Consider the following 115343-nt stretch of genomic DNA (forward strand, 5'->3'; position numbering starts at 1 on the left):
CGTCGGGCGAGAACTCGGCCGAGTGCATCACGAAGCTGCGTCGCCCTTCGAGCCGCAGCAGCGGCGACAGATCGTCGGCACGCCACAATCGCGCCGAGTGCCCCTCGTCGAGGGTCAAGATCGTGCTGTCGTCGGGCGAATACACGGCCGACAGGATCATCGTCGGATTGTCGGAGAGCTCGGCCAGCGCCTCGCCCGTGCGGGCGTCCCACGACCTGGCGTAGCCGTTCGCGGCGTGGGCGAGCACCTGCGAGCCGTCGTTGGCGAACGCGACGTGAAAGATCGACCCCTTCATGCCCTCGAGCCGCACGCGTCGCTCCGGCGACCACGGGTCCAGCAGCTCGAGCTGCCGCATGCTCACGGGGAGCATCAGCTGTCCGGCCGCGGTGCCGGCGACCGGCCCGTACGGCTTCGGCGGCGGGTGCAGCACGTCGAGGGCGCGGCAATCGACGATCGACCACAGGTCCACCGCGCCGTCGTCGGCGACCGTCACCAGTCCTTCGCTGTCGGCGACGAACACCGGACGCTGGAATTGCTTCACCCGCGTGGGAAACTCGCAGCGACGCGCGCCGCTGTCCGTGTCCCACAGCTCCGCGGTGCCGTCGGCCGCGGCGGTGAACAGGACCCCGCGCGCGGAGAGCTCGACCAGCGCGGGGGGCCCACCGTTCGTCTGCAGCTGCGAGATCGCGGCGCCGTCGGCGAGGCGATGGACCGCGACGCCGTCGGCCCCGACCATCACCACACGGTCGCCGGCGACGTCGATGTCCATCGCCGTCGGCGAGCCCGGCACCTGCCAGGCCGCCGGCACGCTGACCGGCAGCTCCCACACCATCGTCGGCCCGCCCGTCGTGCCGACCAGGAGCCGCCGCCCGTCCGACGAGAACCGCACCGACCGCCCCTCGTCCTGCTCGGTCCGCAACGTCGCCCGCAGCGCCCCGCTCGCGACCTCCCACACCCGCACTGTCCCGTCGCCGCCGCCGATCGCCAACCACCGCTCGTCGGGCGAGAGATCGACGCCCTCGAATTGATACAAGTCGGTGTCGACGCGACGGATGAGGTGCCCGTCCCGGGTGTCCCAGGCGAACCATGCGCCGTTCATGATCACCGAGATCAGCGTCCGTCCGTCGCGCGTGAACATGAGCCGCTGGACCGCATGCTGGGGTCCGATCGCGTGCTGGACCCGCCGCGGCGCTGCACGGCTCACGTCCCAGAGGTCGATGCCGTGATCGTCGTTGCCCGCGACCGCCACGCGCGTCCCGTCCCCGCTGATCGCCACGTTCACGGACCTCCAGGTCGACGTCGGCAGGTCGCCCAGCAGGTCGCCCAGCGGCTCGCCGTCAGGCAGCGACCACAACCACGCGTGGCCGTCGCCGCCGGTGACGATCCGCGAGCTGTCGCCCGAGAACGCCGCGACCTGGCCCTTGTGCGGCAGCGTCGTCACCAGCGTCCCGTCGCTCGCGTCGCGCACGGCGATCACCCCCTCGCCGCGCGCGGCCACCCGCGTCCCATCGGGCGACATCGCCACGAGCCCGCGCTCGTCGCCCAGCCTCGCTATCACTGCTCCCGTGCGGACGTCGCGGCGCACCAGCCCGTCGTCCCCCGCGGTGACGAGGGCACCGTCGCTCGCGACCTCGAAGCCCGACACCCCCGCGAGCTCCACCAACATTCGCCCGCTCGCGGCCTCCCACAGCCGCACGCGTTGGTCCGCGACGCGCGTCGCGATCACCTCGCCGCCCGCCAGCCAGCGGGCGTCCTCCACGAAGTCGTCGCCGGTCGTGCCCAGCCTCGTGATCACCCGCGACGCCAGCATCGTCGCCGCCAGCGCCCGGCTCGCCGCCGCGACCGGCCCGCCGGTGCGCAGCGCCTCGCCCAGGGCCGCCCGTGCGATCGCCCGCGCCTCCTCGGTTCGATCTGTCTCTTCGGACATGTCCTGCGCGCGCAGGATCGACGCCTGGAGCCGCTGCGCGTCGACCACTGCTTGCCGCTCGAAGGCGATCCGCGCCGCCTTGTCGGCCTGCACCGCCGCCTCGCGCTCGGCCTGCTCGGTGCGCGCGCGGGCCTCCGCCCGCGTGCGGGCCTTCTCGATCCCCAGCCACGTCACCGCCACCCCGGCCGCGAGCGCCAGCCGCAGGCCGGCCCAGGCCACCGGGTGCGTGCGCGTCCACAGGCGCGCCCGTTGCGGCAGCGAGTACGCGTGGGCCGCCACCATCTGTCCGGCCTGGAAGCGCCGCAATTCCTCGGCCAACGCCGCCGCGTCGGGGTAGCGATCGGCCGGCGCGCGGGCCATCGCGCGCTGGGCGATGGTCGCCAGCTCGGCCGGGATCGCCGGGTCGAGGCGCCGCAGGTCGGTGACGGTGCCCGCCAGCACCTGCGCCGCCAGGCCGGTCCCCGTCACCGCCGCGAACGGCGGCTGCCCGGCCAGCACGTGGTAGAGGATCGCTCCGAGCGCGTACACGTCCGAGCGCACGTCGACCACCTCGCCGGCCGCCTGCTCCGGCGGCATGTAGCGCAGCGTCCCGAGCACCGTGCCCGCCTGCGTCATGTCCGAAGCGCCATGGTCGATGGGACCTGACTCTTGAGACATCTCACTCTCGGCCGCCGTCAGGTCCTTGGCCAGGCCCCAGTCGATCACCACGGTCTCGCCGAAACGACCCACCAGCACGTTGGCCGGCTTGAGGTCGCGGTGCAGCACCTTCTGGGCGTGCGCGTACGCGATCGCGTCGGCGACCGCGATCACGTGCTCGACCAGCCGCAGCCGCTGCGGCAGCGTCGTCGCCCGCTGGATCTTCGCGTCGAGGCTCTCGCCGTCGACCAGCTTCATGCAGTAGAACGGCTCGCCGGTGTCGCGCCAGCCCAGGTCGTACAGCGGCACGATGCCCGGGTGCTGCAGGCGGGCGGTGATCGCCGCCTCGAGCGCGAACCGTCGCTGCGCGTCCGGGCTGTCGCGCAGCAGCTCCTTGACCGCGATCACCCGGCCGAGCCGGCGGTCCTCCGCGCGGCGGATGACGCCGATCCCGCCGGCCGCCAGGGCCTCGCGGAACACGTAGCGGCGCTCGTCGGTCACCTCCGGCCGGGGCGCGGCCACGGCGATGGAGCGGTCGGTCTCCTCGGTCTGGGTCACCGACGATTCACCCAGCGACGACACGCGGGCGAGCAGGCGGTCCTGGGCGCGACGGACGATCTCGGTGGGCGGGGCAAGGTGGGGAACAGGCATCTCGAACTCCTCGCCGGTGGTGTGTCCGCAGCCGGGACTTCTGATCCCCGGGCGATCGTGCTTCGCCCGCGGGCCTCACCGCTCGGGGTCGCGCACCCGGCCGAGGTGGTCCTGCAGCTTGCCGTAGATGCTCTGCATGCAGCTGTCGAGCCCTTGCACGCTCGCGTCGCGCAGCGCAGGGTCGGCGATCAGGCGCTCGACCGCCTCGCGCAGGCGCGTGCGGGCGCGTTGCAGCCGGCGCGCCACCGTCGGCTGCGGCACCTCGAACAGCGCCGCCAGCTCGGCCTGCGTCAGCCCCTCCCAGTCCTTGAGCTCGACCAGGATCTGGTCGTCGAGCGCCAGCGATCGCAGCGCCTGGACGACGATGTACTCGCGCTCGCGGTCGGCGAACAGCGCGGTGACGGAGCCCTCGGTCGCCGGATCGATCGCGCTGTCCTCGGCCGGCTCGAAGCGCTTGCCGTGTCGCTGTCGCCGGCGGATGTGCGTCACCAGCACGAACCGGGCGATCCCGTAGACATAGGCGCGGAACGGGCTGTCGCCGCGGAACGCGTCGCGCCGGCGGACCACCACCTCGAAGGTCTCCTGCGCCAGATCCTCGCAAGCCGCCGGCTCGGCCTTGCCGTAGAAGAAGCGATAGATCGCCGCGTAGTAGCGGGTGATGAGCTGCCGCCCCGCTTCGGAGTCGCCGCCGCGCCATGCCTCGAGGAGCGCCCGTTCGTCCACCCACGCAGTCTAGCGCGAGCCCGGTCGCCGCGCGACCTCCGAGCCATCGGCTCGCGGCCCTCGCGCGGACCTCCCACGAATCGCGGCGCTGCTCGCCACGAATGTCTACACTGCCCGCAGCGAATATCTACACTCGCGACATCAGCGCGCCTGCCCGCAGCGACGGACCGCGGCGGCCAGCGCGTCGGCCACGGTGGCGAACGTCTCGGCGCGCGGGGCCGTGCCGTGGCGGACCAGCGCGTCGGCCACGATCGGTCGCACCCCGCTGACGAAGCAATGCACTCCGAGCAATCGCACCGCCTGGAAGATCCCGTGCAGTCGTTCGGCCGCCGACACCTCGATCGTCTCGAGCCCCGTCATGTCGAGGATCGCCACGCGGGCGCGGGTGTCGTGAATCGCCTCGAGCAGCTTCTCGCACACGTGGGCCAGCTGTTGCTCCTCGAGCGTCCCCGCCAGCGGCACCGCCAGCACGTCGCGCCAGATCCGCAGCACCGGCGCCGACAGCCGGAGGATCTGCCCGCGCTGGCGCTCGATCTCCTCCACTCGCTGCTGCAGCTCCGCGTTGCTCTGCTCGAGCGCTGCGGCTCGCGCCGCCGCCACGCTCCCCTGGTGCTCGCGCTCGCGGGCCACCAGGCTCTCGAGCACCGGCCCCACGGTGCGCAGGAAGCTCCGCGCCAGCGTCACCTGCCGCGGCGAGAAGGCCGCCGTGCGCGCGTGGACCCCCATCAGGATCGCCGCGCCCCGGCTCGTGCGCAGCGGCAGCAGCAGCGCCGCGCGGACCCCCGGAACCTGGGCCAGCGGCTGCAGGTCGGGCACGCGCGCCACGTCGAACACCGCCGCCACCTCGCCGTTCACGACCCGCTGCACGAAGCCTCCGCCGGGCAGGCGCACCTCGGCCAGCGTCGCGTGCGTCGCGGTCGCCGCGCGGTACGCCGCGCCCCTGTCCGGCACCAGCACTGCGCCCGCCTCGTAGCCGAACACCGGCGCCAGCGCGGCCAGCAGCGCCGACTCGGCCTCCGGCAGCGACCGCGCGGTCGCGGCCGCGCCCACCCCGGTGAGCAAGCCGTCCGCCTCGCGCCGGAGCTCGCGCTCGCGGTGCAGCGCTTGCTCGAGGTGGGTCACCGTCTCGCGCAGCAATTCGTCGTCCCGAGACACCGCCGCTCCTATGTGCGCACCAGCGCGGTGACCGAGATCATCAGATTGCCGTGGCGATTCTCCCCGCCGACGAAGCACCCCTGTTCCCCGAACGTGAAGCAGCCGATGAACGGCGCCCCTCCCAGGGCCGCGCGGATCTCGGCCGCGATCGCGTCGATCTGCCCGCCCAGGGCCAGCATGCAGCCGGCGCACATCACCACCAGCGCCCCCGCGACCGCCTCGCGGGGCACCCCGGAGAACCCCAGCGCGTCCTCGGCGACCCGCGCCGGGCGGGTCGCCAGGGCCTCGTACGTCCCGTGCATCAGCACCAGGTCGTCGCCGACCTCGAAGCTCGCGAACGAATCGATCCCGCCGTCGGCCCGGACCACTGCCGGATGCGCCAGCCGGTAATACGCCACCTCGCCGATCCCGCCGACCCGTCGACCCAGCGGGAACAGCGTCGATTCGGACAGCACATTGCCGCCGGCGCGCACCCCCGGGAGCGCGCCCTCGGTCCACGCGTCGTACACCGTCGCCGCCGGCGCCCCGTCGATCTCGAGCAGCGTCCGCGCCTCCGCCCGCGTCACCTTGCCGCGGCGCGGCGTCGGCGTGTATCCGCTCTGGAACGCCCAGGCCACCCGGCCCGACGGGAACAGCACGCTCACCACCAAAGCCTCCGCGTGGGTCGCCGCCCGCGTCCATTGATACCAGCCGCCGGCGATCTCGTCGTCCGCCGCGCTGCCGCCGACGATCGGCACGTCCGGCCCGAGGACCGCCTCGATCCCGGCGATGCACGCCTCCTCGTGGCCCGGCGCCGCGGTCATCCACACCAGCATCGGCACCTCGCCCGGCCGGCCGGCGTCGTCGATCGCCGCCGACACCGCCCGCTCGGCCGCCGCCCGCGCGTCCGCGCCGAGCTCCGCCGTCCCGACCCCGTACGCCCCGTCCGGATCGCGGACCCCGAACAGCGCCAGCCCGCCCGCGTGCACCCCCGCCTCCGTCATCACCGACGTGCACGAGCTGCTGCCGTGAGCCGCGGGTGCCCCGAGCTCGACCAGCGCCCGGCGCACGTCCTCGCCCGCGTGCGCCACCGTCGACTGGACGAACAACCAATCCGGCGGCCCGCCGAGCGCCTCGACCACCGCCGCGTACGCCGTCCTCGCCGCCTGCGAGGTGTCCGGCTCGACACTGTGAGCACTCGCCGTCCGCATCGGCGGCGATGTTACTACAAGAGGCCACTGTCGAGCTCGCCAGCAGACATTCGCCGACCGCGACATGTCCGTGGAATCACGCCTCGCACGAGCCCCGTCGACCTCGGCCTACATCGACCGCCGCTCGACGAACCCGAGTTCGGCGCGAAGTGGCCCCATTCCACGCCCGGCGGGGCGGCGGCCCCGCCGACCGGGCTCGATCCGGGGGCAACCGCCCACAATGTTTTCAGATGTCCCCAAGGACATATGACTTGCGTTCATCCGCACCGCTGCTCGCCGTGCAGCGCGCCGCGGGCGACGATCCGCGGATCGGCGAGGTCACAGACGCACCCGGCAGCGCGATCCGGGCGCCGCCCGGCACGCAGGTGAACACCGGCCTCGTCCCGACCTCCCGCAGCCACTCCGCGGGCCACGGCCTCGCGAAGTCGGCGCACCCCGCGATCGCTCCCCCCAAGAGCACGAAGCGCAGAGCGTCGCGCCCGTGCGGCTCAGGCGGGTTTTCCGGCGCGCGCGTCGAGCACCCGCTCCAGCCCGTCGAAGTAATTCTCGTCTTCCGCGAATCGCCGCCTGTACGCTCCATACACGAGGCCGCGCAGATGCGGCGTGCGGCCGTCCCAGCGGGCGCTGCGGCCATCGGCGCGCTCGCGGTCGTACTCGGGCACGAGGGCCATCAATTGCTCGTCGCTCGCCCCGACCGCCGCTCGCCAGAACGCCTCTCCCTGCGCCACCACCCAGCCGGTGAGATCCTCGGTGGAGTCCTCGGACCAGCAGAACCCGCCGCGCGGATCGAGCGGCCCCTCCCAGCTCACGCGCACGTCGGCGCTCGCGTCGACGACGTCGGCCGCGAGCTCGAGCAGCGCCTCGGCGTCCAGCTCGTTCAGCCGTCGCGCCAGCGCGGCGCCGTCGGGTCGGGTCTCCGCGAGCAAGGCGAACAGGCGGTAGCGCGACGCCATCGCCCGGCACTCTAGCGCGGGAGCCTCACCTCGACCATCCCCGGCGCGCTCTCCCCCTCTCTTCCGCGCTTCGAGGCCGACCTCGTCCTGGCGCACCTCCCCGAATCACGCGAGCACGACGCTGCGCCGACGGCCCTTCGCTCGGCCTCACCGGCTCACGCGAGCTCGACGCAGAGCGCCCCGTCGCGGCGGATGTCCTCCACCGCCGCGAGCGCGTCCTCCTGGCCGAGCAGCCACGCCCGCGCCTCGGTCTCCGACAGCCGCAGCGACTGCCCGTCGCGTCGCACCACCAGCTGCCCGGCCCCGTCGCCGTCGACCAGCACCTCGACGACCACAGACGCGCCGATCTGCCCCGCCGAGGCGACGATCTGCAGCATCCGCTCGAACGCGTGCAGGAGCCGCTCGCGGCCCTCGATCTCGTAGCGCCCGCGGACCACGCGATCGTCCGGCTCGGCGTCGTCGACCACCTCCCACGTCGGCGGCGACGTCGACGGAGTCGTCACCGGCGCTCGCGCCCCCGCCCGCAGGCGATCGAGCCGCGCCGCGCAGGTCCCCGCCCGCTCCTCCGCGCGCGCGAGCTCGGCCTGCAGCTCGTACACCCTCCGCAGCGCCTCGTCGCGGCTGCTCCGCAGCGCCGCCAGCTCGGCCTCGAGCTCGCGCGACCGACCTTGCACGACCGCGAGCTCGGCCCGGACCTCCCCCAGTTGACTCTGCAGCGCCGCGATTTCCTTGCCGCCGAACAGGGACATCGCCCGCGACAGTACCAGAGCCGCGCCGAGGAATCTCCCGCTCCGCCCACGTCCTGTCCTGCGGACTGCGGCCCTGCCTGCTCCTCACCGTCGAGGCTCGTCCCGACTGATACGATTCGAGGCAGCGAACCCTCGCCACATCGCCTCGATTCATGCTCCGGGGGACCGTCGATGACGGCGGTATCGAGGCCGAGCGCGTGACCGTTCGCCGCCGCGAGGTCGACGACGACCGAAGCGACCCCCCGGGATGGGCCTGCGCGCGCCGGCGCGCCCCCCGTGCCTTCGCGGGCCTCTGCATCCCCTCGCCCGGCCCACCTCGAGGTCGCGTGCGCGCTCTCGGCCGTCGTCTACCCGGCGCAAGATCAGCGGCCGCGAATCGCATAACAGCGTAGAGCCGGGGCACGTCGAGCGAATGGGCCAATCAGCCATCCCGCGCCGAACATGAACTACGGTCATTGCCCGTGACCCGCTCGAATCATAACACGGTTATCCGAGCGAAGCCCCGACGGATGTCACGAGGCGTCGCCACGAATGTCCCGTCATGCGGGCCGAAAGCGATGGACAGGCGGCGTCTCGCCGTGCGAGGATACCTCGTGATCGACGCGTCGGGTTCGCCGACGTTCGTGTCCTCCTTTCGGGAGGATGGAGTGCATCGGCGTAATGGAATGCATGGAGGCTGCTCGTGCAGGTGAACGATGATTCGGCCCGGCCTTGCAAGTGTCGAGCGACAGCCGCGCCTCGGGCCAATCCGGCCGACGTCGCGGTGGCGAGGGCGTCGCGGCCGCTGCTCACCGCGCTGCTGAGCGTCGTCCTCGCCTTCTTCCCCAAGTGCCCGATGTGTTGGGCCGCCTACATGAGCATGTTCGGCGGCGTCTGGCTGGCCCACACGCCGTATGTCGCGTGGCTGTACCCGCTGCTGCTCGGCCTCTTCGGCCTGAACCTGTTCATCTTGCTGAGGCGGGCCCCGCGGCGCGGCTACGGGCCCTTCTTCCTCGGCCTGACCGGCATCGCCGTCATTTTGGGCGCGCGGACCCTGCTCCCCGGCGATCGATGGCTCCTCTTCCTCGGCATGACGCTCATGGTGGCGAGCTCCCTCGTCTACAGCTTCACCGCCGACCGCTCCCCCCTCTCACAGCTCACCGGAAAGGAACAGACATCGTGACGACAAGCAGATCGTTGAGAGTTCGCAGGTCCATCCAGGAGATCCAGGACGAATACACGAAGGGCCGCAAGAAGCCCCTGGAGGACCTCATGCGCGCCTGGAAGGGCGTCAAGGAGCTGCCCCCGGAGGATCCGCGCTCGTTCTTCATGATCGGCGGCTTCCACGGCGAGCCCTTCCGCGGCGGCGGGTGGGGCAGCAACCTGTACTGGGGCGGCTACTGCAACCACGGCAACATCCTGTTCCCCACCTGGCACCGCGTATACCTGTTGAAGCTCGAGGAGGCGCTGCAGAGCATCAAGGGCTGCGAGGACGTCATGCTCCCCTACTGGGACGAGACCAGCGACGATTCCCTGAAGAGCGGGATCCCCTGGGCGCTGACGGTCGAGACCTTCGAGCTCGACGGCGCGACCATCCCGAACCCCCTGCGCTCGTTCGTGTTCCCCAAGAACATCGTCGACCACATCAACGGCGACAACCCGAACTACACCAAGCTCAAGGGCTACGAGACGGTCCGGTACCCGCTCTCGGGCCTCGTGGGCACGCCGCAGGATCGAGACGCGACCGCGGCCCACAACGCCAAGTTCCCCGACTACGAGGAGAACGTCCGGATCCTCGACGCCAACATCGTCAACTGGCTCACCTCCTACATCGTGGTGAACAACGAGAAGATCCCGACCAACGTGGCGCAGAAGTTCAAGGATTGCCTCGACGCGCCCAACTACACCGTCTTCTCCAACACGACCTCGGCGCAGCAGTGGAACGACGACCGCCTCGGCGACGGCTCACGGCCCGTCGTCGCCCTGGAGTCCCCCCACAACAGCGTCCACCTCGCGGTCGGCGGCTGCGACGTGCCGGGCTACGATCGGTCGCCGATCGACGGGGCCAACGGCGACATGGGCGAGAACGACACCGCCGGCCTCGACCCGATCTTCTTCTTCCACCATTGCAACGTCGATCGCGTGTTCTGGCTGTGGCAGAAGAAGCACGGCTTCACGGACAAGCTCGAGGTGATCGACGGCTACCCCGGCACGAACTCGGTCGACAGCCAGGGTCCCACGCCGGGGGTGGCCCCGAACGCGTGGCTCACTCTGGACTCGCCGCTCGCCCCGTTCAAGAAGCTCGAGAACGGCAAGGAGCGGGACTTCACCTCCCGCGATTGCATCAACATCGAACGGCAGCTCGGCATCACGTACAGCCACGGCTCCCTGGAAGAAGACGCCAAGCGCCCGGGCCCGCTGACGGCGGCCCCGCAGAGCGCCAGAGCGCTCCACGTCACGGGCATCAACCGCGCGCGGATCCGCGGCTCGTTCCTGGTCTCGGCGTTCGCCGTCATCGACGGCAAGCTCGAGCACATGGGCACCGAAGCCGTGCTGAGCCGGTGGAGCGTGCAGGGCTGCGCCAATTGCCAGACGCACCTCGAGGTCAAGGCGTCCTTCGACCTCAAGGGGCTCCACGCAGACACGCAATTCGCGGTGGTGGTGCACGGCCGCGACGGCGTGCTCTTCAGCAACGCGCCGGTCGAGCTGCCTTCGTCCGCGAAGCTGCCGGAGAGCCTGGTCGCCCAACCGCCGGCGAACCTGATCAAGGCGAAGATCGAGGTGCGGTAGCGCGGCGGAAAACGGACAGGTCCGGCGAACGAGGCTCCGGATTTGCGGGCGAGGACGCCGCCCGGAGCCTCGCCCGCGAGCGACCTGATTCGCCCCCCCGGCGCGAGCGTCAGGCACTCGTTCCTGCGACCCGTCCTCCCGCAGGTTCTGTGCGATAACGGGAGGGCCGAATGCAGCTACACGAGCTAGAACCCGAGATGGAGGAGTTCCTCGCACGGCTCGTCCCGGGGCTCTCGCCTGCCTGGAGCGGGGTGACGGCGGACGAGGTCGCACAGGTCGAGGATCTCGCAGGTCGCCCGCTCCCTCGCTTTTATCGCTGGTTCCTCCGACGCCTCGGACGTGACATGGGGCCGCTGCGCTACCGCAGCCTTGATTTTTCCCCGGCTCAGATCGTGGCGGCGTACTCCGAGGGCCTCGTGGAACGCGGGCGCCGCTACCTGCTGATCGGCCGCGACCTCGGCCCCGCGACGCCGAGCCACGCGTTCTACGACCTCGACCAGCCGGTGCGCGACGATGCGATGGTGGTGTCGGGAGAGGCGCTCGACGACGAGCTGGAGCCGAGCTTCGAGACGTTTCGCGAGATGCTAGCGTGGGGGGCGCTGCTCACCCATGGGATCCAGCGGCATCCGCAGCGCTGTGTCGGAGTCCTGAAGGATCGCGACGGAGATGTCCGCGCGCGCCTCGATCCCGTGCTGCACAGCCTCGGCTTCGCCTGTCCGATCGCTGCCGGGCGCTGGTGCGGCGTGTATCGTGGGCCGCACGCCGACATGATCAGCAAGGTCTCACCGGCGGTCGAACCGAGGCTTCACGTGTTCCGGATCGGCGCCACCGACTCGACGACGATTCGCAGGATTCTCGGCGAGATCGTGAGTGAGACCTCGCTCGAGCTGAAGATCGACGGCTGGCAGCCGGAGCTCGCGTGAGCGCCCTAGGCGCAATCGTCAGCGGCCCGCGAGGCCGCCGAGGAAGGCCGCGACCTCCTTGCGGCGACGCGAGCGCGCGTGGGCGGCGGCGTCCTTGCCTTTCTCGTCGACGGCGTCGACCTTGGCGCCGGCCTCCAGGAGCCGCTTCACCAGCGTCATGCTGCCGAACTGCGCGGCCTTCATCAGCGGCGTCTCGCCGTACCAGGGGACATTGGGGTCCGCGCCGGCGCGGAGCAGGCTCTCCAGCATCGACAGGTAGTCGGCCTCGGGAGCATGGTCCGAGAAGGTCGCGCCGTTGAGCATGTCCGCGATGATGCTCTCGGGAGCGCCGTACTTCTCGACCAGCGGGATGGCGCCGCGCTCCAGCAGGAGCGCGACGCTGCCGGCCGCGGCGGCGCTGATCGCATAGCCGAGGATGCGGCCGCCGGGGCCGCAGGTGTTGGCGTCGACGCCGGCGTCCAGATAAGCCCGCACGACGTCCGTGTGCTTCTTCTGCATCGCCGGGATGATGAGCGGCTCATCGTACTGGTTGCGGACGTCGAGGAGCTTCTTGTCGGCCGCGAGCAGGCGGGAGACAGTCGCCGCGTCGCCGGCCTCGACGGCGGCGAACAGCGCCTCCTCCGTCGTCGTGCCCTTGGCGCGTTGCTTGCGACGCTCGAGGAAGCCCGACTCGTCGAACGCGAGCGTGCCGTCCTCGAGATCGTTGCGGTAGTCGACGAGGTATTCGCCCAGGTCCGCGGAGAGGGGGCCGAGGGGGCCCTCGGTCTTCTCCCACTTGATGATCTGGCCCAGGGTCCCGCCCGGGCCCGGATCCATGTCGGCGCAGATCAGGTTGCCGCCGCCGTCTTCCGCGACGGGGATGAAGCCGCGGCTCCACCACACGAAGCGGATCTGGTCGTCCTTCTTGTCGAGCGCGCGCGGCTTCGCCTTCTTGAACGCGCCCTCCTCGACGAGCTCGTTGAGGCCGCGCCACCGGTCGCGGGCAAGCGGGAGCTCGAGCAGCGTGTACTCCATGAAGCTCCGGCTCGGATGGGCGAAGCCGCCGCCGAAGTGCGCACGCAAGGAGTCCTCGAACGCCTCGCCGTACTCCCGCTCCCAGTCGGCGAGGGCCGCGCTCGTGTCCTCGCGCTTCTCCGGCAGCTCGGGGCGGTAGTTCTCCGAGTCGTTCTCGGCGAACCAGGCGTCCACGAACTTCCAGTGGTCGGCCATGATCTCCACCAGCGACGTGGGGAAGCTGCCGCCCGCCGACGCGTTCGTCGCGATCTTCTTTGCGGGCGCCTTGCTCGCCTTCTTCGCGGCCGTCTTCTTCACGGCAGTCTTCTTCGCCGCCGTCTTCTTCGCGGCCGTCTTCTTCACGGCAGTCTTCTTCACGGCAGTCTTCTTCACGGCAGTCTTCTTCGCGGCCGTCTTCTTCGCCGCCGTCTTCTTCGCAGCCGTCTTCTTCGCCGCCGCCTTCTTGACCGACGTGGCCTTCGATGCGGATGGTTTCGACTTCGCCGTCTTCTTCATCGAATCTCCCGGAGCTCGGCAGAGGGGGGTTAGGCGCCGAGGATGAATCCCAGTGATGATGCAGCGCAGCGTGTTCTACGAGATGAGCAGTGGGGATGGCAAGCGCTCCTGCGTCCCCTTCACAATCCCGCCTGCGCCATGCCGGGCCGCTTCCCTGGGTCCCCGTCCAGGCGCTTCCCGATGGCGACGAGGCCGTCGTCACCAACGCATGCGGGGCGCGAGCTCTGGCTGGACAGCAGTGAACGCATCGCCCACCTCCCAAGTCGGTCGAGGCCGCCGGAGCTCGTCCATCGGCTCGCGCACATCCCGCGGCGGTCGGCTCACTACCAGCATCGCGTCACGACGATCGGCTCGTGCATCGTGAAGTCGAACGATTCGTCCCGCCACACGAGATTCCGGTCGCACGGCGCGAAGGAATGCGAATCCTCGTGGCAGATCGAGCCGCGCATTGATGGCACCGACGCGAATGTCGAGCCTGCCAATCTCTCGCTCGCCCGGGGACGAGCAGTGCGGCGGCGGAAGGGGGCGGAAGTCCGCGCGCCATCGCGTCGCAACAGAAGACACGACCGAGACCCGCCAGGTCGAACCGGGCATACTCCTGCGCGTGCACGAGCTCCTCGACGCCCTCGCCACCCCGCTGCGCGCCCTCGCCTGCGCCGCGGCCGACGCCCACGTCTCGGCGCACCCGCGTGGGTTCGAGCTCTACGCAGTGCCGCTGCCCGAGGCCGAGCTGCGCGCGGTCGTCCGCGACTGGGAGGTCGACGACTGGGACTGGCTCTGCGGTGAAGTCCGCGGCCTGGCAGTGGCACACCTCCGCACCCTGCAGAGCGCAGGGACGATCGACGCAGTGACCGTGGGCGCGACCACCCCGGCGTGGCGAGCGGCCGCCCGCGGCGCTGCGCATCCCCTCGTGCGCCTGCTGGCCGACGCCGAGTTCGGCGGCGCGCGGACGGACGAGGTGACGGCCGCCCTGGCCGCGGCCGCCGCGCTGCCAGGGGCCGACCCCGAACGCCCGATCCTGGTGCGCACGGCGGTGTGATCTCGGCCTGACCTTTCAGACAGGTGTCGCGCGCGACCGCGACCCCCGCGCTCGCCGAGCGCAGGAACGGTCAAACGTCGCGGCGCCCGCGAAATTACAGTCCGCGAGCCGGCCGGGCGGCGACCGCCCGCGACCGGACGAACCGCGAGACCGCGGGCGAACGCCCGCAGCGAAAGGAGACCTGCATGAGACCCGTCGATCGAAACGACGTCGGCCCCCCCGAGGAGCGGGCGACGGGCGTCGGCCCCCACTGCATCGACGTCGCCTACCAGCGCTTCGGCGACCCGGCCGCGCCGCCCGTCCTGATGATCATGGGACTCGCCGCACAAATGGTGAACTGGCCCGATTCACTCTGCCACGAGCTCGCCGGCCGCGGCCTGCACGTCATCCGCTTCGACAACCGCGATTCGGGGCGCTCCACTCACCTCACCGGCGCGCCCCCGGCGAATCTGCCGGCGGCGCTGGCGGGCGACCTCTCCTCCGCCAGCTACACCCTCAGCGACATGGCCGCGGACGCGATCGGCCTGCTGGACGCGCTCGGCATCGCCAGCGCGCACCTCGTCGGCGCGTCGATGGGCGGCGAGATCGCCCAGACCGTCGCCATCGAACACCCCGGACGGGTCCGCTCGCTGACATCGATCATGGCGACGACCGGCCAGGCGGGCGTCGGCCAGCCCGATCCCGCGGTCCTGCCCGTCCTGTTCGGCGGACCCCCCGCGACGACCCGCGACGAAGTGATCGCGCAGGCGCTCCGGGCCGCCCGCGTCGTGGGCTCGACCGGCTTCGCCATCGACGAGGCCGAGCTCGCCGCGCGCGCGGGCCGAGCTTTCGACCGCGGCTACGACCTGCATGGCATCACTCGCCAGGCGGTCGCCCAGGTCGCCTCCGGCGATCGCACCGCCCGCCTCCGCGCCCTCGACCTGCCGACTCTCGTCATTCACGGCCTCGCCGATCGCATGCGCGATCCGAGCGGCGGCCGGGCGACCGCGGCGGCCATCGCCGGGGCCGAGCTGTGGCTCGTCGACGGCCTCGGTCACGACCTGCCGCCCGGGCTGCGGCCGGAGCTGGCGCGCCGGATCGCCGCCCACGTCGAGCGCGCCGAGGCTCGCCGCGTCCAGTAGGCAGCGAGCCGGCCGGCGCCTATCCTTCGCGCGAGAGGAGCTGCGATGTCCGACCGGCTCTCCGCGCACGAGGAGAAGGCGCTCGCCTACGCACAGGCGCACCTGGGGGCGATCGCCTTCATCGATCGGCACCTCTTTGAGCCGCTGGATCTCGAGCGGGTCGCCCGTGCCGCCGGCTACTCGACCTCGGAGTTCTCGCGTCGCTTCGCGGCGATGCAGGGCGAGAGCGTGATGGCCTACGTGCGCGGGCGACGGCTCGAGACGGCGGCCGCGCGGATCCTCGCGGACCCGGACGCGCGGCTCATCGACCTGGCGATCGAGTGCGGGTTCACCTCGCAGGCGGCCTTCACCCGCGCCTTCACCCGCGCCTTCGGCGAGGCGCCGGGCCGGCTGCGTCGTTGCGCCGACGACTCGCCGCCGCAACGCCGACGACGCGCGGGGCCGGTCGCGAGCACCCCGGTGCTCGACGAGCGGATCGAGCAATTGCCGGAGCTCGAGCTGTTCGGCATGAGCGCACGATTCACGCCGGCGAACTACGTCGAGCTCGCCGGCCTGTGGGAGCGGCTCGTCGCGCTGCGGCAGGCGGCCGGCGGCAGTCGCCGGGACGAGAACTTCGCGGTCTTCCTCGACCGCGAGCCGGGCGGGACCTTCGAGTACTTCGCCGCGTGGCGCGCGTGGTCGGAGGCAGCGCCGGCGCCGCTCGAGCGCGTCACGCTCCCTGCGGGCCGCTACCTCGTGTTCCGTCACCGCCTGCGGGAAGGGCCCCTCCTGCCCCAGCTGACGGCGGGGCAAGAGGCGCTGGACCGGGTCCGCCGCCGCGAGGGAATCGCGTGGGACTTCGAGCGCCACCCCGCGAATTTCGGCGTGGTGTGCAGGTGGATCGATCATTACCTGCCGCTCGACGAGACAGCGCGCCGCGTCGCGCCCCGGCCGCCCGCGACCCGCGAGCCGGCCCGAACGGCCCGAACGTTCGTCCTCGCGTGATGTCGACGGCATGAGCCGAAGGGACGGCGATCCAATCAGTGGTCCCAAAGGCCAGCCTGGAATACGCCGACGCCAACGGCGACTTTGCGCGGGCAGGGCCCGCGGGACGCCGATGTCGAATGCGCGAGCATGCTCGATGATCGCCTTGCCGCCGCGCCCACTTCAGAACCCCCGCCCCTGGCCATCGCCCGCGCTCCACAGCGCTGCGGTCCGCTCGCCGAGCGACACTTCCGAGAGCGCAGCGAGATCGCTGACGAGGAGTTCCGCGATCACCCGGGCCGCTCGGCGGTAGAGCGCCGGGTCGAGGTCGACGAGGAGCACTCGCGCGCGGTCGAATCGGAGCACGCCCGGCACATTCGAGGCTACGGCCCCCGCCAGCGCGCCGGTGAGGATCTCGTCGATCAGCGTGGCGCCGAGGGGGCGCCCGTCGACGACCTCGATGCGAAGCTGATCGCGGCCTGGCAGCAGCGATGCCCCGAGGCAGGTGTAGCTCGCGCTCGTCCCGGTTTGCCACGCGTGCTGGAGCACGCAGCGCCGCTCCAGCACCGGCGTGCCGGCACGTCCTGGGAGCGTGGCGGTCCGGACCTCTCCGGTCCCGTAGGCGCCGCAGGTCCACGCGTCGGCGCCGTCATCGCCCTCGCCGCCAACCCAGACCCAGCCGTGAGGAAAGGTCGCCCGCACTGGTAGATCCTACCCTTCCTTCGGTCTTGCCGAGTACGGCTGTTGCCCCGGAGGAAGGGCAGGACCCCCGTTCAAACCGTGCATGCGGATTTCCCGCACACGGCTTACCGGTGGACTTTCGGGCCGTTGCATTACGCTGCCTCCGGGTACTGCACGGTCCCCCGCAGACGATGGAGGCCGTGGTTGTGGAAGAAGTCGCGTGTCCAGACCTTGGCCTCCCCCGCGTGGAGATGTCGACCTTTGCGCTTCACCATGAAGGCGCGGAGTCGACTCCATACGTAGGTGTCGATCTGGTTGAACTTCGCGGCGGCGTTCCCGGTGAGGAAGTAGTTGGCCCAGCCGCGCAGCACCGGATTGATGTCGCGGATGATCACCCGCACATCTTTGACCCCGTGGCGGTTACGACCGGTCAGCTCCTTCACACGCTGTCGCACCCGCGTCAAGCTGCGCGTCGAAGGCCAGCGCTGGAGGAAGTACGCTCTGCGGCGTTCCTTCTCCCAGATCGGACCGGACATGCGCTTACGCAGGTGACAGCCGAGGAAGTCGAAGCCTTGCCGTCCCCGGCTCAGCTCGACGCGCCTCGTCTTCTCGGGATGCAGCTCGAGTCGAAGTCGACGCAGGATCTCGCGGACCCTGACCTCGGCCTCCTCGCACGCCTTCCTGGTCCTGCACAGGATCACGAAGTCATCGCAGTAGCGCACGAGCTCGCCCAGGTGGGCGTGCCGTCGCTGCCACAACTTGTCGAGGACGCCGAGGTAGATGTTCGACAGCAGCGGTGAGATGACCCCGCCCTGGGGTGTCCCCGAGAGCATCGCCGTCACCTCGCCGTCTTCCATCACCCCGGCTTCGAGCCATTGCCGCACCAGCTTGAGGACCCTTCGATCCGAGATCCGCATCTCGACGAGCTTCATGAGTCGCTCGTGATCGATGCTGCCGAAGTAGTCGCGGATGTCGGCGTCGAGCACATGGTTTCCACCTCGCGCTCCCAACACGCGCAGGCGCTCGAGCGCCTGCGTCGCGCTGCGCTTCGGCCGGAAGCCATACGAGCACGGAAGGAAGTCCGCCTCGAATATCGGCTCCAACACCAGCTTCGCCGCCATCTGCACCACTCGGTCCCGGACTGTCGGGATCCCCAGCGGCCGCTTCTTCCCGTCCGCCTTCGGGATGTACCGCCGCATGACCGCGCTCGGCCGGTACGTCCCCGCCTCGAGCTCTGCACCGATCTCTTCGAGGAAGCGATCGACGCCGAGCTCTTCCACCTCGGCCAGCGTCTGGGCATCGATGCCCGCTGACCCCCTGTTCTTCTTCACCCGCCTCCATGCTTCCTTCAGGACGTCACGCCTGAAGATGCGGTCGTACAGCGCATGGAAACGTCTTCCCGGATGCCGCTTGGCTGCGGCCCACAGTCGGCGTCGAAGTTCTCGCACTTTGTCACGTGGCCTGCGCCGCGTGGGGTTGTTGGGACCTGTCCTGCAGGCCATGCCCTCGCGCTTACCTTCTTCTCCGACACGACCACCCCAGGGGCCCTTCCCTCCGGCGGCGTTGTTCTGCGCCGCCATCGCCGGTACTACGACCCCCTCGGACTCCCGCTGCACAGCGCTCGACTTCGCCTTCGGCTTATACGAGCCACCTTGCCCCGACACGGGCCGTGCAGACGGGCCTCTCCTGTTCCGCATCGCTCCTTGAACGCGTGCTGCGCCCCCTACCCCGGGTGGACCCCCCGCGCTTTCTGTTCCGGACTCGTGCGCGGTGGACGTGGCCTTCGCCGCGAAGTGATCGGCTCGGCTCCCCCATTGTTTCTCTGACGAGGCTGCAGGCTTCACTTGATGTTGCGGCCCGCGTTCTTGCTCCCTCCGTAGAGGCTCTTGACGCCCCGCTCGGGCCGCGAGGATCTCTCCTCGCGCCTGGGGCCTGCTACCGGGCGCTCCGGCGCTTACCCGGACGGGACTTTCACCCGCTGGAACGGTGCAGCATGACGCGGCCGACCCGCCCCCTCCGGGGTCCTGCTCGTCCGTGTCTTCAGGACGCACCACCGAAACAGTGTACCAGGGGGGAGGACCCGACGATATGCCCGACGCGGCCTATCACGAGGCCGATCTTCCTTCTCGACGCGCCCGTACGACGGGCAAGAAAACGTCATGCAGGAGGATCGCTGGCACTACCAGCACGCGATGACGAGGATGAAGGTCCACACGGACTCCATCCGGCATTCCCGCGCCCAGGAGGCGGACGCCTATCCCTTCGTAGGCGGCGGCATGCTCGGTTCGTGGTGTTCGCTATCGTGGCGGTGTGAAGCACCAGGAAGCCGACCCTCGGACTCGCACGGACAGCAGATTCACACGACCTGAGATTCGCTGACGCCGCATCGCTCCCGCCACGCTCGCACCTCGCCCACGCTCGTGATCGCTGCCTCGCCGGGCTGCACGAGCACTGCGTAGCCCTGGAGTCGTCGAAGGTCAGGGCGAATGGCGGGCTGGTGAGGATAACCATGTTCATGAGCTTCCCGGGGGTTGTGGCGCGGCCCACATCGATTCCGTGCTCCCCGGCATCGAGGGCGATTTCGTCCCCCAGCCGACTGGCGTTCCGCGTACAAGGAACATGAGACCCCATACGGAGGAGAGCAGAATGTTGCGGTCTCGAAGCTTCACAACGCTCATGCGCGGCTCCCTCATTGTCGTGTCCCTCTCGGCAGGCATCGCTGCGACGGCGAACGCAGCGACCGACAAGAAGGAGACCACGAAGAAGTCCTGGACCATTGACGCGTCCCACGGGACCTACGGTGATAGGATCCCGATCGAGGTCCCGGCGTTCCGCGGGATCACCCCTGAGCTGGCCCTGACTTATGATTCGTCGGGCGAAAACGGCGAGTCGGGTGTGGGCTGGAGCCTCGACGGCGCCGGCGTCGTCGAGCGGGCGAGCCCGGGCAAGGGCGCCCCGAACTACGACGCCACCGACATCTTCCTGCTCGACGGCAAGGAGATGGTCGCTTGCGCCCCCGGTAGCGTGAGTCCGAGCTGTACGACCGGGGGCACGCATTCGACCAAGGTCGAGAACTACGAGCGTATCGCGCTCTCCGGCACGGGAGTCGACAGCCGCTGGACCATCACGGCCAAGGACGGCGTCAGACGCGTGTATGCCCCGGTCTTCACCGTGGGTGGCACCGACGTCTTCCGGTGGGGCCTCGAGCAGGTCATCGACACGATGGGCAACGTCGTGACGTACGACTGGGGCGTCGACCAGTTCGGCTGTTGCTGGGAGCACCTGAATTCGGTCAGCTACAACGGCACCACCGTCACCTTCCATTACGAGACGCGGCCGGATCTGGAGCGCGCGGCGGTCGGCAAGGGCACCATGCGCACGGGCCAGGGCCGCCTCAAGACGGTCGACGTGGCGGTCAGCGGCAGCCGCCTGCGCGCCTACAAGCTCAGCTACACCGAGAGCGCCGTCACGTCGCCGGCGAGAGCGTCCAGATCGACGGTGATCGTCCGACGGGCGAGCTCGGCCGTTGTGTCGAGGGCGTGCTCACGGCCCACCCGCCGCAGCGGGCCGTGACCATCAAGCTGTAACCCCGTCGGACTCGAACTGGCGTGCGAGTCGCCGGAGAAGAGCGTAAGTATACGTCGAACCGCATCGTGACGGCGTGGCCGGGCCCAGACTACACTGGCGGGGCATGGCCGGCGAGCGTGACGGCGCGGAACGTTCTAGCGAGGAAGCCGACAGCGCCGCGCTACGCCGTCCACGGAAAGGTTCCATTTTTGCATCCGAGGTCCCGCCTGGCGCCGTTTGCGCTGATGCGATGGACGGGAACCTCTGTGCCGGCCAGGTGTCGTCGCCGCCGATGGAAATAGCGACACGACAGTGGAGCCTCGCCAGACGGCTGGGGCTGGTTTTCCTGGTCACCTTGATGGCCCTGTACAATGGACCGATCATGGTCTCGGCGGTCCCCGTGCTGGGGGAACTCTTCGTCGCCGGCTGGATGGCGCTGGCGTCGGTGCTCGTCCCGGTGTTCGGCGGGTTGCTCGGGCTCACCGAGCCGATCGCCATGTCGGTGGCCAACAGCGGCGACTCCTTGTGGTCCCACGTGCAGCTGTTCGGATTCGCGGTGATCTCGGCCTTCGTGGCGCTCGTCGCCGCGGCGCTCGACCGCAGCCGGATCGATCACGCGCGGCTCTACGCGGGGCTACGGGTGTTCCTCCGCTATGCGCTGGCGCTGGCGATGTTTCGCTACGGCTTCGCCAAGCTGGTGGGCAGCCAATTCATGGCACCGAACCCCATCACGCTGTCGCGGACCTACGGCGATTCGTCGCCGATGGGGCTCCTGTGGACGTTCATGGGCTACTCTCCGACGTACCAGGCGTTCAGCGGGCTGGCCGAGATTGCCGCGGGCGTGCTGCTGCTGTCGCGGCGAACGACCGCGCTGGGGTCGCTCCTGGCCTGCGGCGTGCTCGCCAACGTGGTGATGCTCAACCTGTGCTACGACGTGCCGGTCAAGCAGTTCTCGGCGCAGCTCCTGCTGATCGCGGTGCTCCTCGTGCTGCACGACGCCCGCCGGCTCGTCGACGTGTTCGTCCGCAACCGCCCGGTCGCGGCCGAGCCAGACCCACCGGGACCCGGGCGTACCCGGCAGCGTGTGGCCTGGGCGGCCAAGGGCGCGTTCGTTACCCTGGTGCTCGTGAACGTGGCCCGTGCGCACCTGATGACCGCAGAAATGCAGGCACAGGCCGCGCGCGGGCCGCTGTACGGCGCCTGGGAGGTCGAGTTCTTCGCGCTCGACGGCGAGGAGCGACGACTGCGGCCCGACGACGCGGTCCGCTGGCGCCAGCTCGTGATCCCGGCCTATCCGTGGGCCCTGGTGCGACCGGTCCGGGGCGACGCGACCGCGTTCGGCTACGCGTACGACGAGACGGCCGGCACGCTCACGCTCACGGAGCACCGCGACGGCGAGGCGCACGACTACGTGCTGCAAGCGTCGCAGCCCACGCCCGACCAACTGGTGCTGAGCGGACCGATCGCGCAGGGAGACCTCCATGCCCGGCTGTGGCGGGTCCCCGACGATACGTCGGTATTGATGGCACGCACCTTCCGGTGGATCCAGGAGGGGAATTTCAACCGCTGAGCGGCCCGGCGAGATGCCATCTCATGGTGGCGCGGAGCCCGTCCACGCCTTTTAGCGCGGCGGGGTCCGGCGCAGTGCATTCGCCCAACGGTGAGGCCGAACTGGTCGGCCGGCGGTGCCTGTCCTGAGGAGCATGACCTGGAGGTCATCGCCTAGTCCGGATTTCTCACCACGGGAAGGAATTCCGGCCGTACTTCCCGAGTTCGAGCGGGTGTGAAACGATTGCTGACCACCCAGGGGTACGGCCGGAACACGACAAGGTGTATCCGCACCGAGTTCGATTTTCAACCGGCCGGGCGGAGGCGCGTCGAGGCCGCTTTTGACGGCGGACGGGTCAGCTCGGACGGCGGCCTGCTGTTGCTGCGCGAGTTGACCGAGAGTTCAGGTGTGTTCCGGGACTTCGCCTCCTGCTTCCGGGACCACCGTGACCCGAGCCGCGTCGAGCACACCGTCGAGGAACTGCTCGCACAGCGCGTGCTGGGCCTGCTGTGTGGTTACGAGGACCTGAACGACCACGACATGCTCCGCGATGATGCCTTGCTCGCGCTGGCGGTAGGCAAGATCGATCCGACCGGCGAACAGCGCAAGCGGGAGCGCGACCGGGGGCACGCCCTGGCCGGCAAGAGCACGCTGAACCGCCTGGAGCTGGCGAAGCCCACGGTGGCCGGCGACGAGCGCTACAAGAAGATCAGCTACGACGACCACGGGATTCAGCGCCTCTTCGTCGACACCTTCCGCGCACGATCGGCCGCCCGCCGAGATCGTCCTCGATCTCGACGCGACGGACGACCCCGTACATGGCAAGCAGGAGGGTCGCTTCTTCCACGGCTTCTACGACAGCTACTGCTACCTGCCGCTGTACGTCTTCTGCGGCGACTTCCTCCTCGGCGCCGCGCTGAACACCGCCGACAAGCAGCCAGTGAGCGGCGCGGTCGAGGAGCTCGAGAGGATCGTCAGTCAGCTCCTCGCCCGCTGGCCCGACGTCCGGATCATCGTGCGCGGCGATTCCGGCTTCTGCCGCGACGAGGTCATGCGCTGGTGCGAGGAGAACGGGCTCTTCTTCGTCCTCGGCCTGCAGAAGAACTCGCGCCTGATCGCCGAGATCGAGGGCGAGATGAAGCAGGCCCGCGCCATCTCCGAGCAGACCGGCAAGGAAGCGCGCGTTTTCAAGGACTTTCGCTACGAGACCAACCGGACGTGGTCACGAGAGCGCCGGGTGGTCGGCAAGGCCGAGTACACGACGGACAAGGAGAATCCTCGCTTCGTCACCACCAACCTCTCACCCGACGAGTACGACGCGCGCTCGCTCTACGAGGACCTCTACTGCGCTCGCGGAGACATGGAGAACCGGATCAAGGAACAGCAGCTCGGCCTCTTTGCCGACCGCACCAGCGCTCACACGCTGCGCGCCAACCAGCTCCGCCTGTGGCTCTCATCCGTCGCTTACATGATCCTCAACGAGCTCCGACGAATCGCCCTCGCCGGCACCGAGCTCGCCCATGCCCAGGTCTCCACGATCCGCACGCGGCTGCTCAAGATCGGTGTCGTCGTCACCGCCTCGGTCCGCAGGATCCGCGTCTCCCTAAGCTCGGTTTTCCCACTCCAGCACGTGTGGTGGCGCGTCCTCGAGAACCTCCACCGTCATCACGTCATGAGACGCTGAAGGCCCTCGCCGTCCGTCACACAATGGTGCGCTGCACTCGCGCCGGGATTCGTCTGTCCTTATGCACAGGTCACCCAAAACGCGTAGCCGGCTTTGTAATCCCTCTTACAGCTCGATCTCGCGCCAGCCCCGGGCGTAACGAGCGCGGCCTAGCGACTCACGTCCACGGCATCCAACAACCTCCCGCCAAGCCGCCTGACAGCCGCTTGGCGGGCCCCACCTATCCGTGGTGAGAAATCCGGGCTAGCTCGCGCGCGCGGCCGCAGGCGCGCGCGCCGTCGTTCGACGGGCAGACTTGGACGTTCCGCTTGTCTCGACGGTCCGGAGGCCGGCGGCCTGAAAGCTTGTATCCGTCCGGCGAGCTGCGTTCCCGGTTGAGCCGCCGTTCGGCTACACCTCGTTCGAATGCTACCCGAGCGACATGCGGCGGAAGACGTTGGCGGCGAGGCGCTGCTGAGCGTCCTCCTGTTTCAGAGTCTCCGGCCAGAAGGCCGGCGCGAGCTCGAAGACGCGGCGCAGGGGCCAGGACGGGAGCAGGCACAGCAGGTCGCGGAGATAGGCCCAGGGCTCGATGCGGTGGAGCTGGCAGCTCGCCAGGAGCGACACGAAGAGCGTGTCTACATGCACCTAGTACTGCCTGCCCGAAGTTCTCCAGGGGTTCTGTCCTGGATCCATCGCCAGGGCGGTATAGGCGGTGGAATAGGCGAGGCGCGAAAACGATCTCGTCGATGTGCCAGGCCCACGAGCACAACGGCTTCGTTTGGCACCTTCGGTCCGTGACGAACTGGAGGTGCTGGCCCGGAGTGGCCGCGCCGAGGCACGCCTCGTACTCCGGGCGAGGCTCGTGCTCCTCGCTGCCGAAGGGCACTCAAACCAGGAGATTGCGCGGAGATTGGGCTGCCACGTGGACACGGTGAGGGTGTGGCGTGGGCGCTTCGCGCGTGATGGGCGAGTCGTGACGCTCGAGGATCGTCCGCGAAGTGGGCGACCTCCTCGGGTATCGCCGGCGACACGCTGCAAGCTCATCAAACTCGCCTGTGACAAGCCTGCCAGGCATGGCCAGCAGACCCGTTCGACGTGGACATATGCGACCTTGGCAAGGCGCCTGCTTCATGAGACAGGTGTCGGGCTCAGCGTGTCCGAGGTGGGGCGAATCTTGCGCAACGAGGATTTCCGGCCGCACAAGATGAGGCTCTGGCTGCACAGCCCCGACCCCGACTTCTGTCGCAAGGTTCAGCGCATCTGCGATCTCTACCATCATCCCCCGGACGGAGCTCATGTGCTCTGCGTCGACGAGAAGACCGGCATGCAGGCGCTCGGACGGAGATTTCCCAGCAAGCTCCCCGCGCCCGGCCGCGCGGGCCGTTTCGAGTTCGAGTACGTCCGCCGCGGTACCTGGTCGTTGTTCGCGGCCTTCGACGTCCGCACCGGTGAAGTCCTGGGCGAGTGCAAGCCGCAACGACGGGCCGAGGACCTCTTGGACTTCATGGAGAGCCTTGCCCGCAAATATCCTACCGGCCAGCTCTACGTCGTCTGGGATAACCTCAACATCCACTATGAGGGTGCGGACCAGCGTTGGGCTCGCTTCAACCGGCGTCACGGCGACCGCTTCCACTTCGTATACACGCCGATCCATGCCTCGTGGGTCAACCAGATCGAGATCTGGTTCTCGCTGCTGCAGCGCCGCGTCCTTCGTTACGCCGACTTTCCTTGCGCCGGAGCCTTGCCCCGCGCCGTGATGAGCTTCATCCGGCGCTGGAACAGCGACGAAGCGCACCCGTTCAACTGGACCTTCCGCGGTCACTTCGTCCACACTCAGCGGCACCACGCCGCATGAGCCGTCCACGCACCACCCGCAACGCCGCTGCGAAATCGGACGATGACGCTCGCGCTGTCGAGCAGTTCCTGCGCCAACACCAGGGCCTCGCACATATCCGTGTCCGGCATCGCGCCCCGCTCATCACCCTCGAGTCCGGCCCCACCCACGATCCGATCCCGCACGCGCGCCTGCGCCGTCTCGCCGCCAACTTGTGGCAGCTGGAGATGGCTACCCATACCGGGCGCTGGGAACCAACACCCTTCCGCGCCTCTCGCGACGAACTGCTCGAGCTGCTCCTCGGCAACTTCGGCTGGACCCTTGCAGAGAGGGCCTAGCAACCCCTGGAGAACTTCGGGCCGGATGTACTAGCCCCCTCCGGCGCTCGAGCGAGCACTCAACAACAGCGCGGCCGGTCTCGCCACCAAGTCGAGCTCGCTCGGCGCTCGATAGACGCACCGCGGTTTACCAGTTCTTCAGGCAGCCCTGGTCTTTAGGACATCGAGCGCGCGCCGGTCGGCGCGGCCGGCCTCGCTCGACAGTCGGGCGGTCTTGCTCGCCCACGACGTGCTGCACCTGGCGCAGTCGCGACCGGCGAACGGCGGGCTTGCTGGCTCGGAGTGGCGCAGCTCGACTACTTCAGCTCGCACTTATCGCCCGTAGATGCCGGTCGCTGGGTTGTACGCCCTCCAATCGAACCAATAGTCCCAAAGGACAGATACCGGCATCATGCACGCCTTCGCAGCCGCCTGCGGTCCCTCCACCGAGCAGCCGCGGAAGTCCCACAGGCCCCCCTCGGCATCTCGCAGGTGCTCCGCGTCGGCCGGCGCGAGCAGCAACGTCTTGCCGTCCAAGCGCCTCTCGAATGCCCGCAGCATCCGCCCACCGCCCGACCACAGCACAACTGGCACATCTCCCAACTCGTCGAGGATCACCAGTTCAGCCGCGAGCCGACTCGCCTCGTACGCCCTCGCCTGCCCTCCTACGGCGATCCCTGCGACGAGCGCCCGCGGCGGCAGCGGCGAGTCACTGGTATCCACGACGGCCGGCAGTTTGTCGATCCCCGGCTCCCAGTCGCGCTCGTAGCTGTCCGTATGGCCAGGTTCGCCCAGCAGCACCGTACCGCCCGGCGACTCCTTCACGAAGCGCGCGACCGTCAGCTCGTCGTTGTGAACCTGCTCGAGCTTCGCCCCGCGCATCGACCCCGCGATGCACTCGCCGCTGACCTGCTGCCAGAAGCTCCCCGTCTCCTCGTCGCGCATCAGGAAGTTCTGGTTGTGAATCCCCGCGAGGTGGAACGTCAGCGTCTTGCCCTGGACTGTCCGCTTCCACACCAGACCGGTGTGGAGCCCACCCGAAACGCCGCCCGGGGTAGCGCCTCGCGTGGGCCTAAACTGGCGAAATTGCTCATCATCGCGGCCCGAGGGCCGCCCCCCTCAGTACCCGCCGACCCCCTCGGATCTCGGCCAGTTTTGGCAAATTTGGGCACACAAATTCCGCGCTGGGCGCCCTCGCACGAGGCCCTCACGTACGATGGAGGAGTTTCGATGTGGAACATTAACGTGATCGCGCGCGCGACCAGCGCTGGTCGCACCTACTGGCAGTACGACTTCCGGATCGAGCTCCCGGACGGAACCCCGTACCGCGAGCGCCGCAAGGCCCGTGGCGCGACATCTGAGGCCGCCGCCCGTCAGGTCGGCATGCGCCGGCTGCAGGAGGTCCTCCGCCAGGGCCCCAAGGCGAAGCGGAAGCCCGAGACGGACATGCCCACCGTCGCCGAGTTCGCCAAGGAGTGGCTGGAGCTCTGCACCGCCGAACGCCAGCGGCCGGCAACCCTTGAGAACAAGCACTTTGCCCTCAAGAAGCACATCCTCCCCATCCTCGGCGCGACCCGGCTCGACGCCGTGGACGACCGGGCCATCGCTCGGTTCAAGCGAGAACGCCAGGGCGTCGCCGCCGCCACCGTGAACAACTCCCTCAAGTTCATCGGTGCCATGCTGCGCTGCGCCAAGGAACAGGGTCATCGAGTTCAGGTCCCCTCCCTCAAGCGCCTCCCGGAGGAGCATGAAGCCCGCTGGTATACGTCCGCCGAGTACCTGAAGCTCATCAGGAGCGCCGAGACCTACGGTCCCACGGAGCTCGTCCTCGTCCTCCTCGCCGGCGATGCCGGCCTCCGCGCCGGCGAAATCTCCGCGCTCCGCTGGGAGGACATCGACTTCATCAACCGAATCTTGACCGTCAAGCGCAACCTTGTCCGCAAACACGAAGGTCCCCCGAAGGGCAAGCGTGAGCGCAAGATTCCGATTTCTGGCCGCCTCGACGCCGCCCTCCGCGCTCTGCACCGGCGCGCCGAGTACCCCCGTGTGTTCACCCTCCCGGACGGCCGCGACGTCGCTAGTTCCGTCCTTCGCGGCTGGTTCGCCAAGATCGCAACCTACGCCGAGGTCCCCTGCCACGGCCTCCATGCCCTCCGCCACAGCTTCGGCTCCCGCCTGATGCTCAGCGGCGCCGGTGCCCAAGTCGTGATGGAACTCCTCGGCCACACACATCTGCGGACCACCCAGATCTACGTGCATGCTGAAGCGGATCACCGCCGATCCGCGATCGACCGCATGATGCTCCTGGATGAATCATGACCGCCCCAGTGCCGGAGATTATTGGGTTCATCGGTAGATAATGTGGCGCTTCGCATACCTTGTTCGTCAGTTGTGAAGTTGAAGGTACGCCAAGCCTCATCGAAGCCCCGGCTCCTTAAACTACGGTTAGATGTGGCTTCATTTATTGGTCGTATTGATGTCAACCTTAAACTGTGGCTGACTATTCAACACTCCGAACATGAGCGCGGAGGGCAGACTGGCACAGAAAATATAGTAGCTCATGGTCGGCGATGCTTCGTCCGCAGCCTTGTATCCCGAGAGGGGTTGCCCCGAAGCATCACGCCCGTCGATAGGTCCATACTGATGCAGCACGATTCCTTGGGGCAGAGTGCTTCGAGGTCCATATGCGAGTTTCATCTTGACAGATTCCTTCTCGCTGGTTGGAACCGCTGCGTAGAAGGGCGCCCAAGTGCCTGCTCGTGGTCTCACTTCGATGGCGAATCTGCCAAATGAATCACTTGTAACGGTGTGGACGGTAATAGCGTATGGCTGCAACTCTTCGCGAGGGATTGCGGGCGTGCGTCGTTCCGCGGCCGCCTTTATCCGTTCCAGCCAATGCGAATCCTTCATGGACACGCACAGTCGCACTCCGAGAGCTGGTGGGAGGATGCTTCGGTCCACAGAGGATTGGAAAAGAGCGATGACGGGAAAACCCTGGCCGTGCTTCCCGAGAGCACGATCGAGGGCGTACGCTAGTTCTTCTTTACAAGCTTCGCTGCCGCAACTGTTCTGCGTGGCCAAAATGATCCATGCCGCAAGGTCGTCTTTGGACAGTTCGCGCCCGATCTGCTCCCACAAGCGCTGTCCGGCGGACAGCGTCCAGCGATCAAGGCGGGTCTCCAGGCCGACGCCCGCGAGTTGCTGAGCGATGAAATCGACATCGCCATCTGTATTGTCGTTCCAGGCGTACGTGAGCCAAACCGGAAGCATGTTCTCCCCTACCACGACGTCGATAAGTGACAAGTCTGCATAAGTGGACTTGCGCGGACATCAAGGCCGGGGCGTTGGTGTGCCCGATGCTACTAAGCCAGTGTCCTGCAAGCGCCACCGACGTGAAGCGCACCGTGTGGCCGGCGTCTCGGAGAGCTGGGCCGTCGCTTGTCCCGGTGTGAACAGGGCCAGCGGGTCGGGCTGCTCGTCCTCGGGGGGCAGGACGAGCACGTTGCGCGTCCCTCCGGCCCCTACGGTGAGCGTCCACTCGCGTGACTGGCGTGCTCGAATATGCGGCGCAGTCCTCGCTCCCCATCCCTCATAGACCCGGCACGAAGGCACATCCATCAGACATTTACCTACAGGCAGGGACGACTACGCCGTCTACTTGACTTTGCCACAACTCCTTGTGGATAATTTGGCCCCGCCATCTCTTAAATCGTCCGCCGGAAGCAACTGCAACATGACCAACCGCGAGGATACCAACCATGGGTGGAGTACGTTCTGGTCTTGGCTCACTCTCACGTCTGACATTCTCGATTCCCCGAGAGCGAAGGTCGCGTGTTTACTCTTCGATGAAATTATCTGTCAAGCTCCCCCCTTGGACAACAATAATTCTGTTCTGATTGAGCAAATTCGGGCGTCGGAGCCGAATCTTGCTCCTGAAGCCGCAGCCTTTCTTGAAACTCAGTTTGTCTCGATTGAGACTCGGATCCCTCAATACAAGATGGATATTTTTGAGTTCTTCGACCGGAACAAGTCAGGCAGTCACTTGCCCCCACTGGTGAAGCTGACCCAAGACGCAGTAAAATCATACTATGAGAAGACTTTCCCAGACGTTAACGTCTCAGAATGGCCGACCAATGTCGAAGTCTATAAACTCGGCTATTACCTCTCCCATAGCTTGGTAACGTGGTTTCGATTGCAGGTTGACGGATGCTCGTTCCTGGGTCACCCGATGGAACATGCCGCTTTGAACGCCTGGTTCGACACACATGCCTTAGGCGACGCCAAAACCCCGCTCACCGAAATCATCCTCAACGGACTACCCAACCTTGCGAACGCGACGTGGAACGATGTGTTTGAAATGAGAAGTCATCCGCATTTCGCCAACTTCCGAGACAAATGTCTGGAGATTCAGCGCTTGGTTGCTGCAGATGCTGCAATCGAGGCGGGCCGGCTTCTACAGGATGCTTTTCAAAACACCCTCCGCGAGATCGTCATGAGGACGCGTCCCAAGCTTGGGCTGACGACTGTTCGTGGGATGCTGAGCAACATGCCATTACCTATTCCATTTAATCCATTCAGCATTGCTGACGCTGGTGTAACACTTGCAAAGGAGATCGACTTTAGGCGCAAATATGGATGGCTCTATTTTGTGCTTGATGCAGAGACTCGTTCTGCTTCGGCGTCGTAACAACCTGGACATTGCCACGACGGCGGCAGTTGTGGGATAGATGACAGGCTCAATCGGGGCACCGGAGACCCGACGTACATGCTCGCCGTGCCCCGTCGTGACGGGGGGGGCCGTGAGGTCTCGGCATGCGGACGAGACCGATGGAGACGAAGCAGAAGCGGCGGAGCGAGAGGTTCAAGCGGAAGGCGCTGGCGCGGTGGCGGCTGTTGGCGACGAGCGGAGTTTCGCTCGGGCAGGCCGCGCTGGAGATCGGCGTGACGGTAGAAGAGCTCCGCGCGTGGTCGCGGGGCGTGGAGATCGAGGCGCCGTTGCTCGTGCCGGTGCAGGTCGCGGGCGAGCCGGCGACGCCGCGGGAGATCGTCGTCGTGCTCGCGGGCGGCGTTCGGGTCGAGGGACTGACCCTCGCGGAGGTCGCCGAGCTGGTGCGGAGGTTGTCGTGATCGGGGCGCAGGGTCGAGTGCCGGTGTTCGCGTATCATGTAAGCGTCCGGCGAGCTACGTCGTGACAAGGTGCCAGCCGAGGACCTACAAGAGGGCCTCGGAGGCTGAATGTCGAAAGAGAGTGATGAAGATCGTGGTGACCAAGGCGCGGTCGTGCTGCAGCCCGAGCCGCCGGCGCGAGGGACGTTCGCGCTGCTGATCCCGAGCGACATGTCGTGGCAGGCGAGCTCGTTCGGCGGTGCGCTGCGGCTGGACTTCCGACCGATGCGGCCGAGAGACCGGGCGGCGCGAGCGCGGGCGAAGGCCAAGCCATGAGCGCGAGGGGGGAGGCGACGTGGCGCAAGCGGGTCGACGGCTGGATCGCCAGCGGTCAGACCTGCAAGGAGTACGCGGCGCGTATCCGGGTCAATCCACACACCCTGGGTTGGTGGAAATGGCGCCTGCATGCGGCGCGGGCCGATGCACGCGACCAGGGCACGGGCGAGGCCGGCTTCGTCGAGGTGACGCAGGAGGTCGCCGCGTCGATGACGAGCGAGCCCGGCGTGCTCGAGCTCGAGGTCGGGCGCGTGGTGCTCCGGATCCTTGGCCATGTCGAGGCCGACATGCTCGGGCGCGTGCTCGACGTGCTGGAGGGACGACGATGATCCCGGCATCGGTGCGGATCTTCGTATGCACGGAGCCTCAGGACATGCGGCGCGGGTTTGATGCGCTCGCGCTCACGGTGCGGCAGGTGATCGGCGAGGACCCGCGCGGCGGGGCGGTCTTCGTGTTCGCCAGTCGCAGGTCCGATCGCGTGAAGGTGCTGTGGTGGGACCGTAACGGCTACTGCCTGATGTACAAGCGGCTGCATCGGGCGCTGTTCCGCGTACCGGCGGCGGACGAGCCGGCGCAGCGCTCGGTGGTCGTCGACCCGAAGGGCTTCGCGGAGCTGCTGCGGGGCGTCGAGCGAACCTCGCGCCGTGAGGGTCGAAATCGCTCTTGACGTGAATGCTCAAAAGCGTACGTAGGAGGCGTGACCGAGGTCGAGCTCGTCCGCAATGAACTCGAGAGCCGCATGCGCGAGCATGCGGACGCGATCGGCAAGCTGACCGCCGAGCGCGAGCGGTACAAGACGCTGTACATGGAGCTGCTCGAGCGCTGCAAGCTGCTCGAGAAGGGCATCGTCGTCGGCAAGAAGGCCGAGCGCTTCGCCGCCGGCGACGACCCGCAGCTCGCGCTGCAGATCCTCGAGATGATGCTCGCCGGCCGCGACGTCGTCGTCGAGGAGGTCGAGGAAGAGGTCGAGCTCGACGACGCCGAGGATGAAGACGCCGACGACCCGGAGGTCGATCGTCCTGCGCCTGCCCGGCGGCGCTCTCGCGGTCGCCGCCCCTTGCCCGAGAACCTCCCGCGGGTCGAGATCGAGGTCCTGCCGCCCGAGGTCGTGCGTGAGGGCCTCGACGCGTTCCAGCGGATCGGCCAGGTCGTCAGCGAGGTCGTCGAACGTCGACCGGCCTCGCTCGTCGTCGCGCGGATCGTCCGGCCGAAGTTTGTCCGCAAGGGCGAGGCGCTGGGCACGGTCGAGGACCGGACGATCGAGGCACCGGCGGTGCAGATTGCCGAGCGCCTGGAGCTGCCGATCGAGCGCGGCCTCGCCGGCCCTGGCCTTCTCGCCGACACGATCGTCCATCGCTGGCAGGACCACCTGCCCGCGAACCGCCTCGAGGCGCTCTACGCTCGCGACGGCCTCCAGCTCGCGCGCTCGACGATCTGCGGCTGGCACGAGCAGCTCGCGGACCTCGTCGAGCCGCTCGTCGAGGCCATGTTTGCCGACGCCTTCACCCAGCCCTATCTCTGCACCGACGCGACCGGCGTCCTCGTGCAGGCGAAGGAGCAGTGCCAGCGCGCCCACTTCTGGGTGCTTGTCGCGCCGGAGCGCCACGTCCTCTTTCGCTTCTCGCCGGCCCACGACAGCGAGGCCGTCGACCGGCTCCTGAAGGGCTATGCGGGCTATCTCGTCGCCGACGCCCACGCGGTCTACGATCACTTGTACGCGACCGGCGACGTCCTCGAGGTCGGCTGCTGGGCCCACTGCAGGAGGTACTTCTTCAAGTGCCTCGGATCGGAGCCGGAGCTGGCCCGGCACGCGTTGTCGCTGATCAAGGCGCTCTTCAAGATCGAGCGCGCACTGGCGACGGCGCCCCGCAAGAAGCGAGAGTCGGTCCGCCAGGCAAAGTCGAGACCGATCGTCGACGCATTCTTCCTCTGGTGCGACCAGCAGGCCGCGCTCGCCCTCGACGGTACGCCGCTGGTCAAGGCCCTCGGCTACGCCCGCAATCAGCGGATCGCGCTGCAGCGCTTTCTTGGCGACGGCCGCCTGCCCCTCGAGAACAACATCTCCGAGCGCAACCTCCGACGCGAGGTCATCGGCCGCAAGAACTGGCTGTTCCTCGGCAGCGAGGAGGGCGCCCGCGCCAACACGCTCTTCGTCTCGCTCCTGGCGAGCTGCCAGCTCCACCGGATCGAGCCCTTGGCATACCTCCGCGACCTGCTGTGCCTGCTTCCGTCGTGGCCCCGGCGCCGAGTCCTCGAGCTCGCACCGGCCTTCTGGCAGGAGACTCTGAAACAGGAGGACACTCAGCAGCGGCTCGCCACCAACGTCTTCCGCGGCGTGTCCCTCGGGAAGCATGCGAGCGAGGTGTAGCCGAACGGCGGATCAACCGGGAACGTAGCTCGCCGGACGGATACCGCGTATCGGCGACCGGTCGATCGACCCGACGACATGTCGTCACTTCCTGCGGACGCTGAGGCGGATGGCGACGCCGACCAGCACGCCCGCAGCCCCGGTCGAGGTCGACATGGCGATCACCTCCGCCCGCCCTGCGGCCAGAACGCGAGCGCCAGTGCGAGCGCCAGAGTTCCCGTGACGGCCAGCTTTTCGTCGAGCCCCACCGGCTGCATCGTGACGCTCTGGGCGGCGTCGACGGTCCCTCGCCACCGGGCGCGGGGGTACAGCCGGGCGGTCAGCGTCCACGGCTGCACGGTGACGATGAACACGTTGTCCGGCCTCCCTGCCATCCTAGCGATCCTCCGCAGCGCACCGTCGAGGACCTTGACGTACTCGATGACGCACGACACGAACACGACCGCTGAATGGTCGGCGATGTCCGGGATCAGCCCCTGGGTGATGTCGGCGACGACCGTCACCGGGCACTTGGGACGAGGGCCTGCTTGGCGAGGGCCGAAGCGGTTGCCGACCGCCCGCGGTGTCGGCAGGCACAGCCGATGCCGAGCAGGCCGCCAGCTGTTTGCATGGCGGGCTCATCGACTTGGCAGCGCGCAGACCTTGATCTCCACGTGCTCGACCCCGTTCTCATCGCGGAAGCCGCGAAGCCGCCAGCCGGACGTGACCGCGCAGTGCCCCTGATACATGCCGAGGAGCGCCGCTATCCCTGCGCCGATGCCGGCCCACGTCCCGGGCCGGTTGGTGCAGACCCCGACGGCGAGGCCGGCTGCGGCGCCCGCAAAGCTCCACTGCAAGGCGGACAGCGACATGATGGTCATGCGCTCGCGGAGGGCGACAGGCGTGGTCGGGTCCCACTCGATCGACACGCCGGCCTTGCGCACGGCGTAGGCCAACACCTGCTTGAGCACCTGCATCCCCTTGACGCCCGTGACGAGCAGCTCCTTGCGCTCGTTGATCAGGTCGTACATCTGCCGGGCTTGCTCGTCTGTGACTTGGTCGCCGCTGTCCATCACTCCTCCCCAAGCAGCATCCCTCCACGGTAGACGACCTGCGTGGACGTGTCGACGGTCGACCCCGCGCTCGACATCAGCGTCGCGCGAACGCGAACGCGGGCGCAGCGCGCGGTGCCGATACACGTGCAGTCTGAAGAGATCCTTACGAGGTCCCCAGAGATCCGTGGCGTGCTCGGCGACGACCTCGAAGACCCTGAGTGATCATCGCGCAATATGCCAGATCTCGAACTCGCGCCGTGAGATGTCCTTTAGGACAGGCATATTTCGCGGGTTCGCTGCTGAACTCTCTGGCCGGGCTCGAGATCGCGGACGATTCGCAGAGACAGGTGCTCGATCGATCGCGGCGCGACATCTCCCCTCGCAACGCTATCTCGGCGCGTCTATCTTGAATCGCATGAGTCGGATTGAGAACGAGACCCGATCCTCGGGCGGCCGCGCCGATCCCTTCCGGATCCTTCGCCTCTACTCCATCGAGAAGAAGGATCCCAAGCGACCCGGGCCAGCGCGCAAGACGTTGCAGCTAACCCTCGAACAACTACCGCCCGAGCTGGCGCCGCTCGTGCGCGAGCAGATCGAGGGTCAGCTCCGACCGCAGCAGGTGCTCGAGATCGACGGGATGATCGTCGCTCGGGGCGGCGAGGTCGGTACCGACGACGTCGAGGCGCCGGTAGAGCTGCGCGGCGATCTGGGCGAGGCGTATTCGTTCGCGCACCGGATGCTCTGGGAGGTCTACGAGCGCGAGACCGCGGCGATAGACCGTCTCACCGAGCGCTCGACGGAGATGTTCAACCGCACGCAGGGGATGACCACGCAGCTCCTCCGCGCGATCCAGGAAACGCTCGAGTTGCAGGCCGCGCTGCGGGCGATCTTTGAGGGCGAGACGCTCAAGAAGGAGCAACGAGCGCCGGGTGGCGACGCGGCGAAGGATGCCACGGACGAGGAGAGCGCGTTCTCCACCAAGAACATCAAGGATTGGGTGCAGGGGCTCGGCACCGTGCGCGATCTGGTCGCCGAGCTGGCGAAGATCACCAAGGACTTCAAGGCCAGCCAGGCGGCCGGAGCGGGCAACCCGGGCTCCGGCCCTTGAGCGACCCGCAGACCACCCGTACGATGGCGGCGATGAAGTTTCACGAGGTGGTCGAGTCGTTGAGGTACATCTGCGAGGTCCTCAAGGAGTACGTCGCCACCGAGGAACGCAAGCGGGCCGAGGCGAGGATGCGCGCCGAGGAAGCGGCGCGGCGGAGGGCTGAGGAGGCCGCCGCACGCGAGGCCGAGCTGAAGGCCAGCCAGGAGAGGGTGCTCACACGGCCGGCGGCGAAGTCGACGATGCGTCGACGGTCCCGTCGCGGAGAGGGCCCGCGAGCGTCGAAGCCGATCGAGACGCGCCCGGCGATCCCGACAGTCCCGGCCGACGTGTTCTCGACGATGTCGACGGAGTGGGGCAGCGGAGAGCACCCGCTGCTGCGAGCGCTGCCCCCGGCATTGCGGGCACTCGTCGCCCAGCTCGGCCAGCTCCACGCCGCGATCCGCAACCTGTTCAGCGTGACGGACGCCTCGCGCAGATGGTTCGCACGGGTCAGCGCCGATCGCCGGTGGGGGCCGGCCATTCACGGGCTGATGTCCGGTCTGTTGATCCTGGCCGAGCGGATCTCACGGCGGATGTACCATCGTGATCGGTTCCTGGCATGGCAGCGCAGGTGGATCGACAACAGGAAGCGGGTCGAGCGAATGTTTGAGGGGGACTGGCGCGAGAAGGTCCGCTACATCCTGTGGACCAACGGGCAACGCCAGGCACGGCTGGTCGCGGCATAGGATCGGACCGGACCGGCGGCAACGGAGCGCGCCCGAGAGCGACGTAATCACTCCTTCGCGCGTGTTGTGGACGCTGCGGGCGCCTCGCCGGCGTCGCCCACCGCTCGCGCACGAGGGCCTCGATCTCGTGCAGCGCGTAGAACTTCCGCGCCTCGACGATGAACTTCGCCCGCTCCAGTACCTCGGCACGCCGGTGACGGCGATTAGCTCCTCGTTGGTGACGAACTTCGGGCGTGCCATCGGCTCAGGTCTCCGGCTCCTGCATCTTCTTCCGGCCCCGCTTCGCGCGGGTGTCGGCGCGCCGCGCCCTGTCCTCCTCGGTCGGCGGTCCCCACTTCTCCGCGAGAATCGCCGCGATTTCGGGCAGCGCGTACCCTCGTCTACCTTGGGGTGGAACGTGAGCGGGATCCACGCTAGGCTGCGCTGCATGTGGCCACGGTTTCGGCCCATCCTCCTCGCGTTCGGGTTCGCCTGCGGCTGCACGCCCCGTGACGGTGACACGTCGCCGTTCACCACGACGCGGCCGTCGACCTCGGGACAGACCTCGACGGGCACCACCGACACGTCGTCCTCGACGAGCAGCTCGTCCGGCGACACCAGCGGGAGCGGCGGGGGGTCCGGGTCGACCACCGAGCTGTCCACCTCGTCGAGCGGCGCCGTGAGCAGCGGGCAGACGACGATGCTCTACGACGTGGGGACCGACGTCGACCTCGGCGACCCGAAGCCGGTCGGCTGCAAGGGGAAGATCGACTTCCTGTTCGTGATCTCCCGTGGCGCGGGCATGGAGTACTTCCAGGCGCAGCTCCTCGACGCGTTCCCGAAGTTCATCGACACGATCGAGGCGAAGTTCGCCGACTTCGACTACCACATCATGGTCGTCGACGGCGGCTTGGAGTGGGGCCTCTCGTACTGCAACGACAACTGCCCCTCTCTCACCTGCAAGGTCGGCGAAGACTGTTGTCCGACCATCCCTTGCCCGAACTGCCCGAACCCCATCAACTACGGCGATCTGTGCTGCGGCATCGAGGACTACCCGTGCGGCTACACCCCTTCGGCGTGCGACAACACCAGGGGGGCCGGTGTCGTGCATCCCGCGGGCGGCGACGCGTCGAACAAGCTGTGCAAGGTCGACGGGGGCCTCCGCTACATGATCAAGGACCAGGCTGACCTAAAGAGCACGTTCGCCTGCGTCGCGCAGGTGGGCAGCAGCGGCGCCGACAGGGTCGGCGAGGCGCTCGCGGCCGCGGTCTACTCCAACGTCAACGCCCCGGGCGGCTGCAACGACGGCTTCCTACGGGACGACGCGCTCCTGATGGTGACGCTCATCTCGAACACCTACGACTACGACTCCAAGGGCACTCCGGGCTCTTGGGCGGCGTCGGTACTCAAGGCGAAGCACGACGACCCGGAGTCGATCGTGATGTTCAGCATCCTCGACGCGATGCCGGAGTGTCACCCAGCGGATCGCACGTGCCCGATGGTGAATATGTTCCCGCACCACCTGCGCGTCGATCGTGACGAGCCGGACTATGGAACGTTCTTCGACCAGGCGTCCGACCTCGTGGAGGTCGCCTGTGCGGACTTCGTGCCGCCGGGGTAGCTTCACCCCGCTAGTCGGCTTCCGCCGCGGCGATCGCATCATGGCCGGAAGGCCCGCGCTCCGCCGCCTCGGCCTGCTCGACGAGCGCTTCGCCCCGCCGCACCCGGCTCGTCTAGCGTCGACCAACGGACCCGTGAGCAGCGGTCGAAACGTCCCGGTCTCGCCGCTATCATCGCCGCATGCGCGGAGCGATCGCGGTGCTCGACGACGGCGAGCCGGACCCGGGCGCCTGGCGGCGCGCGGGCCTGTGGCGGCGAGAGTGGCATGGCCCGCGGGCGTGGAGCCGCCAGCGCGGCGACACCCTGGTCACTTACGTCCACGGCCTCGCCCGGCGCGCCGAGCCGGTGACCTGGCACGACGGCGAGCCGCGCCTCGTAGGCCGTGTGTTCGACGATCCCCGCACCCTCCGCGGCGACGACACGACCTGTTGGGCGCTCGCCACCCGCCGCCACGTCGTCGTCGGCGGCACCCTCGAGTTCAACGCCGGCGCCCCCGCGCGCTTCACCGTCGCCGCCGACCAGACTCTCGCCCGCTCCCACGATCCGTTCTCCCTCGCCCTGGCCGCTAGCGCCGAGCTGGCGCTCGCGGTACTCGACGAGTCGTTCGCGCGCGCCCTCTACGGCGCCCTGTGCAACACCACGTGGATCGGCCCGGGCGATGCCCGCGGCGACTTCACCTTCCGTGCCGCGGCCCGGTACGTCGAGTTCCTGCGCGGCCCGGGCGCGGCGGTCCTCGATCTCTACTTGAGCGGAAACGAGGGCCGCGTGCAGGCCGACGTGCGCGCGGCCCTCGGCGCGATCGGCTGGCGACTGCGGACCGCCGCCGATCATGCCGCCGACGCCCTCGAGCTGCAGGTCCGGCTGCGCGAGTGGAGCGGCCGACCCATCGGCCACGTCGTCCCCTGGTGGGAGCTCTCCGCTGACGGCCGTGCGCCCGCGACCCTCGTCGATCCCTCGACCGTCCCCGTCGCGCCGCCTCCCGACCCGCAGGCGCTGCTCGACTGGCTGGCGAGCTCGGCTCGCATCGACGTCTTCGACTACCAACGTGCCGTCCGCCTCGCCGACCCCTGTCACGCCGGTTGACCGTCGAGCACTCGCCGGTCCGGCGCTACCCGCCGATGAATGCGACGGCCGGATAGCCGTTTGCCCCGAGCCCCCCCGCGTAGACCTCGCCGTAGGCGCCGAGCGCCAGCGTGAGGGCGACGTGAAGCACCTGACTGTCCTTGCGGACGAAGGTCCACAGCGGCTCGGCGTTGTCCGGCGCGTACGCCCGGACGGTGAACGCGGTCTCGGTGCCCTTCATCCCGCCGGTGGCGACGACGATGTAGCCAGCGGGGCTCCAAGCGACGTCTTGGACGGCGAACTGCTTGGTCGGGAAGGTGCCGAGCGAGAGAGACCAGGACGTCTCACTACCGTCGAAGATGCGCAGGTCGCCTTCGGGTTGGCAGGCGTCGTCGCAGGTGTAGCCGCCGATGATCAAGCGGTCCGCTTCGTCGGCGGCGACGGCTTGCGCGCCGCTCTGAGTCTTCACGGCGGCCGGAGCTACGGTCCAGCTCGACGACTTGCTCTTGATGTCGAAGCGCAGGATGGACAGGCGGTCGCGCTTCACCTGCTCCTTGTCATGCTTGCCCCACGCCTCGCCGACGAGCGCGAGCGTGTCGCCCGTAAAGACGCAGTCGCGCGTGCGCTCGGAGAAATCGTGGGGGAGTTTCTCCGGGGGCTGGTAGTCGAACGTCCAAGTCTCCCCGGACAGATCTGGGCGGAAGATCGCTATCTTCGCGTCGTCGTCCCCCGAGATCGTCGGCCCGTGCTCGCACACCGCCACGGCGCCCGACACATGACGCGCGAGCGCGCTGGCGATCTCGCCCTTGGTGCCGAAACCGACGTTGATCGGGTCCTGGCCCCACGCGGCGACTTTCGCCAACCACCACCGGAGGCTGTCCTGGCTCTGGCGGTTCACGAGGGCGAACAGCGCGCCGTCGTCGTCGACCGCGAGGTCGATCGCCTCGCACGCATCTTCGGGCGCGAGGAGGCGGACGTCGTTGTCGCTCCACGCGCCCCCCTTGGTGCGGCGTCGGAGGTAGCAGTGCGACATCCCGTTGAAGGTGAGCGTTCCCAGCTCCACCACCTGACCGTTCGGCGAGGCGGCCATCGCCACGACTCGTCCCTCGCCGAGCAGGTTGCCGGTCTCCCAAAAGCCCTGGCTCCCTGGCTTCGGCAAGGCGACCGCGTAAGGAGCCGGCACCGTCTCGCCCTCGACGTCGCCGCGGCGCGGCGTCAGCAGAGCGACATGGTCGGCGCCGTTGATGAGGCCGGTCAGCACGGCGATCTCGCCGTGGAACGAGCCGGGCTCGCCGGGAGTCAGCTCGATCACCTCGCCGTTGTCGAGCTGCATGCTCACGGCGTCGGCGTCGGCGGTCACGGTGACGGCGATCGGCCCGTTGAATTCGATCGGCGTCGGCGTCAGGTCGAACGTCACGATCGACGGCGCCGCGGGCTCGCCAGTCGTGTTGCCCTCCGACTGCGTCCCGCCGCCGCCCGAGGTAGCGTCCTCGCCGTCCCCCGTCACGGTCTGCACCCCCTCGCTCGCGCCCGAGGTCGACACGTCGTCGCCGGCGGTCGTCGAACCCGTGGTGCAGGCGTCGAACTCGGCGCACCCGACCGGGGACTCCCACGGCGGCACGCATGCGAGGCATGCGAAGAGGGGGACGAGGAAAAGGCGGCCAGGGGTGGACATACGGACCTCCCAGAAGTATCGCTCAAAATCGAGCACCGAAAGCAAGCCCGCCCGGGGTGGGCATAAGGGCCATCCGCGAGGCCCGGGCCATGCGGCGGCCCCCGACGCCCAGGAGCACGGCGGAGACGACGAGGGTCGCCCCACCCGCGAGTGCGAGGGCGAGGGTCGGCGGACCCAGTCGGCGATACTCCTGCTTCAGCTCGGCGTCTCTGGCGATCTCGGCGTCGCTGGCGAAGCCGTCGATCTGGCTGTTGAATTCCTGCGCGGCGTGGACGGTGTCGACCAGCCGACCGCCCAGGTAGCCAGCCACCCCGGTCAGCACGAGGCCGATGCCGAGGCCGGCGCCGCCTGCGATCGCCAGGCCCCGACCCGGTCGCGCGCTCGTCGGACGAGCGGACGAGCTGCGCGTCACAGGCAGCAACCCGTCACCGCTCGCCGGCTGCTCAGGACGCGCCGTCGACCCGTCGTCGTTCGCCGGCTCCTCCTGCTTCGCGGTCGACTGGAAGGCGACCGGCGCAGGAGGCGGTGCAGGAGGTGGGTCCGTGGTCGCCAGGCTCGGAGTGGCGGGCGCGTCGACCGGGCGCTCGTTCGGCAAGCGCTTCGCCGCGAGCAGCGGCGGATCTGTCTTCGGAGGTTTGGATGTTCGCCCGCAGCGCACACCGGCCTCCCGCTCCCGGGCCATGAGAGCGTCGCGCGCGGCCTCGAAGTCTGCGCGCAGAGCGTCCGAGAGACCTGTGATCGCCAAGCCCTGATCGACCGTTCGCCGGGCCGCGCACAGGTCGCGGGCTTCGTGTGTCTCATCGTACAGGTAGAGGTACGAGCGGTGGGCGGCGTGGAGGTACTTCGCGCGCTGCTCGGCGGTCGGGGCCTTCTTCGCACGCTTGACGAACAGCTCTGCCTTGCAAGCGTTGTCCCCGGGCTCGCACGTTCTTGCACTGGGGGACGCGTCCGCGATCAAGGCGACGGACAAGATGATCGGGATGATCATGGCGTGTACTCCTCGGTGAAGATCTGCGCCGCGGTGGGCTGAAACCGGATCGAACGGGTCGCCTCTTGCACGCAGCGGTTGACCGCCTCGGGGACCCTGCCGGCAGCGACGGAGGCGAACTCGCTCGCCTCCGCCTCGACCTTGAAATCGACGAACAACAATCCGCCCGCAAGATCGGAGCAGCGACGAAGCTCTCCAGCCGCGCTGTCGAGAGCGACGCGCATGGTCGGGAGGACAGGCGGCGCCGTCGCCGTCGCCGTTTGGGGCATGGTTAGCGGCTGAGGCTGAGTTTGGGGTTGGGGGTCGGCGACCTGGGCAACGGTGACGTGCCGATCGGTGGTGACCTGGGGGAGCGGGGACGACCCCGCGGGCCACCAGATGATGCCGAGCACGATCATGCCGAGCACGGCGAGCCCGCCGCCAACCCAAACCCCCGACCTTCGCGCGGACGGCTTCGACCTGGGCGTGCTCGGTGGGGACGACAGCGCAACCGCGGGCGCACTCGACGGTGCAGCGTCGCAGCCGAGCGCGCGCGAGGGCGTAGCTTCTCGCTCGGGCGTCTTCTCGTCGCACACCTCGTCGGCCATCTCATCCTCGGCCAGTTCGTCAGCGGCAGCATCGAACCTGGCGAGAAGTCCGGTCGCGTCGACGCGCTCACGCGGATCCTCGACGAGACAGGCGAGGAGTGCCGACGCGAGCGCTCGGGGACAACTCGGCACCAGCATCTTCGGCGAGGTGGGCACGCCGACCTTGGCGGGCACCTTGCCGGTCAGCGATACGTACAGCAGCCGCCCCAGCGAGTACACGTCGCTCTTGGCACTCCAGCCCTTCCCGCTGCGCACCTCCGGTGCCGCGAACTCGAGCTTCTCGAGTCCGCCGGTGCCGAGCTTGACCCGCTCCTCGGGCTTGGTCGGGTAGCGCTGGTCGACGGTCGCGTAGAATTTGTCCTCGAACTCGACCATTCCGAAGTCGATCAAGGTCGCCTTGGGCTCGCGTGCGAGGTCGATCAGGACGTTGTACCCGTGGACGTCGCGGTACAGGATGCCGCGCGAATGCAGGGCCTCCAGCGCGCCGGCGAGTTGCCGACCGAGGGCGATCACGTCGGCAGACGTCAGCAGCGTGCCGCCGAAGTGGAGGTCCTTCGCGGGCTTGCCCCGCCTCAGGGCCATGGCGATGTACGGTCGCTTGCGGGTGAGCGACGTGCGGCACTCGACCAGCTCCGGAATTGCCGCGTGCCGCACGTGCTGGAGCACCCGTGCCTCCCGCGCGAACCGGATCCGTTCCTCGCGACTCGCGCAGGACTTCTCGCTGAGGATCTTGAGGGCCACGTAGCAGGCCGCATCCCGATGGTAGGCGCGGTACACCTCGGCCTTGGCGCCCGAGCCGAGCGCCTCGATCAGTTCGTAGCAGCCCTCGAACAGGAACGGCGACGAATCTTCGACGTGGACCACGCGAAGCGCGTCGAGCCGGTGCAGAAACTCGGCGGCTGTGCCGATCCCATCCTCGGGGAGCACCGCGACGGCCGCCGCAACCAGCGCCTCGAGGTCGTCGGGAAAGCCGCCCTTCGGCTGGTGCTCGCGCATCGGCCGGTAGTTCGGGAGGTCGGGGAGCTTCCCCGTACACAACAGGTAGATCGTCGCGCCGAGGCCGAACGTGTCGAACCGCGGGTTCGGCGGAACCAGCGCCGCCTCGGGCGGATAGAACCCGGGGGTGCCGACGATCTTGCCGACCTCGGTCTGGTGGCGGGGCACCGGATCGAAGTTGCCCGGCTGAACCCGCTGCCAGTCCTCGACCTTGGCGATCCCGAGGTCGATCAGCTTGACGAGCGGGCGACCCGTCGCGCTCTTGACCTGCACGATGTTGTTCGACTTCACGTCGCGGTGGATCACGCCGACTGCATGCATCGCTGCAAGTGCCCCTGCGACCTGCGCAGCGATTTCGACGGCTTCGCGCCACGGCATCGGCCCCTCCGCGAGGAGGCGCTGATCGAGGTTCTGCCCCTGTAGCAGCTCAAGCACCATGAACGGAGCCTTGGTATCCGTCTCGCCCACGGCGAGCACCTGGACCACGTTCGGGTGCCGGAGGTTCGCCAGCAGTCGGGCCTCGGCCACAAACCGCTGCCGCTCCTCGGTGCCCTCGACCTTGAGGAGCTTGATCGCCGCCATGCTCTGGAGCTCGAGGTCGCGGCAGGCGTAGACGCAAGACGATGCGCCCGATCCCAGCAGTTCGCCGACCTCGAAGCGGCCGCCAAGCACGGCCGTGCTGGGACTCCCCTCGTGCGCCAGCGTGAAGAGAGTCCACCTGTGAGCGCCCGGCAAAGCGGTCGGTGACGGGGTCGGAGCGTCCGGCGGCGTCGTCATGCGGGCTCTATGCTCCAGGATACTCCGTTGCGTATGCATCGTCATGACGGTGCTTCTCTCCCGCGTCCCGCTCGATGCGGCGGTACTCCGCCCTGTCAGCCAGCGGGCACGCCGAAACGGCGGAGGCGACTCGGCTCGCCGAGCTCCGCAAGGACGGTTGACCTTGCGCCGGTGTGTTAGCGACCTGCCTCAGTCACACTCAGAGTTCCTTATCTCGTTGTAAAATCATAGTAAAATCGTAGACTTTCCATCCTTGCAACTGCTGTTTTCGCGCATCTGGGGGGCCGATAGACTCCCGGCAGATGTCTGAGGGGGTGTTCGTCACGACTGCGCAAGTGTGCGAAGCGGCGGGCATTTCCCCCGCGACTGCCCACCGGTGGTCGAAGGCGGGACTCTTGCCGCCCTACGAGCGCATCCACCGGGGACGCCACGGCCAGCTCGCACGTTGGCCAGCCCACGCGGTGGAGCAAGCACGCTGGGTCAAAAGGAAGCTCAGCGAGCTGTTCAGCTTTGACGAGATCCGCGCGCTGCTGGAGGCCGGAGAGTTCGACAAGTCACATACGTAGCGCTTGACATGTTCTGAAAAATCTGAACAGGAACCCTGGCCAGGGCACTGCTTGCAGGCGGTGGCCGGGGCCGGTTAGGTTCCCGCTATGTCGAAGCGCAAAGAAAAGCCGTGGGACCACTGGCAAGAACAGAAGAAACTCTCCGACGGTGGGCAGGGGTGGACAAGGCTGGTTCAGCGTGACGGCACGCAAGGCGTACTCAAGATCCTCAAGATGCAGAATGATCCCGAACGTAGGAAAAGGATGCGCAGAGAGTCTGTTGCACTTCAGACGCTCAGCCACCCCAGAATTCCGAAATTCGTGGAATGCAATACAGATAAGTATGCGGATCCAAGCATCGATCTGTACATCGTAATGGAGTACATCAGCGGACGGCCCTTGAGCAAAGTCGTCGAGGAGAGTCCCGAAGGGCGACTTGGGCTTGAGGCTGCCGTTCTGATTGTCACTCAACTCATTGACGCTGTTGAGCACGCACACGGTCAGGATATTATCCACCGCGACATAAAGCCCGATAACATCCTCATTCGAGAGGATGGTGAGTTATATCTAGTTGATTTTGGTCTTTCATTTAACAATGACGATGAGGATCAGCGTTTGACTGGAACCGAGCAACAGGTGGGCAATAGATTTATTGCCCTGCCCGAATTTCAGACGCCGAAACCCGGAAGAAAAGGAGACGAGATCTCTGATCTAACACAGATAGTGGCCATTCTCTTTTACCTGGTCACCGGCAAGCAACCAATGACTCTTCGTGATGCGGAGGAACGTCTGCCGCACCGGAGGCCCAGCAGTTCCCTTAAGACCCTCGCACTTGACGCCCAGCCCAGGAGCTTGAAGGCTCTAGAGGCTTTTTTTGATGCAGGTTTCCAATGGCGACCCGACGATAGATTCCAAACCCCGGAGCAGCTCCGAAGAGCTCTCGCCGAAGTCCTGAAGGGTGACTCGACCGGGGAAGATGAGCAATCGCTACTAAACGAGCTCGATGCGATTCACTCGTCGAATGCTAAATGGAATGAAAGTTTGCGTCGTAAGCAAATTATTTCATCTGGACTTTTAGCCATCCAAACTGCCTTCACCAAACAAACGAGTTTTTTTAGGCTTTTCGAGGTCGTGGGGGGTGGAACCAACTTCAGTTCTGAAGTCGGAGACTGCTCCCTCGGCATCAGGCTAAAAACTGAGCCTGCTGCGGCCGTTCACGCCACCTTCTGGGTTCGACTTGAGGACGCAGAACTGGTGGTCATCGGAAAGGGCGGTTCTTTCGACGGCGAATTTTGGCGCCGCCCCCACGCTGCTCGAGAGTTCGATGAACTTCAAAAACTTGTCCGCGAAGGATTTCTGCGGGCCATGCGAAATCTAGTTGGTGCGATAAATGCCGGTGCGTCGAAGCCAGACATCGAAGAACAAACGTAACCGTTCGGTAGACCGCGTCGTGACGTGAACCTCCCGGCGAGGTACCTGGCTTCGGAGGTGGGATGCCGATGAATCACGAGAGCTCAGGCGTCGAGGAGCGCGGCGCCCGCTGGCACCCTGTCGCCGCCGATCACACCGCTCCGCCGCCAGCCGCTCGTGCTCCGCCGCCAACTGCTCGCGTTCGGCGCTGAGGGACCTGCCAGAACACGGCGCACCTCTCTCTGAGGATGAGATCGACGAGGCGATGGGAATCGTTCCCGGAGGACGAAGGACCCGGCGGTGGTCCAAAGTCGGCCGACAGGCCGCCGACTTCCTGCGCGGTCTGCCGAGGTGCGCCGGGTTATGCGCGGCAGTGAGATCTCCCCTGGCGGGTCGAAATTGGGTCAAGTTTGGTACGAATTCCCGATCGGGTCGATCCAAGTGCCGTAAACGCGAGAACTGAGCCCGTCTGCAGCCCTCATGGGCGACGTCGACAATGTCAGCGATGGGTCTCGAGGTGGGGACCATCGAGCGAGCGCTGCAAACAGGTCGCCTGCGATTACCGGACGCGCGCCGCCCATGGGTGGACCAAGCACCAGGTCGCGGCCAATTCATGCCCTGGACGACACCGCCGGTGTGTGTCCTCGCATGCACCGGCGCCACGCCGGTCACGTATCGAGGCAGGTCCGGTCGCGCATACACACCCGCCAGCCGGCCCACGCGTAGTTCGCCCGTAGGTCGCCGACGCGGAGCGGTGGGGCGGGTGTCACGGGCAACGTCTGCGGATCGACGCCGATCATCGCGGCCAGTGCGATGCGCCAGCCGTCGGGGCTGGTGAGCGCAGGTCCGGCGACGACCTTGCGGTAGCGCCGGAGCACGCGGGTCAGCGCGCGCACGTCGGCGAGCGGGTCGCCGGGTCGCGGCGCGGCGGTTGCGAAGCCAGCGGAGATCAACGCCGCGGCCACCGACGGCTGGCGCCAGCCCGCGCCGATCACCGCCCGCGCGCCCGCCAGCAGGAACGCCGTCGCCAGGCTGCGGCCCTCGTCCTCATGGCGCCGCGGCCCGAGCAGGTCGGCGGTGTGGCCGGCGTCGCAGGCCCAGCACTCGACGCGGCCGCAGCCGGTGAGGTCGAGCATCACCACGTCCTTGGCCTGGTAGAACACGCGTCGGCGCGTCAACGGCGGGTGCATCGACATGCCCATCAGCGGCGGCACCCACGCGTGCTCGCCATGCACGAACAGCCGCAACACGCCGACCTCGGCGGCCTTGCGGTCGAACGTAGCGAAGTTCGGCCCCGCCTCCGGCACCACGCCCGCAGCCCGCAGCGCCGACCAACCGCGATCGAGGTCCGGATCCTTGCCCTCGTGCTCGCCGATCACCGTCCATGCGCCTGGGCGTACCGCGGCGCGCAGCGTACCGGCGGGCGCGAGCGTGGGCACGTGCACGATCGCGGGACCGTCAGCGTCTCCCGTCGCGGCGAATAGGGCGGCCCACGGGATCATCTCCATGACCCCGCGCGACAGCAGGACCAGCGCGTCGACCCCGAGCTCGGCGCAGCAGCGACGCAGCGCCGCCACCACCGGCCCGCCCGCGGCCACCAGCGCCGTCAAGGACGCATCGAAGACCGCGTCCGGGTTGGTATGTGCGGCATCCAGACGCAGGTGCATGAACGCCTTCACCGCCGCGACGAACCGCTCGCGCTCTTCCCTCGCCAGCCCGGCGTATGGCGCATGCATCTGCAGCGAGCGGCCGTCGCCGGTGACAATCGCATAGTCCAGCGGCGCCACGTCGAGCAGCACCGCGGTCGTTCGATGCCTGCCCAGCCACTCCGTCAACTCGTCGGGGTCCGCGACCGGCAGCTCACCCCCGAGCGCGGGCCGCCAGCCCCGCGCGCCGCCTTGCTGCAGCTCGCCCAGCAGTTCGTCCTGGGCGGCCGACAGCACCTCCTCGGGAGAATCGATCATATGGCTCGGGCCGACCTTGCCCTGCAGGTCGATCGTCCGCTGCTCGTGCAGATGCACGAGCAGCGGCTGCAGCTCGTCGCCGACCGATGGTTCCTCGTCGACCCACGCCTGCACGCCAAGCAGAAGCGCGGCGCGGTCGACGTCCCAGCGCGCGCGATACATGCTCATGCGCCAGACCGCCTCGGCGCCTGGACCGTGCTCGTGCGCCGGGCCCTGCCCGTAGAACCCCGTATCGGCGCGGTAGGTCGCCGAGCCCAGCAGGTCGCACAGCGCCAGCAGCTCGGCCGGAGAGCACGGGTGGCGCTCGAGGTGGGCGAGCCTCAGCCTCGCCCGCTCGCTGAGCGCCCCGGCGTACACGCGCCGCTGCTCGTCGGCGAGGACGAGATCGGCGAGACCCTGCTGCAGGCGCTGGATCGAGTCCACGATCCTCGCTACGTCGTCGCGCTGCTGCAGCAGCGCGAGCTCGGCGACGAACAGCCGCCGCGCGGTCGTACAGCCCACGTGCCTCGGGTGCACCGCGGCCAGCACGTACGCCAGCTGCGGCCACAGCTCCGTCGGCCACGGCGTATCGAACCACCCGATCAGCGCGCGCAGCAGGATCTCCGCCTCCCGCTCCGTGACGAACCGGCGCTCCTCGGCGCGCAGCCGTTCGGCGAGCGCGCGCACGAAGCCCGCGTCCGGCCCCGGCCGACCAATGTCCCCGCCTCCTTCGCGCAGCCGCCGGAACACGTCCGCGGCGTTGACGAACAGCGGCTCGCCCCGCCGCTCCGCCGTCGCCAGAAACGCCAGCGCCTCGTCCGCGAGCGCCACGAGCTCACTCCGCAGGGCCGCGTCGTCGCCGATCCCGCGGGTTCGCCGGTCATGCAGGTCACGCATCCGGATGTTGTAGGCCGCCACGCGGGTCGGCTCCTCCCAGTGGAACACCAGCCCCGGGAACCGCCGCGGCAGCGCCAGCGCCTCGTCCGCGAGCGCGAGCCCGCGGGTCAAGAGGTCGCGGGCCTCGCCCGCGTCGGCGATGAGAATCACCAGCTCGCGCATCGCCGAGACGCTCTGCTGCAGCACGTGCTGATACGACGTCGGGTCCTCGCTTCGCTCCGGGATGGCGCGGGCCGCCTCGAACAGCTCGACCGCCCGACGCAGGTTGGTCTGCTTGTCTCCGATGGTGCGGGTCGCCCACGCCTGTCCGAGGTTGCTGAGCGCCTGCGCGTGCATCGACCGCACCGCGCGGGCGAGGTCGCCCTCGGACGCGTCGACCAGGCTCTCTGGCGCCGCGAGGTACTCGGCGAGCGTGTCGACGGTCGTCTGCATGCGCTCCAGCCCGCGTTCGTGCACGCTCACGACCGGCGAGCCGCACTCTGCCGACGCCAGGAAGCTCTGCGCGTCGGCCCGGGCGACGCGCGCCACGGGGCTGTCGGCCAGCCGCGCGGTGGCCACGACCCCAGCCTCGGCGAGCAGGATCTCGAGCGGCCCCTCGAGCCGCAGCGCGTGCCGCAGCTTGCGGACCTGCATCATCGCGATCAGCCCGCACATCTCGAGCGCCCTCCCCGACGCCAGCCGGCCGACCGCGTGCAACCAACAATAGAGGGTCGCCAGGCAGCCGTGCGCCGTCAGCGGAGCGCGCGGGTCATACAACCGTTGTATCGCCGAGAACAGCTGCTCCTCGCGCACGCCCTTCGCGTGGCGGACCATCGCCTCGGCCGCCGCCGGCAGGACCTCGAACAGCGGGTGCCCCTGCTCCTCCAGCTCCCCGCACAGCTCGACCGCGACGACGATCGGCGAGCCCCGGCCAAACCGTCGACGGACTTGAGGTGATACTTCCAGCCCTAGATGTGCCATATCGCTGCGATATCGCCCGGCCGGATAACGCTGTCAAGCTGCGCTGGGCCCAGCCACGACCGAGCCCCGTGCTTCGTGATACGATGGCGCAACTATGCGGCGCCGACGACTAGCGTCGACGAGGCCCTATGATCCGCGAGGATGCACCCGACAGCAACCGCTCCGCCACCGCCCCAGACACGGGCCAGGCCAGCCCAATCAGTTGGCTGCACCTCTCGGATCTCCATGTCGGCGCCCGCAGCGAGGCGGCGTGGTGGAACGCTCTCGACAAATTCTGGTGTAGCCTCGACGAGCACTTGACGATCGTCGGCCCGCCGGATCTCGTGCTCTTGACCGGCGACCTGACCTTCAAGGGCGAGCCGGCCGAGTTCGACAAGCTGACGAAGTTTTTGGAGAAGTTGCTCGGCCGCTTGCCGAAGGCCGCGGACGGGCATCCGCCGCTCACCGTGGCGGTGCCGGGTAACCACGAAGTGCAGCGGCCGACGGGGCGTGAGGCGCTCTTGTACCGAGTACTGCGGGACTTCGAGAAGGGGCGCGACGATCCGGACGTCGCCGACCTCCTCGAGGCGTTCTGGGACGAGCGGGACGCGTCGTTTCTGCGGCCGCTGTTCGCCAACTACCTCGCGTGGTTCGACGGCGTGATCCGGCCGCAGGCCGCGCGGCCGGGTGTCACGCTGCGCACTTCGTTCTTCCCCGGCGACGTGTACGCCAAGCTCGCGCTGCCGGGGCGCTTCCCCCTCTCGATCGTCGGGCTCAACTCGGCGTGGATGCAGTACCAGGGCGGCGACTTCAAGGGCAAGCTGGCGCTGCCGCTCGAGCAGTTCCAGGCGGCGTTGCCCCACGCGCAGGGAGAGTCGCCGCTGGGGGTCCTCGACGCGACGCACCGGGCGCTCCTCTTGATGCACCACTCGCGGAGTTGGTTGTCGAAACCGCAGCGGCAGCTGTTCGACAGCGGGATCTACCCTGGCGGGCGCTTCGTCGCGTGCCTGCACGGGCACATGCACGAGCCCGACGCGAACAACAGGTCGGAGGCCGGGGGCGTCGCCCGCTGCTACTACCAGGCGCCGTCGCTATTCGGCGTGGAGAAGTACGGCAGTGCCGAGGAGTCGAGGGCGATCGGCTACACGTGGGCGACGCTGCGCGACGACGGGGAGCTGCGGGCTTGGCCGCTCAAGCTGAAGCGCAAGAGCGACGGCGCCGAGGTCTTCGACCGCGACGACTTCTTCCACTGGGACCCAGCAGCCGGCAACGTGCTCCTGCGGCCAGGTGATGGGCAGCGCCTCGTCGGCAGCGACGAGCGCTCGCCCGCGCGGCTTCGGCCGCAGACGCAGGTCCGGCAGACCGTGGACGTCGTCGCCGCCGGCGAGGGCGATACCGGCTTCCTCGGCGTCCCCTTCGAATCCGCTCGCAGTATCACCCGCTCCGCCCCCGTCGAGCAGGTCTATTTGAACGTGTGGTTCCCGAAGTTCGAGCCACGCGCACCGCGATTCGTCGTCGACCTACCGATCGAGATGCGCGTCGCCCTCGGCCCGCAGCGCCACGGCGCACCCGCCGACCCGCTCTCCGAGGACCTGCTTGATCGCCTGCGCCAGCTCTCGCAAATCGACGTATGGGTGCAGTGCGCCGACGCCGACGTCACCCCGTGCGACGGCACGCTCCAGTTGCCGTGGCCGACCAACGTCCTGTCCTTCGAATTGACCCCGAGGCGCCCCGGCGGCCTGCGCATCGTCGTCGTGCTGCTGATCCACAACCAGCCGGTCCACCGCCTCGAGCGCGAGGTACAGGTCCACGACCGCCGCGATCGGGGCGAGCGATGAGGCTGAGCTCCGGCATCCCGGTCGACCGCCTCCTCCGCGACGCCCCGACGCGGGACAAGGTCACGCTGATGATCGAGCGCCGGGACGACGAACTGTCGATCCACCTCGCCGTCCCCCTGCGCGGCGACGTCGAAGAGGAGGCCGCGCTGATCACCGGCACCGGGCAGAACACCGTGCGCGTGCGCTACAAGGTCCGCTGCGACCTCGACCGCGAACGCGCCCGCCTGACCGATCTCGTGCGCGAGGCCTACCAGCACGGCCCGCTCGGCGCCGTGCTGCGGCAGGCCCCCGTGGCGACGCTGACGCCCGACGACCTGCGTACGCTCCTGCTGGACGTGGCGATCCACGGCGACGGCCTGCACCGTCGCCTGTTCGGCTTCCCCGACGAGCTCGAGCTCCGCACCGGTCGCCCGCGGGAATTCACTGACGAGATCCGGTCGGTCCTGCGCCGCGCTCTCCTCGAGCCGCGCATCGTCCACGTCGCTGGCGACGCCCCACTGTTCCCCTGGAATTTTCTGTATCAGCACACCGCCCCGCTCGACAGCTTCGCCCCGACGACCTTCGACGTCGCCGGCTTCTGGGGCTTCCGCCACGAGATCCAGCACGAGGTCGAGCAAGTGGCCACCGCGCTCGCGCTGCCCCCCGATCCGCGGATCGTCGCCGCCGTCTGCCCCACGGTCGCCGACACCGAGCCCGACCACCCCTTACGCCGCCAGGGCACCGAGTTTGTCGACAACGTCGTCGACCTCCGCCGCGAGCTCCGCGAATTCGGCGCGGACTGCCTGTACTTCTTCGGCCACGCCAGCCACGCCACTCCCCCCGTCCCGGACACCAGCACGATCTCGCTGCACGGCGTCCCCCTCTCGGTCACCACGCTCGGTCAGGGCGGCGGGCCCCGGTTCCAGCGCGAGCCTGTGCTGGTGTTCCTCAACGGCTGCGGCACCGGCGACCTGCGCGAGTGGAGCGAAGACACGATCATCGGCTACCTCGCGCATCGCGGCGACCACCGGCTTTGCTGCGTGACGACCGCGGCCGCGGTCCCGATCGGTTTCGCGGGCGCGTTCGCCCGCGACTTCTGGCAGCGCTTTTTGGTCGCCGGCCGCCCGCTCGGCGCGGCCCTGCTGGCGACCCGCCGCGCGCTGCTCGCGGCCCATAACAACCCACTGGGCCTCTTGTACGAGGTGATAGGTCAGGTCGACACCCATCTGCGGAGCCCCGAGGAGAGCCCATGACCACTTCCGTGCTGCTACACCCGCGCCTCGCCGTGATCAGCGACCTCCACGTCGGCGATCCCGAGACGCCCGAGCTCGAGGACTTCGACCGCGACGACGACTTCGTGCGGCTGCTCTCCGTCGAGATCCCGCGCCAACTCGGCACACCCACGACCCTGGTGATCAACGGCGACTTCATCGACTTCCCGCAGGTACTCCCCGCGCTGTCCCGCCACGACCTCGGGGATGTTTACGGCACGACCGAGGCAGAGTCGCTGCGACGCTTTGAACGCGCACGCGACGGCCATCCGCGCGTGTTCCAGGCGCTGGCCGACTTCATCCGCGCCGGCAATCAGGTCTGCCTGCTGCCCGGCAATCACGATCCGGACTACCACTGGCCGTCCGTCGAGGCGGCTCTGCGGACCGCGCTCGGGAATCCGCGCGCTCCGCACTTCATGTTCATCGTCGGCGGCGAGATCCACGAACGCGGGATCCATATCGAACACGGCAACCAGTACTCGTACGACAACCGCTTCGACCACTGGGACCGGCCGATCCTCGACGCGCCCGACGGCCCGCGCCTCGAGCGTCCTTGGGGCACCCTCTTCATGGACCTCGTGTACAACGACGCCGAGGCCGCCCACCGCACCCTCAACCGCATCTACCCCCACGGCGCCCTCGCGGCGGTCGTCGCCCGCAGCTTCGTCTCGGGGCAGGTCTCGCTCTCGCTGTTCGCGCGCGTCGTCGGATTCATGCTCGGCAAGGGCAAACGCTTCATCGGCAAGCGCCTACTGGGCAACTACCCAGTCGAGGCCGGCCCGCCGACGCTCGCCGCGGCGTGCGCGGTGATCGACGAACTCGCGCCAGGGCTCCCGGGCGACCAGCGCGAAGCCGTGGCACGGGCAGCACTCCAGCACCTCCCATCCGATGACGCCGACGCGAAGGCTTCGTCGTCGGGGCTGCTCGGGTGGAACGTCGGGCCCGATGACCCGGACGTCTCGGCGATGGGGCTGCTCGGGCGGACCGACGAGCGCGGCATGGACCGTCGGGCCAGGGACCTGCTCGGCCGAGGCGACGCCACCATCGTCGCGTTCGGCCACACCCACCTGCTCGTCGACGCGCAGGCCCCGTACGGCAAGGACGACCCGCGCCGCGTGTTCAACACGGGTTCGTGGGTGCCGCAGCTCGACGTCACCGGGCTCCCGCGCCCAACCCTCGACGAACTCGATCGCGTGCAATACACCGGCCACGAGCTTCGGTTCCTCGCTATCGAGCTCGGAGACCCCCCGCGTGCGCGGCTCCTGACAGTGTGACGCGGTCCGAGATCATGCAGTCCCCGCGAGCGCACAGATATCCAAGACGTTGAGCGGGTCCCCGGGTCGAGCGGCCGCGAGCCTTCGCGCCGCTGACAAGCCTTGCTGCCAATCGGCCGCGTCTTTCGCGCCGTGATATAATCGGCACCAATGCGTTCCCAGCGGCTCTCCGAGCTCCTCGTGACGTTATTCGACGATCCAGAACTGCGACGTTTCGTCGACCCATACGAGCTCCGACACGATCTTCCTGGCGCGGCCGCGACGTTGCGGATGCTCGCGGACGCGGTCGTGGGTTGTCTCGAACGCCAAGGCTTCATCACGCTCGAAATCTTCGACCGCCTCCGACAGGAACGACCTAACAGGAGCACGGAGATCCTCGAAGTCCAGCGGCTCCTGCTCCCTGACACCCCCCTGCAGGCTCGTGCCATCTGGGGCGAGCGCTACCGATTGGAGGAGCGGCTCGGAGAGGGAGGCTTTGCCGAGGTCTGGCGCGCAGTCGACACCGAGACTGCGGAGTACGTCGCACTCAAGGTACTTCACCAGCGCCACGCCCAGGACGAGGTTCGTCTCAAGCGCTTCTCACGGGGTGCGCAAGCGTTGTCGCGCTTGCGGCATCCCGGTCTCGTCGTCGTCCGTGAACCCATCGCGTGCGAGGGGTCGCGTCACTATTATGTCATGGATCACGTCGAAGGCGTCACGCTCGCACGATTGGCGAGCGAAGAGTCGCTAGGCCGGCGAGACCTCCTCGCACTCGTCCTTCAGGTCGGCGATGCGCTCGCATCCGTGCATGACGCCGGGATGCTCCATCGGGACGTCAATCCGAGCAACATTCTTGTGACTCGAGATTTCCGCGCCAAACTCATCGACTTCGATCTGGTGTCCGGACCAGGATATGTGCCCCTGACCACCCAGTCGCCGCTGGGAACGTTCCCCTTCATGGCCCCCGAACTCTTGGACGGGCGCAGCGAAGCCGGCCCGGCGGCGGACGTGTACGGATTGGCGATGACAACCCTGTTTGCCCTGTTGGGCGGGCACCTGGCTTTCGGACAAGCCTGGCACGTCACGAGCGCTCTCCTCGACCGAATGCAAGCGACATCCCGGATGCGCGGCATCCTAGACGCCGCGCTGCAGCTTGCGCCCGCGCATCGCACCCGCAGCGTTCGCGACTTCTGTGGGGCGATCCGCGCTGCCTATGCGTTCGAACTGGACGATCGCCGCGAAGCGCAGTTCGTGCTCGTGAAGCAGCCCGAGACTCGGATTCACGCCGCCGTGGCGCCCGAGTTCCATGCGGACGGCTCTCTGCGCCTGTGGTCGCCCACAGAGATCGAGTGCTTGCCGGGCTTCGAGCTCGACGGGCTGCGAGCGCGACCGGCCGAGACCGTCGAGCGCGACGCGCTGGCGTCGCGGAGCTCGCGAACCCTTGACGAGCTCGTTCCCTACTTCGAATCCTTGCGGACCGCGGCCTCACTCCTCGCACTTCAGGGCCATCGCCCTGCCTGGATCGGCCTCACGCCGCGCGACACACCGGTGCTCCTATTACCGAGCGGGCACATGATCCTCGTGGATGAAGGCGCCCCGCCCAGCGAAGACGTCGCCCTCGCTCGTGGCATGATGAAACACTCCGGAGTCCCCGTGGCTGCCCTCGACATCCTGCCCGAGCCGCCTCCGCCCGGCTTCATCGCGGTCGGGCGTGAGATCCGACGCGCGGCGGCTGATGAATCGCGGCTGCGTAGACTCGCCAAATTCCCCCGGTCCGTCGCGGGACGCAATGGCCTCTCTCTCCACGCGCAGGCCGGAGAAGTCGCCCCCGCGCTGAAACACCTGCACGACTGGTGGAAGAGCCCGCAGCCAGTCGCAGTCCTGCGCGGTGTCCCGGGTTCCGGCCGAACGCACACGCTCCAGCTATTCGCGGCCCAGCTCGCACAGAATGCACTGACGCAAGGCGGGGTGCCAGTCTTCTTCATCTGCGCCCGCGACTGGCGAGCGCCGTTCCGGATCTCGGATCTACTGCAGCGTGACAACTGCACTGACCGCGAGATCGCCACCATCAAGCTCGCGGTGCAGAAGAATGAGTGCGTCCTGATCATCGACGACCTCGACGTACCAGCACAGCCGACTGAGCTGGCCACACTGCTCACGGAGGTGACCACCGAAATCGAGGAATGGAGAGGGCCCACGAGCAAGATCCTGGTCGCCACCGTCACAAGCCGACCCGATTTTGCCGATTGGCGGATCGATCTCGTCATGCCGGATGAAGTCATTCGCTCCGCGCTCGAGTCGGAGCTCCGCGATCCTGTCAATCAGATGAGCGTACAGAACCGGCTCGTGGCCTCCGGCGTGTGGTCGCTGATGCGAATTCCACGGCTCGCGCAGGCGCTGTTCGAAATCATCCGCAAAGGCCGCGAGCCGGTGCCCGAGAGCGTTTTTCCTGCCATCGAAGCCTATCTCGACGCATGGACCGAGCTCGTCGGGCGGCACCTGCCCTGTCTGACGAGCGAGCAGATCAGGCTCGCCCTGGAGGCCCTCTCCGTGAGGCTCTGGCATCAATCTGCCGGCGTAAGCGGTGACAGCATTTCGATCGCCGCCCTCGTCGAGACCCTGAAAACTCACGTGGGAACGCAAGGCGCGGCGCTGGCCGCTCGCATCATTGACCCCGTCCTCTTCACCCGCGAGAAGCGCTACTCACAGCTCTTGAAATGGCGCATGCAGGAGGTCGCCCGCCGTGACCGGACCCCCGTGGCGCCGTACCAGCCGCCCCGCCAGCAAGGGACACGCCGGGCCGAGCTGGAATCCGTGTGCTTCGCTCATGACATGATCCTCGAGTGCCTGCTGGCCAGTCACCTCGTGCGTGGGCTCGCGACCGGCCCCGACGTCCTCACAGGCCCGCGGCTCAGCCCGAACCTCTGCGCCTTCATTCGGATCATGCCTGGCTGGTCGCAGACTCGCACCACACTTGTCGAGGTGCTGACATCGTCCTATCGAGCCGAGATCAGCGAGAACGCACTGTTGCTGGCAATCGGAGACCATTCCCTGGCCTCGACCATCGAACTCCCCTGGCAACTGGCGGGCGCGCATCTGCAGGGAGCCGTCCTGCCGGATGCACGCCTATTGGGGGCACGGCTCGATGGCGCCGACCTCAGCGGCGCGGACCTCCGACGAGCCGACCTGAGCCAGTCTCACCTCGTCGGCGCGCGCCTGGTCCGCGCCAATCTCAGCGGTGCTTCGCTCGTGGGCGCGATTTTGCAAGCGACCGATGTGGACGGCGCGTGCCTTGACGGCTGTGACTGGGGAGCTGCCACCTTGCGGTCGGTCTCGCTGTATGGCAGCGAATCACTAACGAAGCCGCAAGACTTCACCGGCGCCGAGATAGACGCCGTCGACCTCCGTGCGACGCTCTGGCTCGCACCGCACGGCTTCGCGTCCGCACTCGTCGACAACAAGTGCGAACGACTGGAATGGTCGATCCCCGGCTCGTCGTCCGCCCCGGTCACAGGCGCGATCGAATGCCTGCTCCCCCCTCAGGCGTTCTGGTGGGCGAATGACGTGCTCTGGACGCCGGACGGACGCTCGTTGGTTACGATCGATGCTTCAGGCCACGTCTGCGTGTGGACCTCATGTTCATTGCGACCCACACGGCGCTGGAAGGCGACCGACTTCGGCCAAAATCGGATCGCGCTGTCCGCCGACGGTCGATGGCTTGCCGCCTGGACCGAAGGGCAGGTCTTGACGCTATGGTCCATGTCCGAGGATAGCAAAGCGAGCCACAGAACCCCGGCCGGGCTGGGCGTGGGCTTCGCCGCCTGGGGCCGAGACAGGAGCTTGCTGGTGATCGTCACCGCGCACGGCGGCCTCTGGCTGTGGGAGCCGTCGAGCGCGCCGCGTCCGCTCGTTACTGACCTGCCGGGCCCAGGGCTCACGGCGCTGTTGCCGGGAGATGAGCACATCATCCTCTGCTTGCCCGAGAGCGGCCGCCTCGAGCTGCGCCGCCTCGCCGACGGCACGATCGAAACCTTCTGCGAGTTCGAAGCGCAGGCAGTGAGTCACTGCGCGTTGGTGGTGTCACGCGATGGTCGAGACCTCCTGCTGAAGACCCCGCTGCACCTCTTCATCCACCGCATCGAGGACGGGCTCCCGCTCGTCTCGTCGTTGAACAACCGTACCCTGTCACCGGCTCCCGCCGTCGATTGGTCGCCGGACGGCGCGTGGATCGCTCTTGCGCGGGATACTCAACCCCCACTTCTGTGGAACACAGCGGCCTCGGCTTGGAGCCATCACCTGGAGGGCGGCCCATCGCATGCTTCACGGCTCCGGTTCTCCCCGGACGGGAAATGCGTCGCAAGTCTGTCCGACACGGGCACGCTGTTCGTCTGGGACACGACGTCAGGCCGCTTGATCGCCGAACAGGAGGCATCTGCCACGCCGATCGCTCAAGTTGCGCTGTCCGCGGACAATCGACAGATGGTATTCTCGTACAGGAGCTATGCGCTGCATGTGTCCCTGCCGCGCCTGCGCACCGAGCGAGGCGTGCGCTTCACCCACGAGCACACGATGACGCTCGCCCCGGACGGTTCCGGGATCGTCATCGTAGACGGTCATTCGCTCGTATATGAGGGCTTCGATGATTCCGTGCGCAACGTCCTCGATCGCTGCGAACGTCACGACGACAACGCCTGGGACCGTGGCCACTTCACAGCGGACGGGCGATGTTTTGTCTGCCGGATCTCCGACGATCCCCGCCACGAGATCGCTGCCTGGAACGTGTCGACCGGCGAGAAGGTCCTGTCCCACCGACTGCCGGATCCTTCGGCCACCGTGATCCGCCAAGCGCATACCGTCGACATGAACCAAGGCGTCGTGATCGCTGGGGGCTTGTCGAAGGGCCGCGCGTCGTTCGAAATCTGGCGCCAGGGCGAGAGTCCGCGGGTGTTCTTCGGGCCCGAGTCCAACTGCATCTACCAGCTCGCCGTCGATGCGCGCGGTGAGTTCCTCGCCACCGGGGGCCAGGGTCGCCAAGTCACGCTGTGGGACCTGCTCGGCTGTATCGGCTCACCCGGCAATTCGTCCTCGACGCCCGCCGAGTTGCGGCTCGGGGTCCTGAAGACCAGCGGCATGCTGATCGACAAGCTACGATTCGCACCTCAGGCTCCGTTGCTTGCGGCCGCCAGCGGCGACAGCGTCTACTTGTTCGACGCGCGCTCGCAGGAGCGCCTCCACGAGCTCCGCGGGCACGGATTTCGCGTGAGCAGCCTGGCCTTTAGCACCGACGGCCAGTACCTCGTGGTCGGTGATTGGTCGGGTCAGGTGAAGCTGTGGTCCGTAGCTTCGGGTGAATTGCTACTTACCATGCACACAAAAGACGGCGTCGGCTGCGTTGCTACCCGCCAGGCGCAATACGCGACGAACGGTCCGTCCGTCCCGCTCGATGGGTGGTACGCATGGCGTCAAGGCGTCTGCGTACCGCTCCGACGACTTGAGCACGTCGCCGACGGCTCGGCGAACATCCCGACGCTTCTCGCGTATGACCTCGGGATTGCGCTGGACTGACCATTCCGAACCACAACGCCTCGTCCGTTTGGGCTGGGTTTCCGGGGGTAGCTCATCGCCCGTAAATGTCGGTCTCTGGGTTGTACGCCCTCCAATCGAACCAATAGTCCCAAAGGACGGGTACCGGCGTCATGCACGAGGGTCCGGCTGTCGCGTCATCCGCCTTTGCGGCCGCTACCTTCACCGCGCAGCCGCGGAAGTCCCACAGGCTCCCCTCGGCGTCGCGCAGATGCTCCGCGTCGGCTGGCGCGAGCAGCAAAGTCTTGCCGTCCAAGCGCCGCTCGAATGCCCGCAGCATCCGCCCGCCGCCGGACCACAGCACAACTGGCACCTCGCCCAACTCGTCGAGGATCACCGGATCGGCCGCCAGCCGGCTCGCCTCGTACGCCCTCGCCTGCCCGCTCACCACGATCCCAGCGACGAGCGCCCGCGGAGGCAGCAGCGAGTCGCTCGTGTCGACGACCGTCGGCAGCTTGTCGATACCGGGCTCCCAGTCGCGCTCGTAGCTGCCCACACGGTCAGGTTCGCCGAGGAGCACCTGCCCCGCGGATGACTCGACCCGGAAGCGCGCGACCGTCAGCTCGTCGCTGTGGACCCGCTCGAGCTGCGCCCCCGTCATCGGCCCCGCGATGCACTCGCCGCTCACCTGCTGCCAGAAGCTCCCCGTCTCCTCGTCGCGCATAAGGAAGTTCTGGTTGTGGATCCCCGCGAGGTGGAATGTCAGCGTCTTGCCCTGGATTGTCCGCGCCCACACTAGACCAGTGTGGCAAAGCGTTCAATATGTCACGACGATCGGCTGATCTCCGACGACGTCATTGAGCACGTGATGGTAGGCCATCACCTCAACCGGGTACGCCCGCGCCGCCTCGCCCACGCGCACCGCCATCACGATCGCCTCGTCGGGCAGGCCCGACTCACTCGCCGCCGCGAAGCGCGGCGCCGGCATCGGCTCGAACATCTTCTCGAACACGTTGATCCGTGACAGCCCGCCCGCGCCGAGCGTCAGCAGTAGCATCACCACCGCGCCGCTCCGCCGCCACCACCCGCCGGGCCAGGCGCGCACCACAGCAGCCGCGGCCATGAGACCTGCCCCAAGGAGCAGCCACGGTCCGAAGCGCAGCACCCACAGCGCGACGGCCAGCTCAGTCGGACCCTGCGGTCGGAACGGGCGCATCACCCACAGCGGCGTGATCAAGGTCGCCAGCGCGATGAGCAGCGCACCAAGGCCGAGGAGTACGAAGGGACGTCGCGTTGACATAGGCCATGAGGATACACCGAGAGGCGGTTGCGCTCAGCGTGAAGTTGCCCCGCGCGGCCTTGATCCCCTGGGGTGGTTTTGGTAAAATTTGGGCACAGCCTCGACACCAGCGCCCGAAAGCCCAGTACTCTCGATGACTTGCACGCCGACGAATCACACCAGACCGGTGTGGCAGAGCGTTCAATATGTCACGACCAGCGGAGCCTCTCCCACGACGTCGTTGAGCACGTGGTGGTAGGCCATCACCTCGACCGGGTACGCCCGCGCCTGGTCTCCCACGCGAACCGCCATCACGATGGCCTCGCCCGGCAGCCCCGATTCGGCGGCGTCGGCGAACCTGGGCGCCGGCAGCGGCGCGAACATCTGTTCGAACACGTTCACCCGCGACATCGCCCCGGCGCCGAGCGTCAGCAGCAGCATCACGATCGCCCCCGAGCGTCGCCACCAGCCGCCCGGCCATGCTCGCACCAATGCGGTCACCGCCATCACGCCCGCTGCAAACAACAGCCACGGCCCGAACCGCAGCACCCACAGCGCCACCGCCAGCTCGGTCGGCCCTTGCGGGCGGAACGGGCGCATCACCCACAGCGGGGTGACCAGCGTCGCCACGGCGACGAGCAGCGCGACGAGGCCGAGCAGGACGAACGGGCGACGGTTCGAAGGCATGCCAGGAGGGTACACCGCCGCACGCGCCCTGTCTCCCGCTCGCCGCGGATTCCGCCCGATCACCCCGGCAGAACAGCGGCGTCCTGCCCTCACCGCTTGCGCCCGGGCGCCAGCGGGTCCTCGCCCCATTCGGGCTCGAACTCTCCGCCGAGGCCGTCGACCAGCCGATTGTAATAATTGAACAGCGCAGTGATCTGCACGATCTGGTGGATCGCCACGTCGTCGAACCCGTGGGCGCGCAGGCCCTCGATCTCGGGCTTGCCGAGCGCCTTGCTGTCGCGCGTCAGCGCCACCGCGACGTCGATCATCGCCCGGTCGGCTGGCGACAGGACGGCAGTGTCCGGGTCGCGCTCGAGCGCGTCGGCGATCGCGTGGACATCGGGTTGTGCCTCGACCTCGGCCCGGAGGTCGTCGCTGTGCGCGCGCGTTCAATACACGCACTTGTTGGTGCGGGACACCGCGACTGCGATCATCTCGCGCTGCGCCCGCGACAGCGGACCGGGGCCGAACATCAGTTCGCGGTACAGGTCGAGCGACGTCTGCAGGACGCGCGGCTGGACGCTCTGGATCCGCAGCACGTTGAAGATCTTGCCGGCGCGCGCGAGCGCGGCGCGGTAGATCCGCGCGAGGAGGCCGTCAGCGTGCTCGGGGTCGACGATCCGGATCCATGCCATGTCGCCCACTGTACCGCGATCGGCGCCTCCCGAGGAGGTCCGCGAAGCGCCCTCGCCCATCCCATGCCGCAGAATCCTTCGTCTGCCGCCCCCGTGCGCGGCGGGCTATGCTTCGGTGGTGCGCCTCGCCTGGGCGACCGACATCCACCTCGACTTCCTCGACGACGAGCAGGTGCGGCGATTCGCGGCCGAGCTCGCCGCGCCGCGGGCCGACGCGCTCGTGCTGAGCGGCGACCTCTCGCACGCCGAGCACCTCGAGCATCACCTGCGCCTGCTCGCGCAGGGCGTGCCCGGGCCGATCTACTTCGTCCTCGGCAACCACGACTACTACGGCAGCTCGGTCGCGGCCGTGCGCGCGGCCGTGCTCGACCTCGGGGCCCGGCGGCCGCGGCTCTCGTGGCTCCCGGCGGCCGGGGTCGTCCGCCTGACCGATCGGACAGCTCTGATCGGGTGCGACGGCTGGGCCGACGCGCGGATCGGCAACCCCGACACCACCCCCGTGGTGCTCAACGACTTCTTCCACATCGAGGAGCTGGCCGACACCATCGATCCGGCCGCGCGCGCCAACCCGCGCCAGTTCCGCGGCACCGATCGCACGCGCCTGCACGCCGAGCTGCGGGCCCGCGGGGACGCCGAGGCCGCCGCCCTGCGCCCGCTGCTGCGCGACGCCCTGCGCGAGTTCGCCGAGGTCGTCGTCGTCACCCACGTGCCGCCGTTCGCCGAGGCTTGCTGGCACGAGGGGCGCCACTCCGACCTCGACTGGCAGCCCTACTTCACCTGCGCGGCCGTCGGCGACGTCCTGCGCGAGGCCGCCGCGGCCCGGCCCGAGCGCCGGCTCACCGTCCTCTGCGGTCACACCCACGGCGCCGGCGAGGCCCAGATCCTCGCCAACCTCACGGTGCTCACCGGCGGCGCCGAATACCGCCGGCCGGAGCTGCAGCGGGTGCTCGAGGTCGCATAGCGGACATGCTCCCCGGGACATGCCCTTCCAGTCATGTCCGCAAGACCACGGCGATCACCAGCGCCGTCACCAGCGCGGCGACCAGCGCCACTGTGCCGACGATCCGCAGCCCGCGGCGGTTCTCGGCCGCCGCGTCGCGGGCGGCCACGACCGCGCTGTCGCCCCTGGGCCTGTCCTTCGAGGCATGTGACACCACCGCCGCGATCGCCGCGCCGAGCTCGTCCATCGAGCCGATGCGCTTCTCGGGCTGCTTGTGCAGGGCCTTGCGGAACAGCTCGTCGAGCGCGGCCGGCAGCTCGGCCTCGGGCGCGAGCTTGCGGGCCGAGGGCACCTCGGCGGTGAGGATCAGGCGGTACGTGTCGGCGGCGGTCGGGCCGCGGAACGGCAGCTTGCCCGTGACGAGCTGGAACAGCACCACGCCGGCGGCGTAGACGTCGATGCGGTGGTCGATGGGCCCGCCGGTCGACTGCTCCGGGGCCATGTAGAAGCTGGTGCCGAGGATCGTGCCCTCGGCGGTGAGCCCGACCGTCTCCTGGCTGATGTTGTCGTCGCCGCGGGGCAGCCGCTTGGCGATGCCGAAGTCGATCAGCTTGATGAAGTCCTGCACCCCGCGGAAGCCGACGCGGAAGCAGTTGCCCGGCTTGAGGTCGCGGTGGATGATGCCGTGGCGGTGCGCCTCGGCCAGGGCGCTGCAGATCTGCAGCACGATGTCGGCCGCGCGCCGCAGCGGCAGCCGGCCCTCGCGCAGCAGCGTCGCTTGCAGGTCCTCGCCGTAGAGCAGCTCCATCACCAGGTAGCAGACCCCTTCGGGCGTCACCCCGAAGTCGAGCGTCTCGACGATATGGTCGTGGACGATCTGCGACGTCGCCTGCGCCTCGCGCTTGAACCGCTCGCGGGTGATCGGCTCGCGGCTCCACGGCTCGCGCAACAGCTTGATCGCCACCCGCTTGTGGGTATGGATGTGCTCCGCGGCGTAGATCTCGCCCATCCCACCCTTCCGCAGCAGCCGAACGAGGCGGTAGCGGTCGTCGATGAGCGTGCCGACTGGGAGGGAGTCCTGCACCTGCGGGCGCAGGGTAACACAGATCTCCGGCGGCCTCGGGGCCTTCAGCCCGCAGCGCGGTCTTTATCGGGGGCGCGACCGCCCCCGTCTCGCTCCCGTGAAATAGACCGCTCCCACGCGCGCGTCACGTCGGGGTCACGCGCGGGCGCGCGCGTCGTGAGGTCGTGACATTGCATCCGGGGTCGTGACATTCGGGTCGAATCATTGCTCGAGACGTCGTTTGTCAGCACCCGACGGCTTCACCAGGATGCGCGCCATGCGTCCGACCAACCTCATGCTCAAGCGTCGCACCTTTCTGCGCGGCGGGGCGGCGATGGCCGCCGCGGCGTCCCTGCCCCTGGTGTTCTCGTATCATCGCACCGCCCGGGCGGATTACGGCGCCCTCGTCCCTGACCCCGAGGGCATCCTCGATCTGCCCGCGGGCTTCACCTACACGATCGTCAGCCAGACCGGCGACGCGATGACGGACGGCTACCGCGTGCCCGGTGCGCCGGACGCGATGGGCGCGTTCGCGGGCCCGAACAACACCATCGTCCTGATGCGCAACCACGAGCTCAGCCCCGACGCCTCGGACAGCCCGTACGCCGACGGCCAGGACCCGCCGCCCGAGGCCTACGACCCCGACGCAGTCGGCGGCGTGACCCGCACCGTGCTCGACGCCGACACCCTCGAGGTCCTGGCGAGCAACCTCGTGCTGGTCGGCACGATCCGCAATTGCGCCGGCGGCGTGTCGCCGTGGGGCTGGCTCTCGTGCGAGGAGAACGTGGACGACGGCCACGGCTACGTGTTCTTGTGCAAGACCGACGCCGAGACCGTGCAGATGCCGCAGCGGATCGTCGGCTACGGTCGCTGCTATCACGAGGCCGCGTGCGTCGACCCCGACACGCTCGTCGCCTACCTCACCGAGGATCGCGCCGACAGCTGCCTGTACCGCTTCGTGCCCGCCGACAAGGCCGATCCGTTCACCGGCAAGCTGCAGGCGCTCAAGGTCCTCGATCAGGACAACTTCCTGACCACCAACATGGACGTGACCGAGGTCGTGCAGTGTGAATGGGTCGACATCGACGAGCCCGACCCGGCCGGCGACAGCCTGCGCGAGGAGGCCCAGGACAAGGGCGCCGCGCTGATCATCCGCGGCGAGGGCATCTGGTACTTCGAGGGCGCCGTCTACGTCTGCTCGACCAGCGGCGGGCCGGCGGCCGGCGGCCAGATCTTCAAGCTCGTCGACGGCGACCGCGGCACCACGCTCGAGCTGCTGGCCCGCTCCGACGACAAGGACCTGCTCGACATGCCCGACAACATCTGCGTCGCCCCGTGGGGCGAGGTGTTCATGGCCGAGGACGGCGACGGCGACAACTTCGTCCGCGTCCTCGCGCCGACCGGCGAGGTCTACGACTTCGCCCGCAACGCCCAGAGCGACAGCGAGTTCGCCGGCGTGTGCTTCTCGCCCGACGGCAAGACCCTGTTCGTCAACATCCAGGGCGACGGCCTCACCCTCGCCGTGCGCGGCCCGTTCCCCGAGGTCGAGCAGCCCGGCACCACCGGCGACGACAGCAGCACCGGCAGCGACGGCAGCACCGGCGACGACACGACCGGCGACGGCAGCAGCACCGACGGCCCCACCACTTCGGCCGGCACCGCGAGCGGCACCGACGGCGACACCGGCGATCCGACCACCGGCGGCGCGCCGACCACGGGCGACGCGAATACCACCACCGGCGATTCGACGGCGGGATCGACCGGCGACAGCGCCAGCGGCGGCGCCGACGGTGACGCCGCCGGCTGCGGCTGCGACGCGAACGCCGGCGATCCGCTGTCTCACCTCGCGCTCGCGGCCGCCGGCCTCGCGGCGCTGCGCGGCGTGGGCCGCCCTGCGCCCCTCGACGACCGCGAGCCGGGCGACGCCTGAGCGCCGCCCGTCTCTCGAATCCACACACCACGACCGGGCGGGCTCGAGCTTTGGGCTCGAGCCCGCCCGCACGCTCACGGATGGGCCAGGCCGGCGTAGGCGTTCCGCGAGATCCGCATATAGTTGGTCGGCGAGTGGTCGCCCCACGCGAACGTCATCGTCGGCAACATCGACAGACACATCGCGTCCTTCGCACAGGACATCGCGCCGATCACGTTCGCGGTCAGGCGCGCCCGCAGCTGGCGGTCGAGCCGCAGCTCCTCGACCCACACCCCGTCGCGTCCGGACGAGACCAGCTGGCGGCCGAAGTGCATATAGCGCCCGACGACCCGCGGCGGCATCTTCGTGACGAAGTCGTTCTCGTACATGAAGCGATAGGTCTTGTCGCCGAACAGCTTGTCGAGGGTCCTGGCGAGCGTCGGGTCGGCGAACATCGCCGGGCCGTAGGCATAGAGCCCGCGCACCAGCTTTCGCATCGGCGCGAGCTTCGGGTCGATATGGATACCGGCCGTCGCCATACCGGCGAGCGAGCCACCCGTGCTGTGCCCCGTGATGTAGAGCGCCTCGAGCGCCGGCTTCTTCTTGCCGATCTGCTCGACCTCGCTCTCGGGCCGCTTCCCCGGCTTCTTCGGGGACAGCTCGACCAGCCGCTTGCCGAGCGGCTTGCCCGTGTACAACGCTGCCAGGAATTCGCGCAGGGTCGGCCAGAGGGCCATGCCGCTGCGATAGAGGCCGCCGTGGACCGAGCCGACCGACGGGAACGGGGTCATCGTCGCCCGCGGGTCGGTGAGCCAGCGGATGATGTCGTCCTGCTCGATGCCGCGGACGGTCAGGATCCCGAGCCGCTTGTCGGCGCTCTGGAACAGGTAGGCCGCCGCGTCGACGAGGATCGCATCGTTGCGCACGCAGATGCCCACGGCCTCGCCGTCGAGCCCCATATGGCACAACCGGTCGGTGTACGTCGACATACCGCCGTACGACCAGGCCGACGCCGTCGACATCATCTCCACGACCGTGTGGTCGTACTGACCCTCGTCGACCCCGTCGATGAGGTGCTCCGCCGGATCGCCCTTCTTGGTGCCCGGGCACTTCGTGAATGCATGTTCGAGCCGCATGTTTCGCCTCCGATCCGGGTATTGGGCTCCGGACTCGACCGAGGTTCATGGATCGCCCGGATCGCGGTGCAACGATAAAAAATGCGTCATGTCGGCCGCGCCGCCCGCGGCTCACATTCGAGCGAGGCGGCGATTGCAATGTGCGTCCTGGCCAGATATCCGCGGCTCGACGCGCGTCCGCGCCCGGCCACGCGGCCGCCGTCGCGGCGGCCCGGGCGGCGCCCGACGATCGCCGCGAACCGGCGAGTCAGGCGCCTATGTTTAATGTCCTATCGGACATCTATACATATTCCCGCGGAGGCGTGGCCACGGCTCGGGCGCCCGGGACGCTCCGCTCGGCACCGCGCGACCCCGGCGATGAACGGCCGCTCGCGCGCGCGAGCTCCCCTCACGGGGCGGATCCGTCCGCGTCGTCGGCACCCGGCGGATCAACGCCCGCCAGGCGCCGCCCTCACCGGGCCGGGCCGCGCCCGCCTGCGCAGCCAGGACACATGTCCTTCGGGACAGTCAATCCACGACCTCGGTCTCCCGAAGATCACATGTCCTTCGAGACATGGTCCCCTTCACGACCCTGCGCCGCCCGGCGCCGCGCCGAGCGCGGGCGGGAAGCCGTTGATCTGGCGCCACAGCTCGAACCCGAGGCGGACCCGCTCGAGCAGGACCCAGCCGTTCGCGCGCACGCCCTGGCGCAGCCAGCGGTTGTCGGGCCACGGCAGATCGTCGGGGTCGGGCGACACGACCACGCGGTAGCGGCCGCTCTCGTCGGCGAGCGCGTCGACGAACTCCACGACCCCGCCGAACGTGCCGACCGCGACCGAAGGCCAGCCGACGAACTGCACCGCCGGCCAGCCCTCGAACTGCAGGCGGACCTTGCGGCCGGGCGAGATCAGCGGGCCGTCCCTGCCGCCCACCCACAGCTCGACCGCGCACGCGCCCATGTCGGGCACGAAGGTCGCGATGACGTCGCCGGCCGCGACCATGTCGGCGCCGTGGCGCCCGATCAGCTTCAGGATCGTCCCGTCGCGCGGCGCGACGATCTTCATCCGCCGCTGCCGCGCCACTCGCACCTCGAGCTGGACCAGGTCGGCCTCGGCGCCGGCGAGGTTGCTCTCGGCCGCCGCCAGGGCGCTGCGCGCCTCCTCGATGTTGGCGCGCGCGGTGGTGTCGACCGCGTCGGCGTCGGCGTCGAGCGCCCCGATCTCGCGCACCGACGCCTTGAGCGAGGCCCGCGAGGAGTCGAGGTCGGCGGCGCGGGTGGCGACCTCGAGCCGCGCCAGCTCGAGGTCGCGGGTCGAGGTCAGCCCCTCGTCGAACAGCGCCTGCGTGCGCACGAGGTTGAGCCGCGCCGTCTCGTTGGCCGAGGTCGCCGCGTCCACCGCTCGCTGGGCCGCGTCCTGGCGGTCGCGACCCATCCGCGCCCGCAGCCCCGCCGACGACGACTGCGCAGTGCGGCTCAGCTCGAGCGCCGTGATCTTCGCCTTGCTGACGTCGACCGAGCTCTGGGCCGCCATCTTGCGCGCCTCGATCGCCAGCCGCTCTCGCTCGAGCCGCGCCAGGATCTCCGGGTCGTTGTCGCTGATGTCGGCGATCGGATCGCCGGCCTTCACGTGCGTGCCCTCCTCGACGTGCCAGGTCTGCAGGCGCCCGTCGATCGGCGCCTCGATCGCGTGCTGGCGATCGAGCGGCGCGTAGGCGATCACGCGGCCCTGTCCCGCCACGCTCTGCTGCCACGGCACCAGCACCAGCGCGATCACGATCATCAGCAGCGCGGTCATCAGCAACCTCACCGCCACCTCGGTGCTGCGCGGCTGCCGGACCGACAGCAAGCTGGCGCGAGTGAGGTCGAACAACGGGAGGTCATGCATCGGTGCGTCCATCGGAAGACCTCGCGGTGATTCAGCGGCCGGCGAGCACGCGCGGGTGCTCGCAGCGCGACGGCACGTCCCGGCTGTCGGTGCTGTGAGTGACGACGAGCCGGTCGAGCAACGCCCCGCGCCCGAGCGGGCTCGGCAGGGACAGCGCCGAGGACATGAAGCGCGGCAGCGTCGCCAGCCGCGGCATCGACCGCGCCACCCCCGTCCGCCAGCCGCGCGACGCCGGGGCACGCATCGGCCGCAGCTGCTCGCCGAGCCCGTCGACGATCCCCCGATCGAGCACCCCGCCGCGCGTCCCCAGCAGCACTCGCGAATCGAGCGCGCTCAGCCGCCGCAATTCGTCCGCCGTCTCCCTGGTGAAGCACCCGGCCTGTCGCGCCGCCCGCGCGGCCGACCGATCCTCGGGATCGATCGTGACGCTGCCGGCCGCGGCGTGGAGCGACAGCCTGGTGAGGCTCGCCAACAGCTCGAGGACGCGCGCGAAGATTCGAGACGGATCGGACATCGTATGCATGGGCGGAAGGGGTCGACGGTCGCTGCTTCGCTGTCGGGCAATGCGCAGCCCAGCCACGGGCCGCAGACGGCTCGGGCAGACAAAGAGCAGGTTGTCGCCGCGGGTCCGGCGAGGACCCAAGGCGCGGCCTGACACCGCATCGACCGGACGGTCCGACGCGTGTCGACTACAGCTGAGAATGGTGCGAGTTGCACATGCTGCGACGAGCCACCGACGAATCGACGGCAGACGCGGCAGATACCTGCGCCTCAGGGCGCTTCAGCACCGACCAGCCGGCGGACCGCGCGCTTGATGCGTGGCCCTCCCCCACATGCGAGGCTGCGGGCTCGGCGGCGGCAGGGGCCAGGCCGAGAACGCACCACTCATGTCAATCGCGTAATCTGCCGACCGCGGCGGCAAGACCGGGTCGGTCTCGTTCCGCCGGGCCGAGCGATCGAGCGACTCTTGCTGGCGCGAGACCACGGGGACATCGTGTTCCCCGACCGAGCAGACCTCTTCGCTCGCGCCTTCCAGGATCCGCATGCGTGCACCGGCGGCGAACAACAGCGCGGTGGAGACTGCGATCAGCAGCGCCAACGCGAGTCTCCAGCCGGTCACCACACGCATGGAAGCCGAGGGAGCCTAACATAGTACGGCCGGGCACGCTCGCATGAGATTCAGAAAGTGCGTGAGAATTACTGCCGGGCATTCCGGACTTCGGTGCAATTTAGATTACTGCGACGAAAGCTGGCGGCCCTCAACCGAACAATCGAGCCAGCATCGCGTCGTCGACGCTCGGAAACACCACGTCGTCTTCGGGGTGAGCGGCGATGTGGGCATCGAGGGTGACCTCGACGAAGAAGCACAGCGCCGCGACGGCTGCCGGAGCGCGGTCCTCCTCGCGCACCTCCGGGCCGAGCACCAGCTCGAAGCGGGCCGACCGTCCCGTCCGCGTGAACAGCGGCCGCGAGCGGAAGCTCGCCACCCGCGACGTCCAGGCTGGCGCATTCGTGAAGTCGAGCAGCAGCAGCGCGCGCGGGCCGGCCGAGATCATGAACTTGGCGCCGTCCGGCGGCGACGGGATCGCGAACGCCTCGCTCATCACCGTGCACCGGCTCGCCCCGGTCGCGCGGCGAACCTCGGCGCACGCGTCCGCGATCGCCGCGATCACCGGACGCACCGCCGGTGACGGCGCGACCGCGAAGTGCGGCTCGCCGCCGGCCACCAGCGCCTCCGCCGCGGCGACGAGCCCGGCGAGGTCGACGAGGCCGTCGGCGAGCGCTTGCTTGACCAGCTGCACCACCGCCTCGGCGCCCGCGCCGGGGATCCCGCGGTGCACGTGGAACGCGTAGAGACCGTCGGCGGCGGCATGGTAGGCCGAGCACAGGTTCATCACGACCCACGCCGCGCGCGACGACCAGGGCGGCTCGGAGAACACGGCCAGGTCGTCGGCGGTCGCGTCGCGCCACCACTGCACGAACATCGACGGCTCACCGCCGGCCGCCGCGGCCCACCGCGCCCCCGCGCGCCGCATCAGCGCTCGCAACCGCGGCGCGTCCCCGGCCGCCGCCTCGACCTCGACGATGGCCCGGGCGATCTCCGGCTCGTCAAAGCGCTGCGCCAGCACACGAGCGAGCGCCGCGTCGCGGGCCACCGGCCAGCGCTGCGAGTCGAACCCCTCGCCGTCGCGGACGCTCGTCCGCACGTACTTCTCCGCCGGCAGTCGCTCGAGCAGCGGAGCCAGCAGTTCGAGCGGCACGACCCCGTCGCGGACGAGAAAGAAGAACGGGCCGGGAGCGTCCACCGGCCCAGTCTATGTCGAGGGGCCGACGCGCGGGGCCGAGGACCGCGGAGCAAACCGCCCGATCGATCGCGCGCCTCGACGAGCCCGCGCGCCTCGCCGCCTCCGACCTGCGCCGGAGCGCGCTCGCCACACCCGCTGCGAGCCCCTGCGAGGCCACCAGCGGCACGATTGCCAGCCACGCGGGCGCACGCGACAGGAGATCCGCGCGCTCTCCGACGAGGCACTCGAGCCCAAAGAACTTCATGTCGGTGCGGGCCGAGAGGCGTGGTCGCCCGGCGCGCCCCTTCGCCAGTCACCCGGCGACCATGAACACGGCAAGGCCTCGCCGAGTCGCGCCCTGTCGCTCTAGCATGACCTTTTGGACATGCCCTTCTTTACATGCCCTTTCAAACATGTTCATTGGCACATCCGGCCGCCGCCGAGCTCGGTGCCTGGCGAGCGCGGCTCGAGGGTCGCTCGCGCCGACCCGGCGAGCGAACGGCAGCGACCCGCGCCGCGCCCGTCGCCGTCCGCCGTCCGACCCGGCTACACTCTCGGCATGCCCAAGCAGAGCGCCGGCGTCCTGCTCTTCCGCGGCCACGGCCACGACCTCGAGGTCCTGCTCGTCCACCCTGGCGGTCCGCTGTGGGCGCGCAAGGACGCCGGGGCGTGGACGATCCCCAAGGGCGAGTTCGCCGCCGACGAGGATCCGCTGGCGGCGGCCCGCCGCGAGTTCGCCGAGGAGACCGGCGTCGAGCTCGCCGGCCCCTTCCACGCCCTCTCGCCCATCCGCCAGCGAGCCGGCAAGGTCGTCCACGCCTGGGCCTGCCGCGGCGACTTCGACCCCGCCGCGTTGCGCAGCAACACCTTCGAGATCGAGTGGCCGCCGCGCTCCGGCAAGCGCCAGAGCTTCCCCGAGGTCGACCGCGCGGCCTTCTTCTCGCTCGCCGCCGCGCGCACCAGGATCAACCCGGCCCAGGTCGACCTCCTCGACGAGCTCGCTCGCCTGCAGGTCGCGCTTGACCCTCACGCGACGTGAGGCCCTATCCCTGACCGCGAGGCGCGAGGCAATTTCATGGCACTCACCGTCAAGCAGGTCGCGAGCATCGCCGGGGTCAGCGTCCGCACGCTGCACCACTACGACGAGCTCGGCCTGCTGCGCCCCTCGGGTCGCAGCAGCGCCGGCTACCGGCTCTACAGCGAAGCGGACCTGTCTCGCCTGCAGCAGGTGTTGTTCTTCCGGGCGCTCGAGTTTCCGTTGCAGGAGATCTGCAAGATCATGCGCGACCCGGAGTTCGACCTCGGCGCGTCGCTGCGCATGCAACGACAGCTGCTGAGCGAGAAGGCAGTCCAGCTGCAGGGCCTGCTCGCGGCGGTCGACGCCGCCCTCGCGCGCCTCGAAAGCGAACGACCCATGACACCCGAAGAGATGAAGCAGATGTTCGACGGCTTCGACCACACCGAGCACGAGGCGGAGGTCGAGCAGCGTTGGGGCGACACCGAGGCGTTCCGGGAGTCGAAGCGCCGCACCGCGCGGTACACCCGGAACGACTGGCAGCAGATCAAGGACGAGGCCGCCGCGATCTTCGAGCGCCTCGCCGCCCTCATGACCTCCGGCGCCGCGCCTGACTCCCCCGAGGCGATGGCCGCCGCCGAGGCCCATCGCCAGCACATCGACCGCTGGTTCTACCCCTGCCCGCCCGCGCTCCACCGCGGCCTCGGCCAGCTCTACGTCGACGACCCGCGCTTCACCGCCCATCTCGACAAGTCGAGCCCCGGCCTCGCCGCCTACGCCGCTGCGGTCTTCGCCGCCAACGCCGATCGCGCGAAGTCGCCGACCTGACGTCGCTGGCGTCTTCGCCACGAGAAGCGTTCAGAGGCGGGGGATGCTTCGTGGCATCGCCCCGCCGAAGCGATTGAAGTCCGCCGCTGTCGATGCGGTGCGGCTCAGGTCTCGGCCATGGTACGGATGTGCTGCACGAGACCGGGGTGCGCGGCGGCTGCGGCCTGCAGGGTCTCCTTGGCGGTACCGAAGGTGCGGCTCGCATCGAGGGTGCGCACCCACGCCTGCATCGGCGCCGAGGCCTCGAAGGAGCCGCGCAATTCACCGTTGTCGCCGACGCCGATCGGCTCGACGCCACAGGCGATGAGCCAGGCGAAGTCGATCAGGTCGCGACCGAGCACCGCCACCTCGCCGTCGCGGCCGAGCTTGACGACGGGGGCGTGGTCGACTTCGACCTCGCCCACCAGGTGCAGCGCATACTGACCGCCGGCGCCGTCTTGCACGAAGGTGAAGAACTCCTCGTCGGCGATGGGCTTTCGCATCCAGTCCGAGGGCCGGTACTCCTGGTTGTATCGCTCGTAGAATTCGAGGTCGCTCACGGTGCAGCGCCCGTTCATGACCCAGTCGGCGATCTGTTCGACGAGAGAGGGAAAGGCTTTCATGCCTCGCCGATAGCACGGTCCGTGACGTCGATGTTCTGTCCCGGGTGCCTTTTCGGGGGCTGCCGCGCGTGCGTCCTGGCTGGTTCGAAGCGAACGGCAGATCCGCCATCGCACCACCCCCGACATGGAAGCGGGCCGATCTCGGCCCGCTTCTGGTATATGCGCAGGCGCGCGGGTCCGCCGTCTTACTCGCCGTACCAGCGCCGTGACGCCTCGAGTTTCTCGGGCCAGGGGATGCCCGAGACCGCGGGGATACGCGTCGCGGCGCCGCGGTAGGGAGTGATCATCACCGCATGGCCGTCCTCCCACGCGAAGGCGACGTCGAGGGTGTTCCCGAAGTCCTCGTCGTCGCGCCCGAGTTCGCAGAGCGCCACGATCCACTCGCCGGCGGTACATTGCCACACGCCGTCGTCGCGCTACCGTGGCGGCCGTGCCGATCCTCGCGCTGCTCGTCTGCCTCGCCGCCCCGCCGGGGCCCGAGGAGGCCGCGCGCGTGCAGTTCCACGAGCAGCGCGTGCGCACCCAGCTCGCCGGCATGGGCCTCGTCACCGGCTGGGCCGTCGTCAACATCGTCTCCGGCGTCGCCGGCAACTTCACCAGCGCCGGCGAGGTCAAGTACTTCCACCAGATGAACGCGCTGTGGAACACGGTCAACCTGACCATCGGCGCGATCGGCCTGCACAACGCCCGCCGCGACCGCGTGCGCGAGCGCGGCCTGTCGCTCGCCGCCCAGCGCGAGCAGGTGCGAAAGACCCAGGCCGTCTACTCGATCAACGTCGCGCTCGACGTCCTCTACCTGATGGCCGGCGCCACCACGCTCGAGCTCGGGCGCGTCCACGACCGCCCGCGCCTCGTCGGCTACGGCGCCTCGATCCTCGTGCAGGGCGGCTTCTTGCTCGCCTTCGACGCGCTGATGATCGCCGCCCACGGCGCCAACCTGCGGCGCGTGCGAGCGTTCGCGGCCCCGACCGCGACCGGCGCCCTGGTCGGCCTCCACGGCGCGTTCTGAGCGTCCGCCGCGAGCCCGATGCCCTGCTTCGCCGGCGACTGGGCCGCGGCGCGAGTGATTCGCGGGCGGACCTTCGCTAGCGCTCCATGTGCTTGTCGATGAACGCCGCCGCGGCGTCGAGGGCATGCCGGGCCGCTTCCAGCTGTTCCACGTTGAGCTGGAACACGTGGTGCATGCCGCTCCACTCCTGCAGCGTGACGTCGTGGCCTGCGGCGCGGGCTCTCTGCGCGTAGCCGACCGCGTCGTCGTACAGGATCTCCTCCGAGCCGACCTGGATCAGCAGCGGCGGCAAGTGAGCCGGGATGCCGAGCAGCGGCGTGGCGCGAGGGTCGTGCGCCGAGGTCGAGCCGACATAGCCCCTCGCCGCGTCGCGCAACATCTCCTCGGTCAGCAGCCGCTCCCGCGCGGCGCGGGCGCGCATGCTGGCGCCGCTGAAGGTCAGATCGGTCCACGGGGAGAACACCACCGCGGCCGTCGCGTGGCTCGTCCTCGCCAGGGTCGCGAGGGTCAGGCCGCCGCCGGCCGAATCACCCACCACGCCGACCTTGCGGAAGCGGAGCGCGAGGTGGTCGACGGCTGCGGCCGCCAGCTCGATGGCCGTCGGCAGCGCCGTCTCGGGCGCCAGCGGATATTCGAGGATGAAGGTGGTACGCCGGGCCCGCGACGCGACCTGGCTGACGAAGCCGCGGTACGCCGGCGCGGTGCCGAGGACGTAAGCGCCGCCGTGCAGGTACAGCAGCACTTGCTCATCCACGGGGCGCTCGGGCGCGCAGATCCAGCCGGGCAACCACGGGTCGGAGGACGGATGCAGCGCCACGCCCGGCGCCGGCGGCGTCATCGCCAGGAAGGCGTCGTAGCTCAGGCGAGGCGACGCTTTCGCCAGCGGCGAGGACCAGAAGCGGCTGAACATGTCGTGGAGGCCCGGCATCGCGTCACGGTCGCGGCGCGAGAGCGGGACCACCTCGGTGGGGAGCGTCGATTCTTCCAGCATGGGGACCTCACTGGGCGGCGAAGATGCGCCGGGCGATGTGCTCGGCGATCATCATCGTGGTCAGGTTGGTGGGTGCACTGGGGATGCCCGGCATGATCGAGGCGTCGACCACCATCAGGCCTCGCACGCCGTGGACGCGGCCTTCGCTGTCCACCACGCCGTCGTCACCCATCGGGACGGTCGAGGTGGGATGGGCGTAGGCGTCGAGCTGGCGGAGGATCACGGGCTCGAGGTCGGCGTCGGCGACGGCTGGGCCCGGGGTCATCTCCTCGGCGACTGTGGCCGAGAACGCCTTCGACCGGCCGATGGCCCGCGCGATGCGAACGCCCTCCAGCATCCGTCGGCGATCGCGTGCGGTGCTCAGGAAGTTGTAACGGATGCGCGGCGCGGTGCGGGGGTTCCTGTCGACCAGCCGCACGTGGCCGACCGACTCCGGCTGAGTGACCGACACCGCCAGCACCAGCGCGCCGCCCGTCGGCGATTGCGCGGGGTCGAACAGGTGCGTGGCCGAGACGTGCAGGTCGAGGTCGCCCGGCGTCGCCTCCGACGAGGCCGCCCACAGGATCGCGCCCGCGGCCGGGAACATGTTGTTCGCGCCGGGCTTCAGCGCGTAGATGTTGTAGTAGAACGGATGCTCCTGCAGGCGCTCGCCCACCGGCAGGTCCGCGAGCACCGGAATGCCCAGGTCGTCGAGCTGCGCGGCGGGGCCGATGCCGGAGCGCATCAGGATGGCGGGGCTGCCGAACGCGCCGGCGGACAGGATCACAGTGCCGGCGCGATGGGCATGACCGTCGACGTCCAGCACGCCCACGGCGCGGCCGCCCTCGACGATAACCCTGTCGATCTCGATGCCGCCCTGGATGGTGAGGTTGGGGCGGGCGCGCACGCCGTCGTCGAGGAAGGCGATGCCCGTGTTGATCCGGCGGCCCGAGAGGACGTTCAGCGGGTACGGGGAGACGCCCTCCTGGTCCTCGCCGTTGAAGTCCGCCACGCGGGCGAAGCCACACTCGACGGCGCCGTCGACGAACGCGCCCAGCGCCGGCGTGAGTTCGTCGCGTCGGCGCTGGCGCACCGGCAGAGGGCCGTGACGGCCGCGGTAGTGATCGTCGCCGTCGGGTGTGTTCTCGATCGACTTGAACGCGCCGAGCACGTCGTCGAACGTCCAGCCCTTCAGGCCGCGTGCGGTCCACTTGGCGAAGTCCGCCGGCCGCGCGCGTATGGCCACGGCCGCGTTCACGCCGGAGCAGCCGCCGAGCGCCCGGGCCCGCAGCGCCGGGATGGTGCGCCCGCCCGCGCCGGTCTCCGCGACGTAGCCCCAGTCGTGTTCCTTGTCGCCGCCCGCGTGGTCGGCGTTGTAGATCACCGCCGGGAACTGGTTGGGCCGGTAGGCGTTGCCGGCCTCGAGCAGCAGCACCGTGCGTGTCGGGTCGGCGCTGAGGCGGTTGGCGAGGACGGCCCCCGCGGAACCACCGCCGACGACGAGGACGTCGGGCGCGGCGTTCATCGCCCGAGCCCTGCGGCCACCTGGCTCATGAGCGTGGCGAACGGCATGTCCAGCGCCGCATAGACCTCGCCGGCCTTCGGGTCGGCGTTGTCGCCCATGATCTCGACCATCAGCGTGGCGTAGTCGGAGACCTCGATGCCCAGCGCGGTGAGTCGCGCGAGCCCGGCCTCGTGCTTGTAGCTGCTGAACGTGCCGCAGGCGTCCAGCGCCACCACCGGCTGGTAGCCCTCGTCGCGCGCCGAGATGGCCGGCAGCGAGGCGCACACCTCGAAGCTCAGGCCGGCGATGATCAGGTGATCGCGGCCGGCGGCCTTCACCTTCTCGACGAAGCGCGGCTCGTCCCACGCGTTCACGGTCGAACGGTCGAGGATGTCGGCGTCGCCGAGGGCCGCGCGCAGCTCGGGGATCGTCGGGCCCCACATGCTGTCGCGGGCGGTCGTCACCGCGATGACGGGCAGGCCGAGGGCCTTCGCGGCCTTCGCCAGGCCGACGACGTTGTGCTTCAGTTCGCCGACGCCGATGTCACGGACCCCGGTGAACAGGCCGACCTGGTGGTCGATCAGCAGCACTGCGGTGTTGTCTCGGGTCATGCGGGTGCGGGTGTTGGCCATGGTCGTCGCTTCCTCGGTTGGGGAGCCCGAACATCGGCCAGGCAGCGCCGCGGAACGAGCCCCCGCCGCTGGACGCTGCTTACAACCGTTTGGAAGATGCCGGCTCAGTCGACGGCGACGGCCGCGGGGAAGCCCTCGGCGAGGTGGTCGATGAACGCACGCAGCCCGGCGCTCATGCCGCGACGGCCCGGCATCAGCGCCGAGATGGTGGACTCGTCCGCGAGCCAGTCGGGCAACACGCGCACCAGCTCGCCGCGCTGCACCTCGTCGCGGCAGACGTAGCCGGGCAGCGCGACGATGCCGAGGCCCGCCCTCGCGTTGCTCTTCAAAGAGACCATGCAGCCCGCGTGCACCCGCGGCGTCAACGGCAGGACGAACTCGTCCTCGGAGAATTCGTGGCGGAGGTGCCAAGACGGCACCACGCTCTCGCGCATCATGAACAGGCTGGAGTACGGCGCCAGCTCGCCGGGCGACGCGGGCGTGCCCTGCTGCGCCAGGAAGGCCGGCGACGCGTAGAGGTACCAGGGCACCCTCGCCAGCGGCCGCTGGATCAGCGACGAGTCGGGGAGCGGCCCGGAATGGCCACGAATGGCGAGGTCGTAGCCCTCGGCGATGATGTCGACCTGCTCGTCCGTCACGTGCTGGATGAGGTTCACCTTCGGGTACTTGTGCAGGAAGGTGTTCACCATACCGGGCAAGGCCACCTGCGCGATGGCCTGGGCCGCCGTGTAGCGCACGGGCCCGACGGGCTCGGTGAGCCGCTGCTTCATCGCCATCTCGGCCTCCGTGGCCTTCTCCAGCATCTGGACGGCGTGGCGGTAGAACTCCCGACCAGCGTCGGTGGCGGTGACCTTGCGAGACGTGCGCGCCAGCAGGGCGACGCCCAGCGCGGCCTCGAGTTGCTGGATGCGGTGGCTCAAGGTCGACGTGGGCACCAGCAACGCGCGGGCGGCCGCGCTGAAGCCGCCGCGATCGACGACCTGCACGAAGAAGTGGACGTCGTTCAAGTCGAGCATGCGCGTACCGCTGGCCGCTCCGGGTTCCCAGGGGCAGCATGGCAGCTTGTGCGGACGCGGCCAAGCGCCCGTCCACGGCGATGTGCGGCGCGCCGTGCCACTGCCCGGTGCTCACGGAGCCAGTCGCCGGCGCCGCCGGTGACGCGCCGCTTTCCCGAGGTCGGCGTGGTTCACTGCACGCGACCGCGGCTACCATGGCGGCCATGACGACCCGCCGCGCCGCCTGTAACTGTGGACAGCTGCACCTCACCTGCGAGGGTGAGCCCGTGCGGCTGTCGATGTGCCACTGCCTCGAGTGCCAGCGACGGACCGGCAGCGTGTTCGGCGTGCAGGCGTGGTTCCCGCTCGCGCAGGTGACCATCGCCGGCGAGGCGACCCGCTACCGGCGCACGGGCGACGGCGGCACCACCGCTGTGTTTCACTTCTGCCCGCAGTGCGGGGCCACGGTCTACTGGCAGCCCGAGGCGCTGCCGGATCGCGTGGCCGTCGCCGTCGGCGCGTTCGCCGATCCCTCGTTCCCGCCGCCGCGGGTCTCGGTGTATGACGAGCGGCAGCACCCGTGGACCGAGCGGATCGCGGACTTGCCGATGGAGCACTTCGCCTGAGCGATTCGACGCTGACCGGCGCTCGCGCCGTCAGTCGTCGCGGTTCGTTCGTGACGTGAGACCCCGCAGGGGTGTCGGTCAGCTCGTCGCCCGAGTCGGTGACGATATGGACGTAGCTGCGGGCGCGACGATCGCCGACGGGAAGTCGAACGCGAGCAGGTGCGGGAGCTGGTCGAGAACTCGGACCGTGCAATCCCTGGATCGGAGAAAGCAATCAACATCCCGAGCTCCCTGCCAGCGCCGTTCATGAAGAATAAATAACGTGCAATTGCGACGAGCAACGGATCCGCGTCGCCACCGCAGCACGCGGGCGAGACGCAAAGGCGCGCGGGCGCGGTAACGGCCACCGACGACGATATCGTGATGATGCGAGCTCAGAGGTGAGGATGACTCGCATATACGCCCAATTATCGGAGCATGTGGAAGCTCGGCGGCGGCGCGCCAGGGCGCACGACGGACGAGGCAATTGTCGGCATCGACATCGGCATGCGTAGCGGGCCGCGCGCCTCGCGTCGAGCGCGGACGCGGCGACGAAGCCGCCGACGAGGCCGCTCGCCCTAGAGCACGCCGTCGTGGCATCCTCGGCGCCAGCACCTGCTCGCCGGGCTGCAGGAGACTTCGATGAATTCGGACCATGAGCTCACCCAGCTGCGTCAGCGCGTGACGGAGCTCGAGCGCAGCGAGGCTCGTTACCGCAACATCTTCGAGAGCTCTCCGATCTCGCTGTGGGAGGAGGACTGGTCCGCGGTCAAGCAGTACCTCGACCGGATCCTCGCCACCGGCGCCGATCTCGACGCGCACCTCCGACAACACGTCGACGACGTCATCGCGTGCGTGGGGCTGGTGCGGATCCTCGACGTCAACCGGGCCACGCTCGAGCTCTGCCAGGCCCAGGACAAGGATCAGCTGCTCAGGGCGCTGTCCGTCGTGTTCAACGAGAACACGCTCGACACGTTCCGGCGCGAGCTCGTCGCCCTCGGCTGCGGGGCGATGTCGTACGAGGAAGAGACGGTGGTCCGTACGCTCCTCGGCGAGGACAGGAACGTCATGTTCCGCGTCGTCGTCAGCGCGGACTGCGAGCAGACGTGGGAGCGGTGCCTCGTGTCGCTCGTCGACATCACGGACCGCAAGCGGACCGAGGAGGCGCTGCGCCTGAGCAAGGAGGAGACGATCCAGGCGCAGCGAGAGCTGCTGGCGAGGTTGTCCGCGCCGGTGATCCCGATCAGCGACGACGTCATCGTCATGCCGTTCATCGGCCAGCTGGACCAGGCCCGCATGCAGCAGGCGCTGGGCGTGCTCCTCGACGAGGTGAGGCGGCTGCGAGTGACTACCGCCATCCTCGACATCACGGGCGTCCCCGAGATCGACGCCGAGGGCACGCAGGGGCTCATTCAGGCCGCGCAGGCGGTGAGGCTGCTGGGCGCGCAGGTGGTGCTGACGGGGATCCGTCCCGGGATCGCACAGAACCTGGTCGCCCTCGGCTCCAACCTCGACGAGCTCGTGACGCGCGGGACCCTGCAGACAGGGATCGCGTTCGCCATGCAGAACAGTCGCGCGCGACGGTGACCCGCGCTCGCGCCGTCGTGCGTCGCGGTTCGCCTCCGCGCTCGCGCGTCGCTGTCGCCGGCCGCGTTCCCTGTCAGCGAGGCTCAGTCATCCAGCGCTGCCTCGACGCGCGGTTCGAGGGCGTGGCTCGCCTCGGACGAGAGGCCCGCGGTGAGCGCGTTGACGGCGTCGATCACCTCGTCGCGTTCCAGGGTGTATAGAAACCGGCGCTTGCGGTCGAGGCCGGCGATGACGTCGAGGAATTCGAGGACCGCCGCGGTCACGCTCTCCGTGTAGCCCGCCTCGTCGGTGCGCGATCCGTCGGCCTCGCGAACGCGGCGCAGCGCCGCGATGAACGCGGCGCTCGCCTTCTTCGAGACTGCGTCGGGGATGCCCTCGCGGCCGTCCCAGCGGCGCAGCGGGTTCTCGAGGTTCTCGGCCAGCCACTCCGGTTTACGGGGCTTGCGCACGGTCAACGCGACGCCCGGAGCCTTCTTGTACAGGGCGCGCACGCGGGCGGCGACGTCGGCGGGGACGCTGTCGAGGTCGAGGCTCCGGAGGGCCGGGAGTTGGTCCGGGGTCGGGAAGTCGTCGGGCGCGTAGCCGAACAGATCGCAGATCCACAGGGTCTCCAGCTTCACCAGCGCCCGCAGCTCGGAGAGCGCGGAGAGCAGACCCGGCGCGCCGAACAGATGCAGCCAGGAGACGTTCGGGAAGCACTCGGAGACGTCGGCGAGGTCGAGGTCTTCGATGGCGCCGATCCGCAGGCCCTGCACGCGGTCGAGTCCGCACACCGGCGGCACGCCCCCGGTGCCGTGCACCGTGATCCAGCGGCCCGCCTGCTCGGCGACGACCTGCAGCATCGGCTGCCCTGCGGGCGCCTCGCCGCTCAGCTCGTCGAGCAGGCCGTCCAGCGAATCGAACCGATGGACCGCGCCCGCGCCGTGCAAGATCAGGAGGTCCAGGCTCTCGGGGAGCACGAGACGCTCGAGCCCGGTGATGTCCAGAGAGAGCCGATCGAGGCTCGTGCGCGAGAAGTCGAGCTCGCGTCGGCCGTGGCCGGTGAGGGTCAGCTGTTTGACCAGAGGGGAGGATTCCAGGAACGGCAGGAGGTCGTCCCGCCACGAATGGAGCGTGACCTGGTAGAGCGCCGGCCAGGCCCGCAGGGATTCCATCCGGAAGTCCTCGCCGATCCGGTACCCGGCGTCGTCGCTGAAGCTGCGAGCCGCGCCCAGACGCGCCTCGTATGGGCCGCCGCTGCGGTCGTGGAGGCCCGGGGTCGTCGCCGTGTCCTCGCTGTCGAGCACCGCCTTGAAGGCCGCGGTGATTTCGCTCGGGATCGAGTCCCAGCGGGCCTGCCGCTCGACGTCGCGGCCGAAGTCCCAGGAATCGTAGGAGCGCGAGACGGTCTCGCCGGTCACGGGGAGCGTGCCGATCCGCCGATACGACGCGGGCGCCGAGAGGGGCACCTTCTTCAGGAGCTCCTCCGGCTGCCAGAACATGAAGTTCCGCACCATCCGCGGCACGCCGGCCAGGGCGGCGACGTCGGGCACCGCAGTGCCGGTCCACGCGAGCACCGCGACCGTCGCCTGTCCCTCGCTCTCGTCGACCGCGACGACCTGGCACGCTCCGTAGCGGTGGCTCCGCTCGAGCGGGAACGCGAAGACCTCACCGGGCGTGGGGACGGTGGCAGGGGATTCAGAGTCCGTCACGAAGCTCCCTCGTCCTGGATCGCGATTATTCATCGTCGGCGAGAAGGATCCGCGTGAGGGGCCCCGGGCACGCGCAGAAGGTACCGGCATGCAGGGTCGATATCAAGCGCCACGGCCTCGTCGCCGGCGAAGCCGACCCCGACAAGCTCGCCGGCCCGCGATATGCTTGCGAACTCCATGGACATGCCAGCGCCAAACAACGCGATCGCCGGCCCTCGACTCGCGCTCGTCCTGCTCGTCGCGGTCGGGTCCTGCGGGGCGAAGGATACGCGGGGACAGGCAGTCTCTGCGCCCCCGGAACCCGAGCCCGCCGTGCTCGCGACGACGCCGCCCGTGGCCGCGCCGCCGAAGGAGACGAAGCCCCCCGAGAGCGACCGTTGCCCCGCGGCTCCAAACACTGGGACGATCCGCGGCAAGGTCGAGTTCGCCGACGGGACGGCGCCGGCGGCGTTCACGGCATCGGCCTCGCGGGCGCGACCAGGATGGCGGACCCTGGACGAATGCGACTCTCAATATAAAGAGTTCCGGGCGGCCGCGGGCGCCGCGGAATTCGTGTTCGCGGGGCTTCCGCCGGGCATCTATGGCATGACCTTCGCCGGCGACGAATTCGTCGACCTCGACGTCGCGCCGTTCACCGTGGAGGCGGGCGAGACCCGTGACCTCGGCGCCCTCGTCCCCGACCGCGGACGGACGTTGCGCGGGCGGGTCCTGACAGCCGACGGGACCCCGGCCGCGGGGGTCCAGGTCTATGCCGACCACGACCTGTGGGGCGACGAGGCGGCGTACCTCGACATCGTCGTGCGCACGGCCACGAGCGGGGCAGACGGCGGCTTCACGCTGACGGCCCTGGGGCGCGGCACGTTGTACGTGGCCGCCGATGCGCCGCAGCTCGGGCGCTCGCAGGCGGTGCGGCTCGCGGAGGGGAACGACGACCTGACGAGCGAGCTCCGCCTGGGTCCGACCGGCGCGCTGGCGGGGCGAGTGACGTACGCGGGCAAGCCCGCCCGCGCAGACGTCACCGCGCAGCCCGTGGGGGCGGGATCCGCGGTGATGTTCACGACCGTCACCGACAACGAGGGGCGCTATCGATTCACGCGCCTGGCCGGAGGGACATATAGCATCACCGCACAGCTCTACCGAGACGGCATGCACTCGGTCACGCACCCGGCGCGGGCGAAGCAGGCGAAGCTCGCCGCGGACCGGGAGAGGAAGCTCGATCTCGACATTCCTGCGGGGCCGACTCTCGTGATTACGCCGAAGCTCGCCGCGGGCGCGGCCGACGTCGTGTCGGTCGTGCTCGTCAAGGGGACCTTCGCCGCCGCGACGAGCGGAGATCTCGATCGGGCGATGGCGGCGCTCGACCGCGAGCGTGCGCGGGAGGATAGCGCGCACCTCGCGGAGAAGACCGCGATCGAGCTGGCGGACGTGCCGCCGGGCAGCTACACGCTGTGCGGCGTGGCGACGAAGTACGGCGACTCCGTGGCGACGATCGCGGCCGCGCCGGCGACCTGCGTCCCGGTGCGCGTGGCGGCCAAAGGCGCGCGACAGCAGGTCGAGGTCGCGGTCGTGGGCCGCTGAGGTGCGTGCGCCACGAGGGCCCGGAGCCTGGATTACCATCACCCGCGCCATGTCCGTCGATCTCACCGTTGATGCCGGACTTGAACCCTATCCGGACAGCTTCTCTTCGCCGGGCTGGCGCTTCGCGGCCGACCCGGCTCGGCCCACCGAGCCGCCGCCGCCGCTGTTCGGCGATTTGCTGGCGATCCTGGCGATCACGACGCGACACGAGCTCCTGATCCCGTCCCATGTCCAGGATCGCGGGCGGCGGATCGCGCTCGAGGTCGACTCTGCCGAGGAAGTCATCGCCCGGCTCTCTGCCCTGCTGCACGCCGGCGAACTCGGCCCTCACCTCGACGAGATCGCGGGCCACGGCCTGGTCGAGCGCCCGGACGGCACTCGCGTGCGGCAGGACGGCCTGCTCTCCCTGCAAGACCTCCGCCTGCACGACCGCGCGTACTCCCTGGTCACGCGAAAGAGCCTGTGGACCCCGATCGCGCTCGACCGCAGCTTCGGCTTCGAATGGCAGGTCGAGCTCGCCGATCTCAATGGTCCCCGCCTCGAGCGTTGCCTGCGGGACATCGACGCCGCGCTCGGCCTCGCGGTCGAGCCGCCACGGCACGAGCTCGACCGCGAGCATTCGCTGTGGATCCACGACTTCAAGCTCTTCACGAACCCGGAGATCCTCCGCCGCGAGTTCGCTGCCAACCCGCCGCCGGGGCTCGCGTCGATCGACCGATTCATCGCACCGGGAGCATGAGAGGCCGCGCGTTGTGACTTGCGCGGGGGACGAGGCTTCTGCACGTCACGATGCGCTCGCGTCGCGAGGTCGCCGGCGCACCCGCCGAGTCATCGCGGAAGATCGCGCCAGCGCAAGGGCCCGTGCGGCCGGCCCTTGCCGACCTTGCCCGGACGGGCGACGAGCACCCGGTCGGCGGCCTCGTCCCATGATACCCTGCCCGGCCCGTGCCCCGTCCCGCCCGACGCAGCGAGCCCACGCGCCAATCGCCGGTGCTCGGGGACATGGCCCTGGAGGCCCTGCGTGCCCTCGTGGGCGGCTTTCCGGGCGACGAGGCGGCTCTGGACGGCGACCTGGCGCGGCTGCAGCGCGACCTCATCCTGCTGGTGACGCGGCTCGTGTTCCGCCTGCACGCGGAGGCGAGCGGATTTCAGTGTGGTGATTCGTCGTCTGCCCTGTGCGATCGCCTCGACGCCGATGCGAAGGAGGACGGCCCGGCGCTCGAGCAGGGACAGACAGCCTGGCCGCAGCTGCTCGCCCTGGCGCGAGGATTCGGGGACGACGGTTTCGCGGCCGAGGCCGCGGGCCCGGGCGACGGCGCCGTGTGGCGGGCGTTGCGGGCGCTGCGGGCGATGGACGACCCGCGCGCGTGGTATCGGTCGCTCGACCTCGAGGCGCTCGGTGGCGTCTACGAGGCGCTGATGGACTACCGCCTGCGGCGCACCCGCGGGCCGGGCCTGGTGCTGCGGCCGGGGCCGGTCGTGATCGATCTGCAGGAGATCCTGTCCCATGGGCCAGATGAGCGCGCGCGTCGCTTCGCGGCCGCCGGCGGGGTGCTCGACGCGGCGCTGCAGCAGGCGCTCGTCGCGGCGCGCTCGCCGGCGGACATCGTCGCGTGGCTGGGCGAGCGACGCGGCGCGCGAGCGATGTCCGTGCTGCCGTCGGGGTCGCTGGTCTTGCAGCCGGGCGAGGAGCGTCGGCGGGCGGGCGCTCATTACACGCCGCGCGGGCTCGCCGACCCGATCGTGCGCACGACCCTGCGGCCGCTGCTGGCGGCGCTGGGTGAGCGGCCGACGCCGGCGCAGCTGCTGGACCTCCGCCTGTGCGATCCGGCCACCGGGTGCGGGGCGTTCCTGCTGGCGGCCTGCCGTCAGCTCGGGGAGTGGCTCGCGCAGGCGTGGCGCGAGCACGGTGTGGTGATTCCTCCGGCCGTCGACGGCGTCGCCCTCGCGCGCCGGGAGGTCGCCCGGAGGTGCCTGCACGGGGTCGACAAGGACCCGTGCGCGGTCGAATTGACGCGGCTGTCGCTGTGGCTGCTGACGGGCGCCGAGGGGTCGCCGCGCACTTTCATGGCCGAGGTGGTGCGCTGCGGAGACGCGCTGGTCGGCCTCGCCCCGGCCCAGATCGCGGCGTTCTCGTGGGCCCCCTGCGCGCCCGGCTCCGGCGACTGCGTGCATTCGCCGGAGGACGCGCGGGCGCGTTCGAATTCTCCCGACTCCCGCAATTCATGGCATTCGTCGGAGCGCGAGCGGGCGCGCTCGACCGCTGCCGATTCTCGCGACTGGTTAGATTCGCCCGAGCGGGAGCGGCGGATCGGCGACGCCGCGATCGCGGTGTTCTTCGCTCACGACGGCGACCGGCGGCGCGACGAGCAGCGGGGGCGGCTCGCGCGCGCGACCGTCGAACCGGCCCGGCGCGGCGACCCCGAGGCCCTCGCTGCGCTCGATCGCCTGGCCGCCGGCCTCGCCGCCTCCGCCCTCCCGGTGCTGCCATTCCACTGGCAGCTCGAATTCCCGGCGGTGTTCGCCCGCGACGACCCCGGGTTCGACTGCTTCGTCGGCAACCCGCCGTTCTTCTGGGGCAATCGCATCAGTCGGGCGTTCGGCGATCGCTACCGTGATTGGCTGCTGCGCTGTTACCCGGGCTCGCACGGCAACAGCGACCTCGCGGCCTATTTCTTGCGGCGGTCGTTCGCGCTGCTGCGTCGCGGCGGCACGCTCGGCTTCGTCACCACCAATTCGATCGCCGAGGCGGACACGCGGGCGACCGGGCTCGAGCCGCTGCTGCGCGCCGGGGGCGTCGTCTACGAGGCGGTGCGCAGCGCCGAGTGGGACGGCAGCGCCAGCGTCCGGGTGGCGCACGTGTTCGTGGCGAAGGGCGGCGCTCCGGACGAGCGCCGGCTCGACGGCGAGGTGGTGGCGGCGATCGGCGCCGACCTGCGGCGGCCGCGGGCGGCGTGGACGGCGGTGCGCCTGCGCGAGCGCGCGGAGGAGAGCTACAAGGGCGTCGACTTCGGCGGCACCGGCTTCCTGCTGACTGCAGAGCAGCGCGACGAGATCGTCCGCGCCGCGCCGCACGAGGGGGAATGCATCTGGCCGGTGATGAACGCCAGCAACTTCACCTCGTCGCCGCAGCTGCGGCCCGAGGGGTTCATCATCAACTTCACCGGCCTCACTCTGGCCGAGGCCGAGCGGTATGGCCGCTGCATGGCGATCGTCCGCGAGCGGGTGCTGCCCCGCCGCGCGGTCGACAAGCGCAAGGCCCGGCGCGAGCGCTGGTGGCTGTACAACGAGGCCTGCAGCGGCCTGTACCGGGCGATCGCGGGCAAGACGGCGGTGATCGTGTGCCCCGTGGTCGCCAAGTACGTGACGTTCGCGCGGGTCGACGCCCGGGCCGTATTCACCAACGCGCTCAACGTCTTCACCTTCGCCGACCACGCGTCGCTGGCGGTGCTGCAGTCGCGCGTGCACGAGCTGTGGGCCTTGACGCACAGCTCGAGCCTGCGGGCCGACCCGCGCTACAACCCCTCCGATTGCTTCGAGACCTTTCCGCTCCCGGAGCAATGGCAGCGCTACGACGCGCTCGCGCAGGCCGGGCAGCGCTACGACGAATGCCGCCGGCGCTGCATGCTGCAATACGGCCTCGGCCTGACGGGCCTCTACAATCGCTTCCACGACCCCGACGATCGCGCGCCGGACGTCGGCGAGCTGCGCCAGCTCCACGCGGCGCTCGACCGGGCCGCGCTCGCCGCCCACGGCTGGACCGATCTGGCCGCGCGGGTCGAGGCAATGTTCCGCTCGCGCGCGGCGGTGGAGCGCGGCGGCCGACCGACGATTCGCCTCGAATGGCCGGCGGCGCTCGCCGACGAGGTGCTGGGCCGCCTTTTGGCGCTGAATCAGCGGCGCGCCGCGGCCGAGCGCGAGGCCGTCATTCCTCGTCGGGGAAGTTGAAGCTGAGGCTCACGTCCTCGCCGCCGGCCGCCGCGATCCGCCGTCGCAGCCCCTCCTCCGCCGACGCGGACCAACTGCCGAAGCCACTGATGATGATCGGGCCGGTGGTGTACGCCTCCATGCGGACGATCGGGTTCTTCGGCCCGCCCCCGAGGATGTCGACGATCACCTCGCGCGGGTCGAACTGCTCGTCCTCGAACGCCCACGCCTTGAGCGCAGCCAGCACCTCGTCCTTGCGCTCGGGGGGCCACTTCCCGACCTTGGCCACGAATTCCAGATTGACCGACATGCTCGCTCCCTCCGAAGAAGAGCGGCGACGCTAGCACGCGGCCGAGGTCGTCGGCTCTGCGTTGCAGCAGGTTGCGCGGATTCTGTCCGCGTCGGGGCGAGATCGCCGCGCCTCGGCGATCGCGGAAACCCCGAGGTTCGCGGCATTCGCCGGGACCTCGACCGGCTCCGCCGAAGTCGTCGACCCGACGACGCGGTCGCGCGTCCCTTCTCGACCGGGCCACCACCGGCGCATGGGCGAATCACGCCAGGGGCAGGTAGAGCTCGGTGTGCAATTGCTCGGGCGGGGCATTGGTCGGGTTGTTGCGATACACCTCGTAGCTGTGGCCCTCGCCCACTCGCTGCCCGCTGCGCGGCAGCCATTCGCCCATCAGCCGCGACCAGGCGCCGCCGAGCCCGGTGTACGGACCGATGTGGGTCGTCTTCGCGTAGCGCCCGGCCGGGAGGCGCTGCTCGCCGAGGCCCGCGGGCAAGGCCACGTCCTCGGGGATCACCAGGCCGGCGTCGGAGCGCAGCTGCTCGGGCGGGGTGGACTCGGGGTCGTCATAATAAATGGCGATCATCGCCCCCTGGGGGAATCGCAGCAGGCCGGCGGGCCCGGCCAGCGCCCCCAGGCGGGCGAAGGCCGCGGAGATCTGATTGTAGGGACCGACGTGGGCGACGGTGGCGACCCGCTGCGCGGGCATGGTCTCGATGGTGACGTTCATGATCGACTCCTTGGTGGCGATGTGGACGACGAGCTCGCGCGTCGGGTCGTCGCAGTAGTGCACGCCCGAAGGCGCGGCGAGCTCGGCTTGAGGCGGCCGGCCGCAGCCGGACCGCGGATCGGTCGCGCCCTGGCGGAACGCCGACGGCGACACGCCGTAGGCCTGGCGAAAGGCGCGGGTGAAGGCTTCGTGGGTCTCGTAGCCGGCGTCGAAGGCGATCGCGGTGACCCCGGCGTCGCTCGTCAGCAGCGCCCGCGCGGCTCGCTCGAGCCGCAGGCGCCGGTGCATCTCGAGCGGCGTCTCCCCGACCATGCCGCGGAACACCCGGTGGAAGTGAAACGGCGACAGCGCGGCCCCGCGGGCCAGCGCGGTCAGGTCGAGCGCCTGGTCGAGGGTTTGCGAGATCTGGACGACCGTGCGCAGCACCGCCGCCTCGTAGAAAGATCGCGTCTCCGCCTTCACCACCCGAGGCGTACCGCAGCCCCGCCGCGGTGACTTGACGGCCCTTGCGAATTTGCCCGCGGACCCCTCAGGGACCCGAATTGCCGCCTGCCGCGGTCACCAGGGATGAGAGTGCGAGATCGCGCACATCGACCTCCACCAGCGGCGGCAGCCACCAGCGGCAGCGGGGGCCGGGCGTCACGGTGAACGCGACGACCTCCTCGGAGTCGCCGGCCTCGAGCTGCCAGCCCCGGCAATCGTCGCGGAACAGCACGACCCGCGGCGCCGGTCGCGACGCTCGCCGCTGCAGGCGGTAGCGGATCGTCGCCTCTCTGGCCAATCGCCGCGACAGGTCGGCGAGGCCGGCGTGGGCGCGAGCGGCCCACTGCATATCCGGGCCCTGGGCGAAGCGCGCGACGTCGACGGCGACCTGCCAGCAATCGCCGTCGCTGCGGCAGACCTCGAGGTAGGTCCAGTCGAAGGTCGACGGAGCCGCGACGATCACCGCCACGTGGGCACCCGCCAATTCGACGACGTGCCAGTCGGGCGGCAGCGGCGTCGGCAGCGAATCGCGGGTGGTCCGCACGATCAGCAGGTCGCGCGCCTCGTGCCCCGCAGCGCGGCCGTCGGCGGGTTCGAGCGCGGCCAGCGTCGATACGAGGTCGAACGCCCGCGGGCCGCGGAGGTGGCGGTAGAGGTCGCCGAACGCCAGGCCGCGGCCGTAGAGCTCGCGCGCGACCTCCTCGGCCTCGACCAGGCGAAACTGCGGATCGGTCGCGCGCTGCACCGCCCACAGACCGACGTGCCCTGCCACCACGAGGCCGGCGAACACCCGCTGGACGCGACGCGAGACCCGCGAGCTCAGCGCCATGCTGGCGACGATCGCCGCCGGCGTGACCGCCGGGGCGAAGTAACGCGGGTCGAGGCCGTGGCCGCTCGCCAGCGACAGCAATGTCAATACCACGAGGCCATGGAAGCAGGCGAGCACTGCCACGATTCGCGCGCGCCGCAGCTCCGCGCCCGCGAGCCAGCGGCGGGCCAAAAGCCCCGCCGCGAGCGCGAGGGACAGCCCGCCGAGGCCCGCCGCGGCGTACGGCGCGAGGATGACGTGGTTCTCGGCGAACGCGCCGGGTGAGAGCAGTGCGAGGACGCCGACGAAGATTGCGCCGGCCGCCGGCAGCACCAGCGCCGGCCGCCGCGAGGCCGCCGCGGCCACGAACAGGCCGAACGGGACCAGCACCCCCGCGGCCACGTGGACGTCGACCGCCAGCGCCAGCGCGGCCGCGGCGGCGAGGAACGCCGCCGCGCTGCCGGTACGCGCTGCGTGCAGCAAGGCCAGGAATGTCGCCACCAGCGCCAGCGGCCACGGCGTCGGGTTCCACAGCCGCGGGTAGCCGATCGTCAGCAGCGTCGCCGGGAACCACAGCGCCCAGGTCAGGCCATTGGCAGGAGCGTCGAGGCGACGCGCGACCAGCGGGACCAGGGCGGCCGCGCACGCCAGGAGCAGATCGGCCGCGTGCTCGATCGCCGCCACGCTCCATCCCCAATGCTCGCGCAGCTCGAGCAGGCGCGACCAGGTGGTGCCCTGCATCAGGCCGGCGAAGCTGCTGCGCGGCCCGGCACCGGGACAATGGGTGCCGAGCACACAATCGCGGGCGATCAGCAGATCGCGCGCGGTGTCGAGGTGAAGCGGCGCGTGGGCGCGAAAGCCGGCGAGGAGCGCCCAGGTGCCGACGAACCAGGCCAGCGGCGCGCGCCGCCCTGCCGTCCCTTGCGGCTCTCGAGTCACCTGTGCATGAACAGCCCGGAGCACGCGGCAAGTCCCGCGCCGACACGAGCGCAGCCCTCGATCTCTACCACAGCGCGGACTCGCCCGCGGCGAAAACGGCTCTTTCGCGCTCTCACTCGCTCTCGCCCCTGGCCGCGCGCGCGAGGGTAAGCGCGCTATCGTGGCGGCCGTGCCGGGTCTCGCGCTGCTCGTCTGCCTCGCCGCCCCGCCCGCGCGTGCAGCTCCATGAGCAGCGCCCGGGCGAGGCCTCTCTTCGAACACGTCGCTTCAGACCCCGCCCTTCCGCTCTCGAGCGCACCCATGACCCAGACGAACGCCTACGCACTCGCCGACGCCGCCCACGACCCCGAGCTCGCCCGCCTGCGGACCATCGAGGCCGACTGGGACGCCAAGACGCGGCGGCACCTCCAGGACCTCGGGCTCGCACCCGGACATCGCTGCCTCGAGGTCGGCGCCGGCGCCGGCGGCGTCGCCAGATGGCTCTCGGGACAGGTCGGTCCGGGCGGCAAGGTCGTCGCCACCGACATCGACCCGCGCTTCCTCGCCGACCTGAAGGCCGACAACCTCGAGGTGCGCCGGCACGACATCGCCGTCGACCCGCTCGAGACCGACTGCTACGACCTCGTCCACTGCCGCGTCCTGCTGATCCACATGCGCGACCCGGCGGCCGTCCTGCAGCGGATGTTCGCCGCCGTGCGGCCCGGCGGCGCCCTCCTGCTCGAGGAGACCACCGGCCGCGCGGGCTACGGCGTCCCCGGCTGGCGCGGCGCCGCAGCCTTCGAGCGCGCCGAGGCGCGATACCTCGCCATGCTCGCGGCGATCGGCGTGCGGATGACCTTCGGCGCCCGCCTGCCGGGCCTGCTGCTGGGGCTCGGCGCGGTCGACGTCGGCGCCGAGGAGACCGCACACTTGCTGCGACCCGGCCCGCAGATCGCCCTCAGGCTGGCGACCGTGCGAGCCCTCCGCGCCCACGCGGTCGCCTCCGGCTCGTTCACCGAGGCCGAAGTCGACGAGTACTGCGCCCTGCTCGCCGACCCCGATCTCGTCGCCGTCAACTCGCCCCTGATCAGCGTGTGGGGCCGACGCCCCTGAGCGAGGCGGACGCGCGGCGCGGAGCTTGACCGCGACGAGGCGCGAGTGTACGGTACGGTTCCGTACACTTCGGCAGCAGCGCGATGCAGAGGGGCGAGCACCGTGAAAGAGCCATCCTCGGGGCGGCCCTCGAGCTCCTCGCGGAGGTGGGCTACGAGGCGTTGACGATGGACGCCGTGGCCGCGCGGGCGCGAGCCAGCAAGGCCACGATCTACCGCCGCTGGCGGAACAAGGCCGAGCTCGTCAAGGCCGCCCTCGACTCGCTCGACGCCGAGGACAACGCGGCGATCCCGGACACCGGCGCGCTCCGCTCCGATCTCGTCGCAGTGATGACGGCGCTGCGCGACAAGGCCACCGAGCCCTACGTGAACCTGATCCAGGAGCTCGTCGTCGCCGCTCGACGCGACGAGGCGCTGGCCGCCGCGCTGCGCTCGCACCGCGAAGACCTCGAGCTCTCGCCGTTCGAAGCGGCGCTCCGGCGGGCGACGCGTCGAGGGGACGTGCCACGCACCGTCGACAGGGAGCTGGTCCATGACGTGGCGGAGGCGATGATCCTCCGGCAGCTCCACACGGGCTCGCCGTTCGACGACGCGTTCATCTCCCGCGTGGTCGACCGGGTGCTGCTTCCCCTGCTGCGACGGAGACGGAGCCACCGATGAGAGAGGTCCCCGTCCTGATCGCGGGCGCAGGTCCCACCGGCTTGACGCTCGCCTGCGAGCTGGCCCGACGCGGCGTGACGTGCCAGCTGATCGAACGAGCCCCGCAGCTGTTCCTCGGCTCGCGCGCCAAGGGCCTGCAACCTCGCACGCTGGAGGTCTTCGACGACCTCGGCGTGATCGCGCGGGTGCTGGAGGACGGCGCGCCGTTCCCCCCGTTTCGCCTCTACGCCGGGAAAGCGGTGCTGTGGGAGCGCAGCCTGGAGGAGATGCTGGGGACCCCGGCGCCCGCGCCGTCGCCGGGTGTGCCGTTTCCGCGGGCCTGGCTCCTCCCGCAATGGCGCACCGACGCGATCTTGCACGATCGATTCGTCGAGCTCGGGGGTGCCGTCGAATTCTCGACCGAGCTGACTGGATTCGCCCAGGACGCCAATGGCGTCACCGCGACCCTGCAGCGCGACGGGGTCTCCCACTGCGTGCGGGCGCAGTACCTCGTCGGCGCCGACGGCGGCCGCAGCTTCGTGCGCAAGGCCACCGGCGTCGGCTTCGCGGGCGAGACGTACGATACGGAGCGGACCTTGATCGGCGACGTGCGTGCGTCCGGCGTGGCGGCCGGCGCGGCCTGCCACATCTTCACCGCCGGCGGCGATCTGCAACGGCGCTTCTCGCTGTGGAACCTGCCGGGCAGCGAGTACTTCCAATTCGTCGCCACAGTGGGCGCCGACGAGGTCCCCGAGCTCTCGCTCGAGTCGGTGCAGAAGCTCCTCGAGGCCCGCGCCGGACGAACGGACATCCGCTTGCACGACCTGCGCTGGGTGTCGCTCTACCGGATCCATGTGCGCATGGTGGAGCGATTCCGGATCGGGCGGGTCTTGCTCGCGGGCGACGCGGCGCACGTGCATTCGTCGGCGGGCGGCCAGGGCCTGAATACCAGCATTCAGGACGCGACCAACCTGGGATGGAAGCTCGCCGCGGCGCTCCACGGGGCCGGCCCCGGCATCCTCGACACGTATGAGGAGGAGCGGCTGCCGGTCGCCGCCCAGGTGCTCGGCCTGAGCACGACGCTGCATGGGCGAGACTTCCGGCCCTCCCTCGGTCCGACGCCCGCGATCCACCAGCTCGACATCACCTACCGCGGTAGCACTCTGGCCGTGGACGACCGGGCGACCCCGGGCGAGCTGCGAGCCGGAGATCGGGCGCCCGACGCCCGCCTGCCCGACGGGACCCGGCTGTTCGACGCCTTTCGCGGGACCCACTTTACGCTGCTGGTGTTCGGACAGCGGGCCGCGCCCGCGGACACGGGCGCCCGGATCGTGCGAACGGCGTCCCTCGACGGGTACGACGTCGGAGAGGACGCTCTCGTCCTTGTGCGCCCCGACGGCTACATCGGGGCGATCAGCTCGTCCGTCGAGACGATCCACGATTACCTGCGCAGATTCGTACCAGGCGCTCCCTCGACGGATCGCCAGCGTCCCGGCTGACGGCTCCCCGCGGCCCCGGGCGACGCGGAGGCGCAGCTCGTGGGCCCCAATCGAACGGTTTTTGCGGGCGACAGGGCCCTCTCGATCGAGGTCGACCTCTCGCAACAGTGGGACCTTTCGCCGCCGGGCCTCTCGCTCCAGATCATCGCCGAGCCGGGGTAGCCTGCTCGCGTTTGCTTCCCCTCGTCGGGCGTCTGGCGCTGCGATCGGGTACATTCGAAAGTGATGCCCGAGCTTCGGGCCTCGCTCTGCGGTCTCCGCCGGCCGCTGGCGAACCCGTCGTCGCGGCCGAGCCCACGCCGTGAGGCCGGCGTCCGCGCTGGCCCACCCCGGTCGACCGTGTTATCGCATGCCCATGGCGCTGCGCTCGCAGGAACGTTCCACGCCCATGCTCGACCTGATGCTCGCGGGCTCCGTGCTGGTGATGGTCGTGTTCGTCGGTTTGGCCGCCGTGGAGCGGGACTGGTTGTTCGGGACCTTCGCGGCGATCTTCGCGCTCGGCGCGGCGTATCTCGTGAGGGTGAAGCTGCGGCTCGCCGGGCAACGACGACCGGGCCCGCTCGAAGCAAGCGCCGCGACGACCGCGCCTCGAGCCTTCGTGACCGACGCCAGTCATTCCATCGGCGCGCGCGCTCGCGACGGGCTCGTCGTGATCGGTCAGGACGTCGCAGCGTTCGTACCGACGAGCCAGTGGCACCAACTCGGCGTGGAGCTCGTCGTCGGCCTGTTCTTCCAGCGCGTGCGTCTGTCGCGGCTCGCGCTCGACGCGAGGGACACGCCCGCGCTCGCGAGCGAGCTCGCCGAGCTCGTCCGGCACCGCGACGGCTTCCTGCTGGACGAGCGCTGGTCGTGGGCCCTCCGCGGTCACGCCCTTTGGCGGGCCGAGAGCAAGGAGTTCCTGACACTCAAGGCCCGACCGCCCGCCGCGGGCCTCGGCCGCTGGCCCGTTCTCGCCACGCCGCCGGCGGCCCAACTACGGCGAACGTACGTCAAGATCCTGTCGATCGGCGGCTTGATCTCCGGGCTCATCGCCGCGGCCGGCGTGGCGGCCTGGCACTTCAGCTCGGACGTGGATTATCTGCTCGCGGGGACGGTCTTTGCAGCCCTTGTCGGCGGCAGTGTCGTGGCCGGGGTGGTCCTGGCGACGAGACAGCTCGCCGGCGACCGCTGACCGCCGCCTGTCGCGGGAGCGTCACTACGCGTCCGCGAGCACGTACAGTCGAGTCTGGACTCTGACAAATGAAATCAGGACGATCCACGGTAGATCGTCCGGCCCTGCGCCCTTAACCTGTCTCTCGTCAAGGCCGCGGCTCGCGGCGGAGGAGAAGAGTGCCATGAAAGCGACGTATGGATTCCGCGCCACGATGACCGCCCGTCCCGGCAAGGGCGACGAGTTGATCGACCTCCTGCTCAGCGTGACGACCGGCGCGCGACCGGCCCTTAGCGAGCACTGCGTCCTCTACCTCGTCGGTCGCTCGGCCAGCGACCGCGACGTCATCCACGTCACGGAGGGCTGGACCACCAAGGAGGCGCACGCGGAGAACTTCGCCGGCGCGCAGGCCAAGGCGTTCCTGGCGAAGCTCGCCCCGCTCGTCGAGGACGGCGCCCAGTACCAGGACGAAGTGCCGGTCGGCGGCCGCCTGCTCGACGGAGGGGCGCGATGAAAACGACTCGTGCCCTCGTCGACCGCGAGCTCGCCCCGTTCCTCGATGCAGTGGCGCCGCTCGACTTCACCCCGGAGAACTTGCCGGAGATCCGTCGCACGGCCGACGCGACGCCGCCGCTGCCCGCACCGACGACCGGCGCCGTCACGCGCGAGGAAGTGACGATCCCCGGCCGCGACGGCGCGCCGCCCGTGCGGGCGCTGGTGTACCGGCCCGCCGAGGTCGAGGCCGGCGCCCGGCTCCCCGCGGTGCTCCACCTGCACGGCGGCGGATTCGTCATCTGGAGGCCCGAGATCAACGACGCCCGCAATCGTCACATCGCCGCGGACATCGGCTGCGTCGTGGTCTCCGTCGATTACCGCCTGGCCCCGGAGACCGCCTTCCCCGGGCCGCTCGAGGACTGCTACACTGGCCTGCTCTGGTTGCATTCGCACGCGGACGCCCTGCAAGTCGACCCCGCGCGGATCGCCGTGCAGGGCGAGAGCGCCGGCGGCGGTCTGGCGGCAGCCCTCGCGCTCCTCGCCCGCGACCGCGGCGAGGTCCCGCTGGCCTTCCAGCTGCTCGTCTATCCGATGCTCGACGACCGCACCGGCTCGCGCGAAGCCGACGGTCCGAACGAGTACGCCGGCCAATTCGTGTGGACGCCGGCGAGCAACCGCTTCGGCTGGCGCGCCATGCTCGGGCACGAGCCGGGCCGAGGCGACGTCTCGCCCTACTGCGCGCCGGCGCGTGCCGTCGATCTCGCCGGGCTCCCGCCGACGTTCATGCAGGTCGGCGCGCTCGACCTGTTCGTCGACGAGGACATCGACTACGCGCGCCGCCTGCTCCGCGCCGGCGTCCCCACCGAGCTGCACGTCTATCCCGGCGCCTTCCACGGCTTCGACATCCTCCCCGGCACCCGGATCGGCGCCGCCTTCCTCCGCGAGGCCCACGAAGCCCTGCGCCGCGCGCTCGCCCGTTGAGCCGCTCGCTCTGTACATGGCCTTCAGGACATGGTTGCTTCGAGCTCGACGGCGATGTCATGAAACAGAGGTCACGCGCTCGACCAGCATGTTTTCACGGCATCGGGCCCGTCGGGCCAGCTCCGCATCTGGACCGGTCCCCAACCCAACGACGTAGGGCCGCCTCGCTCGCCGCGGAGTCGGTGATTGCTCGTCGCAGAGGCGTGTGAGACCCTTCGGAGCAGCGAGCGACAAGAACGCAGCGAAGGGAGCATCATGTCCACGAGCACGATCCAGGAAGTCATGCGCGAGCTCGCGGCCCTCGAAGACCCGAAGATGCGCGAGGCCAACGAACGCCGCGGCGACGACCACGGCGTGAACCTCACCCATCTTCGCACGCTCGCCAAGCGACTCAAGACCCAGCATGAGCTCGCAGTTCAGCTCTGGACCACCGGCGATACGGCAGCGCGCCTCCTCGCGACCCTGATGTGCAAGCCGAAGAGCTTCTCCGCGGCCGAGCTCGACGCGATGATCCGCGACATCGCCGCGCCCAAGCTCCTCGATTGGTTCATCGTGAACGTGGTGAAGCCCGGCCGCCACGCCGAGGAGCTCCGTCCGGGCTGGAAGGACGGCGACGACCTCGTCGGTCGCGCCGGCTGGACCCTGACGACCGAAAGAGTCGTCAAGAACGCCGGAGGCCTCGACCTCGCGGCGCTGCTCGACCAGATCGAGAAGGAGATGAAGCAGGCACCTGCCCACAAACAGTGGGCGATGAATCACTGCCTCGCGGAGATCGGCATTCATCATCCAAAGCTTCGCAAGCGGGCGATCGGGATCGGCGAGCGGCTCGCTGTCCTCATCGATTATCCCGCCTCCCCTGGCTGCACGCCGCCCTACGCGCCGCTCTGGATCGCCGAGATGGTTCGCCGCCGCGAGGAGGCGGGCGGCGCATGAGGGCGCAGCGAGCGAGCACGCGCCGTCGCGGATGACGACCCCGACAGCGACCTGCTAGCGCGGGGCAAGGCGAGCGAGGAGGACCTTCGCGGTCGGTCCCGAGGAGGCCGGGTTCTGGCCGGTGATCAACTGGCCGTCGGTGACCGTATGAACGCCCCAGTTCTTGACCTTGGAGAAGATGGCGCCGAGCCTCAGCAGCTCGTCCTCGACGAGGAACGGCACCACCTTCGTCAGGCCGACATCCTCCTCCTCACCATTGGTGAAACCGGTGACGCTCTTACCCGCGACGAACGGCTTGCCGTCCGGGGTCTTGACGTGGCGCAGGACGCCCGGCGCGTGACAGACGAGCGCGACCGGCTTGCCGGCTGCGAGGAACGATTCGATGAGCGTGATCGAAGCCCGATCTTCGGCGAGGTCCCACATCGGGCCGTGGCCGCCAGGGTAGAACACGGTGTCGAAGCCTCCCTGCTCGACGCTGTCGAGGCGGACCGTCTGTGCGAGTTGGGCCCTGGCGACGTCGTCGGCGTCGAACCGACGGGTGAGCTCGGTCTGGAAGTCCGGCTCGTTGCTCTTCGGATCCAGCGGCGGCTGGCCACCCTTCGGCGACGCCAGGACGATCTCGACGCCGGCGTCCTTGAACACGTAGTAAGGCGCGGCCAGCTCCTCGAGCCAGAAGCCGGTCTTGCGGCCAGTGTTTCCGAGTGTATCGTGCGAAGTGAGGACCATCAGGATCTTCATGACTGTCTCCTTGTGCCCGGTTTACGTCGATCTGTCGACTCCTGATCCTGTACGACTCCGAGCGGCTGCCGTCATTGTCGCTTGTCGGCCCGCTCGGAGGTGAAAGCAGGCGGCTGTGCAAACCCATGGCGAGCGTCCGCGGGCGAGCCTGTCGCGCAGCCGCGAGTCGTCGCCGAGGGACGCGTCGGCCTCGCTCTTCCAGCCGCCAGCGTGGGTCAGGCCTTCCCTCCGACCGCCGCGGCAACTTGACGCCCGCGACGCCCTGCCCGACCCGAAGGTGCTCGCCGATCGCTTCACCGCCGACCTCCGCGCACGCCCCATGGAGGTCGGGCCGCTGCGGCTCGTGCCCGACCCGCCGCGGCCCAGGCACTCGCGCCGGCGGGCCTCGGCGGCGTCGCCGGCGAGTCCCAGGGTTTGGCGCGGGCGAGCGGCCGGACGCGTGCGCAGGCAGGCAGCGGGTTCACCGCCGCGAACCGGGCGTGGTTGTCGATCGCGTGCGAAGCGGCGAAGATGTGCGGCGAGACAGCGCGATGCACGTGCTCATCGTGGACGACGACGAGGAGACGCTGGAGCTGGTGGCGAGCACCCTGCGACGCGAGGGACACCGGTCCACCCTGGCGACCGGGCCGGGCGAGGCCCTGAGCGCGGTTTCAGAGGCCGAGTTCGACGTCATCGTGCTCGACGTCATGCTCGGCGACGCCTCGGGGCTCGAGCTGTGCGGCGAGCTGCGCCGCCGGGGGGTCCAGACGCCGATCTTGTTCCTGAGCGCGCGAGGCACCGTCGGCGCCCGCGTCGACGGGCTGGACGCCGGCGCCGACGATTACCTGCCCAAGCCCTTCGCGCTGCGCGAGCTCGTGGCCCGGCTGCATGCGCTCGGCCGCCGCGGCCCGAGCCTGCGGCCGACCGTCCTGCGCGCGGGGGCGGTGCAGCTCGATTTCACGGCGCGCAAGGCCTTCGTCTCCGGGCGCGAGGTGCCGGTCACCGCGCGTGAATGGGACGTCCTCCGCGTCCTCGCCGACGCCCGCGGGCGCGTCGTCAGCTTCGACGACATCCTGGCGCGCTCGTGGGGCGAGGCGTCCGAGCGGACGCGGGCGAGCCTCGAGGTCATCATGTCGCGGCTGCGGCGCAAGCTCGACGCAGGTGACGAACGCGAGCTGGTGCGGACGGCTCGCGGCCTGGGCTACGCGCTGGAGCTCGAATCATGAGACGACGCGCCTCCGTCGTGCAGACGGTGCTGAAGGCGTACCTGGTCAGCGTGATCGCGTTCTCGACGGCGACCGTGACCGTCGGCAGCGCGGCGATGCTGCTCATCATGGTGCGACGCGACGATGACCACGCGACCGCGCTGGCGCGGACGGTGGGGACCGAACTGAGCGACTACGAAGCCGACCGGCGGCCCGACAAGGACGCCCTCATCGCTCCCGAGCTGCAGGCCGAGCAGTGGTTCGGACGCCGCATCGAAGCCTGGCGCGGGCCGGAACGCATCGGCGGCCCCACAGAGCGGGGCGTCCTGTCCGATTGGACAGGTCAAGAAGGCTGCCGCCAGGCGGAGCTGGACGGGCTTCGGTCGCGTATCTGTGCGGTTCAGACGGACGCGGGCGCCACGGTCGTCGTGGCCTCGCCGCTGGCCGCGATCATCACGGACCTCGTGCCGCTGATCGCGCGATGATCTTGAACGCGCTCGCCGTGACCGTCGTGCTGGCGATCCTCGGCCGCCGCTGGCTCCGTACGCGTCTGTCGCCGCTGGCGGAGTTCGAGCGCGAGCTCGGGACCTTGAGGGTGCTGGATCGCAACCAGCGGATCGAGAGCGACTGGGGGGTCGCCGAAGTCGATACCCTGGCTTCCACGCTCAACTCGCTGCTCGAGCGGATCCAGCGGTCGGTCGAACGCGAGCAACGCTTCGTCGCCGACGCGGCTCACGAGCTGCGGACGCCGCTGACGCGGTTGTGCGGCCAGCTCGAGCTGGCCAGCGGAGAATTGCCCGCCGGGTCGGCGCTCCACGACCGGATCACGGCGGCGGCGCGGACGAGTCAGGAGCTGGGACGCACCATGGAGATCCTGCTCGCGCTCGCGCGCAACCAGGCGATCACGGGCGAAGCGGTCGATCTCGACGAGGTCGTCGCGGCTTGCGTCGCATCGCTCTCGCCGGTCGATGCTGCGCGAGTTCACGTGCGTCAGGGAAACGAGCCGGTGATCGTCCGCGGCGACGAGCTGTTGCTGCGGCTGGCGGTCGGCAACCTGCTGGACAACGCGCTCAAGTATTCACCGGGAGCCGTCGAGGTCCACACCCGTACGGGCGCGGACGAGATCGTCGTGCAGGTCGACGACCACGGCGCCGGTCTGTCCGAGGCCGATCTGGCCCGCGTCCGCACACCTTTCGTTCGCGGCACGAACCACGCGCGCCGCGTCCGCGGCGCCGGCCTGGGCCTGGCCCTCGTCGAGCACGTGGCTGCTCTCCATCGCGGCTCGCTCGGGCTCGTCAACACCGGGAGTGGAACTCGCGCCACGCTGCAATTCTCGCCGTGGTGTTCGTCGACGGCCTCGGGCCCCGATTGAGCCGAGGCGACGGCGCGGCGCTCGTCCTCGGCGTTAGGCGCCGGTTAAGCTGGGGCGGGTAGGCTCCGCCGCGTTGCTCCGAACGAGGACATCGGCGACAGCTCGCGTCGGTCGCCACGCGCTGGCGGACACGTCTCGGTCGACCGCGAGACGACGGCTCGCAAAGGCGGCCCAGGTCCTGCTGCTCACGGGATGTGCCAGCTCCCGCTTCGACCGGGAGTGGATCGCCGACGATCTGGCGGAGCGGGTCCCCGGCGTCGCCGTCGGCGCGCCCGAGCCCGGGCAGGAGCCGGCCCTGCCCGCCGGCGTCTCGCTGACCGACGGGCTCGACGCGGGCGAGGCCGTCAGCGTCGCGCTCTGGAACAGCCCGGGGTTTCAAGCCGACCTCGCGCAGCTGGCCGTCGCCCGCGCCGATCTGGCCGACGCCGGGGCGCTGCCGAACCCGATGCTGACGATGCTGTTCCCGCTGGGCCCGCACCAACTCAGCGGCTATCTGCTGCTCCCCCTCGCCGCGCTGGCGCAGCGTCCTGCCCGGGTCCGGGCCGCGCAGCGCGACGTGGAGCGCGTCGCCCACTCGCTGGTCCAGACCGGCCTCGATCTGATCCGCGACGTCCGGCTCGCCCACGCCGACGCCGCGGCAGCGGCCGAACGTGCTCGCGCCCGCGCCGAGCTGGTGGGGCTGTGGACCGAGAGCGAGGAGCTGGCCCAGGCGCGCGTGGACGCCGGGGACACCAGTCGACTCGAGCGCGACGCGATCCGGGCCGAGGCGCTGCTGGCCGCCGATCTGGCTGCTCGCGCCGAGCATGACGCAGCGCTCGCCCGCCTGCGCTTGCGTCAGCTGCTCGGAGTGACGAGCGCGGCCTTGCCCGACGGCACGCCGCTCGTGGCCGACTCCACCGCATCGACGAGCGACCCCGAGGTCCTCGTGCGCGAGGCGCTGGCGGCCCGCCCCGACCTCCGCGCGGCCGAGCTCGCGGTCGAGGCGGCCGGCAAGCGCCTCGGTCTCGAGCGGGCGCGGATCTTCCAGGGGCTCCTGCGCGTCGACGGGCAGCTCGACGCGCAGGGCTTTCACCCGTCGCTCGGCTTTCACCAGATCGAGCTGCCGATCTTCAACTGGAATCAGGGCGGACGCGCCCGGGCCAAGGCGGAGCTGCAGCGGGCGCTGTGGCGCTACGCCCAGCTGCGGCAGCAGATCGTCGCCGAGGTCGCGACCGCGGAGCTACAGGCCCGCCAGGCCCACGAGTCGCTGAGCCGCTGGGACGAGCAGGTGCAGACGCTGACGCGCACGGTGGCCGCGGCGACCAGCAGCTTTCGCGCCGGCTCCGACTCTTACGTGGTCGTCCTCGACGCCAACCGCCGGCTGCAGGACGCGCGGCTGCGCGAGGTCGACCTTCGCGCCGATCTGCGCCGCGCGCTCGCCCAGCTCGACCGCAGCGTCGGTCGCCGCCTGACCCCGTCACCGACCGCCTCGCCCGCTCGAAGGGGCGCCGGAGGAACCACCGATGCCGCGCCCCGTCCTTGAGTCGATCGCCGCGCTCGCGGCCGCCTGCGCCGCCTGTGGGGCTCCGCCGAGCGCTCCGCCGGCCAGCCCGCCGCCGGTCGTGACGCGCGCCCACGGCGACGAGCGATCGCTGGCCGCGGTGACGCTGACCCCTGAGGCGGAAGCACGCCTCGGGATCGCCGTCGCAACCGCGCAACGGCACGAAGTGCTGCAGGTCCGGCGCTTGCCCGGCGAGGTGGTCGCCCGTCCCGGCGGCACCGTGATGCTCACCGCGCCGGTCGCCGGCCTCGTACGAGCGCCGGCCGACGTGCCGCGCCCCGGCGACGTCGTCGCCCAGGGCCAGCCGCTCGCCCGCCTGGTGCCGCTGGCGGCCGTGGACCGCGACCTGCGGGCCCAGGGCCAGAGCCGCGTCGCCACGGCCGAGGCGCGCCTGGTCGCCGGCAACAGCCGGGTGCAGCGCGCCGAGCGGCTCATCGAGTCCGGGGCCGGCAGCGAGCGCGCCGCGGAGGACGCACGCGTCGAGCGGGACATCGCGGCGGCGGAGCTCGAGGCAGCCAGAGCTCGACTGCGGATGATCGACCGCGCCCCGCTGGCCGCCGACGTCGCCACCACCCTGCGAGCGCCGATGTCCGGGGTCGTGCGCCAGGTCCTGGTCGCCGAGGAACAGGCGGTCGCGGCCGGCGCCCCGCTGCTCGAGCTCGTCAGCAGCGATCCGCCGTGGGTCCGCGTGCCGGCGGTGGCGGCCGAGCTCGCGGACCTCGACGGGTCTTCCGTCGAGGTCACGCCGCTCGGCCGCGCCGCCGCACCGCTCACGGCGACGCCGCTCGCCGGACCGCCGCTCGCCGATCCGCTGGCCGGCACCGTCGACTTGTACTTCGCCCTCCCCGCCGCCGGCGCGTTCCGCCTCGGCGAGCGTGTCGGCGTCGCCCTGACGCTGCGGCGCGAGGCGCCCGCGCTGGCCATCCCGAGCTCGGCGATCGTTCACGACCTCCACGGCGGCGCATGGGTCTACGTGCCGCTCGGCGAGCACCGCTACGATCGCCGCCGCGTCGACCTGTCCCGAGTGACAGGCGGCCTCGCGCTCGTGGCCCGCGGGCTCGCGCCGGGCGACGAGGTCGTCGTCACCGGCGCCGTCGAGCTGTACGGCAGCGAGTTCGGGGCGGGTCACTGAGGTCGCGATGCACTGGCTGATCCACGCCTGCCTGCGCCTGCGCCACGTCGTCGTGCTCGCCGCGGCGCTGCTGATCGTGCTCGGGATCCGCCTCGCCGGCGACACTCCGGTCGACGTGTTCCCCGAGTTCGCGCCGCCGATGGTGGAGATCCAGACCGAGGCGCCGGGCCTCTCGAGCATCGAGGTCGAGCAGCGGGTGTCGGTGCCGCTCGAGACGGCGCTGAGCGGCACCCCGTGGCTGCGGACCCTGCGCTCGAAGTCGGTGCTCGGGCTGTCCTCGGTGCTGCTGATCTTCGATCGCGGCACCGACCTGATGGCGGCGCGCCAGCTCGTGCAGGAGCGGCTGGCCCGCGCGGCGCCGCAGCTGCCGATGGTCGCCCGGCCGCCGGTGTTGATGCCGCCGCTGTCGTCGACCAGCCGATTGCTGAAGATCGGCGTGTCCTCGCCGACGCTGTCGCAGATGGAGCTGACCGACCTCGTCCGCTGGACCCTGCGCCCGCGGCTGATGGCGGTGCCGGGGGTCGCCAACGTGGCCGTGTGGGGCCAGCGCGATCGCCAGCTGCAGGTCCAGGTCGACCCCGAACGCCTGCGGCTGCACGGCGTCCGCCTCGACGAGGTCCTGCGTGCCGCCGGCGACGCCACCCAGCTCGGCGCCGGCGGGTTCGTCGATACGCCCAACCAGCGCTTGCCCGTCGCGCACGCCCCCGGGGCCGCCGATGCGAAGGCGCTCGGCGAGGTGGTCGTCGCCGTCCGCGGCGGCGCTGCGCTGCGGCTCGCCGACGTCGCCGACGTCGTCGAGGCCCACCCGCCGCCGATCGGCGACGCGGTCGTCGACGGCGGCCCCGGCCTGCTGCTCATCGTCGAGAAGCAGCCGTGGGGCAACACTCTGGCCGTCACCCGCGAGGTCGAGGCGGCGCTGGCAGCCATCGCCCCGGCCATGCCCGCGGTCGTCCTCGACTCGACCATCTTCCGCCCCGCGACCTTCATCGAGCTGGCGCTCGACAACCTCGGCCGCGCCCTCGTGCTCGGCTGCGGCCTGGTGGTGTTGATCCTCGGCTGCTTCCTGTTCGACCTGCGCACCGCCGCGATCAGCATCCTCGCCATCCCGACCTCGCTGCTCGCCGCCGTCGCCGTCCTCCACGGCTGGGGCGCGAGGATCGACACGATGGTCCTGGCCGGCCTCGTGATCGCCCTCGGCGAGGTCGTGGACGACGCCATCATCGACGTCGAGAACATCCTCCGCCGCCTGGCCGAGAACCGCCGGCGAGCCGTGCCGCAGTCGAGCTTCCAGGTGGTGCTCGCGGCCTCGCTCGAGGTCCGCAGCGCCGTCGTCTACGCGACCGCGATCGTCATCCTCGTGTTCGTCCCGATCGTCTTCCTCGACGGCGTCGCCGGGGCCTTCTTCCGCCCGCTCGCGCTGGCCTACGTGCTGGCGGTGTTCGCGTCGATGCTCGTCGCGGTCACCTTGACCCCGGCGCTGTGCCTGTTGCTGCTGCCGCGCAGCCACGGGCACGAGAGCCCGATCGCCCGCGGCCTGCGCCGCGCCTACCGACCCTTGCTCGCCCCGCTGCTGGGCCGGCCGCGCCTGGCGGTGACGGTCGCCGCGGCCCTGTTCGCCGGCACTGCCGCGTCGGTACCTCGGCTCGGCGAGGGCTTCTTGCCCGAGTTCAAGGAGCACGACTTCCTGATGCACTGGGTCGCCAAGCCCGGCACCTCGCTCGAAGCGGTCGCCCGCACCGCCGTGCGAGCCAGCGACGAGCTGCGAGCGATCCCCGGCGTGCGCAACTTCGGCGCGCACATCGGGCGCGCCGAGGCAGCGGACGAGGTCGTCGGTCCCAACTTCGCCGAGCTGTGGATCAGCCTCGACCCCGAGGCCGACCATGGCCGAGCGCTGGCGCAGATCCAGGCCGTGGTCGACGGCTACCCCGGCATCTACCGCGACGTCCAGACCTACCTGCGCGAGAAGATGAAGGAGGTCCTGAGCGGCTCGGGCGGCGCGATCGTCGTGCGCCTGTTCGGCCCCGACCAGGACGAGCTGCGCCGCCAGGCCGCCGAGGTCGCGCGCGCGCTCGCCGGGGTCGAGGGAATCACCAACCTCAAGGTCGAGCCGCAGGTCGAGGTCCCGCAGATCGAGGTTCGCTTCAAGCCCGAGGCCGCGCGCCCGTTCGGCCTCAACCCGGGCGACGTCCGCCGCGCCGCGACGACCCTGATCCGCGGCACCAAGGTCGGCGAGGTCTACCGCGGCGAGCAGACGATCGAGGTCGTGGTCGTCGGCGCGGACCCTCTGCGCGAGGACCTCGCCGCCGTGCAGTCGCTGCGGATCGCGGCGCCGCTGGGCGGCGAGGTCACGCTCGCCGATGTCGCCGACGTCGCCGTCGTCCCCACGCCCAACGTGGTGCTGCGCGAGAGCGGCGCGCGCAAGCTCGACATCACCTGCGACGTCGCCGGCCGCGACCTCGGCCAGGTGGCCCGCGAAGTCGAGTCGCGCGTGCTCGCCCTGGCGCGCCCCGCCGGCTACCACCCCGAATTCATCGGCGAGTACGCCGCCCGCCAGGCCGCCCGCGACCGCCTGCTCGCGCTGTCGCTGCTCGCCGTGTTCGGCATCGGCGTGGTGCTGTTCGTCGACTTCCGCGCCCTGCGGCCGACCCTGCTGGTGTTCACCACTTTGCCCTTCGCGCTGGTCGGCGGCGTCGCCGGCGTGTGGTGGACCGGCGGCGTGCTGTCGCTCGGCTCGCTGGTCGGGCTCGTCACCGTCCTCGGCATCGCCGCGCGCAACGGCATCATGCTCGTCAGTCACTTCCGCCACCTCGAAGCCGAGGAGGGCGAGACGTTCGGTCCGGCGCTCGTCTTGCGCGGCGCCGCCGAGCGCGTCACGCCGATCCTCATGACCGCCCTCGCCACCGGCCTGGCCCTCGTCCCGCTGGCCCTCGGCGGCGAACGACCGGGCCAGGAGATCGAGCACCCGATGGCGGTGGTCATCCTCGGCGGACTCGTGAGCTCGACGGCCCTCAATCTGTTCGTCGTGCCCGTGCTCTATCTGCGCTACGGCGCCAGCCGCCGCTCGCCGGCGAGGTCACGCGAATCATAGCACCCGGCCCCTCGCCGGACGGACCTCCGCCCACGCGCCCCGGCCAGGCGCCGCCCAACTTCAAATCGGCGGAAGGCAGGGTGAGCTGTGGCCAAGGACGGGTCGTCGGCGTATTTCCGCCGAACTCGTCCTCGTCGAGCCCGACGTCGCCGCCCCAGGCCGCCTCCGCGAACCTCCATTCGTCGGACTTGCCGGCCCCGAAATTGCGCGGTCTCGCCGACCATCCGCGCGAACTCGAGGTCGAGTCGTAGGTGCGCACATCGAGGCCCGCGCGAGCGCCTCGTCGCCGGGCCCATCGCCTGCGCTCAATGAGGCTGCACGAGCGCGGCGCGAGCCCGCAGCAGCGGCGCATAATCGGGCTCGGCGGTGGCGACGTAGATCGACTCGGCCCGGGTCAGCCACTGCACCGCCTCGTCGAACCGCTGCTGCGAGCGCGCGAGCTCGCCGAGCGCCAGTATCGCGTCGGCGAGCTCCAGGTTGCGCGGCGGCAGCACCGCCTCGAAGTCCGCGAGCGCCGCGCGCAGCTCGCTCTCGGCCGCCTCGTGCTCCCCGAGCCGCCCGCGGAGCCGGCCCAGCTCGAGCGACAGGAGCCCGCGCTGCCGCACGTCCATCGGGCTCTCCGACCCGACGAGCGGCGAACGGGCCCGCTCCAGCGGCTCCATCGCCTCGCGGAGCCGGCCCAGCGCCGCCAACGCTCGCCCGTATCGCAGGAGCAGATCCTGGTACGCGGTCCCGTGGACGTCCGTATCCGCGTCGATCCCGGCGAGCGCCTGGTCGCGCGCCTTCTCCATCGTCGGCACGTCCCCGGCCGCCGCCGCCGCGTGCATGATCCACGACCACGTGACATTCGTCAGACTCTCGGCGCTCGTCGCCTGTGCGGCGAGGAAGTGTCGCAGCGCCGCGCCGCTGTCGTTCACGGCGAGCTCGGCGCGAGCCAGGCCGATCAGCGCGGTCCTCCGCGCGAGCTTGTTCTCGCTGCGATCGACGCGCGTCTGGAGCTCCTGCATCCGCGCGAGCGCCTCGCGCGGCCGACCGAGGTTCATCAGGGCGTGGGCGAGCAGCACCTCGTACATCGCGCGTTCGGGGTGATTCGGGCCGGACAACTTCTCCGACAGCTCGATCACCCGGCGAAAGATCGGCACCGCCTCCTCGTAGTGCCAGGTGTTCGCCAGGTGGTTGCCGAGATTGTACAGGGTGCTGATGCCCTGGGGCGTCTCGAGGCGACCGTGCCGCTCGCGCAGGTCGACGGCCTCCCTCAACTTCTCGTGGGCCCTCGCCCACTCTCCGCCCGTGGCATGAATGACGCCGACGGCGTTGAGGAACTCGCCGTAGATCTCCACGTCCCCCGCCACCGCCCGGTTCAGCGCCGTGATCAATGGCAGCTCGGCCCGCGCCTGTTCGGGTCGATGCAACGGATAGGCCAGGAGGAGCCCGCGCCGCGAGCTCGTCAGCGCCGCGATCGTCGCGTGACCCACCCCGATCGCCGTCCACAGCGCCTCGTCGAAGGATCGCAGCGCCGCCGCCGGCGCTCCGTCGCGGGCCTGCAGGGTCCCCTTGCGGAGGTACGCCTCGGCGAGCAGCGGCTCGTAGATCGTCGCCTTCTCGTCCGCGAGGACGCTCTCGACGAGCTGCAGGCCGAGGCGCGTCTGGGCCGTGTGCACGTGGACCTCGGCCTGCGCGAGCGTCTCGCGGTGCATCTGCACGCGCGCGCGCACCAGCGAGTCCTTGTGCGGCGGCAGCGAGGCCATCAGCGTCTCGACGTCCGCACAATCCGCGAGCGGAGGCAGCCCTCCGACCGCCTGGACCAGATCGTCGAGGTTGGCTGCGTCGGCGAGCGCGAACGCATCGATGGTGGCCGCGAGGGCAGCCCGCCGCTGATCGAGGCACGAGGTCCGCAGGTCGAACACGTGCGTCGACTGCCGCCCCTCGACGTGCGCGTGACAGGCGTCGTTGCGGAGCTGCACCCACGCGGCGGCGTAGCGCGCGAGCACCGGCTCGATCGCGGCGAGGAGCTCCCCGGCGCGCGCAGGCGCCTTCGCCTGCACGAAGGCGCGGACCTCCGCCGCGCGTCCGTCGTCCCACACGCCCGCGAGCTCCGGCCGCGCGTCCGGGCACTGCGGGGCGGCGACGCTCCCCCTGGTGGCTGCGATGCCGGCGACGCCGGCGACCACGGCGGTGGCGGCCAGCGCCGCGACGCGCCGGTATGCCACGCCGGGGTCGCGTTCGAGCGCCGCCAGCAGATCGGTCATCGCCGCGAAGCGATCGCCGGGCGCGGCCATCATGCCGCGGCGGAGCGCCTTGAACACCCGCGACGGCACCGGGCTCCCCGACGGCGCCGGCGCGACGCGGCCGTGCACGACATCGTCGCGCATCGCCGCGAACGACTCGGTCGAGAACGGCAGGCGGCCGTACAGGCTCTGGTAGAGCGACACACAAAAGCTGAACTGGTCGCTCTCGGCGGTCGCAAGCGCGCCGAGGTGCTGCTCCGGGGACATATAGGCCGGGGTGCCGAGGATCACCCCCATTCGGGTCAATGGCCGCATCAACAGCGGGACCGCGTCCTCCGGGCCCGCGGGCACCCCGGCCAGGTCCTCCTCGCGCAGGTCGCCGTCGCTCAGGCGCGCGAGGCCGAAGTCCAGCACCTTGACCTGCCCCTCGTCGTCGATCATCGCGTTCTGCGGCTTGAAATCGCGATGGACGAGCCCGGCCTTGTGCGCCGCCGCCAGCCCGCGGCCCGCTTGCAGGAACACGGACAGAATTTCCTTCCACGGGCGCGGTTCGTGCACCCACGCGTCGAGGCTGAGGCCGCGGACGAATTCCATCGCCACGTAGACCATGCCGTCCGTCTGCCCGACCTCGTGGACCGCGACGATGTTGGGGTGCGACAGCCGGGCCATCGCCTGCGCTTCGCGCAGGAGCCGTTTTTGCGCCGTCTCCTTCTCCCGGACGACCTCGCCGTGCAGCACCTTGACGGCGACCTTGCGATCGAGTTGGTCGTCGTAGCAGGCGTACACCACGCCCATCCCGCCCTGCCCGAGCAGCTTGAGCACCGTGAACCGCCCGAGTTGCACGGGCTGGGCCCGCCTGGGAAACAGCGCGCGCTTCACCAGCTGCTTGCCCAGCGGATCGCCGGCGTCGGCCGGCGGGGCGGCGGGCGTCACCCTGTTCTCCTCCGCGGCGCCGGCCCGCCCGGCCTCCGGCGTCACCCCCGACGACCCGACCGGATCGGCGCCGACGGTCGCGTCGAGGATCGAGGAGCCCCCGTCCGCCTCCAGGGCACCCGGTCTGCCGTCCGATTTTCGCACGCGAGGATTCACCTTCTGGTCGTCCGAAGGAGCTTTGTGCCCACACCCGCCGGCACTTCGCGTCCGCCGCGGATGAGCAAACATATACGCGTCGCCTCGACGAAGCTCGGCGCGAACTTGCGCCACCGAGCGTTGCGGCCCTCGCGGCCGCCCGTATCGGGTGAAGTCCGAGGCATCCCGGGTCGCGCGTGTGTGAGTGCGCGGCTGTTGGAGGTCCGATCGAGGCCTCAAATTCTTTGCGCCCCTCGGGTCACTACCTCGACACCGGACCAGTTCGCCGAGACCGGCCCTCCTCACTGACCTCCAGAAGTCGAGCCCTCATGCGCCCCTCCATCAAAGTCCTCGTCGCCCTGAACTTCTCCCTCGCGGCCGCATCGGCCGGCTGCGACGAGCTCGCGGCGGACGACCTCGCCGGCCAGCCCGACGAGCCCGTCTCGCTCCGCTGCGAAGATCCCCCCAATTGCTGGGGCACCAATTCCCCGTACGTGGGGAACTACCAGTTCTCCAACGTCCGGACCCGCGAGGGAGTCGAGGCGCCCACGCCCTCCGTGAACTCCGACGACGACGCCAAGTGGGAGACGGGGAAGCTCCAGCTGGCCGACTCGAGCTGGGTCAGCTTCGATTTCCTGGCCCCGACCGCGGAAGGCCAGCTGATCGCGCATATCCCCTCTACCAACACCTACGAACCGCTCGACCAGGCGCTCCAGGCGTTCTTCGTCCTGCGGATCCACCGCCCCGCCGCGAGCCCGCCGACGCAGCTCGTCCCGATCTGGCTGCGACACCACGATGTCTCGCCGAGCCCGGCCACCCCTACGTTCCGGGTGTGGACATACACGATCGCCGCGATGGCCACGCCGCCGTCGGGCAGCTACCCGTCCGAGGGCGTGCCGCCCAGCCTTCCCCCGGGTACACCCTTCGGACCCAACCCCTGGGACGGCACGTACTACTCGATCTGCCCCGCCTCCCTGCACGAGACCGGCAAGGCGCTGGCCCTGCAACACGTCGCGCTCAACTTCGACGGGCAGGCGGCCTGGCTCGAGGGCGCCCGCCAGGGCGGGTCGTACGACCTGAAGCAGCCGTCCACCTCGGTGCTCGCCTGCCAGGGGCACGCGTTCGCCAAGCCGCAGGAGTTCCTGGCGATCTCGCCCAATTCGTACCACAACGCCAACGATCCGGGCGAGCGGAGCTACGGCATCTCCGGGTACAACGCCGCGGCCAATGCGTACCGGGCGTACTTCGACGGCGCGCCGCGGACCGTGCTGGGCACGCCCATCAACTTCAAGGATCTCGCGCACAACCCCCCATGGTTCGACCAGACCACCCCGGCCTTTCTCCCGACCCCGCCGATCATCGGCGACTGGGAGTTCGTCCTCGAATCGGTATACAAGGACGTCGATGCCAACGGGGATGTGCTCGGCGCCAACTGCTATTATACGGAGTCCAGGTTCCTGGCCGGCGTCCACCGCCTCTTCAGCCCGCCCGGCACCAGCCTCCCGGGGTGGAGCAACATGGCGAGCTGCGGCGCCACCCAGAGCAGCTGGAGCACGTACGGCCCGATCGGCGCCTTCGTCATGGAATTCATCGACCCCCTCGGCGGCGGCGCCTCGTGAGACGGCGTCGCGGGCGGCAGCGACGATCTCGCCGAACGCCCGGCGGAGCACCACCTCGCGCTCAGACCGTCATCATTCCGGGATCGGTGCGGTGAGCAGCTTGACCGCGTCGTCGATGTGATAGATGGCGACCAGCACCTGGTCGCCGGCGGCCGCGGTGATCGGGGCGCTGGTGAGCTGCGCGGTGCACTCGCTCTCGGTCTGGATGTCGTGGACCCCGACCTCGAAGCTGCCCGGGGCCACGCTCCACGGCTCCGGGACGGCGGTCGAGCCGGTGAACAGGCACGGTTGGCCGACGATGGCGAACGCGGGCACGACCGTGCCGGGCAGGTCAAACAGGTTGTACGAGAATTGTAGGTTGGCCTGGCTGACGTCGCCGAGCTGCAGCTCGGTCTCGTCGAGCTGTTCGAACCGCGGCATCAACGGCACACGGGAAGATCCTGGGCCCATCTCCCGGTCGACCGGGCCGAGGCGCGCTGGTATCCATGGGGACCCCCATCATGTCCTGGACGCCGCATCACCCCGCCCCGATCGTTCAACTCGCCGCGGCGCCGCGCTCGCCGGCGCTGCGGATCTTCAACGGCAAGCCGTATTCGCTGGCCTTCCTCGCCGACGGCTCGCTGGTCGTCGGCGGCAGCCACGGCCTCACGCTGCACGACCCGGAGGCGCCCACGCCGGCGCGCGCGCGCGTCGAGGTCGGCGGCGTGGTCGACTGGATGCTCGCGCACCCCGATGGCGAGTCGGTGGTCGCGGCGATCCTCGATCCGCGCGGCCCCTCGGTGGTGCGAGTGTGGCCGGTCTCGGCGCGCGTGGTCACGCTGCTGCGCGTGCCCAGCTTCGAGTCGCAGTTCGTCGGCACGCTGTCGCCGGACGGCAGCCGCGTGTACTGGCGCCGCGGCGGCAAGCCGCCGGTGCTGTTCAGCTTCGACGCGCTCAGCGGCGCGCCGCTCCGCGAGATCGAGCTGCCGCAAGACGCCCTGCGCGCCGGCTCGCTGGCGGCGCGCGAGGACGGCACGGTCTACCTGGCGACCCAGCACATGCTCGTCGTCCACCCCGACGGCCGGCTCGAGCCGCGCGACGACAGCCCGTTCTTCATGGGCCCCGACCCGTTCTTCGCCACCGCCGACGGCGGCATGGTCTGCCGCGACGGCAAGCGGATCAGCTACGCCGACGGCAAGTTCGGCCACCTCCCCGACATCCCCGGCCACGCCCGCGGCCGGACCGTGTCGCACGACCGCAAGCGATTGACCCTCCATGATCCGCTCGACGAAGTGACGGTGTGGGACGTCGCCGCCGAGCGGGTGATCTTCGTCGGCAAGCAGGAGAAGGCGATCGGCAGCATCCCGAGCTGGCGCGGCAACTCGGCCGCGTCCAGCGCGACGCACGTGGCCGCGATCGACTTCAGCGACGCGAGCGTGCAGATCTGGCGCATGGACCAGCCGGCCCAGCCGATCGCCACCATGACCGGCTACAGCCAGGGCGCCCAGCGCTTGATGTTCCACGGCGGCTCGCTGACGGTGCAGACGTGCCAGCCCTCCAACACCCTCGACGGGGTGCTGGAGATCGACCTGGCGACCGGCGCGACGAAGATGCTGGAGCGCACCCGCGTGCTCGACGCGGCGCGCACGGCCGACGGCCAGCGGCTGCTCGTCCAGTACGACTCGGTCGGGTTGTCGCCGGTCAAGGTCACGCAGTTCGATCCGGCCGGCGAGGAGATCGAGACGGTCGAGGTCCAGCGCGGCAGCGGCGAGGTCGCGGTGTCGCCGGACGGCGCGATGTGGGGCGTCCTCTCGCACACCTATCCGCCCAACCGCGGCGAGCCGACCTGCTTCGCGCAGTGGCGCGCGTTCGGGGCGACGAAGTGGGCCAAGAACCTCAAGCTCAAGGGCCGCTTCCAGCACATCGCCCTGAGCAACACCTCGGCGGCGGTCAGCGTCGACGAGCAGCTGAACGTGGTCGCGTTCGCCAAGGGCAAGTCGCTGGTGTCGACGACCCTGCCCAAGATGGCCATCGCCCTGGCGATCAGCCCCGATGGCGCGCGCGTCGGCGTGTCGTGTCTCGACTGCCCGCGAGTCGTCCGCATCGCCACCGGAGCGATCGTCGAGGTGGCGCTCGACCTGCCCGGCGAGCGCAGCGTGGCCCGCAGCGTGTGCGTCACCGACGAGTGGCTGTTCCTCGGCCACGAGACCGGGGCGATCACGCAGCACCGCGTCGACACCGGCGAGCAGGTCGCGGCGCTCTACGGTCACACCGACCAGGTCCTCGCGCTGGTCTGGCACGACGGCGCGCTGTGGAGCGGCTCGGAGGACGGCTCCATCGTCAAGTGGGGCGACCTCGGGTGAACCGGCGGCGGTCGCGAGGGACATGTCTCCAGGGACATGTCTCTCGGACGATCCGGCAGAAGTCCGGGGCGACTGCAAACAACAGCGCTGGCGCGACCGGGCTCGGGGAGTCCGCAGGAGAGACCGGCGCGCAAGATGCGGGCGAGGGATGCGCCTGTCGTGGGCGATCGACGCCGCCGACGCTGCGACGCGATCGTCAAAATGGCCGCCCAGCGGACGAGCCTCGCCCCGGAGACGCTCCGCCACCTCGACCTGGCCAACAATCACATCACCGACCACGGACCGCTCGCCGGCCACGCCGCGCTCTTTGAAGTGCGGCTCGATTCGGCAGTGCGC

The 115343-nt window shown here is 69.8% G+C and carries 93 protein-coding genes and 2 pseudogenes (1 of these 95 cut by a window edge); 53 read left to right on the forward strand and 42 right to left on the reverse strand.

All coding sequences use genetic code 11. From position 1 onward, the window contains the following. The 6 genes from O0S08_RS30285 to O0S08_RS30310 form a co-directional block, all read right to left on the reverse strand. Positions 1–3214, reverse strand: the 5' portion of a protein-coding gene (locus tag O0S08_RS30285) for a WD40 repeat domain-containing serine/threonine protein kinase (protein ID WP_269032825.1). The gene continues 218 nt to the left of window position 1, outside the view; only the first 3214 of its 3432 coding nucleotides appear in the window; the start codon lies at positions 3212–3214; its stop codon lies off the left edge, out of view. 75 nt (positions 3215–3289) lie between these two features. Further along, positions 3290–3937 carry an RNA polymerase sigma factor gene (locus O0S08_RS30290; protein ID WP_269032826.1) on the reverse strand — a complete coding sequence of 216 codons (648 nt, stop codon included), beginning with the start codon at positions 3935–3937 and terminating at the stop codon, positions 3290–3292. A gap of 141 nt (positions 3938–4078) precedes the next feature. After that, the gene (locus O0S08_RS30295) at positions 4079–5092 is read right to left on the reverse strand and encodes an STAS domain-containing protein (protein WP_269032827.1); all 1014 of its coding nucleotides are present in this window, start codon (positions 5090–5092) and stop codon (positions 4079–4081) included. 8 nt (positions 5093–5100) lie between these two features. Then, entirely contained in the window at positions 5101–6282 is a 1182-nt protein-coding gene (locus O0S08_RS30300; protein WP_269032828.1) for an FIST signal transduction protein, read from the reverse strand. Between the two features lie 488 nt (positions 6283–6770). Further along, positions 6771–7235 (reverse strand): hypothetical protein, encoded by a 465-nt coding sequence (locus O0S08_RS30305; protein WP_269032829.1) that lies wholly within the window; start codon positions 7233–7235, stop codon positions 6771–6773. Positions 7236–7390: 155 nt separating this feature from the next. After that, a complete protein-coding gene (locus tag O0S08_RS30310; protein ID WP_269032830.1) occupies positions 7391–7984 on the reverse strand; it encodes a hypothetical protein in 594 nt (197 codons plus the stop codon). 763 nt (positions 7985–8747) lie between these two features. On the opposite strand from O0S08_RS30310, the gene O0S08_RS30315 reads away from it, so the two are divergent. From O0S08_RS30315 to O0S08_RS30325, 3 genes are all read left to right on the forward strand, one after another. Further along, a complete protein-coding gene (locus tag O0S08_RS30315; RefSeq protein ID WP_269032831.1) occupies positions 8748–9146 on the forward strand; it encodes a hypothetical protein in 399 nt (132 codons plus the stop codon). Continuing rightward, positions 9143–10753, forward strand: a complete 1611-nt coding sequence (locus O0S08_RS30320) for a tyrosinase family protein (protein WP_269032832.1) — start codon at positions 9143–9145, stop codon at positions 10751–10753. Before O0S08_RS30315 ends, O0S08_RS30320 begins: the two co-directional genes overlap by 4 nt. 170 nt (positions 10754–10923) lie before the next feature. Next, complete coding sequence (locus tag O0S08_RS30325) at positions 10924–11676, forward strand: SMI1/KNR4 family protein (RefSeq protein WP_269032833.1); 753 nt, start codon at positions 10924–10926, stop codon at positions 11674–11676. 18 nt (positions 11677–11694) lie between these two features. On the opposite strand, the gene O0S08_RS30330 is transcribed toward O0S08_RS30325, so the two are convergent. Together O0S08_RS30330 and O0S08_RS51340 are read right to left on the reverse strand one after the other, a co-directional pair. Then, positions 11695–12885: an ankyrin repeat domain-containing protein gene (locus O0S08_RS30330; RefSeq protein ID WP_269032834.1), complete on the reverse strand. Its 1191-nt coding sequence runs from the start codon at positions 12883–12885 to the stop codon at positions 11695–11697. Between the two features lie 105 nt (positions 12886–12990). Continuing rightward, positions 12991–13185, reverse strand: a pseudogene (locus O0S08_RS51340) (hypothetical protein); the annotation flags it as partial. 604 nt (positions 13186–13789) lie between these two features. On the opposite strand from O0S08_RS51340, the gene O0S08_RS30340 reads away from it, so the two are divergent. From O0S08_RS30340 to O0S08_RS30350, 3 genes are all read left to right on the forward strand, one after another. Beyond that, on the forward strand, positions 13790–14224 hold the full coding sequence (locus tag O0S08_RS30340; RefSeq protein WP_269032836.1) for a hypothetical protein: 435 nt from the start codon (positions 13790–13792) through the stop codon (positions 14222–14224). 185 nt (positions 14225–14409) lie between these two features. Next, a complete protein-coding gene (locus O0S08_RS30345; protein ID WP_269032837.1) occupies positions 14410–15345 on the forward strand; it encodes an alpha/beta fold hydrolase in 936 nt (311 codons plus the stop codon). Between the two features lie 45 nt (positions 15346–15390). Next, positions 15391–16329, forward strand: a complete 939-nt coding sequence (locus O0S08_RS30350; protein WP_269032838.1) for an AraC family transcriptional regulator — start codon at positions 15391–15393, stop codon at positions 16327–16329. Positions 16330–16491: 162 nt separating this feature from the next. Here O0S08_RS30350 and O0S08_RS30355 read toward each other — a convergent pair whose 3' ends face one another. Then, entirely contained in the window at positions 16492–17010 is a 519-nt protein-coding gene (locus tag O0S08_RS30355; RefSeq protein WP_269032839.1) for a hypothetical protein, read from the reverse strand. A 131-nt stretch (positions 17011–17141) separates the two neighbouring features. Then, entirely contained in the window at positions 17142–18569 is a 1428-nt protein-coding gene (gene ltrA / locus O0S08_RS30360; RefSeq protein ID WP_269032840.1) for a group II intron reverse transcriptase/maturase, read from the reverse strand. A gap of 1117 nt (positions 18570–19686) precedes the next feature. On the opposite strand from ltrA, the gene O0S08_RS30365 reads away from it, so the two are divergent. The 3 genes and pseudogenes from O0S08_RS30365 (at position 19687) to O0S08_RS30375 (ending at position 23789) form a co-directional block, all read left to right on the forward strand. Then, entirely contained in the window at positions 19687–20562 is an 876-nt protein-coding gene (locus O0S08_RS30365) for a SpvB/TcaC N-terminal domain-containing protein (RefSeq protein WP_269032841.1), read from the forward strand. 118 nt (positions 20563–20680) lie between these two features. Continuing rightward, positions 20681–22126, forward strand: coding sequence for a hypothetical protein (locus O0S08_RS30370; protein WP_269032842.1), 1446 nt, complete (start codon positions 20681–20683; stop codon positions 22124–22126). Positions 22127–22351: 225 nt separating this feature from the next. Next, a pseudogene (locus O0S08_RS30375) lies at positions 22352–23789 on the forward strand (IS1380 family transposase). A gap of 408 nt (positions 23790–24197) precedes the next feature. On the opposite strand, the gene O0S08_RS30380 reads toward O0S08_RS30375, so the two are convergent. Next, positions 24198–24395 (reverse strand): transposase domain-containing protein, encoded by a 198-nt coding sequence (locus O0S08_RS30380; RefSeq protein ID WP_269032843.1) that lies wholly within the window; start codon positions 24393–24395, stop codon positions 24198–24200. Positions 24396–24579: 184 nt separating this feature from the next. Here O0S08_RS30380 and O0S08_RS30385 point away from each other — a divergent pair, with 184 nt between their 5' ends. Next, positions 24580–25626 (forward strand): IS630 family transposase, encoded by a 1047-nt coding sequence (locus O0S08_RS30385; protein WP_269032844.1) that lies wholly within the window; start codon positions 24580–24582, stop codon positions 25624–25626. Next, positions 25623–25943 carry a hypothetical protein gene (locus tag O0S08_RS30390; protein WP_269032845.1) on the forward strand — a complete coding sequence of 107 codons (321 nt, stop codon included), beginning with the start codon at positions 25623–25625 and terminating at the stop codon, positions 25941–25943. Before O0S08_RS30385 ends, O0S08_RS30390 begins: the two co-directional genes overlap by 4 nt. Before the next feature lie 312 nt (positions 25944–26255). Here the strand turns inward: O0S08_RS30390 and O0S08_RS30395 are convergent, their stop codons facing one another. Then, positions 26256–26939 (reverse strand): DUF3179 domain-containing (seleno)protein, encoded by a 684-nt coding sequence (locus O0S08_RS30395; RefSeq protein ID WP_269032846.1) that lies wholly within the window; start codon positions 26937–26939, stop codon positions 26256–26258. A 213-nt stretch (positions 26940–27152) separates the two neighbouring features. Here O0S08_RS30395 and O0S08_RS30400 point away from each other — a divergent pair, with 213 nt between their 5' ends. After that, positions 27153–28241: a tyrosine-type recombinase/integrase gene (locus tag O0S08_RS30400; protein WP_269032847.1), complete on the forward strand. Its 1089-nt coding sequence runs from the start codon at positions 27153–27155 to the stop codon at positions 28239–28241. 138 nt (positions 28242–28379) lie between these two features. Here the strand turns inward: O0S08_RS30400 and O0S08_RS30405 are convergent, their stop codons facing one another. Further along, positions 28380–29192, reverse strand: coding sequence for a toll/interleukin-1 receptor domain-containing protein (locus O0S08_RS30405; protein WP_269032848.1), 813 nt, complete (start codon positions 29190–29192; stop codon positions 28380–28382). A 463-nt stretch (positions 29193–29655) separates the two neighbouring features. Between O0S08_RS30405 and O0S08_RS30410 the strand changes: the two genes are divergently transcribed. The 5 genes from O0S08_RS30410 (at position 29656) to tnpC (ending at position 33732) form a co-directional block, all read left to right on the forward strand. Next, on the forward strand, positions 29656–30609 hold the full coding sequence (locus O0S08_RS30410) for a hypothetical protein (protein ID WP_269032849.1): 954 nt from the start codon (positions 29656–29658) through the stop codon (positions 30607–30609). A 125-nt stretch (positions 30610–30734) separates the two neighbouring features. Beyond that, positions 30735–31049 (forward strand): hypothetical protein, encoded by a 315-nt coding sequence (locus O0S08_RS30415; protein WP_269032850.1) that lies wholly within the window; start codon positions 30735–30737, stop codon positions 31047–31049. A gap of 215 nt (positions 31050–31264) precedes the next feature. Beyond that, positions 31265–31693, forward strand: coding sequence for an IS66 family insertion sequence element accessory protein TnpA (gene tnpA, locus O0S08_RS30420; protein ID WP_269032851.1), 429 nt, complete (start codon positions 31265–31267; stop codon positions 31691–31693). Then, positions 31690–32031 (forward strand): IS66 family insertion sequence element accessory protein TnpB, encoded by a 342-nt coding sequence (gene tnpB / locus O0S08_RS30425; RefSeq protein ID WP_269032852.1) that lies wholly within the window; start codon positions 31690–31692, stop codon positions 32029–32031. Before tnpA ends, tnpB begins: the two co-directional genes overlap by 4 nt. Positions 32032–32061: 30 nt before the next feature. Further along, positions 32062–33732 carry an IS66 family transposase gene (tnpC, locus tag O0S08_RS30430; protein WP_269032853.1) on the forward strand — a complete coding sequence of 557 codons (1671 nt, stop codon included), beginning with the start codon at positions 32062–32064 and terminating at the stop codon, positions 33730–33732. A 161-nt stretch (positions 33733–33893) separates the two neighbouring features. Here the strand turns inward: tnpC and O0S08_RS30435 are convergent, their stop codons facing one another. Next, positions 33894–34235 (reverse strand): hypothetical protein, encoded by a 342-nt coding sequence (locus tag O0S08_RS30435; protein WP_269032854.1) that lies wholly within the window; start codon positions 34233–34235, stop codon positions 33894–33896. 114 nt (positions 34236–34349) lie between these two features. Beyond that, positions 34350–34784, reverse strand: a complete 435-nt coding sequence (locus O0S08_RS30440) for a hypothetical protein (RefSeq protein ID WP_269032855.1) — start codon at positions 34782–34784, stop codon at positions 34350–34352. Positions 34785–34826: 42 nt separating this feature from the next. On the opposite strand from O0S08_RS30440, the gene O0S08_RS30445 reads away from it, so the two are divergent. From O0S08_RS30445 to O0S08_RS30465, 5 genes are all read left to right on the forward strand, one after another. Beyond that, positions 34827–34988 (forward strand): hypothetical protein, encoded by a 162-nt coding sequence (locus O0S08_RS30445; RefSeq protein WP_269032856.1) that lies wholly within the window; start codon positions 34827–34829, stop codon positions 34986–34988. Positions 34989–35172: 184 nt separating this feature from the next. After that, the gene (locus tag O0S08_RS30450; RefSeq protein WP_269032857.1) at positions 35173–35874 is read left to right on the forward strand and encodes a hypothetical protein; all 702 of its coding nucleotides are present in this window, start codon (positions 35173–35175) and stop codon (positions 35872–35874) included. After that, positions 35871–36599 carry a hypothetical protein gene (locus O0S08_RS30455; RefSeq protein WP_269032858.1) on the forward strand — a complete coding sequence of 243 codons (729 nt, stop codon included), beginning with the start codon at positions 35871–35873 and terminating at the stop codon, positions 36597–36599. The genes O0S08_RS30450 and O0S08_RS30455 overlap by 4 nt, the downstream gene beginning before the upstream one ends. Before the next feature lie 427 nt (positions 36600–37026). Then, entirely contained in the window at positions 37027–38199 is a 1173-nt protein-coding gene (locus O0S08_RS30460; protein ID WP_269032859.1) for a hypothetical protein, read from the forward strand. A 179-nt stretch (positions 38200–38378) separates the two neighbouring features. Beyond that, a complete protein-coding gene (locus tag O0S08_RS30465) occupies positions 38379–39281 on the forward strand; it encodes a hypothetical protein (RefSeq protein ID WP_269032860.1) in 903 nt (300 codons plus the stop codon). 25 nt (positions 39282–39306) lie between these two features. Here the strand turns inward: O0S08_RS30465 and O0S08_RS30470 are convergent, their stop codons facing one another. The 3 genes from O0S08_RS30470 to O0S08_RS30480 all read right to left on the reverse strand — a co-directional run bounded on the left by O0S08_RS30470 (position 39307) and on the right by O0S08_RS30480 (position 44283). After that, entirely contained in the window at positions 39307–40881 is a 1575-nt protein-coding gene (locus tag O0S08_RS30470; RefSeq protein WP_269032861.1) for a hypothetical protein, read from the reverse strand. A 76-nt stretch (positions 40882–40957) separates the two neighbouring features. After that, positions 40958–41923, reverse strand: coding sequence for a hypothetical protein (locus O0S08_RS30475; protein ID WP_269032862.1), 966 nt, complete (start codon positions 41921–41923; stop codon positions 40958–40960). Continuing rightward, complete coding sequence (locus tag O0S08_RS30480; protein ID WP_269032863.1) at positions 41920–44283, reverse strand: protein kinase domain-containing protein; 2364 nt, start codon at positions 44281–44283, stop codon at positions 41920–41922. Before O0S08_RS30480 ends, O0S08_RS30475 begins: the two co-directional genes overlap by 4 nt. Before the next feature lie 302 nt (positions 44284–44585). Between O0S08_RS30480 and O0S08_RS30485 the strand changes: the two genes are divergently transcribed. Next, entirely contained in the window at positions 44586–44849 is a 264-nt protein-coding gene (locus O0S08_RS30485; protein WP_269032864.1) for a helix-turn-helix domain-containing protein, read from the forward strand. 87 nt (positions 44850–44936) lie between these two features. After that, positions 44937–46259 carry a serine/threonine protein kinase gene (locus tag O0S08_RS30490; RefSeq protein WP_269032865.1) on the forward strand — a complete coding sequence of 441 codons (1323 nt, stop codon included), beginning with the start codon at positions 44937–44939 and terminating at the stop codon, positions 46257–46259. 647 nt (positions 46260–46906) lie between these two features. On the opposite strand, the gene O0S08_RS30495 is transcribed toward O0S08_RS30490, so the two are convergent. Beyond that, positions 46907–50038, reverse strand: a complete 3132-nt coding sequence (locus tag O0S08_RS30495) for a CHAT domain-containing protein (RefSeq protein ID WP_269032866.1) — start codon at positions 50036–50038, stop codon at positions 46907–46909. A 128-nt stretch (positions 50039–50166) separates the two neighbouring features. On the opposite strand from O0S08_RS30495, the gene O0S08_RS30500 reads away from it, so the two are divergent. From O0S08_RS30500 to O0S08_RS30515, 4 genes are all read left to right on the forward strand, one after another. Then, entirely contained in the window at positions 50167–51855 is a 1689-nt protein-coding gene (locus O0S08_RS30500) for a metallophosphoesterase family protein (RefSeq protein ID WP_269032867.1), read from the forward strand. Beyond that, the gene (locus tag O0S08_RS30505; protein ID WP_269032868.1) at positions 51852–53087 is read left to right on the forward strand and encodes a hypothetical protein; all 1236 of its coding nucleotides are present in this window, start codon (positions 51852–51854) and stop codon (positions 53085–53087) included. The genes O0S08_RS30500 and O0S08_RS30505 overlap by 4 nt, the downstream gene beginning before the upstream one ends. Next, a complete protein-coding gene (locus O0S08_RS30510) occupies positions 53084–54379 on the forward strand; it encodes a metallophosphoesterase (protein WP_269032869.1) in 1296 nt (431 codons plus the stop codon). Before O0S08_RS30505 ends, O0S08_RS30510 begins: the two co-directional genes overlap by 4 nt. Before the next feature lie 150 nt (positions 54380–54529). After that, a complete protein-coding gene (locus O0S08_RS30515) occupies positions 54530–59923 on the forward strand; it encodes a protein kinase domain-containing protein (protein ID WP_269032870.1) in 5394 nt (1797 codons plus the stop codon). A 52-nt stretch (positions 59924–59975) separates the two neighbouring features. Here O0S08_RS30515 and O0S08_RS30520 read toward each other — a convergent pair whose 3' ends face one another. The 4 genes from O0S08_RS30520 to O0S08_RS30535 all read right to left on the reverse strand — a co-directional run bounded on the left by O0S08_RS30520 (position 59976) and on the right by O0S08_RS30535 (position 62521). Beyond that, on the reverse strand, positions 59976–61181 hold the full coding sequence (locus O0S08_RS30520) for a DUF3179 domain-containing (seleno)protein (RefSeq protein ID WP_308477860.1): 1206 nt from the start codon (positions 61179–61181) through the stop codon (positions 59976–59978). A gap of 180 nt (positions 61182–61361) precedes the next feature. Continuing rightward, entirely contained in the window at positions 61362–61847 is a 486-nt protein-coding gene (locus O0S08_RS30525; protein WP_269032871.1) for a DUF3179 domain-containing (seleno)protein, read from the reverse strand. 89 nt (positions 61848–61936) lie between these two features. Beyond that, a complete protein-coding gene (locus tag O0S08_RS30530) occupies positions 61937–62155 on the reverse strand; it encodes a carboxymuconolactone decarboxylase family protein (protein ID WP_269032872.1) in 219 nt (72 codons plus the stop codon). 120 nt (positions 62156–62275) lie between these two features. Continuing rightward, positions 62276–62521 carry a carboxymuconolactone decarboxylase family protein gene (locus O0S08_RS30535; protein WP_269032873.1) on the reverse strand — a complete coding sequence of 82 codons (246 nt, stop codon included), beginning with the start codon at positions 62519–62521 and terminating at the stop codon, positions 62276–62278. A gap of 118 nt (positions 62522–62639) precedes the next feature. Between O0S08_RS30535 and O0S08_RS30540 the strand changes: the two genes are divergently transcribed. Then, the gene (locus O0S08_RS30540) at positions 62640–63482 is read left to right on the forward strand and encodes a metallophosphoesterase family protein (protein ID WP_269032874.1); all 843 of its coding nucleotides are present in this window, start codon (positions 62640–62642) and stop codon (positions 63480–63482) included. A 31-nt stretch (positions 63483–63513) separates the two neighbouring features. Here O0S08_RS30540 and O0S08_RS30545 read toward each other — a convergent pair whose 3' ends face one another. After that, positions 63514–64545, reverse strand: a complete 1032-nt coding sequence (locus tag O0S08_RS30545; protein ID WP_269032875.1) for a serine/threonine-protein kinase — start codon at positions 64543–64545, stop codon at positions 63514–63516. Between the two features lie 256 nt (positions 64546–64801). Between O0S08_RS30545 and O0S08_RS30550 the strand changes: the two genes are divergently transcribed. Then, positions 64802–66454 carry an alkaline phosphatase PhoX gene (locus O0S08_RS30550; RefSeq protein ID WP_269032876.1) on the forward strand — a complete coding sequence of 551 codons (1653 nt, stop codon included), beginning with the start codon at positions 64802–64804 and terminating at the stop codon, positions 66452–66454. A 74-nt stretch (positions 66455–66528) separates the two neighbouring features. Here O0S08_RS30550 and O0S08_RS30555 read toward each other — a convergent pair whose 3' ends face one another. The 5 genes from O0S08_RS30555 to O0S08_RS30575 form a co-directional block, all read right to left on the reverse strand. Continuing rightward, positions 66529–67569, reverse strand: coding sequence for a lipase family protein (locus O0S08_RS30555; RefSeq protein ID WP_269032877.1), 1041 nt, complete (start codon positions 67567–67569; stop codon positions 66529–66531). Between the two features lie 563 nt (positions 67570–68132). Next, positions 68133–69434: an HlyD family secretion protein gene (locus O0S08_RS30560; RefSeq protein WP_269032878.1), complete on the reverse strand. Its 1302-nt coding sequence runs from the start codon at positions 69432–69434 to the stop codon at positions 68133–68135. 31 nt (positions 69435–69465) lie between these two features. Continuing rightward, positions 69466–69957, reverse strand: a complete 492-nt coding sequence (locus O0S08_RS30565; protein ID WP_269032879.1) for a hypothetical protein — start codon at positions 69955–69957, stop codon at positions 69466–69468. A 258-nt stretch (positions 69958–70215) separates the two neighbouring features. Further along, the gene (locus tag O0S08_RS30570) at positions 70216–70533 is read right to left on the reverse strand and encodes a hypothetical protein (protein WP_269032880.1); all 318 of its coding nucleotides are present in this window, start codon (positions 70531–70533) and stop codon (positions 70216–70218) included. Positions 70534–70693: 160 nt separating this feature from the next. Then, entirely contained in the window at positions 70694–71740 is a 1047-nt protein-coding gene (locus O0S08_RS30575; protein ID WP_269032881.1) for a hypothetical protein, read from the reverse strand. A 538-nt stretch (positions 71741–72278) separates the two neighbouring features. On the opposite strand from O0S08_RS30575, the gene O0S08_RS30580 reads away from it, so the two are divergent. Continuing rightward, positions 72279–72758, forward strand: coding sequence for an NUDIX hydrolase (locus O0S08_RS30580; protein ID WP_269032882.1), 480 nt, complete (start codon positions 72279–72281; stop codon positions 72756–72758). 36 nt (positions 72759–72794) lie between these two features. Then, positions 72795–73562 (forward strand): MerR family transcriptional regulator, encoded by a 768-nt coding sequence (locus O0S08_RS30585; protein WP_269032883.1) that lies wholly within the window; start codon positions 72795–72797, stop codon positions 73560–73562. 104 nt (positions 73563–73666) lie between these two features. On the opposite strand, the gene O0S08_RS30590 is transcribed toward O0S08_RS30585, so the two are convergent. Beyond that, positions 73667–74164 carry a hypothetical protein gene (locus O0S08_RS30590; protein WP_269032884.1) on the reverse strand — a complete coding sequence of 166 codons (498 nt, stop codon included), beginning with the start codon at positions 74162–74164 and terminating at the stop codon, positions 73667–73669. Between the two features lie 185 nt (positions 74165–74349). Then, positions 74350–74568, reverse strand: a complete 219-nt coding sequence (locus O0S08_RS30595) for a hypothetical protein (RefSeq protein ID WP_269032885.1) — start codon at positions 74566–74568, stop codon at positions 74350–74352. A gap of 26 nt (positions 74569–74594) precedes the next feature. Here O0S08_RS30595 and O0S08_RS30600 point away from each other — a divergent pair, with 26 nt between their 5' ends. After that, positions 74595–75173, forward strand: coding sequence for a DUF6992 family protein (locus O0S08_RS30600; protein WP_269032886.1), 579 nt, complete (start codon positions 74595–74597; stop codon positions 75171–75173). Positions 75174–75249: 76 nt separating this feature from the next. Here O0S08_RS30600 and O0S08_RS30605 read toward each other — a convergent pair whose 3' ends face one another. The 4 genes from O0S08_RS30605 to O0S08_RS30620 form a co-directional block, all read right to left on the reverse strand. Then, positions 75250–76164 (reverse strand): alpha/beta hydrolase, encoded by a 915-nt coding sequence (locus O0S08_RS30605; RefSeq protein WP_269032887.1) that lies wholly within the window; start codon positions 76162–76164, stop codon positions 75250–75252. Positions 76165–76171: 7 nt separating this feature from the next. Beyond that, positions 76172–77668 carry a GMC family oxidoreductase gene (locus O0S08_RS30610; protein WP_269032888.1) on the reverse strand — a complete coding sequence of 499 codons (1497 nt, stop codon included), beginning with the start codon at positions 77666–77668 and terminating at the stop codon, positions 76172–76174. Further along, positions 77665–78279, reverse strand: coding sequence for an isochorismatase family protein (locus tag O0S08_RS30615; protein WP_269032889.1), 615 nt, complete (start codon positions 78277–78279; stop codon positions 77665–77667). The genes O0S08_RS30610 and O0S08_RS30615 overlap by 4 nt, the downstream gene beginning before the upstream one ends. Positions 78280–78383: 104 nt before the next feature. Then, positions 78384–79295: a LysR substrate-binding domain-containing protein gene (locus O0S08_RS30620; RefSeq protein ID WP_269032890.1), complete on the reverse strand. Its 912-nt coding sequence runs from the start codon at positions 79293–79295 to the stop codon at positions 78384–78386. 203 nt (positions 79296–79498) lie between these two features. Between O0S08_RS30620 and O0S08_RS30625 the strand changes: the two genes are divergently transcribed. Together O0S08_RS30625 and O0S08_RS30630 are read left to right on the forward strand one after the other, a co-directional pair. Continuing rightward, on the forward strand, positions 79499–79900 hold the full coding sequence (locus tag O0S08_RS30625) for a GFA family protein (RefSeq protein WP_269032891.1): 402 nt from the start codon (positions 79499–79501) through the stop codon (positions 79898–79900). A 621-nt stretch (positions 79901–80521) separates the two neighbouring features. Further along, a complete protein-coding gene (locus O0S08_RS30630; protein ID WP_269032892.1) occupies positions 80522–81466 on the forward strand; it encodes an STAS domain-containing protein in 945 nt (314 codons plus the stop codon). Positions 81467–81549: 83 nt separating this feature from the next. On the opposite strand, the gene O0S08_RS30635 is transcribed toward O0S08_RS30630, so the two are convergent. Continuing rightward, positions 81550–83157, reverse strand: a complete 1608-nt coding sequence (locus O0S08_RS30635) for a hypothetical protein (RefSeq protein WP_269032893.1) — start codon at positions 83155–83157, stop codon at positions 81550–81552. 177 nt (positions 83158–83334) lie between these two features. On the opposite strand from O0S08_RS30635, the gene O0S08_RS30640 reads away from it, so the two are divergent. From O0S08_RS30640 to O0S08_RS30650, 3 genes are all read left to right on the forward strand, one after another. Further along, complete coding sequence (locus tag O0S08_RS30640; RefSeq protein ID WP_269032894.1) at positions 83335–84735, forward strand: carboxypeptidase-like regulatory domain-containing protein; 1401 nt, start codon at positions 83335–83337, stop codon at positions 84733–84735. Positions 84736–84784: 49 nt separating this feature from the next. Further along, the gene (locus tag O0S08_RS30645) at positions 84785–85474 is read left to right on the forward strand and encodes a hypothetical protein (RefSeq protein WP_269032895.1); all 690 of its coding nucleotides are present in this window, start codon (positions 84785–84787) and stop codon (positions 85472–85474) included. Between the two features lie 206 nt (positions 85475–85680). Then, positions 85681–88683: an Eco57I restriction-modification methylase domain-containing protein gene (locus O0S08_RS30650; protein ID WP_269032896.1), complete on the forward strand. Its 3003-nt coding sequence runs from the start codon at positions 85681–85683 to the stop codon at positions 88681–88683. Here the strand turns inward: O0S08_RS30650 and O0S08_RS30655 are convergent. From O0S08_RS30655 to O0S08_RS30665, 3 genes are all read right to left on the reverse strand, one after another. After that, complete coding sequence (locus O0S08_RS30655; protein WP_269032897.1) at positions 88661–88972, reverse strand: hypothetical protein; 312 nt, start codon at positions 88970–88972, stop codon at positions 88661–88663. The genes O0S08_RS30650 and O0S08_RS30655 overlap by 23 nt on opposite strands. 241 nt (positions 88973–89213) lie before the next feature. After that, on the reverse strand, positions 89214–90140 hold the full coding sequence (locus O0S08_RS30660; RefSeq protein WP_269032898.1) for an AraC family transcriptional regulator: 927 nt from the start codon (positions 90138–90140) through the stop codon (positions 89214–89216). Between the two features lie 67 nt (positions 90141–90207). Continuing rightward, positions 90208–91908, reverse strand: a complete 1701-nt coding sequence (locus O0S08_RS30665) for a hypothetical protein (protein WP_269032899.1) — start codon at positions 91906–91908, stop codon at positions 90208–90210. A 300-nt stretch (positions 91909–92208) separates the two neighbouring features. Between O0S08_RS30665 and O0S08_RS30670 the strand changes: the two genes are divergently transcribed. The 7 genes from O0S08_RS30670 (at position 92209) to O0S08_RS30700 (ending at position 98696) form a co-directional block, all read left to right on the forward strand. Next, the gene (locus tag O0S08_RS30670) at positions 92209–93000 is read left to right on the forward strand and encodes a class I SAM-dependent methyltransferase (RefSeq protein WP_269032900.1); all 792 of its coding nucleotides are present in this window, start codon (positions 92209–92211) and stop codon (positions 92998–93000) included. 83 nt (positions 93001–93083) lie between these two features. Beyond that, positions 93084–93659 carry a TetR/AcrR family transcriptional regulator gene (locus O0S08_RS30675; protein WP_269032901.1) on the forward strand — a complete coding sequence of 192 codons (576 nt, stop codon included), beginning with the start codon at positions 93084–93086 and terminating at the stop codon, positions 93657–93659. Next, complete coding sequence (locus O0S08_RS30680; protein ID WP_269032902.1) at positions 93656–95137, forward strand: FAD-dependent monooxygenase; 1482 nt, start codon at positions 93656–93658, stop codon at positions 95135–95137. Before O0S08_RS30675 ends, O0S08_RS30680 begins: the two co-directional genes overlap by 4 nt. A 355-nt stretch (positions 95138–95492) precedes the next feature. Further along, positions 95493–96308 (forward strand): hypothetical protein, encoded by an 816-nt coding sequence (locus O0S08_RS30685; protein WP_269032903.1) that lies wholly within the window; start codon positions 95493–95495, stop codon positions 96306–96308. Positions 96309–96501: 193 nt separating this feature from the next. Continuing rightward, complete coding sequence (locus O0S08_RS30690) at positions 96502–96801, forward strand: putative quinol monooxygenase (RefSeq protein WP_269032904.1); 300 nt, start codon at positions 96502–96504, stop codon at positions 96799–96801. Then, positions 96798–97763: an alpha/beta hydrolase gene (locus O0S08_RS30695; protein ID WP_269032905.1), complete on the forward strand. Its 966-nt coding sequence runs from the start codon at positions 96798–96800 to the stop codon at positions 97761–97763. The genes O0S08_RS30690 and O0S08_RS30695 overlap by 4 nt, the downstream gene beginning before the upstream one ends. A gap of 255 nt (positions 97764–98018) precedes the next feature. Beyond that, on the forward strand, positions 98019–98696 hold the full coding sequence (locus tag O0S08_RS30700; RefSeq protein WP_269032906.1) for a DNA alkylation repair protein: 678 nt from the start codon (positions 98019–98021) through the stop codon (positions 98694–98696). Positions 98697–98750: 54 nt separating this feature from the next. Here the strand turns inward: O0S08_RS30700 and O0S08_RS30705 are convergent, their stop codons facing one another. After that, positions 98751–99434 (reverse strand): type 1 glutamine amidotransferase domain-containing protein, encoded by a 684-nt coding sequence (locus O0S08_RS30705; protein WP_269032907.1) that lies wholly within the window; start codon positions 99432–99434, stop codon positions 98751–98753. A gap of 530 nt (positions 99435–99964) precedes the next feature. On the opposite strand from O0S08_RS30705, the gene O0S08_RS30710 reads away from it, so the two are divergent. From O0S08_RS30710 to O0S08_RS30735, 6 genes are all read left to right on the forward strand, one after another. Further along, entirely contained in the window at positions 99965–100639 is a 675-nt protein-coding gene (locus O0S08_RS30710) for a response regulator transcription factor (RefSeq protein WP_269032908.1), read from the forward strand. Beyond that, a complete protein-coding gene (locus tag O0S08_RS30715; protein ID WP_269032909.1) occupies positions 100636–101103 on the forward strand; it encodes a hypothetical protein in 468 nt (155 codons plus the stop codon). Before O0S08_RS30710 ends, O0S08_RS30715 begins: the two co-directional genes overlap by 4 nt. After that, positions 101100–101990, forward strand: coding sequence for a sensor histidine kinase (locus O0S08_RS30720; RefSeq protein ID WP_269032910.1), 891 nt, complete (start codon positions 101100–101102; stop codon positions 101988–101990). Before O0S08_RS30715 ends, O0S08_RS30720 begins: the two co-directional genes overlap by 4 nt. Before the next feature lie 73 nt (positions 101991–102063). Continuing rightward, on the forward strand, positions 102064–103512 hold the full coding sequence (locus O0S08_RS30725) for a TolC family protein (protein WP_269032911.1): 1449 nt from the start codon (positions 102064–102066) through the stop codon (positions 103510–103512). Continuing rightward, positions 103493–104662: an efflux RND transporter periplasmic adaptor subunit gene (locus tag O0S08_RS30730; RefSeq protein WP_269032912.1), complete on the forward strand. Its 1170-nt coding sequence runs from the start codon at positions 103493–103495 to the stop codon at positions 104660–104662. Before O0S08_RS30725 ends, O0S08_RS30730 begins: the two co-directional genes overlap by 20 nt. A gap of 7 nt (positions 104663–104669) precedes the next feature. Further along, the gene (locus O0S08_RS30735) at positions 104670–107750 is read left to right on the forward strand and encodes an efflux RND transporter permease subunit (RefSeq protein WP_269032913.1); all 3081 of its coding nucleotides are present in this window, start codon (positions 104670–104672) and stop codon (positions 107748–107750) included. Positions 107751–108055: 305 nt separating this feature from the next. Here O0S08_RS30735 and O0S08_RS30740 read toward each other — a convergent pair whose 3' ends face one another. Next, on the reverse strand, positions 108056–111055 hold the full coding sequence (locus tag O0S08_RS30740) for a serine/threonine-protein kinase (protein WP_269032914.1): 3000 nt from the start codon (positions 111053–111055) through the stop codon (positions 108056–108058). A 320-nt stretch (positions 111056–111375) separates the two neighbouring features. On the opposite strand from O0S08_RS30740, the gene O0S08_RS30745 reads away from it, so the two are divergent. Next, entirely contained in the window at positions 111376–112665 is a 1290-nt protein-coding gene (locus tag O0S08_RS30745; protein WP_269032915.1) for a hypothetical protein, read from the forward strand. A 72-nt stretch (positions 112666–112737) separates the two neighbouring features. On the opposite strand, the gene O0S08_RS30750 is transcribed toward O0S08_RS30745, so the two are convergent. Next, positions 112738–113085 carry a hypothetical protein gene (locus O0S08_RS30750; protein WP_269032916.1) on the reverse strand — a complete coding sequence of 116 codons (348 nt, stop codon included), beginning with the start codon at positions 113083–113085 and terminating at the stop codon, positions 112738–112740. An 80-nt stretch (positions 113086–113165) separates the two neighbouring features. Between O0S08_RS30750 and O0S08_RS30755 the strand changes: the two genes are divergently transcribed. Beyond that, entirely contained in the window at positions 113166–115007 is a 1842-nt protein-coding gene (locus O0S08_RS30755; protein WP_269032917.1) for a WD40 repeat domain-containing protein, read from the forward strand. Positions 115008–115343: the final 336 nt, after the last annotated feature.

The sequence above is a fragment of the Nannocystis punicea genome, from assembly GCF_026965555.1.
Classification (GTDB): domain Bacteria; phylum Myxococcota_A; class Polyangia; order Nannocystales; family Nannocystaceae; genus Nannocystis; species Nannocystis punicea.

Coding starts and splice junctions, on each gene's coding strand:
- O0S08_RS30300 (WP_269032828.1), bottom strand. CDS start 6,282: ATGCGGACGGCGAGTGCTCACAGTGTCGAGCCGGACACCTCGCAGGCG.
- O0S08_RS30305 (WP_269032829.1), bottom strand. CDS start 7,235: ATGGCGTCGCGCTACCGCCTGTTCGCCTTGCTCGCGGAGACCCGACCC.
- O0S08_RS30310 (WP_269032830.1), bottom strand. CDS start 7,984: ATGTCCCTGTTCGGCGGCAAGGAAATCGCGGCGCTGCAGAGTCAACTG.
- O0S08_RS30325 (WP_269032833.1), top strand. CDS start 10,924: ATGCAGCTACACGAGCTAGAACCCGAGATGGAGGAGTTCCTCGCACGG.
- O0S08_RS30330 (WP_269032834.1), bottom strand. CDS start 12,885: ATGGCCGACCACTGGAAGTTCGTGGACGCCTGGTTCGCCGAGAACGAC.
- O0S08_RS30345 (WP_269032837.1), top strand. CDS start 14,410: ATGAGACCCGTCGATCGAAACGACGTCGGCCCCCCCGAGGAGCGGGCG.
- O0S08_RS30350 (WP_269032838.1), top strand. CDS start 15,391: ATGTCCGACCGGCTCTCCGCGCACGAGGAGAAGGCGCTCGCCTACGCA.
- ltrA (WP_269032840.1), bottom strand. CDS start 18,569: ATGGCGGCGCAGAACAACGCCGCCGGAGGGAAGGGCCCCTGGGGTGGT.
- O0S08_RS30370 (WP_269032842.1), top strand. CDS start 20,681: ATGGCCGGCGAGCGTGACGGCGCGGAACGTTCTAGCGAGGAAGCCGAC.
- O0S08_RS30390 (WP_269032845.1), top strand. CDS start 25,623: ATGAGCCGTCCACGCACCACCCGCAACGCCGCTGCGAAATCGGACGAT.
- O0S08_RS30400 (WP_269032847.1), top strand. CDS start 27,153: ATGTGGAACATTAACGTGATCGCGCGCGCGACCAGCGCTGGTCGCACC.
- O0S08_RS30405 (WP_269032848.1), bottom strand. CDS start 29,192: ATGCTTCCGGTTTGGCTCACGTACGCCTGGAACGACAATACAGATGGC.
- O0S08_RS30410 (WP_269032849.1), top strand. CDS start 29,656: ATGACCAACCGCGAGGATACCAACCATGGGTGGAGTACGTTCTGGTCT.
- O0S08_RS30415 (WP_269032850.1), top strand. CDS start 30,735: ATGCGGACGAGACCGATGGAGACGAAGCAGAAGCGGCGGAGCGAGAGG.
- tnpB (WP_269032852.1), top strand. CDS start 31,690: ATGATCCCGGCATCGGTGCGGATCTTCGTATGCACGGAGCCTCAGGAC.
- O0S08_RS30440 (WP_269032855.1), bottom strand. CDS start 34,784: ATGGACAGCGGCGACCAAGTCACAGACGAGCAAGCCCGGCAGATGTAC.
- O0S08_RS30460 (WP_269032859.1), top strand. CDS start 37,027: ATGTGGCCACGGTTTCGGCCCATCCTCCTCGCGTTCGGGTTCGCCTGC.
- O0S08_RS30465 (WP_269032860.1), top strand. CDS start 38,379: ATGCGCGGAGCGATCGCGGTGCTCGACGACGGCGAGCCGGACCCGGGC.
- O0S08_RS30475 (WP_269032862.1), bottom strand. CDS start 41,923: ATGATCATCCCGATCATCTTGTCCGTCGCCTTGATCGCGGACGCGTCC.
- O0S08_RS30480 (WP_269032863.1), bottom strand. CDS start 44,283: ATGACGACGCCGCCGGACGCTCCGACCCCGTCACCGACCGCTTTGCCG.
- O0S08_RS30485 (WP_269032864.1), top strand. CDS start 44,586: ATGTCTGAGGGGGTGTTCGTCACGACTGCGCAAGTGTGCGAAGCGGCG.
- O0S08_RS30490 (WP_269032865.1), top strand. CDS start 44,937: ATGTCGAAGCGCAAAGAAAAGCCGTGGGACCACTGGCAAGAACAGAAG.
- O0S08_RS30495 (WP_269032866.1), bottom strand. CDS start 50,038: ATGGCACATCTAGGGCTGGAAGTATCACCTCAAGTCCGTCGACGGTTT.
- O0S08_RS30500 (WP_269032867.1), top strand. CDS start 50,167: ATGATCCGCGAGGATGCACCCGACAGCAACCGCTCCGCCACCGCCCCA.
- O0S08_RS30505 (WP_269032868.1), top strand. CDS start 51,852: ATGAGGCTGAGCTCCGGCATCCCGGTCGACCGCCTCCTCCGCGACGCC.
- O0S08_RS30510 (WP_269032869.1), top strand. CDS start 53,084: ATGACCACTTCCGTGCTGCTACACCCGCGCCTCGCCGTGATCAGCGAC.
- O0S08_RS30515 (WP_269032870.1), top strand. CDS start 54,530: ATGCGTTCCCAGCGGCTCTCCGAGCTCCTCGTGACGTTATTCGACGAT.
- O0S08_RS30525 (WP_269032871.1), bottom strand. CDS start 61,847: ATGCCTTCGAACCGTCGCCCGTTCGTCCTGCTCGGCCTCGTCGCGCTG.
- O0S08_RS30530 (WP_269032872.1), bottom strand. CDS start 62,155: ATGATCGACGTCGCGGTGGCGCTGACGCGCGACAGCAAGGCGCTCGGC.
- O0S08_RS30535 (WP_269032873.1), bottom strand. CDS start 62,521: ATGGCATGGATCCGGATCGTCGACCCCGAGCACGCTGACGGCCTCCTC.
- O0S08_RS30550 (WP_269032876.1), top strand. CDS start 64,802: ATGCGTCCGACCAACCTCATGCTCAAGCGTCGCACCTTTCTGCGCGGC.
- O0S08_RS30555 (WP_269032877.1), bottom strand. CDS start 67,569: ATGCGGCTCGAACATGCATTCACGAAGTGCCCGGGCACCAAGAAGGGC.
- O0S08_RS30560 (WP_269032878.1), bottom strand. CDS start 69,434: ATGCATGACCTCCCGTTGTTCGACCTCACTCGCGCCAGCTTGCTGTCG.
- O0S08_RS30565 (WP_269032879.1), bottom strand. CDS start 69,957: ATGCATACGATGTCCGATCCGTCTCGAATCTTCGCGCGCGTCCTCGAG.
- O0S08_RS30580 (WP_269032882.1), top strand. CDS start 72,279: ATGCCCAAGCAGAGCGCCGGCGTCCTGCTCTTCCGCGGCCACGGCCAC.
- O0S08_RS30585 (WP_269032883.1), top strand. CDS start 72,795: ATGGCACTCACCGTCAAGCAGGTCGCGAGCATCGCCGGGGTCAGCGTC.
- O0S08_RS30590 (WP_269032884.1), bottom strand. CDS start 74,164: ATGAAAGCCTTTCCCTCTCTCGTCGAACAGATCGCCGACTGGGTCATG.
- O0S08_RS30605 (WP_269032887.1), bottom strand. CDS start 76,164: ATGCTGGAAGAATCGACGCTCCCCACCGAGGTGGTCCCGCTCTCGCGC.
- O0S08_RS30610 (WP_269032888.1), bottom strand. CDS start 77,668: ATGAACGCCGCGCCCGACGTCCTCGTCGTCGGCGGTGGTTCCGCGGGG.
- O0S08_RS30615 (WP_269032889.1), bottom strand. CDS start 78,279: ATGGCCAACACCCGCACCCGCATGACCCGAGACAACACCGCAGTGCTG.
- O0S08_RS30620 (WP_269032890.1), bottom strand. CDS start 79,295: ATGCTCGACTTGAACGACGTCCACTTCTTCGTGCAGGTCGTCGATCGC.
- O0S08_RS30625 (WP_269032891.1), top strand. CDS start 79,499: ATGACGACCCGCCGCGCCGCCTGTAACTGTGGACAGCTGCACCTCACC.
- O0S08_RS30630 (WP_269032892.1), top strand. CDS start 80,522: ATGAATTCGGACCATGAGCTCACCCAGCTGCGTCAGCGCGTGACGGAG.
- O0S08_RS30640 (WP_269032894.1), top strand. CDS start 83,335: ATGGACATGCCAGCGCCAAACAACGCGATCGCCGGCCCTCGACTCGCG.
- O0S08_RS30645 (WP_269032895.1), top strand. CDS start 84,785: ATGTCCGTCGATCTCACCGTTGATGCCGGACTTGAACCCTATCCGGAC.
- O0S08_RS30655 (WP_269032897.1), bottom strand. CDS start 88,972: ATGTCGGTCAATCTGGAATTCGTGGCCAAGGTCGGGAAGTGGCCCCCC.
- O0S08_RS30670 (WP_269032900.1), top strand. CDS start 92,209: ATGACCCAGACGAACGCCTACGCACTCGCCGACGCCGCCCACGACCCC.
- O0S08_RS30675 (WP_269032901.1), top strand. CDS start 93,084: ATGCAGAGGGGCGAGCACCGTGAAAGAGCCATCCTCGGGGCGGCCCTC.
- O0S08_RS30680 (WP_269032902.1), top strand. CDS start 93,656: ATGAGAGAGGTCCCCGTCCTGATCGCGGGCGCAGGTCCCACCGGCTTG.
- O0S08_RS30685 (WP_269032903.1), top strand. CDS start 95,493: ATGGCGCTGCGCTCGCAGGAACGTTCCACGCCCATGCTCGACCTGATG.
- O0S08_RS30690 (WP_269032904.1), top strand. CDS start 96,502: ATGACCGCCCGTCCCGGCAAGGGCGACGAGTTGATCGACCTCCTGCTC.
- O0S08_RS30695 (WP_269032905.1), top strand. CDS start 96,798: ATGAAAACGACTCGTGCCCTCGTCGACCGCGAGCTCGCCCCGTTCCTC.
- O0S08_RS30700 (WP_269032906.1), top strand. CDS start 98,019: ATGTCCACGAGCACGATCCAGGAAGTCATGCGCGAGCTCGCGGCCCTC.
- O0S08_RS30705 (WP_269032907.1), bottom strand. CDS start 99,434: ATGAAGATCCTGATGGTCCTCACTTCGCACGATACACTCGGAAACACT.
- O0S08_RS30710 (WP_269032908.1), top strand. CDS start 99,965: ATGCACGTGCTCATCGTGGACGACGACGAGGAGACGCTGGAGCTGGTG.
- O0S08_RS30715 (WP_269032909.1), top strand. CDS start 100,636: ATGAGACGACGCGCCTCCGTCGTGCAGACGGTGCTGAAGGCGTACCTG.
- O0S08_RS30720 (WP_269032910.1), top strand. CDS start 101,100: ATGATCTTGAACGCGCTCGCCGTGACCGTCGTGCTGGCGATCCTCGGC.
- O0S08_RS30730 (WP_269032912.1), top strand. CDS start 103,493: ATGCCGCGCCCCGTCCTTGAGTCGATCGCCGCGCTCGCGGCCGCCTGC.
- O0S08_RS30735 (WP_269032913.1), top strand. CDS start 104,670: ATGCACTGGCTGATCCACGCCTGCCTGCGCCTGCGCCACGTCGTCGTG.
- O0S08_RS30745 (WP_269032915.1), top strand. CDS start 111,376: ATGCGCCCCTCCATCAAAGTCCTCGTCGCCCTGAACTTCTCCCTCGCG.
- O0S08_RS30750 (WP_269032916.1), bottom strand. CDS start 113,085: ATGCCGCGGTTCGAACAGCTCGACGAGACCGAGCTGCAGCTCGGCGAC.
- O0S08_RS30755 (WP_269032917.1), top strand. CDS start 113,166: ATGTCCTGGACGCCGCATCACCCCGCCCCGATCGTTCAACTCGCCGCG.